The organism is Corynebacterium pseudopelargi (genome assembly GCF_003814005.1).
Lineage (GTDB): Bacteria > Actinomycetota > Actinomycetes > Mycobacteriales > Mycobacteriaceae > Corynebacterium > Corynebacterium pseudopelargi.
In genome coordinates this window covers 910,562-1,025,904 of sequence record NZ_CP033898.1, presented here as the reverse complement: position 1 = coordinate 1,025,904, position 115,343 = coordinate 910,562, and the positions used below count along the sequence as shown (strand labels likewise).

The window sequence follows — 115,343 nt, the reverse complement described above, 5'->3', positions numbered from 1 at the left end:
CTATGCAACGGTTGATAAGGCCGCTGCCCGCGACATGTTTATCCGCGAAGCGCTGATTGCCGGCAATTGGCAGACTCACCACAGCTTTTATCACCAGAATGTGCAGAAGCTTCAGGCGGCAGGTGATTTAGAAGAAAAGGCACGCCGCCGCGACATCGTTGTTGATGAAGAAACGCTCTTTGATTTCTACGATGCAAGGCTGCCTGAGCGCATCACCTCTGGCCGGCATTTTGATCATTGGTGGAAAAAGACCAAGCAGCAGCAGCCAGATTTGCTCGATTTTGATCCCGAGGCATTGGTGGCTGAACATGCAGCCGCTGTCACCGAAGAGGCGTTTCCTGATATTTGGCGTCAGGGATCGTTGGATTATAAGTTGAGCTATCAATTTGATCCGACCGCGGCGAGAGACGGCGTGACCATTGAGATTCCGGTGCCGCTGCTTGGCGGCTTGCAGCCCGAGGGCTTTGATTGGCTGGTTCCCGGGCTGCGCGAGGAGCTGCTTACCGAGCTGATTCGCTCGCTGCCCAAAGCTTCTCGACGTTCCGTGGTACCAGCACCAGCGTTCGCACAAAAAGCCGCTGAACTCATCACTCCTTATCAAGGCACTGTGGAAGAACAGCTCGCTCAGGCCCTGCGCAGTTTAGGTGGCAGCGGCATCCAGGCCAGCGATTTTCGGGTTGAAAAACTCCCAGCGCACCTTCGGTTTAGCTTTGCTGCAATGGATAAGCGCGGCAAGATCATCGATTGGGATAAAGATTTAGCCCAGCTCCAGCAACGCCAGCGCCAAAAGATTCGCTCTTCTGTGTCTAAGGCTGCACGCGAGTCTGAATCAAAGGCCTATAAGCAGTGGACTGAGGATACGATTGGCGCGCTCGAGCCGGAGGTGCACACCTCAGTTGAGGGCCAAATGGTCACGGCCTATCCCACATTGGTGCGCACCAAACAAGGCATTGCCCGCAAGGTCATGCCAACGAAGGCGCAAGCAGATGCGCAGCTTTTTAGCACCACGTTGACCATGCTCGCCCAGGATCTACCTCAGCAGGGTGCTCAGATGCTCAAAGGGCTGCCGCTTCGTCAGCGCGTGGCGGTGGACAAGTATCCCCATGGTGGCGCTGAGGGGTTATTGCGCGATATCCGTATTGCAGCCATCCGAGATTTGATGCAAGAAGCCGGTGGCCCCCAGCGAACCCCGCAGGGCTATAAGGATCTCCAGGAGTTTATCCGTCCGCGTCTTGCCTCGGCGGTGCGACAAGACACCGTGGCTTTGGCACCAGCGATCGCGGCTTGGCTCGATGCCCAGCAGCAATTAGCAGACTGGGAAGGCCCAGCGATTGAGGATATGCAGCGGCAATTGCAGCTCATGCTTCCAGAACACGCCGTGACCAAGCTTGGAAGCCAAAGGCTTAAGCATATCCCCCGCTATGCCAAAGCGATTGCGCTGCGGTTAGAAGATATGGAGTTGCACCCAACCCGAGATGCCGAGCGCCAAGCGGTGGTCAATGGTTTGGAGGCACGTCTTGCCCGTGCGATCCAAAATCGAGGCAAAAAGCCTCAGATACCTGCACAGACCTTGTATTCCTTGCAGTGGCAATTGCAGGAGTTAAGAGTGAGTTTGTTTGCCCAACGTCTTGGTACCGCCCAGACGGTTTCAGAGCGCAAGATCCAAAAGGCGATCGACGCACTCTAGCAGCTAGTGGGGTTGTTGAGCCTTGCGCCCAAGCGCTTAGTAGCTTTGGCGCTCTTGGCGGCGCATGGCTCGAATCTCGCTTTCGAAGTCTTCGGCATTTTTAAAAGACTTATACACAGAGGCAAAGCGGAGGTAGGCAACCTCGTCGAGTTTGCGCAGAGGCTCGAGGATGGCCTCGCCAATTTTGTGCGCTTCGATCTGGGAGCTAGCTACCTTGCGCACCGCTTCTTCAACATCCATGGCGAGTTCTTTAAGGTCATCATCGCTGACGTCTCGGCCTTGGCAGGCGCGTCTTACGCCAGTTACGACCTTCTCGCGGCTAAATGGTTCAGTGACTCCGGAGCGCTTGACCACGAGCAGTTGGGCTTTTTCAACGGTGGTGAATCGTCCGGCACATTCGGAGCACTCGCGCCGGCGGCGAATAGCTGAGCCGGCGTCTACCACGCGCGAATCTACAACGCGCGAGTTGGGATTGCGACAAAAAGGACAGTGCAATGCTCAAGGTCTCCTTGTTTAGCCTTGTGGCTTTTTGTTGCGTTGGCTAGGTGTTCGACCTGCCTGCGCTACTGCTAGCGCGCCACAGTACTGCTGTACCTAATTTAGCGCGAATCCCCTTCAAGCGAAGCCACCACCTGCTGGGCATCTTTTGGTGCTGTATCTTCTTCACCCTGAGCTGCACCTAAGACGCTAAAGACCATGACCAAGCCGAGTAATGAGCCCATGAGGAACTTCTTGGCACTTTCTTTGCCTTGAGAAGTTTCAGTTGCAGCTACGCCATTTCCGCTATAACTCGAAGATCTGGAAGTAGGGAAAGCGCGAGCTGTTCTCATCTCTTGGGATCGCCGCGGTGCATGAACAACAGGAGCAAGGGTTCTAATCTGCCCAGCGCTATGGCTAGTGGGCCGTGAGTCAATCGAAGGAATATCCCACACCTGCGCCGGCTGGGTAATGCGCGATCCAAGACGACCTTGGTGGCCAGGAACGTTGCCGTTGCTACGAGAAACTGTCAAAGTCATGTCTTTTTCTTTCCGTTGAGGTCTTAAACGCATCGAGGTGCCTTGGGATTGTCCTGCAGCACTTCGAACACTTGTCTATCGAACGACCCCCGACTTTCGAGCGTGAAGCATGAATGCTCGTTCGCCTACCTGTTCGAGAGATCATCTGTTCGAAAGTATGCACTCGAACATGTTCGAAGTCAAGTGTTCGCAGTTAATAGACCCAAAAGGGTGAATGTTCGAACATGTGTAGCGACATCTCCCCGGCTACGCTAGGGTTAGAACACAAGGCTTGCCAAAGCTCCAATAACTTTCGAACAATCACCAGCGCTCGGCACGAGGAAGGCCAACGATGACCCCCACCCCAAAGCAAAACAAGGCAGAGCTCAGCAAACGCCAGCAAAAAATTCTTCACGTGATCGAGGCGGCCATTATTGACCGCGGCTTTCCGCCCACCATCCGCGAGATCGGCGAGCGCTGCGGCCTGAAATCCACGTCATCGGTGGCCTATCAATTAAGTTGCCTAGAAGAAAAGGGCTTTCTAAGGCGCGATGCCAACAAGCCGCGCGCTGTAGAGGTTCGCAACCCAACCAGCGGTAAACGAACCACGAGCCCCATGATGCAGCAACAGCAGGAGCTTTCTTCCGACCATCCGGTGGATGTCTCTGCTACTTCAATGGTGCCCTTGCTCGGCCAGATTGCCGCGGGCTCCCCCATTACCGCCGAGGAAAATCTTGCCGGCTATTACTCGCTGCCTGAGGAACTCGTTGGCCAAGGCGAGCTGTTTATGTTGAGCGTCAATGGTGATTCGATGAAAGACGCCGGTATTTTCCACGGCGATTTGGTGGTGGTGCGCTCTCAGAAGGAAGCGAACCTTGGCGATTATGTGGCGGCAATGATCGATGGCTCTGCCACAGTAAAGGAATGGCACCGCGATGCAAGCGGGACCTACTCCCTTATGCCCTGCAATGAAGACTATGATCCGATCCCAGCTGATGATGCAGAACTGATGGGCAAAGTGGTAACAGTATTGCGCCGCGTGTAGCAGGCGCCCGCCTCCAACTTGTCTTACAACACCCCCGGTTAGCTGCTGGCAAGCGCTAGATAGCGTACTTTTAAGCCACCCTCTACCGGGGGTGTTTGGCGTACTTATCGTCACACATGGTTCATCACACAATCAGACACGAAACCACCCCTGAGCTGAAATTACCTGCCCACGTTGCACGTTTTCATGTCCGTTCTTGAAGTTTTCGCTTCCGATCTCTGTGCTTTTTTGGGGTTTTTAATGGAACAATGTGAGTAATAGGTGCACAACACAACAGTGGAAGCACGCAGCAATCCACAGCGTGCTCTTTTGGTTTTGTTTGAAAGGACAACAATGTACTCGGAGGAACGTCGCCGCCAAATCGCATCCCTTACTGCGGTCGAAGGGCGAGTGAACGTCACCGAATTGGCATCCCGTTTCGAGGTGACAGCGGAGACGATCCGCCGTGATCTCGCGGTACTCGACCGCGAGGGCGTGGTGCACCGCGTGCACGGCGGTGCTGTGGCAAACCAAACCTTCCAAACCACCGAATTTAGCCTCGATACCCGTGCACGCTCGGCCTCTGGAGCCAAAAACAGCATCGCCCATGCGGCACTTCGCTATCTGCCCGATATGCAAGGTGGCATGTTCCTTGATGCCGGCACCACTACCGCCGCACTCGCCGAGCTGATTTGTGTGCAGCCTGCCGCGAAGCATTGGTCGATTGTGACCAATAGCTTGTCCATTGCGCTTACCCTTGCCAACTCTGGCTTGGATGAGATCCAATTGCTCGGCGGCAGCGTCCGCGCTATTACCCAGGCCGTGGTTGGCGATACCGCCTTGCGGGCCTTGGCGTTGATGCGCGCAGATGTGGCCTTTATCGGCACCAACGCACTGACCTTGGATCATGGCCTTTCTACTGCGGATTCCCAGGAAGCTGCGATTAAGTCTGCCATGATCACCAACGCCCACAAGGTGGTGGTGTTGTGCGACTCCACGAAGATGGGCACCGACTATTTGGTGAGCTTCGGATCGATCGATGATATTGATGTGATCATCACCGATGCGAATGCTCCTGAATCCTTTATCAAGGCACTGCGTGAGCGCGACGTCGAGGTCGTCATTGCAAACGGCTAAAGCAAAAAAATTGAACCGCCCGCCAGATCAGATCTGGCGGGCGGTTGTGTTGTAGAGCTCAGATACTCTTAGGCGGGCTGAATGATGTCACGCACGGCTGCGCGAGCCTCCGTTGCACCTTCTGCATCGAGCGCTGCAGCAGCGGCGCGCTGGCAGGTTTCGAGGTCTACGGCTGCAAGCTGAGCACCAACACCGGCAATGGCGGTGGAAGCGCAAGACAGCGAGTTCACGCCAAGACCGGTGAGCACGCATGCAAGCAGCGGATCTGCGGCGGCCTCGCCACAAACACCTACTGCGGTGTCGTATTTGCGGCCTTCTTTGCAGGTGTGATCGATCAGGCGCAGCACTGCTGGCTGCCAGGGGTCGGTCAGGTATGCAAGCTGCGGCGACATACGGTCGGCGGCCATGGTGTACTGCGTGAGGTCATTGGTGCCGATGGAGACGAAGTCCAGGTGCGGCATGAGCTTATCGGCCATCAACGATGCTGCCGGAACCTCGATCATAGCGCCGGCGGTAAGGCCACGCTCGGCGCACAGGCCAGCAAACCACTTGGCTTCGCGTGCGGTAGCCACCATGGGAGCCATCACCCACGTCGGGGCGTTGTCTGCGCGGTCGAGTTCTTCAACTGCCTTGGCCACGGCATCGAGCTGACGGGTAAGCAAGGCCTCATTGGCACGAGCCACACGCAAGCCGCGAACGCCAAGGGCTGGGTTCATCTCATCTGCCATCGAGGCAAAGGGCACTGGCTTATCAGAGCCGGCGTCGAGTGAGCGAACAACCACCTTGGATTCTGGGAATTGCTCGAGCACCTTCTTATATACCTCGGCCTGCTCAGCAACGCTGGGCTCTTCGGTGGCGGTGAGGAAGCATAGCTCGGTGCGGAACAGGCCGATGCCCTCAGCCTGGCTTTGGGTTGCAGCGATGCGAGCTGCTTTGCCGTCTTGCACATTGGCCAGCAACTGCACTTTGTGGCCATCTTTGGTTTGTGCAGGTCCGCGCCACTGGGCAATGCGCTCTGCAAGCATCTTGGATTCTTGTTCTGCAGCGCGTGCGGTTTCTGGGTCTGCGCCAAGGGTGACGGTGCCAAGTGCACCATCGACCATGACCGGCTCGCCGGCTTCGATCTTGTGCACCTTCTCGCCTACAGCAACGATGCAGGGCACGTTGAGCTGGCGGGCGATGATGGCGGTGTGGCTGGTAGGTCCGCCGAGTTCTGTTACCAAGCCTACGAAGTAGTCAGTATTTAGCGCAGCGGTATCTGCCGGGGAGAGATCGTCGGCAAAAAGCACGACTTGCTCATCAACCTCGGGCAGGCCGGGTTCTTGTTCGCCTCGCAGCTCTGCAATCACGCGGTCGCGGATATCGCGAAGGTCCGTGGTGCGTTCTGCCATCACGCCGCCGGCGGCTTCAAACATGGTGACGAACTTCGTGGTTGCTGCCACAACAGCGTAGTCGGCGGGGTGTCCGCCCTTGATGCCCTTGTGTACGGCCTTGCGCCAGCCACGGTCGTTGACCATGCCTGCGGTGGCCTTGAGCACCTCAGATGCGGCACCTTCTGCTTTGGTGGAGCGTTCGCGCAGGCGCTCGGATACTGCATCTGCAGCTTCATTGAAGCGCTCGAGTTCTGCTTCGCGCTGCGATTCTTCGATTACCGCACCGGCCTGGGGAAGTTCGGGGCGGGGGCTGATCCATACGGCTTTGGCGTAACGAACGCCGGATACGACGGCCGTACCCTTGATTACCGTGTCATTGCTCACATTTTCCAATGTGGGTCACCTATCCTCACAAAACGTAGGGTGTTTGCATATACATCACCACAAAAACAACAATCCCGCAACTAATCAGACAGGCAAATGTTGCCTTTCGGACACAACCGGGCATACAATGTGGGGAGAAACCAACATTTTTTGCAATTTGCGAGAGAAAGCCACAAGAAAGCAAATCCAAAACCCCTCTTAATCGGGCGTTTTCGGTCAAGTCGAGACGGTGGCTGCAAGGTGAGGTGAAGATGGCCACAGTCGAAGAAGTTGCCCAGCGCCAGCGGGCAATCGCCGAGCAAACGGCGCAACTTGGCCACACCAGCGTGGCTCAACTCGCCGCTGCATTCTCAGTGACCACAGAAACGATCCGGCGCGATCTCAAAACCTTGGAGCACCAAGGAGCACTCCGCAGGGTGCATGGTGGCGCGGTTGCCTTAGAGCAGCAAGCCGCCAGCAATGCCCAACGCCTCCATGCAGGCATGCAAAGCGAAGCCACCCACCTGCGACACCGCCAAGCCATTGGCCTGCAGGCAATGCAATTTGTGCCCAAGCCCCAGGCGGAGATTTTTATCGACGCCGGTGCCACCACCGAGGCCTTTGCCACGGTGCTCGCCCGGCATTACCTTGGCCAACGCTGGCACGTGGTAACCAACTCCCCGGTGGTGGCCAAGATCATGTGCGCTGCCAATATTCCTGATGTCTCGGTCCTTGGCGGCACGCTTCGTGGCCATGGCAAGGCATTAACTGGCAAGGCCGCGATCAGCGCTTTGCAAAGGCTGCGAGCCGATGTTGCGTTTCTTGGCACGAATGCGGTTGAAAGCGAGCGCGGTTTTGCCACAAGCTCCGAGCCCATTGCCGAGGTCAAGCGCGAGATGCTACTACGCGCACGCCATTCGGTGATTCTGAGCGAGTCTTTTAAAGCCCATTGCAAAAGCGAAGTTCCTTTCGCTTCCTTTGAAGAAGTAGGCACCGTGATTAGCGAACGTCCCTTGCCTGCATCCCCACTGCGTTGCCTTCGCGACGCCAATACCCAGGTTGTGATCCCATGATTTTGACGCTTACCCCCAACCCCAGCATCGACACCACCTTGTCGCTTGGAGGAGCTTTTCGACGCGGCGTAGTCCACCGGGTAGATGGCACCCACAATGCCGCAGGTGGCAAGGGCATCAACGTCGCCCTCGCAGTACACCGCGCCGACGCACCAGCGCTTGCGCTTTTTCCGGCTGCCGCCGATGATCCCTTCACGCACCTATTAAAGGAGACAGGGATTCCCTTCGCCTTCGTGCCCTTGCATGGCGCTGTACGGGTGAATACCGCCGTGACAGAACCAGACGGCACCACCACCAAACTCAATGGCAAAGGCCCACGCCTTGAAGCAGAAGACTTAGACAACATCGAGCAAGCACTACTTAGGGCCGCAACAGACGCGGAGTGGGTTGTGCTGGCCGGTTCTTTGCCTCCGGGAGCGCCTGAAGATTGGTACACGGTGCTCGTCGAAAAGCTCCAAGCCACATACCCTGGTATCAAAATCGCCGTCGACACCTCCGATGGGCCTTTAGCAAGCGTGGGCAAAAACCTGGAAAGGGCGGCCCCGACGATGCTCAAGCCCAATGCCTTCGAGCTAGGCCAGCTCACCCAACGCGATGGTGAAGCACTTGAAGCCGCAGCCGAAGAAGGCGACGTCAGCGGTGTAATCGAAGCAGCCCAGCAGCTCATTGAGCGCGGTCTGGAGCAAGTGCTGGTCACCCTCGGCGCGGCAGGGGCTGTATTGGTAACCAAAGAACACACCTGGGTTGCCACCCCTCCCCCAGTCACCGTCGTATCTACCGTTGGCGCAGGCGATTGCACGCTCGCCGGATACTTACTCGCGCTCAATGCCGGTGAAGACACCGCCAAAGCACTGCGCATTGCCGTGGCCTATGGCTCGGCTGCTACCGCACTACCTGGAACTTCCATCCCAACGCCCGATCAGCTCGACGTGGCACACACCAGCGCCACCATGCTGCAGGGCGAATCCCCCACCCAAAAAGGACGTAGCTGATCATGCAACAGCACGTAATCACCCCTGAGCTGGTTCGCCTCGACCAGACCATGGGCAACTCCCCCGAAGAGGTCATTGAACACCTAGCCTCCCTCCTCCAAGAAGCAGGGCGGGCAGACAACGCCACGCAACTGGCACAGGATGCTAAGAAACGAGAAGCCAAATCTCCCACCGGCGTGCCCGGTGGCGTGGCAATCCCCCACTGCCGATCAGAAGCCATTAGCACCCCGACGCTCGGTTTTGCCCGCCTGGCAACACCGGTAGATTTTGGCGGACCGGATGGCCCTGCAGATCTCGTCTTCCTCATCGCAGCACCGGCAGGAGGTGGAAAAGAACACCTCAAGCTCCTATCCAAGCTGGCACGGGCGCTGGTGCGCAAAGAATTCCTGGCGCAACTTCGCGCAGCCGATAATCCGGCAGCCATCGTCGAATTGATCCAGGAAGTCCTTGGCACGTCTGAAAGCAAACCAAAGGCACAAGGCAACGCGCCTGCCCAGGCGGCTAGTGCGACCAACGATGCGCCCCAAGGCCAGACGCTAACACTGCTGGCCATTACCGCTTGCCCCACCGGCATTGCGCACACCTATATGGCAGCAGATGCTTTAAGCCAGGCAGCAGAACAGATGGACAACGTAGAACTCCATGTGGAAACCCAAGGTTCTTCATCTGTCACCCCCTTTGCCCCCAATGTGATCGAAGCGGCCGATGCCGTTATTTTCGCCACCGATGTTGGGGTGAAAGATCGTGAGCGCTTTGCCAACCTGCCGGTGATTGAATCGGGCGTCAAACGCGCCATCAATGAACCTGAAGTAATGCTCAACGAGGCAGTCGCTGCAGCCTCCAACCCGAAAGCACGCCGCGTGCAGGCAACAGCCAACAGCGGCGGCAGCAAAGAAGGCGCAGATCAAGGCTTAAGCACCGCCAAGAAGGTACAACAAGCCGTGATGACTGGCGTGTCCTACATGGTGCCCTTTGTTGCAGCAGGCGGGCTCTTGCTGGCCCTGGGCTTTCTCATTGGCGGCTACGACATCGCCAACGGCTGGAAAGTGTTGGCCACCGATTACTCCCTAGGCAACCTGCCAAGCCACGAGGTGATGGTCGATGGCGAGCTCATGCGCTTTGATCGCGCCGGGCTTGCGTTATACCTGGGCGCGGTGCTGTTTGCCACCGGGCAGATGGCCATGGGCTTTATCGTGGCAGCTCTTTCTGGCTATATCGCCTATGCCCTAGCCGGTAGGCCAGGTATTGCGCCTGGTTTTGTTGGCGGTGCGGTGTCGGTGATGATCGGTGCTGGCTTTATCGGCGGCCTGGTCACAGGCCTGCTCGCCGGTGTGGTGGCCATGTGGCTAGCGCAGCGCAAGGTCCCGCGCGTGGTGGCCTCGCTGATGCCGGTGGTGATTATCCCGCTGCTGACCTCGCTGATCGTGGGTCTTGCCATGTTCTTGCTTCTAGGGCGCCCCTTGGCCGGGGTGATGACTGGACTGCAAGACTGGTTAGCCTCGATGTCCGGATCCTCCGCAGTGTTGCTTGGCATCATCCTTGGGTTGATGATGTGCTTCGACCTTGGCGGGCCGGTAAACAAGGCTGCATATCTTTTTGCCACCGCCGGGCTTTCTACCGGTGACGATGCCAGCATGAAGATCATGGCCGCTGTCATGGCCGCAGGCATGGTGCCTCCGATCGCGTTGTCGCTTGCCACCTTGATGCGCAAGCATCTATTTACCCCGGCAGAACAAGAAAACGGTAAATCTGCCTGGCTGCTGGGATTGTCCTTTGTATCCGAAGGCGCTATCCCCTTTGCCGCGGCTGATCCTTTCCGCGTGATCCCCTCGATGATGGTCGGTGGCGCAGTCACCGGTGCCATCACCATGGCCACGGGCACGACCTCCCGAGCACCCCACGGTGGCATCTTCGTGCTCTTTGCCATCCATCCGCTCTGGGGCTTCTTGCTGGCCTTGGTGGCCGGAACGATCACCTCGGCGGTGCTGGTGGTAGCAGCCAAGCAGTTTTGGCCCAATAAGGCGCTCGAGGCTTCCGCTCGCGCCGCGGCTACATCGGCCTAAGCATCAGGCCTTCCTTTCCAACCGAGGAAGGCCGGACGTGATTCAGGCAATACTGAAAATGTGACTGATCAGGCGTCGCAATCGTGGCGAAAGTTCGGATCACACCCTAGAATCGGACATAGATTTTTGATCGGAAGGCTTGGACGGGTGAGGTTTCGCCCGAATACCCGCCCGGGCCGAACGTTCAGGAAGCACATCTCAACATGAAATCGCTAGTGGTGGCTTGCGTATAACCCCTAGAGCAACACCACGCAATGAAAGGAAACCGCAATGGCCTCTAAGACTGTTGTTGTCGGCTCTGCTGTCGGCCTCCACGCTCGTCCCGCTTCCATCATCGCTGAAGCAGCCGGCGAATATGATGACGAGATCTTCCTGTCCATCGAAGGAGGCGACGACGATGAAACTGATGCTGCCTCCTCGCTGATGATCATGGCGCTTGGCGCAGAAAAGGGCGATAAGGTCACCGTGACCTCCGATAACGCCGAGGCAGTTGAGAAGATCGCCGCCTTGATTGAAAAGGACCTCGACGCCGAGTAATTCCGGCTTCCGCCTTGATCGGCGCCACTTTCCTCGCGCCGATCGAAAACGAGCAAACGCCCCCGGCTTGCACAGGCTCCAAAAACTTGGAGTGACTGCTTGCAAGCGGGGGCGCTTTGGTTATTCAGGCACTTACCATCTGGCCTGTTTGCCTTCGCCTACGTGGATGTAGAGCCACTTGAGCAAGGGATAGCCCACGATAATGCCCACCGAACCCCAGGCAATGCCTTCGAGCTCAATGCTGCCGATGTGCAAGGTGAGGTTGCCAATACCGGCGATCAACGCCACGGCCGCGGCAGTGAGATTGACCGGGTTATTAAAGTTCACGCGGTTATCCTGCCAAATACGAATACCAAGCATGCCGATCAAGCCGTAGAGCACCATCGCAGCGCCACCCAATACGCCTTGAGGGATACTAAAGATCAAGGCCCCGAATTTGGGGATGAAGGCCAAGATAACGGCAGTGGAAGCAGCCACCCAGTAGGCGGCGGTGGAATAGACCCTGGTTGCAGCCATCACACCGATGTTTTCTGCATAGGTGGTCGTACCAGAGCCACCAAAGCCACCAGCCAAGGTGGTGCCCAGGCCGTCGGCGATGAGTGCATCTCCGGCGAGATCATCAAGATCCCTACCCGTCATCTCACTTACGGCTTTCACGTGGCCGACATTTTCAGCGATTAGCACGATCACCACAGGCAAGGTGATCAAAATCGCCGAGGCCGTGAATTCAGGAGTGTGGAATTGCGGCAGACCCACCCAATCAGCCGCGGCGATCGATTCTTTAGAACCTTCAGCAAGGTTGCCGGTGGCAGCGGCGAATACCCAGCCAATCACCACACCCACCAAAATGCCCAAACGCGCCAACATCCCGCGGGCTGCGACGGTAATGACCAAGATGGAAATCATGGTGACAGCCGCAACGAGGGGTTGGGCCTGGAAGTTGCCCACAGCAGAGGGTGCGAGATTTAAACCGATCAGAGCGACAATAGCGCCAGTAACCGCCGGTGGCATGACCAAGTCCAAGACTCGTTTACCGGCCTTTTTCACCACAAAGCCCACTGCCATCAACGTGATACCTGCAGCAACCACACCACCGAGCTGTACTGCGATGCCCTCGCCTTGGGTGGCCATCAAGGGTGCGATAAACCCAAAGGAAGAACCCAAATACGATGGCAGCCGGTTGCGGGTGATGAGCAAAAACACCATGGTGCCAATGCCCGAAAACAGCAGTGTTGTGTTCACCGGGAATCCGGTGAGGGTGGGCACCAACAGCGTGGCACCAAACATTGCAATCACGTGTTGCATACCGATGCCGATCGTTCGAGACCAGCTCAATCGCTCTTCAGGCGCCACTACTGCGCCTGGAGCAATTGTTTTTCCGTCACCGTGCAGGGTCCATCCCCATGAAGAGCTACTCACGGGGCAATATTGTTCTAGGTGTGAAGGAATTCCTGCAACTCTGCGGCAAGCGACTGGGGTAGGCGAACATCGATGACGGTGCCGTGCTCGGAGTATTCCTCGCTTAACACCGTGCCATAGGTATGCACCCTGGACACCACATCGCCTCTGGTAAAGGGCACCAAAAGCTCAACGTGGGCATCGAGGCTATTTAAAAACAGCTCTACGCGGGCTTCTAATTCGGCAATGCCTTCACCAGTTTTGGCAGAGACGAACACGACATCATCTAAGACGTGGCGCAATTCCGCCAGCACCAAAGGATCAGCCTGATCGATCTTGTTTACCACCACAATTTCCGGCGGTGCGGGCACATCGAGCTCGCGGATGATCTCCGCCACCACACCGTTGACCGCTTCGATCTGCTTGAGTGGGAAAGGATCGGAACCATCAACCACATGCAGCACGAGGTCTGCTTCCACCACTTCTTCCAGCGTGGAGCGGAATGCTTCCACCAATTGGGTGGGAAGGTGCCGAACAAAGCCGACGGTATCGGTAAAGACCACGGCGCGGCCGTCGGCAAGCTTTGCCCTGCGTGTGGTGGGGTCCAGGGTGGCAAAGAGGGCGTCTTCAACCAGCACACCCGCGCCCGTCATCGCATTAATCAAGGAAGATTTTCCGGCATTGGTGTAGCCGGCGATGGCGATTTGCGGGATGGTGGAGCCGCGACGCTGCGAGCGCTTGACCTCGCGGGCCGTTTTCATTGACTGGATCTCTTTGCGCAGCTTGGCCATATCTGAGCGCAGGCGACGGCGATCGGCCTCAATTTTGGTTTCACCGGGGCCACGCAAACCCACACCGCCATTAGAACCTGCTCGGCCGCCAGCCTGGCGCGAAAGGGCACCGCCCCAACCACGCACGCGGGTAATGAGGTATTCCATCTGCGCCAGCGCCACCTGGGCTTTACCCTCTTTCGACTTCGCGTGCTGGGCAAAGATATCCAGAATGAGCATGGTGCGGTCGATCACCTTAACGTCTAAGGCCTTTTCCAATGCAATCATCTGGCCGGGGCTGAGCTCACCATCGCAGATCACCGTATCCACGCCGGTATCTGCCACAATGTCACGCAATTCCGCTACCTTGCCGGAGCCGATATAGGTTCCCGGGTTTGGTTTATCGCGCTTTTGGTAGAGCATCTCTGCAACCTCGGAACCGGCAGTTTCTGCCAGCGCGGCGAGCTCTTCCATGGTGGCTTCGATCTCTGCGGTGGTGCCGTGCGTCCACACACCAACCAAGATGACGCGCTCAAGGCGGAGCTTTCGATACTCCACGTCATAGCCATCGTCTTGATCGGTGGCATGAATGCTCGATCCCCTGCTGAGCCTTCGAAGGCTAGATCGCGCTTCAAGGTCGAGTTCGCCCACCGTGGGCGTATGGGATTCGGTGCTTAAAAGCCCGGATTCATCGCGGCCGGGATCCTCCGGCTTTGAGGTCGGGCGGTGATCTGCAAATGCTTGGTCGAGTAAACGCTCGACTGATTCAGGGGTGTGATTCGTCATTATTAAGGCTCATTGTTGCATGCACCTGGCGGTTTGGCTAGGTGGATGCATCCATGTTCGCTGCTGACGAACGCACCGCGCCAAACACTGCCTTCTTGCGCCCCGCCCAAGTTTTTTAACGGCAACACTCGGGGCTAAACTCGATTGCTATGAGCACAGACCTGCGAAGCATCGGTATGAATTACCCCAAGTGGCAAGACGCGGTAGAAGCCGCCATTGCCACAGAAAACCTCAGCGTTACCGGCGAGGTTCGTGGCGGCCAGCTCATTCAATACTCCGATCCTTCCGGCGCACAGATCAATATTTTGGCTGTTGAGCCCTTTGCCACCTTCGCGGGCTTTGAATCGATTACCAAGTGCTTCGCGCACATCTCCATGATCGATGACGTTTTGGCCCTGTGCCAGATCGTTGATTACAACGATCAAGAAATCGCACTGCTGACCCTCAACCTGGCCCAAGGCCCCTTGCTTATCGACGAACCCGAGCAGCGTTGGCAGGAGCTCGGAGTCACCGCCTTGGCCGACGAGGTCCACACCTATAGTTCCCCCGAGGCCTTCGAGGCCGCCGAGGGCGAAATGCTTGGCACCTTCCACAGCGAGGGCGCCGAGGTGATCATGGCTGGCGATGGGTCCCGCACCCCCGATGCAGCCGCACGCTTTAGCGCTCGTGTGTTAAGCGCCGGGCTCAGGCGCAATGAGCTCAGCGGCGAAGAATTCATCCACGTCACCGTCGACGGCGGATTCCCCTTTGACGTGTGCATGCCGGCTGATCAAGCAGTACCGGAACGAGGCAGCGTGATCGCAGGCCGCGCGGTGATGACCGGTGCCGTGGCAGCACCTGCCGCCGGTGGCTGCGGTGGCGGCGGCTGTGGCTCTGGTGGTTGCGGCTGCGGTGGACACTAATTTCCGCCAAGTGTTCAGCACCTGTGCAGCCATGTTGCGTTAGCAATTCTGCTGCACTGGTTTTATTGTTTATGCTCTAAGCAAACACACACCTACTGCCGGAACAATTCCGGCAGTCGTGCCGTTTAACCCGATATGCAACAATCCACCATCTCTCGCATTGCACACCATGCCTGATCGTTATCTTCCCGAAGAACCCAAGCAGCCCCGCTGGCTGCTCTGGGCACTTCTGCCTATCTGTGTGGGCCTGATCGTGGTGCTTAAAACCCAAGGCGTGTTGCTTGCTGCGATTTTGGTGGGCGTGAGTATTGCTGGATTGAAGTTCCGACCGGACTCCCAGGAAATCAAGTCGGTGCGAGCCTCCCTCGCATTGTCTTTAGAAGATATCCAGCGCGTGATCTCCGAATACGAACGCTTCGGGCAAAGCGAAGACGCAGAGGAGGTGGCCGATCGCACCCTCTTGCGCCCTGCCCTTGCAGATGAATCCAGAACGGTGCCTGAAATCAAGCAATTCCACGAGACGCGTAAAACTGCCGAACGCTTCTGCGCCCGCGTCCAGGCCCGGCTCGAGGGCAATGTCTCTGTGGCACACCTGGAGCGTTTGCTGGTAGCCACCGACCGCCGGGCGGCAGAGCTCCAGCACTCCTGGAACCAGGCGCGCCACACGGCGAGAAAACTCTCGCCCTAGCGCTTTTAGCTCCCGCTAAAGGGTGGCGGTGTGGATCGTGCCAGTTGCCACCAAGGCAGAAGGACCTCGAAGCACCGAGCGCTCTCCATCTAGGGTCACCTGCACTTCTCCCCCAGGTACCACCACAGTCACCTCGCCGTCTACTGCGCCTGCATCGGCAAGCGCACTGCGAGCAGCAGCAACGGTGCCGGTACCACAGCTTCTGGTCTCGCCTACGCCGCGTTCAAATACGCGCATGTGGGTACGGCCTTGTGCAAGGGGCGTCAAAATTTCCAGATTCACCCCATGGGGGAAGAATTCCGGATCGATCTGCGGTTGGCTCAACTCAATTTCGGCCAGCTTTTGTGCATCGAGGCCAGGGATCACGCAGGCCAGGTGAGGATTACCCACATCAACACCCAAGCCCGCAAAGTGCTGGGCACCTACGGTGCAGGTAGATAAACCAGTGACTTCTGCCTGCCCCATCTCCACAGAGACATCGGCGCTGGTGTCGTTATATTCGTGCACCACCACCGGCTTTGCCCCAGCCCGGGTGCCAACCACAAATTCCCGGTCTTGCTCATAGCCCTGCAGCGCCACCCAGTGCGCAAACACTCGCGTGCCATTGCCGCACATCTCGGCGGTGGAGCCATCGGCGTTGTAGTAATCCATGAACATCGTGGATGCTTCAATGCCTTCTTCTAAGTGCTCGAGCACACCGGCGCGAAGCAGTGCACCGGCGCGGGCTACTCGAAGCAGCCCGTCGGCGCCGATACCTGCGCGGCGATCGCACAGGGCGGCCACCGTGGCTGGGTCTAAAGGCAATTGCGCGTCGATGTCATCGAGGATGATGAAGTCATTTTCCGTGCCGTGGCCTTTGGCAAAAGGCAGGGTGTGAGGTAGCGATTCGTTCGTCATTGCAGTAATTCTAGTGCTTGTTCGAGTGTGTCGCCGCTGGCATCAATCCACTGCACGCGTGGATCTTTTCTAAACCAGGAACGCTGGCGTCGCACATACTTCCTCGTGCCGGTTACCGTGCGCTCTTGTACCTCAGACCAGGCAAGCTCGCCTGCTTTTGCGGCCAAGATCTGGGCATAGCCAATCGCGCGCCCCGCGGTGGAATCAGCCTTGAGCCCGGCTGCTAAAAGCTCATCTACTTCTTGGACAAAACCGCGTTCAAACATCATCGCGGTGCGCTGCTCAATGCGGGGGTTGAGCCACTGCGGCTCAGTGCTCAGCCCAACAAGCCTGGTGCCCCAGCGTGCCGGGGCATCCTTTGGTGGCTGGCTGGCCTGAAATGGCTTACCCGTTAGCTCGATTACTTCCAGCGCGCGAACCGTGCGGCGGGGATCTTGATCTTCAATGATGCTGGCGGCTTGGGGGTCAAGCTCTGCTAATTCTCGATGCAATTGGCTAATCCCCACCTGCTGCAAACGAGCCTCGTATTTGGCTCTAACAGCGGGATCGGTGGGTGGGAAACGCCAATCGTCGATAAGCGATTGCACATACAGCATTGAGCCACCGACGAGAATAGGCACCTTGCCGCGGCTTTGGATGGCCTCTACATCTGCAATGGCATCGTGTTGATAACGCGCCACCGAGGCCTGCTCACTGATCTTCCACACATCGAGCTGGTGGTGGGCAATACCTTCGCGTTCCTCGGGCATGAGTTTGGCGGTACCGATATCCATGCCCTGATATAGCTGCATGGAATCCACGTTGACGATCTCTCCGCCAAGATGCTGAGCCAAGGCGATGCCGAGTGCTGATTTACCCGAGGCAGTAGGCCCAATGACTGCGATCGGGGTGAGGTGATCTTGAGCTTCACCTTGCTCTTGATGGCGCTGTTGCTGCACGGTTGCTATTTGGCCTTTCTTTCTCGACTCCACCAGGCTACACAGCGACCTACGCCAAGACTGTGCTCGCGATACACCAGGGTGCGCTTGAAATCAGCAGCACCGGGGCTTGACGCACAGCGATACAGCTCCAACCACATATCTGGCTCGAACACGCCACCTTTGGCCAGCGCATCCGCGCTTTTTGCATCAGGCAACTCAGCACCGAGGAGGTCCTCACACCAACGTTGGGTTGCTGCTGCACCGTCGAGCTGTGCCAGTGGCGCCTTGGGGTGAAGCCCAGCAGAGCCATCGGCTACCACCACGGTTAATACACCGGGGCCTAAGGCTATGGCATCGGCAAATTCAATGGGACCTAGGGGGAAGTCGTTGCGAAGCGATGCCTGCTCCAGCAACCAGATGGCAAGAAGATCGCCAAGGTAGTGGCCTTTGGCTACCACAACATCCGGTGCGCCCCAGGCGCGGAAACTTCCCTCATGAGCGGTGTACCACTGTGGATTGCGAGGCGATACCACCACAATGCGTGAAGGATGCCGCGCCAAAGCGCCACGAAGTGCCTCTAGTGTTGCCTGCACCAGCGCATGTGAGGGCGCGTGGTTGGGGGCAAGGGCAGGAATTTGGGCGGGGCTACCCGAAACCACCACTACCTCACCGCCGGATGCAGCACTTTCAGAATTGATCACGCAAACCATCCTAAGCAGTGAACATGAATGTGCGCGAGCAGGTAAATTGAGTATGGGATCCAGTGCACGTCCAGTGCTACTGGAGCGCTGGTGTACATACCTGCGTGTAGGTAGGTGCACCATTGGCAGCCGCGCCGCGTGGCACGTTCATACGCAACAGGAAGCAGGATCATGACAACGTCCAACACACCCAAACCAGGTCCGCGCCCGGGTGCGCACCCAGGCCCGAAGCCAGGACCTGTGCCCGGTCAGCACGCAAAGAGCCACCACACGCCCACCCCTGGTGTGTTTGCTCATTCACACGGAGATGATCCACTTCGTTTTGGGCGTGTGGATGATCAAGGCAATGTGTTCTTGCGCCGTGGTGATAACGAGCGCCAAATCGCCTCCTGGCAGGCAGGCACCCCAGAAGAGGGGCTGCGCCACTATGCGCAGCGCTATGAGGATCTCGCCACCGAGATCGTGCTGCTTGAAACGCGCCTCCAAACCCACCCCGGGGATGCGGCGCACACCAAGCAGCTTGCCCAGGAGCTTCGAGATGGCTTAGATGACGCAGCCGTGATCGGCGATATCGACGCCCTCGATGCAAGGCTTGCCTCCATCATTGACCACGCCGATGATGCCGGCGAACAGGCAAAGGTGGAAAAGGCGAAACGTCGAGAAGCTGCCATTGCCAAAAAGGAAGCACTCGCTAAAGAAGCCGAGGACATTGCCGAGCATTCCACTGAATGGAAGGCCGCCGGCGATCGCATCCGCGCGATTCTGGAGGAATGGAAGGGCATCCGCGGCATCGATCGCAAGACCGATGATCAGTTGTGGAAGCGCTATTCGCGTGCACGCGATGCCTTTAATCGTCGCCGTGGCACCCACTTTGCAGAGCTCGACCGTGGCCGCGCCGCCGCGAAGCGCACCAAGGAGGCTCTAGTTGAGCAGGCCGAGGCAATCAAGGATTCCACCGATTGGAATGAAACTGCCCGCGCCTTCCGTGATCTCATGGATCAGTGGCGCAAGGCTGGCCGCGCACCGCGCGAGGTAGACGATAAGCTGTGGGCTTCCTTCAAGGCCGCGCAGGATACCTTCTTCAGCGCCCGCAATGCCGTGCAGGCTGAGCGCGACCGCGAGTTTGAAGATAACGCCAAGGCCAAAGACGAGCTGCTGGAGATCTACGGCCCGCAGATCAACCCAGCCCTTGATTTGGAAGGCGCAAAGGAGAAGCTTCGCGAGCTGCAAGAAAAGTGGGAATCCATCGGTTTTGTGCCGCGTGCTCGCATCCGAGAGTTCGAAGATAAGATCGCGAAGATCGAACGCGATGTCGCCGGTGCTGAAGATCAGCAGTGGCGTCGCACCGACCCTGAAGCCCAGGCTCGTGCAGCGCAGTTCCGCGCGAAGGTAGCCGAATTTGAGCAGCAAGCACAGCAGGCTGAGGCCAAGGGTAAAAATAAGAAGGCTGAGCAACTGCGCGAGCAAGCAAAGCAGTGGCAGGAGTGGGCCGATGCCGCCGAACAGGCAGTAGCCGACCGCTAATCCACTAGCATTGGGGGCTATGCCCACGCTCTTTCGCCTGATTGCACCGGAGCCACACACCGACGTAGGTGATGCGCTCCGGTCTTTCGTGTTTTCCGCCAATCTCTTAAGCCAAGATCTCAGCGGAGATACCGCGCTATCTACCACCGCCGAGGCCGTGGCTCAGACCTTGCGATGTTCACCGGAAACCGCCACCACCATCTATATGCTCAGCGAGGAAGATACTCAGCCTCAGCCAGCGGTTGATCCACCCGGTTTCGCCTTGGGTTTCGTGCAAATCTCCGAGCCCTTGCGCGCCGATACCAACACCTTGGACTTCCAGATCGTGCTCAATGCTGAATTGCAGCCGCTGCCTGAAGAACAACCAGATGCCGAAGCCCAGGCGATTATGCTCCAGCTTTTCGACGCCACCGTCGCCCATGCCAAACGCTCTGGCAGGAAGATCCTGCACACCTGGATTGCCGATGAACAACAGCACCGCACCATGGCGTGGCTGGCCGCAATGCTGCGCGACAAAGGCTTCGAGCCGAAGTTGCAGGAAACTCACGGCTGGATCGATGTTGCCGCAGTAGCACAACCGGCGCCCCTAGAAGCACCGCTGGAAGCTGTGTTCATTCACGATTTCCAATTCCCTGATGCACTCATACCGGGTGTGGCCCGCCTGTTAGAGGTTGCAGATCAGGATGTGCCCCATGGCGGTTTGAGCACCGAACCCGCCCCGTGGAACCCGGAGCGGATTCACAGCGTTGCTCAAGTGCTTCGCGATCGCGGCAATCAATCCCTTGGGGTGGTGTTGCTCGATGCACAGAAGGTAATTGGCTATAGCGAGGTGGTTCGCTACAGCACTGGTGAGGCCAGCGTTGCGTGGCAGGGTGTCACCGTGCTGGATGAGCAAGCCCGCGGCAAGGGTTTGGGCTTAAAGCTTAAGACTTTGCTCTTTGCAGGTGTGCGTGAGCACCTATCGGAGGTGCGCAGGGTGTGCAGCGAAATCGCTATTGATAATCACCGCATGTTCAAGATTAACCAGCACCTCGGGTTTGAGCCCCAAACCACCTGGACCGCGCTTGAGGGGCGCGTGGATTATCAGGCTTAGTCCTCAGCGCTTCGTTGATGCTTCTCGGCGGCACGCTTGCGGCGGTCGTCGATAAGCAAGGGATTCGACTCAGCCGGATCAACGCCCCTAGAACGCATGGATTCTTGCTGCGCAAGCCCCACAGAATCAAGCTCATTGTGCTCTGCACGCATGGCGGCGGCAGTGCGCTGCTCTTCGCTCCTGGCAAAGATCACACAGCTCATTGCGTAAATCAGCACGATAATGGCCACTACCTCAAGCATGAGCCCAATACCGATGCCGGTGGAACCGTCGATCTCCTTGCTTTGTAAACGCATCCACAGCGCAAACAACGAGAACAATAAGGCGATGCCACCAATGAGGTACTGGATATTCGCCACCGCGGTTCGGCGGGTGATCAGCACGATGGCGTTGAGCACCACCGCAGCAGTGGTGCCAAAGAGCACGAAGATCGTCTCTGCAATGCGAACATCGCCTTGTTCAGCGCGCTGATTTTGCAGCAACACATCTAGGCCTCGAACATCACCTGAGTGCGAAAGCAACAGGCCAAGGACAAAGGCAATCAGCGATGCAAGCATGAACCAGCGGTAGTGCCGCAAATCAATCTTTTTTGCCGCTTGTTTTTCCGCTGCTGCGTAATCCATGCTTTCCTACCTTTTCTTCGTGCACATTGCGATGTGATGAGCCCGGCTGATCGGCTAGAAAACCTAGCAGCCACACCCCTGAGACTTTAGCGCTTTCGACGCACCGATTTTTGGCATGCCAAGACCAACGCCCACCGGGGCCGTGGTCGGCACCTTGCCGGCAGCACTCATATCGCCTGCCTTGGTGCGACGGTGGTGCAACACTCCCCCATCGGCGATAAGGAAGTGCGGCTTCGCCTCGGTGATCTCAACCTTGACAACATCGCCGGGGCGCACCTCAGTATCGATGGCGCCAACAGGGCTAAAGTGCACAAGGCGGCCATCGCGCGCACGACCACTGACACGGTGGGTGCGGTTATTCTTCCTGCCACCATCGGCTTGAACGAGCAGCTCGACTTCGCTACCAACGAGCTTCTGGTTTTCTTCCAAACTGATGCGCTCTTGCAAAGCAATGAGGCGCTCATAGCGTTCTTGCACCACTTCTTTGGGAATCTGCTGCTCATACTCGGCGGCAGGCGTACCTGGGCGCGGCGAGTACTGGAAGGTAAACGCGGAGCTGAATCGTGCGCGTTCTACAACATCGAGGGTGGCCTGGAAATCTTCTTCGGTTTCACCAGGGAAGCCGACAATGATGTCGGTAGTGATGGCTGCATGAGGCAGCTTGGCGCGAACCTCATCGAGAATGCCCAAGAACTTCTTGGAGCGGTACGAACGGCGCATCTCTTTGAGCACCTTGTCTGATCCCGACTGCAAAGGCATGTGCAAATTGGGGCAAACATTCGGCGTTTCTGCCATCGCATCGATGACATCCGAGGTGAACTCAGCCGGGTGCGGGCTTGTAAAGCGCACCCGCTCTAGGCCTTCGATCTCACCACAGGCACGCAGGAGTTTCGAAAATGCCGAGCGATCGCGCTCCATATCCGGATCCACGAAGTTCACACCATAGGCATTGACGTTTTGGCCAAGCAGCGTCACCTCGGACACGCCCTGATCCACCAAGGCCTGCACCTCGGCGAGGATATCGCCTGGGCGGCGATCTACCTCTTTGCCCCTGAGCGAAGGCACGATGCAGAAGGTACAGGTGTTGTTACAGCCCACCGATACCGAAACCCAGCCGGCATAGGCCGATTCTCGTTTAGCCGGCAGGGTGGATGGGAATTGTTCGAGGGCATCGACAATTTCTACCTGGGCTTTACGGTTGTGGCGTGCACGCTCTAAAAGCACCGGCAGCGACCCAATGTTGTGGGTGCCAAAAACGACGTCTACCCAGGGAGCCTTTTCGACGACGGTGTTTTTGTCTTTTTGCGCAAGGCAACCGCCAACGGCAATCTGCATTCCCGGGTGCTCTTCTTTGGCAGCGCGCAGATGCCCGAGGGTGCCGTATAGGCGCATATCAGCGTTCTCGCGCACCGCGCAGGTGTTGAGCACCACCAGGTCGGCGGCCTGCTCGCCCTGGGATTGCACATAGCCAGCATCTTCTAGAAGACCCGAAAGGCGTTCGGAATCGTGAACATTCATTTGGCAGCCGAAGGTGCGCACTTCATAGGTGCGTGGCTGTGCTTGTTCGGAGGATGGGGCTAGAGAAATGCTATTGGGCTGTGACACGAGTGGCCATTGTAGTCAGCTTGGCTAAGAAGCCCTAAACGACACTAGGCCTGCTCTCGTAGCTGCTCAATTCGTTGTTCCAGGCTTTGTTTGGCAATGCCAAAAGCCGCGGATTCTTGGAAGCCTCGACGCGCCAACACTCCTAGGATTCTGCGTAGGTTCTTGTCGTATTCCGCCCTGGATGTTGGGATGGATTTGATGCTTCGCGCCTTCTTTTGGGCAAGGCGCCACGCGAGTGCATCTTCGCTTTCCTGATCAATTTGATCCAGTGCTTCGTGGCGCAGATGCTCGGGCACGCCTTTGGTGATGAGTTCGCGGTTGAGCACCGTGCGGGATTTTCCGCGGCGTTCATGCCGCTGGCGCACCCATTCCTTGGCAAAGGTGGCGTCATCGAGGAGCTTGCTTTTGGTGAGATCATCTAAGACCTCATCTACTAGCGCTGCATCGAATTCGAGCGCAAGCAGGCGTTGCTGAAGCTCGTGGCGCGAGCGTGCCCGCTGGTCAAGCAGAAGCAGCGCCCGGTGGCGAACTTTTGCTTTGTGCTCCTCACGGGGGACGTCGAAAAGCTCGCTGCCGTTTCGCTCATAGTCTTCGAATGCGGCCTGTACGGTGGCCATCCGCTCCTCGAACGTAGCCATCGACCTTAGGCTTCGTCCTCATCGTCGAAGTCGACGTTGGGAACCATATCGATCGGCTCATCGCTTAAATCATCCTGTTGGTTGGCGAACTCACCAATGCCAAGCTTTTTTAAGATCTTCGTCTCGATCTCGTTGGCCAAGGCCTGGTTTTCCTTCAGGTTCAGGCGCACCTTCTCTTTGCCTTGACCAAGCTGATCGCCCTCGTAGGTAAACCAGGAGCCGGACTTCTTCACAATGCCGTTATCGACAGCCATGTCGATGATCGACGATTCCCTGGAAATGCCTTCGCCGTACATGATGTCGAATTCGGCGATCTTAAAGGGAGGCGAAACCTTGTTCTTTACTACCTTCAGGCGGGTGCGGTTACCGATGGCGTCTTGGCCGTCTTTGAGCGTTTGGATACGGCGCACATCGCAGCGAACCGAGGCGTAGAACTTCAGGGCTTTACCGCCGGTGGTGGTCTCTGGGGAACCGAACATCACGCCGATCTTTTCGCGCAACTGGTTAATGAAGATCGCGGTGGTGCCGGAGTTGTAGAGCGCGCCCGTCATTTTGCGTAGCGCCTGGCTCATCAAACGAGCCTGCAGGCCAACGTGGCTATCGCCCATCTCGCCTTCGATTTCGGCCTTTGGTGTAAGGGCCGCTACCGAGTCGATCACGATAATGTCGATGGCACCTGAACGGACCAACATATCGGCAATTTCAAGGGCCTGTTCACCGGTATCGGGCTGCGATACTAACAGCGCATCGGTATCGACGCCGAGCTTCCTGGCGTATTCGGGATCCAGCGCGTGCTCAGCATCGATAAAGGCAGCGATGCCACCATCGCGCTGCGCAGACGCAATGGCGTGTAGCGCAACGGTGGTTTTACCCGAGGATTCCGGCCCGTAGACCTCGACGATCCTGCCGCGGGGAAAACCTCCAATGCCCAGTGCCACGTCGATCGCGGTATTGCCGGAGGAGATCGCCTTGATGGGCGGACGGTTATCGTCGCCAAGGCGCATCACAGCACCTTTACCAAAGTCCTTCTCAATCATGGCGAGTGCCGAATCGAGTGCCTTTTGGCGGCTATTTGCGTCGTTTGCCTTGGCCTTGGTGGTCTTTTTCGCTGCCATCGTTATGCTCCTTGAAGCTGTGTGTTTTGTAACGTTAAAAGATTGATCGTGACGTTGCTGTGGATCCGAAGGCGCAGTGTGCACTACGGCCTACATAAGAGTTAGACGTAGTTTCTACGCTTGGCGTTCCCCCTTGAGAAGAATTCCTTGCGTTTAGCATCATGGCTAGCACTCGGCGCTCCTTCTAAGGTGTCAATGAGGACTGTATCCAACAACCCATGATTGCTTAGCTTCTCTCAGCCACACTTTAGCAACTGTGTTCGAAGTTGGGAAATTCAACACACCGAATGTTCGAGATTTCCCCCAAAAAGACGAAAGCGCCCCGAAGCGATCCAAGCATTCTTCTAACAGAATCCCTGAACCCTCAACGGGGCGCCGTTGCCACAGGCTTTAGGCCTCGCCGCGCAATTCACGCATCTTACGAGCCACGGCATCATCAGCGGCCTGCACGTTGGGCTGCTCAGCCTTATTGTCTTGTGCAGACTGTGCCTGGTGCTCAATGGCCTGCTGCTGTGGTGCGCTTTCTAGCGATCCGCTCATTTCTGCTCGAATCTGCTCCAGGCGGGAATGCCCCGCCATCTGCACGCTGGCCTGCTCAACTTCGGCCATGCGCCCCTGCACAGAGTTCTGCGCAAGCTCTGCGCTACCGAGAGCGTTGGCATAACGACGCTCGATCTTCTCGCGCACCTGATCCAGGTTCGGGGTATCGCGATTGCCGATGGAATTCATCGACTGCATGGACTCGGCGACTTTCTCTTGCATCTTGGCCTGCTCAAGCTGGCTGAGAAGCTTCGAACGCTCGGCGATCTTTTGCTGCAGCACCATGGAGTTTCGCTCCACGGCCTTCTTGGCGGATTCTGCCTGCTGCAGCGCCTGGTCGTGCAACTGCTTGGTATCTTCTACCGACTGCTCGGCAGTAACAAGCTGCGCAGCAAATGCCTCAGCGGCGTTTTCATACTCCACGGCCTTTTGCTGATCGCCCTTCGCACGGGCTTGATCAGCCAGCTGCAGCGCTTGGCGGGTATTAGCCTGAAGCTTTTCAATCTCACCAAGACGACGGTTGAGCTGCATTTCTAGCTGACGCTGATTGCCAATGACTGCAGCCGCCTGCTGGGAGAGCTCCTGGTGCTGGCGCTGAGCATCTTCAATAGCCTGCTGTATTTGCACCTTTGGATCTGCGTTTTCCTCGATCTTGTTATCGAATAACGCCATCAGGTACTTCCAGCCTTTGCTAAAAGGATTCGCCATTGAGCTCATCAAGCCTTTCTACGCCGAAGCCATAGGCTTCGAACATCGTTGTGCGGAGATTTTTCTTGCACCATTCTACCGGCAGGCCTTGCTTTTACATGGCCTGCAAAATTAATAGTGCGGTTGGTTTAAACGTGGGCCAAGTCTGCATCGCGCAGCGCCATCGTGCCCGCTGCCTCGATCAGTACATCGGGAACGGTGGTGCCAAGAGCGCTACATACCGAAGCCAGCAATTCGCTTGAGACTTCCTTGCGGCCACGTTCTAGCTCGGAGAGGTATCCGGGAGACACTCTGGAAGCTTCTGCCAGCTCTCGTAGCGTGATGCCCTTATCGGCACGGAAAGAGCGCAGCGCTGCTCCAAGAGCCTCACGCAACAGCGGTTGTGGCACTGCCTTGCGCGCGGGAGTTGCCACCGGCTTATCAAGTACTGCGGTGTATTTCATCATCACTTCCTCTAACGCGCGTGCTCTAAGATTTGTTCCCCAACAACATCAATCGCCCAATCAATGGCCAAATCCACGCTCTGCGCCCGGATCTCATTGCGATCACCTTCCAAGCCGGATACACCACCAAGTTTGAGTGAGCTGGCTGCCTGAGGCCCGGCAATCCCACACCATACCGTGCCAACCGCGTGGCCGTCCTGGGTGGCAGGGCCAGCGACTCCGGTTAGCGCGATGCCATAGTCCGACTCGCAGCGCACACGCGCACCGTGCGCCATGGCCTCTGCTACTTCAGCAGACACCACGGTGTGATCCCTAATAAGACTTGGATCCACCTTAGCCAGGGAGATTTTGAGGTCCGTGGCATAGGTAATAAGCCCGCCGCGCAGCACCGAGCTTGCCCCAGGTACTTGAGCCAAACTCGCAGCGAGTAAACCAGCACTGAGTGATTCACACGTTGCGATGGTGCGGCCGCGAGCCTGAGCCAAGCGGATCAGCACCGCCGCTTGGCGGGCAATGGATTCTTGAAAAGGATCGCTCATTGAAGGTTTCGCTTCGGCTTTTTGGCCTGCTGAGAATCCACCAAATACTGCACACCGGTAAACACCGTGACTGCCACTGCAGCGAGCATGACCAAAAAGACCGGGATATCAAGCCAGCTTGGCAGCGGGATCAAGTACAGCGACACCGCGAGGGCCTGCAACGTGGTTTTAATTTTGCCGCCCTTCGAGGCGGGAACCACGTGGCCTGCGCGAAGTTGGAACATTCTCCAAACAGTGATGCCGAGCTCGCGGGCTAAGATCACCACGGTTACCCACCACGGCAGGGCGCCTGTGATGTTGAGGCACAGCAGGGCTGCCGCCATTAGGGCTTTATCTGCGATGGGATCCGCGATCTTGCCAAAATCGGTGACGATGCCGCGCGCTCGGGCGATATCGCCATCGAGCTTGTCGGTGATCATCAGCAAGGCGAACACGATGAATGACCACCACATCCACCCGGTGTGGAGGTTATCGCCTTTTAGCACCAGCCAGGCAAACAACGGAATGGCAATAATCCTCACACTGGTGAGGACGTTCGGCAGATTCCAATTGGATTGTTGCTTCACGCTTTGCGCGGCCATCGGACCCCTTTCTTCCTAAGAAGTACCCTACCCGGATTGCTCTGGTTCGCATTACGATGGCACCCATGAACGTCTTTGCTATCGAATACACCTACAGCCCCGACAGTGAGGCGATTACGCAGATTCGCCCGCGTCACCGCGAGTTTTTGCGTGAATTGCTCGAAAGCGGCAACCTGATCGGCTCTGGCCCTTATACCGATGGCGATGGTGGTGCACTGATCGTGATCCGCCTGCCTGAGGGCTCGTCTATCAGCGACGCCGAGCAGTTGATGGACAAAGACCCCTTCTTCCTCGAAGGCGCACTCGAAGCACGCACATTCCACACCTGGAACCCGGTGCTCAATGTGTTCAAAGAACCTCACGCCGAGGCCTAACACCGCCGTATTCCAACCCTTGCTACTTCCGGCATTGGGGTGACTTGCCAGAAAAAACCAAAGCCCACCAGTGCTTCAATATCAGCACTGGTGGGCCTGGTCTAAACAGCGCGGGCTTTTAGCTCCTTGGGCGCACACCGCCCATATTTTCATCACGCTTGGACTTAATCAGTGAGGCAATCGCCGTGACGGCGAGCACGCCCACAATCACAAACAGTGACGTGACGGTTGAGACCTCTGGGACGTGGAGCGGCTCACCGTTGTTGATAAATGGCAGGGTGTTTTCGTGCAGGGCGTGCAGCAGCAGCTTCACGCCGATGAAGGCGAGGATCACGCCAAGACCATAGGAGAGGTACACCAGGCGATCCAGCAGACCGTCGAGCAAGAAGTACATCTGGCGCAGGCCCATCAGGGCGAAAGCATTCGCGGTGAACACGATGTATGGATCTTTGGTTAAGCCGAAGATCGCGGGGATCGAGTCGAAGGCGAACATCAGATCAATAAAGCCCACAGACACAAGGGCAAGCATCAAAGGAGTTACCACTCGCTTGCCATTTTCTTTGCTAAAGAGCTTGTCGCCGTGGAATTCATCAGACACGGGGATGATCTTGCGGGTGAGCTTGACCATCAACATGTCGTTGACTTCGGTTTCTTCCTCGTCGCGCACCTCATCCACGATGAGTTTGATTGCGGTGTAGAGCAAGAAGATACCGAAGAGGTAGAACACCCAAGACCATGCGGCGATCGCAGCGGCGCCGATGCCGATGAAGATGCCGCGGAAGATCAATGCCAGTGCGATACCGATGAGCAGCACTTTTTGCTGGTATTCGCGAGGAATTTTGAAGCTGGAAATGATCAGCGCGAAGATGAAGAGGTTGTCAATGCTCAACGAGAGTTCGGTGATATAACCTGCGAAGAACTCCACGCCCTTGGAATGATCTCCAGAGCTACCTCCGCCGAAGTACCACAAGAATCCGCCGAATAGGCAGGCGAGGATGACATAGAACGCCATCCAGCCGCCGGCTTCTTTCATGGTGGGCTCGTGCGGCTTGCGCACATGTGAAACAAAGTCGAAGGTGATAAAACCGAGCAGCACGACTGCGGTAATCACCCAAGTAATGGCGTGTACTTCCATTGAATCCTCCGGTTAAAAACTGTGCAATAAACCGGAGGTCTCCCCCACTTCGCTTGGGTTAAGCGAAGCCGACACGACCGGGGCCATACGCCCCGAGGGGGGTTTGGCAACCGTGTTGACGATCAATGCCGCGGGCGGGGTACTCCCCTCCAATTGTCGAGGGGCAAGTGTAACCCAACCCCGGCTTGGATGCACACCCGGCAACGCTTGGAAAAGCTAGAAGGCGTTGCCGGTAGGGTTGACCGTCGCTTGCACGGTGGTGGTGTCGTTATTGGATTGATCGCTTTCTTTGGGCGCCTCGGCTGGATCTGCGCCCTTGATCATCCAGATGATGGTGTCGAGCTCTTCGGGCTTGACCAACACCTCGCGGGCCTTGGAGCCTTCAGAAGGACCAACTACGCCGCGAGTTTCCATCAGATCCATCAAGCGGCCTGCCTTGGCAAAACCGATACGCAGTTTGCGCTGCAGCATGGATGTAGAACCAAGCTGGGAGGTGACCACGAGCTCAACCGCCTGGAGCAGATCTTCGAGGTCATTGCCGATATCTGCGTCGATATCCTTTTTGGCCTCTGCTGCCTTATCTTCGGTCACGCCCTCGGTGTAATCGGGTTCGCCTTGTTCCTTGGCTGCGGCGACAACTTCATAGACCTCTTCATCGCTTACAAAAGCACCCTGGAGGCGTTGCGGCCTTCCACCCTGGGGAATGAACAGGCCATCGCCCATGCCGATGAGCTTTTCCGCACCGGCCTGGTCGAGGATCACGCGAGAGTCGGTCAGCGAGGAAGTAGCAAAGGCGAGACGTGAAGGAACGTTCGTCTTGATCAAACCGGTAACCACATCCACCGATGGGCGCTGCGTTGCCAGCACGAGGTGAATACCTGCCGCGCGAGCTTTTTGGGTGATGCGCACGATGGAGTCTTCGATCTCCTTCGGTGCGGTCATCATCAAATCTGCCAGCTCGTCTACCACGCACACGATATAGGGGTAGGGCTTGTACTCGCGTTCCGACCCCATGGGGGTTTCGATCTGACCGGCTTTGACCTTCTTGTTGAAGTCCTTGATGTGGCGCACCCGAGCAGACTTCATATCCATGTAGCGCTGCTCCATCTCCTCTACCAACCACTGCAAAGCAGCCGAGGCCTTCTTTGGCTGGGTGATAATCGGAGTGATCAGGTGCGGAATACCCTCGTAGGGGGTCAGCTCCACCATCTTCGGATCCACCAGGATCAGGCGAACATCCTCAGGGGTGGCTCGGGTCAGAAGCGACACGAGCAGTGAGTTAACAAAGGCTGACTTACCGGAGCCAGTAGAGCCGGCCACCAGAAGGTGAGGCATCTTCTGAATCGAGTGGGTGACAAAGGATCCTTCAATGTCTTTACCCAAGCCAATGAGCATTGGGTCATCATCACCTACGGTCGCAGGTGCGTTGAGCACATCGCCCAGGCGCACGATTTCGCGATCTGCGTTTGGCACCTCAATGCCCACGGCCGATTTGCCAGGAATTGGCGTAAGCAAGCGCACGTTGTCTGTGGCAACTGCATAGGCGAGGTTGGATTGCAGGTTGGTGATTTTAGAAACCTTCACACCTGGGCCAAGTTCGATCTCGTAGCGCGTGACTGTTGGCCCGCGGGAAAAGCCCGTGACGTGTGCATCGACCTTGAATTCTTCAAAGACGGCGCTGATCGCCTCGATGATGCGGTCATTGGCAGCAGAATGCGTCTTGGCTGCAGCACCTGGAACCAAAAGGCCGGTGCTTGGAAGCTGATACTGCTTGCTATCTGCGCCCGCTGCTGGCTGTGCTGTCTGCTTCGGCTCATGAGCGCTGCTGCGAGATGCAGCGGCGTCTTCTACTCGCTTCCTTCCGGCAGCTACCACATCGCGGGCGGCTTCTGCCGCGGCGACTTTGCTACGGGATGCTGCTTGGGCAGCAGCACCGGCAGCACCGGCTCCAACGGCCGCAGCACTTGCTCCTGCGGCCGCAGCCGAACCCATGGCAGAGGCGGCATCGCGCGCAGGCGTGGCCGCATTGCGTGGACGCGGGGTTACTCGGGTTGGCTCCACCGCGGGCATGGATTCCGTATCGGCATCGCGAGGAGGTCGTGACGTGGAAGAAGCACCGAAGAGGGTCTGCTGCTTTGGTTCCTCGTCGAGCGGGTATGCCTCCATCGGGCTCATCCGCTGCTGTTGCTCGGGGCGCGAGGCATTGCGCGGCTGCACACGCTCGCTGGCGCCGCGGTAATCGGGGCGATCTAGCACCTCGGTGGGCTCTACTACCTCGGTGCGAGGCTCATAGGATGTTTGAGTCCTGCGATAGGACGGAAGTGAAAAGTCGTCTTCATCCTGGTCGAGCCCGTCGAGCTCCTCGACAGTTTCATAGGAATCTTCGTAGAAGTCATCGTCTTCGGCAAAGCGGGCCTCTCGGGCATCTTTGCGCTCGGCGATGAAGTCGCGGATGGCGTCGACAAGCTCTCGAACAGTGATATCCGAGGCCTTCAGGGCACCGAAGAACAGAATAATGACAAGCAATGGCACCGCGATTACGCTGCTAAAACCTGCTGCCAGAGGCCCGCCAACGATGGCGCCGAGCGCGCCGCCGGCCTCCATGCGCTGCGACCATTGGCTGGGGTTGCCGGCAAATACGTGCACAAGGCCCAGCATGGATATAACGATCAAGGCGGTGCCGATGGCGATGCGGGTGCGGCCCTGAGCATCGGGGCGGTGCCCAAGCATCAAGGCGATGGCCAAGGCAAGCAGACCGAGTGGCAACACTAAGGCGCCTGCGCCGATTGCAAGGTGGACGAGTCGCGCGATCGCTTCGCCGATAGGACCTGCGATATTGAGCCACACGGAGGTGCCGAGCACCACGGCGAACGCGATGAGGGCAAGGCCGATAGCATCGGCGCGCTGCTGGTCCATCTGTTGCGGGGCTGCATCTTCACCCTCGTTGGCTACAGCGCTTGTCTGCTGGGTTCCTCGGGTTGTTTGTGCGGGGTTGAATTGATCCTCTTCTGAAGACGCTTCTTCGTCCTGGCTTCGAGCAAAGGGCTTTGCTACCCCTCTGGTGAGCTTGCCCATGCCACGGGCGGTGGCACCGAACACGGATGCAATGCCGTGGCCTACGGGCTTGAAGGCTGAACCGGTGCGTTCGCCGGAAGAATCTGCGGCGCGCTGGGATGCGGCCACCATGGAGGTCGTGGGGGTATTGCCGCGTTGGCGGTTGCTCGTCGATTTCCTGCCTGGACCTTTTGAGGCAGCCGTAGACGAGCCGCTGCGTTTCTTGCGACTCGATCCTGGCGATGGCGACGTGGAGCTCCTGACAGTCATGCCCTCCACTCTAGACGGTCAAATCACAACAATCACATTTGCAACACCGAGCGCAGCAATAACTTTTTGACAAGCCTAGATGCTTGACCTCTTGATTGCCTCTTCGGGTCCGTGGATCTCTACCTCTGCAATATCGCGCCCAAAGACCCACAAGAGCAGCTCGCCAAGGGCACCGCGCACGTGCACCACCTGATCGCCCTGCTCACTCACACCGCGTTCATCCTTAGCTACAACCCTGGCCATCCCTTCTGGCTCAAGCACCACCGGGGCGGTTGAGGCTTTTAAGAAGCGCGGCGCGGTCATCTTCAACGCGCGGTGAAGCTGCTCGGCATCGTCACCAACGAAGCTACGCGGCTGCTCGCCATTGGCACGGCGCACATCCTCGTGGTGGATGAAGTGCTCTGCAGCATTCATCAACGCATCCACATAGCGAATCGGATTGAGCTTTCCAGGGCCACGTTCCCAGTCGGCCACAAGCTCTTCGTAGTCGCGAGCCTTTTGCTTGTTCGTGGCCTCTTGGAGCTTCTCATCAAAACGATCAAAGAACATGCCCGCAGCCGCAAGTGGTTGGTGCTCACGGATATACAGATGGGCTGCCATATCGCGGCAATCCCAGCCTTCGCACAGCGTAGGCGCATCAGGGCCAAATTGACGCAGGGATTGAGCAAGGGCGTGGCGTTCTTGGGAAGCAAAACTCATAGTGCCGAAGTGTACTCCCATATAAGCAATACCCCATGAATCACAGCAGCAGGCTTTCCCACCAAGGCTGATTTGCCCAGCCCACTGCGCTAAAAATCGACGCTCATACACACCAAAAGCGCCTCCCAGAACCAGGAGACGCTTGAGGTATGAGACCTTCTAGCTAAAGGTAGGCAGCAAGCCTTGAAATGCTAGAGGCTTTCGCGCGATGCGTAGATTTCTTGATCATTGGCCTTTACATCGGTAGCCGTCATGGGGATCACCGTAGGCATGATCATCGGCTTACGACGCCACGTTTGCTCCACATAGCGCGATACGCGACGGCGAAGCTGACCCACCATGCGATAAGGATCATTTTCACCCTCGGCTGCCAGGTCATTCATGGTGTTAAAGGCAAGCTCGGAGATCTCGGGCATCATGGCCACGGCATCTTCGGAGAAGCCCTTGGCCTCTACCCTGGGCTGCTCTAAAAGCTGGCCAGTGCGGTTATCAATCACGGCAGTAATCGAGATCAGGCCGCCTTCGCCCAAGGAGGCACGCTCTTCGAGCACCTCGGCATCGATATCGCCCATGGTGACGCCATCGACGTAGAGGTGACCAACCGGGATCTGCCCAACAACGCGGGCACGGCCATCAACCAAGTCGACCACCACACCATTTTGTGCCAGCACCACGCGGTCACGCTCCACACCGGTGGAGATGGCCAGCTCCTTATTGGCGCGCAGGTGGCGCCACTCGCCGTGAACCGGCATGGCGTTGGTGGGACGAGCAGCGTTGTACAAGAAGAGCAGCTCGCCGGAGTAACCGTGGCCAGAGGTGTGCACCTTGGCATCCTTGCCAGTAATCACGGTGGCACCGATTTGGGCCAGCATGTTAATCACACCGAACACGGCTTCTTCATTGCCGGGCACCAGCGAGGAGCTCAAGATGATCAAGTCGCCGTCGCGAACCGTAATCTGACGGTGCTCACGTCGAGCCATACGCGAAAGCGCGGCCATCGGCTCACCCTGCGTACCAGTGGTGATCAGCATGACCTTATGCGGAGCCATCTTGGCTGCATCATCCATGGTCACGATGGTGCCGCGAGGGGCTTTGAGGTAGCCCATCTTTTCTGCAATTTCCATGTTGCGAATCATGGAACGGCCATTGAAGGCAACCTTGCGGCCCGCGGCCACGGCAGCGTCCACGGCTGCCTGAACGCGGTACACATTCGAGGCAAACGACGCGAGAATCACGCGCTGCTTGGCCTCAGCTACCAGGCGCTTGAGGGTAGGGGCGATCTCTGCCTCGGAACCAGAAACACCTGGTGTGGTGGCGTTGGTGGAATCGCACAGCAGGAGATCCACGCCTTCATCACCGAAGCGGGAAAGTGCAGGAAGATCCGTTGGGCGACCATCGGTGGGAGTCTGATCCAGCTTGATATCGCCGGTGTGTACCACCAGGCCAGCGCCGGTCTTAATAGCCACACCCAGGCAATCCGGGATGGAGTGGTTGACCGCCCAGAAACGGATATTGAATGGTCCATAATTCACATTGGACTGCTCATTGACCTCCACCAGCTTCGGACGCTGACGGTGCTCGCGGGTCTTCGCGGCGATCAAGGCCAAGGTGAATTTCGATGCGATGATCGGAATATCGTGGCGCAGTTTCAGCAGCCAAGGAATGGCACCAATGTGGTCTTCGTGGCCGTGGGTGACCACGAGGGCTTCAACGCGATCCAGGTGTTCTTCGATCGGTCCGAAGTCAGGCAGGATCAGATCCACGCCCGGCTCACCCGATGAGGGGAACAGTACGCCGCAGTCCACGATGAGCAGACGGTTGTTGTATTCGAACACCGTCATGTTGCGGCCGATTTCCGAGATACCGCCGAGTGCGTAGATACGCAGACCGTTCTTCGGTGCCTTCGGCGGCTGTGGCAGGCGTTCGCTGAGGTCGGCGCCCTGCATGGACTTCACCACATTGCGACGTCCACGGTTGTTATTGGAACCGTTATTGCCGCCGCCGTTGTTTTGGTTGCGGTTGTTGCGGTTGCCGCCATTTCCGCCGCTATTGCCGCCGTTGTTTCGCCCACGGCCTTTAGCGTTCTTGCCGTTACCGCGGCCTCGGCCGTTGTTCTTCTTTTCGGCCGATTGCTTCTTCTCGTTTTGGGCTTTGTTCTTGTCTTTTTGTTGCTCAGGTGCCGAATCTTGGGCGGGTGCTTTGAATACAGGCACCTCTGCCTCTGGCGATCCGGCCTTGCGGGTAACCCTACGAGAGCGGTTACGGGGTTCAGTCATATTTATAAAACTCCAGCTTGTTCCATATCACGGCGGAGAGCCTCGAGTTCTTCCTCGTTAGGAGCAACGATGGGCAAACGAGGATCTCCAACCTCAATACCCTGTAGCCGCAGCCCGGCCTTTGCCAGACTTACGCCACCCAATCGTCCCTGGGCTGCTACAAGATGTGCCAACTTGGCATTAATTTCACGAGCGCGGACCAAATCGCCTGCGCTAAACGATGTGTGAAGTGCTCGCAGCTCGGCGGGAGCAAGGTGCCCCACAACGGAAATGAAGCCCGTTGCACCAACGCTTAACCATGGGAGGTTCAAAGGATCGTCACCCGAATACCAGGCAAGCCCGGTCTGGTCGATCAGCGTGGTAGCCGCTGCGATGTCCCCTTTAGCATCCTTGACTGCGCGGACGTTTTCAAGTTCAGCGAGTCGGAGCAAGGTTTCGGTACTAATTGGAATGACCGAACGCGGGGGAATGTCATATAAGCAAATGGGAAGCTCAGTGGCCTCAGCCACGGCCTTGAAGTGTTGGTACACGCCCTCCTGGCTCGGCTTGGAGTAGTAGGGGGTAACAATAAGTAAGGAATCTGCACCCGCAGCTTCAAAATCGCGGGCGAGCTTCACTGAGGTGGCGGTGTTATTGGTGCCAGCTCCGCCAATGAGTTTGACCCCGGAGCCTACAACCTCACGCACAGCCTTGAGCAAGGCCAACTTCTCTTCGGTGGTGGTCGTGGGCGACTCACCTGTGGTGCCAGCAAGCACCAACGAATCCACACCGGCTTCTACCAGGTGGGAGGCAAGCCGCTGACCAGCATCAAGGTCAAGTGCGCCTTCAGAATCAAAGGGGGTGACCATTGCTACGGAAACGGTACCGAAGTGCTCGCTTCCGTTCTTTGCCGTCAATCCATTGCTCATGACCATTCAGAGTACCTTGTACTCCCCCGCCACCGCCGAAGACCTACCCAATAAGGTGCGAGTAATCCTCGCACCCTTTCGCACACACCCCGGCAATGGGTGGATTAGTCGGTGACGTAGGGGCTGGTGGCCATCCACGTGCCGTCGGCAAGCTTCGATACTTCGAAATCATCAAAGACCACCGGGGCCTGTTGCTTGAGCAAGCTCAAACACTCCAGGGCCAATTGGCGGATCTCTAAATCTGCGTGCTCGCTGGCTCGCATGCCAATGAAGTGGCGCCACGCGCGGAAATTGCCGCTGACCACCACGCGCGATTCGGTGGCATTGGGCAAAATGGCGCGCGCTGCTTGACGCGCCTGTTTTTTGCGCAATAGCGCATTGGGCTCATCACTCATGCGTTCTTCAAGGCCTTGGAGCAAATCCTCATACACAAAACGCACATCATCTACTGCATGAAGGAAGATCTGACGTAGCTCAGGGTCTTGGGCAATCAGGTCCGGGACCACCACTTCTGCTTCTTCGGTATGCACAAAGCGTTGAGAAAGCTGCGAGAAGGAGAAGTGACGGTGGCGCATGAGCTCGTGGGTTGCCGAGCGCGAAAGCCCGCGAATATACACCGTGGCCGTGGCGTGCTCGAACAAGGCCGTGTGGCCTACTTCGAGAATGTGCCGAAGGTAGGCGGCATTGGTGGCAGTTCGTGGGTTGGGCTTATGAAAGGTCTCATAGCAAGCACGCCCGGCAAATTCGATCAATGCCTCGGCGTCGGTGGCCTCAGCCGGCCGTTGCCATGCAATATCTGCTGGAGGATGAAAGCTCGAGCAGGCAATCAGCTCCACCGATAGTTCGGATTGTTTCGCCATTAGATATCGAGGTAGTGATCCAGGCCCACCGTGAGGCCATCGTGCTGCGCTACCTTACGCACGCCGATGAGCACACCTGGCACAAACGAGGTGCGGTCATAAGAATCCTGGCGGATCGTCAGCGATTGACCTTGGGTACCAAAGATCACTTCTTCGTGGGCCACCATGCCGCTCATGCGCACGGCGTGCACTGCTACCCCATCGACGTTGGCGCCACGAGCACCTTCAAGGCTTTGTTCGGTGGCATCAGGCTGAGCGCCCATTCCAGCTTGTCGACGAGCCTGCGCGATTCCTTCGGCGGTGTGGATGGCGGTGCCAGAGGGCGCATCGAGCTTATTGGGGTGGTGATACTCCACCACCTCTGCAGACTCGAAAAAGCGTGCAGCCTGGCGGGCAAAACTCATGGTCAGCACCGCAGAGATGGCAAAGTTGGGCGCAATAAGAACATTGGCCTTACCACCTTCGCACCATTGGCGAACCTGATCGAGCCTTTCACTATCAAAGCCGGTGGTGCCCACCACGCAGTGAATGCCGTTGCGGATACAAAACTCAAGGTTATCCATCACAGAACCGGGCGTGGTGAAATCGACGATCACCTCGGTGCCGCTATCTACCAGAGCCTGCAGATCATCTTCGCGGTCTAGGGCTGCCGAAAGCTCAAGGTCTTCTGCGGCCTCAACACCTTGGACTACTGCTTGTCCTACACGCCCTTGAGCGCCCAATACGCCCACCTTGATAGCCATAAGTTTTGCTCCTTATACGGTGTTTTTTAGTTCTCCTTGCAAGCTTCCACCGTAGCAGCAGCACGCACAAGGCTCAGAGAATACCAAAAGGCGCCACGAGGATACGTGGCGCCTTGTGTTTTTAGGCAAATTATTCGTTGACAGGTGCCAAGGAAATCTTGCCGCGGTTGTCGATGTCGAGGATCTCAACCTCGAGCTTATCGCCAACCTTGACTACGTCTTCGACGTTTTCAATGCGCTTGGAGCCACCCAGCTTGGAGATGTGCACCAGGCCGTCGCGGCCGGGAACCAGCGAGACGAAGGCACCAAAGGCAGTGGTCTTGACCACGGTGCCAAGGAAACGCTCGCCCACCTTCGGAAGCTGCGGGTTAGCGATCGAGTTGATCTTTTCAATCGCAGCCTCTGCAGCTTCGCCGGAAGCAGCAGACACATACACGGTGCCATCGTCTTCGATGGATACCTCTGCACCGGTGTCCTCGGTGATCTGGTTGATGTTCTTACCCTTCGGCCCGATCACCTCGCCGATCTTGGATACCGGCACCTTGATGGAGGTGATACGCGGTGCGTAATCGCTCATCTCATCGGGGGTGTCGATGACCTCAGCCATGGTGTCCAGAATGGTCAAGCGGGCCTCGCGGGCCTGCTCGAGGGCGTCGGCAAGCACCTTGGAGGGAATACCGTCGAGCTTGGTATCCAATTGCAGGGCGGTAATAAATTCCGAGGTACCTGCAACCTTGAAGTCCATATCGCCGAAGGCATCCTCAGCACCGAGGATATCGGTGAGCGCCACATAGCGATCCTTGCCATCAACTTCATCAGAGACCAGACCCATGGCGATACCCGCCACAGGAGCCTTCAACGGCACACCGGCGTTGAGCAGCGAAAGCGTGGAAGCACACACCGAGCCCATGGAGGTGGAGCCATTGGAACCGAGCGCCTCGGATACCTGGCGGATGGTGTAGGGGAAATCCTCACGGGAAGGAATCACTGGCAGCAGGGCGCGTTCAGCCAAAGCACCGTGGCCGATCTCGCGACGCTTCGGGGAGCCAACGCGGCCGGTCTCGCCGGTGGAGTACGGCGGGAAGTTGTAGTGGTGAATATAGCGCTTGGAGCTCACAGGAGTCAGCGAATCGATGTGCTGTTCCATCTTGAGCATATCCAGGGTGGTTACACCAAGAATCTGGGTTTCGCCACGCTCGAAGAGTGCCGAACCGTGGGCGCGAGGAATCAGCTCTACTTCCACAGAAAGGTCGCGAATAGCGGTCACGCTACGGCCGTCGATGCGGTAGTGATCAGTCAAGATCATGTGGCGCACGATCTTTTTCATCACAGCATTAAAGGCGGCGCGAATTTCCTTCGCCAGCGCTGCATCTTCTTCACCATCGAGCAGATCCTCTTCGATCTGCGCCATGTACTCGTTGGTAGCGTCGTCGCGCTCCTGCTTCGAGGCAATGGTCAAAAGCTTGCGAAGACGCTTCGAGGCTTTCTTCTCAACCTTCTCGTACACCTCTTCGGAGTACGCGGGGAACAGCGGGAATTCTTGAGTTTCCTTAGCGGCACGCTTTGCCAGGCCAGCCTGGGCCTTGCACAGCAGCTCAATAAAGGGCTTTGCGGCCTCAATACCTTCGGCCACAACCTTCTCGGTTGGGGCGGGCTTGCCTTCTTGGATCTTCTCGGCAACGCCCTCGGTAGCACCGGCTTCAACCATCATGATGGCTACATCGCTGCGCTTGCCGCGACCGCGGCTCTTTTCTACCAAGCGGCCAGCAACAACCAGCTCAAACAAGGCATCTTCATGCTGCTGGTGATCCGGGAATGCCACCCACTGGCCCTTGGGGTGATCCTCATCGGCGATCAGCGCAACGCGCACGCCGCCAACAGGACCAGACACAGGCAGGCCAGAGAGCTGCGTTGCAGCCGAAGCGCCGTTGATGGCCACGACGTCGTACATGTCCTTGGGATCAATGGACAAGACGGTGACAACAACCTGAACCTCGTTGCGCAGACCCTTGACAAAGGTGGGGCGCAAGGGGCGGTCGATCAGACGGCAAGCCAAAATGGCCTCAGTAGAGGGGCGGCCTTCACGGCGGAAGAAGGAGCCGGGGATCTTGCCGGCGGCATACATACGCTCTTCTACGTCAACAGTCAGCGGGAAGAAGTCGAAGCCTTCACGCGGCTGGTTCGATGCAGTGGTGGTGGCCAGCAGCATCGTGTCTTCATCAAGATAGGTGGTAACAGAGCCACCTGCTTGGCGGGCCAATTGGCCAGTTTCGAAGCGGATGGTACGAGTACCAAAATCACCATTATCAATGGTGACGGCTGCTTCAGTGATACCGAAATCGGGATCTTCAATGTATTCGATCAGGTCAGCCTGATTGCTCAAAATGCACGTCTCCTCAAAAAATATCGTGCGCAGCGGTCGTCGGTGCCGCTGGTCGTGCTCGTTGTTGCAAATGCTTCTTTCACATCTCGCAATTGTCACAGCCTAGCACGTCTAGCTCGAACAATGTGGTTTCTTCTCGCTCCTGGCAGCAATGCTTTGAAGCCGACCGGATCAACAAAGGCCCAAATCCAAGCAGCCCCCAAGGCTTCCTAGGCCCAAAGTTCCCCGGCTTAAGGCTAGAGGCGCAAAGACAAAAACAAGGGCCCTACCCCGCAGTTGAGGTAGGACCCTTGTTGGGAAAAGCGAAGCTTAGCGACGCAGACCCAGGCGAGCAATGAGATCACGGTAGCGATCAACGTTGTTGGCAGCCAGGTACTTGAGCAAGCCCTTGCGACGACCAACCAGCAACAGCAGACCACGACGGGAGTGGTGATCGTGCTTGTGCTCCTTGAGGTGCTCGGTGAGCTGCTTGATGCGTGCAGAAAGCAGTGCAACCTGCGCCTCGGGGGAACCGGTGTCCGTCTCGTGCAGACCGAACTCCTTGAGGATCTCTTTCTTCTGCTCAGTGCTCAAAGCCATGCGTATATCTCCTATTTCAGTACCACATCAACGTTGCCAAAAAACTTGGCAGTTCAGGACTGCTGTGGACTGCAGTGAGCTGAACCTGTCAAAGGATAGCACCAATGCCTAGGCTGCGCCCAATCAGCACCTAAGCACACCAGCCCTAGGCGCCCACCGCCTCGCCACGAGCCACGCGGCTTAGACGAGCCATGAATTCCTCCAAGAAGCGCTCCACATCCACGGCTACCGCAACCCTTGAGGTCTTTTCTTCTTCATTGAGGCGAGTCTCATCACCAATGGTGCGCCCGCGGGTGGCGCCTTCTGTATCCACCTTCAAGTTAATGGGCAAAAGCTGCACCAGGCTTGGGTCTACCGCTACTGCGACGGCCAGTGGGTCATGCAGACCGCAGCCACCCAGGTGCGGAGCCACGGTGTCGTAGGCGCGGATGTAGTAGTCGGTGGCGTCGGCAAGCAAGGTTGCTTGAGGCGTTCCAAGTTCACGCCAAGCACCGGTTTCTTTGTAGGTAAGCAGGGTTTGCAAGGTCACATCCAGGCCGATCATGGTCACGTCGCGGCCATGTCGCACCATATAATCGGCGGCCTCGGGATCCTGGTTGATATTGGCCTCAGCCCAGGGCGAAACATTGCCCGGCACGCTCAGCGCACCACCCATAAACACAATGTGTGCATTGCGGGCAAAGGCTTCACTGCGCTGCATCGCGGTGGCAATATTCGTCATCGCACCGGTTGGCACAATCACCAAATCATCGCCATAGCGCTCCACGGATTCGATCAGGAAATCAACCGCGGATTGCTCTTGAACCCCAGCGGCGGCATCGGGCACCTCGGCCTCTCCGATGCCATTTTTGCCGTGGATAAAAGCCGAGATCTCCAGCACTTCGAAATCATCTTTGGCCAAAGCATGTGGCTCGCCTAGATACACCGGCACATCGGGGCGTCCGAAAAGTTCCAGCAGGGCAAGATCATTGCGGGCGCCATCGCCTACAAGCACATTGCCGTAGGTTGCTGTGACACCGATGAGGTTGAGTTCTTCACTGCCGAGCGCATAGGCCAGGGCGAGTGCATCGTCGATACCGGTATCGAGATCAAGAATGATGTTTTTTGGCATTAGTGTTCTTCCCTGTTGTTGAGTACGTTTCGGCAGTGCTCTTTGCTTATTTCGGTTGCCTCGGCGATGATCTCGCGGGCTTGAGCAACATCGCGGCCCATGGCTTCTAAGAGCTGGTCTACGCCATCGAATTTCTCCATCCCGCGAATGTGACCAATAAAGGCCACCTCGACAGTATGCCCATACAGATCCGCCTCGCGGTCGATGACGAAGCTTTCTACGCTTCGGCGTTCATCACCAAAGGTGGGGTTATGGCCTACCGAAATCGCCGCGGGATAGGCCACCCCATATTCCATATCCCCTTCGATTGGCGCCTGGGAGGTGACGGTAAGTAGTCCTGCATACACGCCGTCGGCAGGCAAAGCCACGCTATCGGGGAAGTAGAGATTCGCGGTGGGATACCCCAGCTCGCGCCCGCCTCGCCCGGCGCCACGGACCACCTGGCCGCTTACGCTAAACCAGCGCCCCAAGCACCAATTGGCACGGTGCACATCACCGGATTGCAGCGCCTCGCGGATCACCGTGGAAGATAGTACGGTGCCATCTTCTGCGAGCAGTTCTCGCACAATCACCTCGACGCCGTAGCGATTTCCGAGTTCGATGAGGGTATCTGTGGTGCCTGCAGCTTTGTGGCCAAAGGTGAAGTTCTCCCCCACCACAATCACTTTGGCGTGTAGGCGTTCGACGAGGATATCGCGGAAGAATGCTTCGGGTTCCAGGCGTGCAAGATCAGCGGAAAAGCTCATGGCGAGCATGTGGTCAATACCGAAGTCTTGGGCGAGTTCAGCTCTAGCGGCTACGGATCCAAGCATGGGTGGCATTTTGTCTGGGCGCAGCACTGCCATGGGGTGTGGGTTGAAGGTCAGCAAAATGCTGGGGATGCCCAATGCGTGTGCGCGTTCTGTTGCCTCGCTAATCAGCGTGCGGTGGCCGCGGTGTATGCCATCGAATACGCCAATGGTCACGACCGATGCCTGCAGGGTCTGAGGGATCTCGTCGAATCTCTGCCAAATATCCACGCCCACAACCCTACGACATACACTTAGCTTCCATGACTGATCCCCTTGCTAACTCAGGCCTCGTGGTTGTAGATAAGCCACAAGGTATGTCCTCCCATGACGTGGTTGCTCGCCTTCGCCGTTTCTTTGGCACCCGGCGAGTAGGTCACGCCGGCACCCTCGATCCGATGGCTACCGGTGTGCTTGTGGCTGGCATTGAGCGCGGCACGAAGTTTTTAGCCCACATGGTGGCCGATACCAAGGCTTATGAAGCCACCGTGTTTTTGGGTGCGGCTACCTCCACCGATGATGCCGAGGGTGAGCGTGGGGAACTTGCCGACGCCACCGCGATCCAGGCCATCACTGAAGCAGAGATCGAAGCTGAAATTGCCCGCCTCCGTGGCCCGATTATGCAGCGCCCTGCTGCCGTGAGCGCCATCAAGATCAATGGCAAGCGGGCGTATCAGCGTGTGAGGGAAGGTGAGGCCGTAGAGATTCCCCCACGCCCGGTCACCATCGAGCGCTTTGATGTTCTAGCGCAGCGCAGGTGCAGCGACCACATTGAACTCGATGTGGTGGTGGAGTGTTCTTCTGGCACCTATATCCGCTCTTTAGCTCGTGACCTGGGCGAGGCTTTAGGCGTGGGTGGGCATTTGACTGCGCTTCGCCGCACCGCAGTGGGCGCTTTTGAGCTTCAAGATGCCCTGACGCTAGAAGAGCTAGAACAGCACCCTGCATTGAGTGTCTCTTTGGATCAAGCCTTAATCCGCTGCTACCCGGTATTAGAGGTAAGCGAGCAAGAAGCCGCTGATTTAGCGATGGGCAAATGGCTTGCTCCCCGCGGCCTTCGCGGAGTGCATGCGGCTGTGGCCCCCGATGGGCGTGCGGTGGCGCTGATCAAAGAACAGGGCAAGCGGCTTGCCACGGTGTTTGTGGCACGGCCTTCCACGCTCTAGCACCGTGGCAGTGGCATCACTGAAGATTTAAGCACTGGTCACTGCGGTTGCTGCCACCACGTAGTGATCGCTCATCTTCCACTTGCCTTCAATAAACGGCACCGGTGTTGGCCGCACCAAGAGATATGACACGAAGGTGCCATCTGGACGTATATCAATTTCTGCTTGATCAAAACCAAGCCACCGGTGGGTCAGCGGGAACCAGGCCTTATAGGTGGCCTCTTTTGCACAAAACAGCAGGCGATCAGCGCAGTGAATGCCTGCGTCTTCTAAGTTGCTTAATTGGCGGCGCTCCCCCGGCCTAGAAATTGAGTCGATCAAACCATCCGGGAGCGGTTCTGCTGGCTCTGCATCAAGGCCCATGGAGCGCACAATCAACCTTGGCGCTACCACAGCAGCCCGGAAGCCTTCGGTATGCGTTAATGATCCGCTGACTGCCGCAGGCCAAATGGGCATGCCGCGCTCACCGCGCAAAATGGGCTCGCCGCTATCTCTTCCGAGTTGCGCGAGTGCATCATGGGCGCACCAGCGCGCATCACCGAATTCTGCCTTGCGCGCATCCACGGAGTGCGCCACCAAAATCCTTTCCAAGGGGTGCAGGCGCTCAAAGTGCTCAAGATTGTGGCCGTCTTTTTCAACCACTAAGGAACTAAAGCGCGCCGATGCTGGAAAAAGCGATGGGTCAAGCACCATCGGGCACCTCCAACACTGCTACCGGCCATGAGCGCGAATCTAAGGTGTTTCGCCACTGCTTTGGGTAGCCCAGTGAGGCCTCGATATGTGGCACACCGGCGATAGTGCTGCGACCTGGAAGGTGGAGGTGCCCGTACACCACTGCGCGGGCCTGGTAGCGCTCTGCCCAACCTTTGGTGTGTTTGGTGCCGCACCACATGGCCATCTCTGGCACACCAAGAGCCTGGGTCAGTTGGGGCTCTAAAGGCCAGTGGTTCATCAGCACCGTGGGACCTTCAACGCGGCCTACTCTATTGACCGAATAAGAAAGCCGCTCCCAGCACCAGCCGCGGATATCAACAAACGGCGCGATGAACAGCTCATCGGAAAGCATCACTTCCTTGCGTTTGGCTGATTGCAAGGCTTGTTCCACCGTGGTGCCTTGGGGGCGCAGGGAGTAGTCGTACAAGGTAAAAAGTGGAACCACTGTCACATCGCCAAAGCGCGCGAAGGGATCTTCTGGGGTAAGCACCCCGAGTTCTCTGCAGCCTCGGACAAGCTCTTCGTATTTTTCTCTTCCCTGAGCCTGCGCGCCGCCTTGGCTAAACAGCTCGTGGTTGCCGGGAGACCACACAACGGTGTGGAAACGCTGGCGCAGCGTAGCCAGGGTTGCTAAGACTGTCTCGGTCTTTTCGGCCACATCGCCGGCGACCAACAACCAGTCTCCAGGGTTGGTGGGCTGCACCCTATCGAGCATCTCGGCATTAGCGGCCACTGAGGTGTGCAGATCAGATACAGCCCAAAGTGTTTTCACCACGGCGGCACCTTCCTTGCATCCACGACTGCCCTTCGAGGTTTCATGCTAGCCCAAAGCCGTCCAGGGTTAGACCGCACCTGGTCCTTGGGGTGCAGGCGCGAGCCGTGATCGGCGCTAGGGCTTGCTGGTGGGAGGTTATTGGCCAAGCGTTGCCCAGCGCATCGAACGAAAACGCCAGATGCCTGCCACCATGCGGATGGCGATGAAGGCCACGATGCCCCACCAAACACCAACAAGGCCACCATCAAGCCACAAAGAAAGCCACACGGCTGGGAGGAAACCTAGCACCACCGAGGCGATGGAGGCGGTTCTTAAAAAGGCCGCGTCGGAGGCGCCGAGTAACACGCCATCGAGTGCAAAGACCACACCGCCGAGCAAGATCAGCAACACCAATTGCCACCACGGACCCTGCATGCTTTCAAGCACCGGGGCGGAGTGGGTAAAGATGCGCGGAATGCGAGCATGGCCAATGGCGAAGATGGCAGCAAGTACGAACGAAAACGCACTGGAATACGCCAAGAGTTTAGTACCTGTGGCCCTGGCGATTGCCACGCTGCCTGCCCCCAGTGCGGCCCCAGTTAAGGCCTGTGCAGCAATGGCGAGGGAATCGAGCACCAGGGAGAGGAAGTTCCACAATTGCAGCAGCACTTGGTGGGCTGCCAGCGAATCTGCGCCGAAGCGCGCGGCCACACTTGCTGCGGATAAAAAGGCCACCTGGAAGCTTAAAGAACGCAAAATCAGATCGCGGCCTAACACCAATTGGCGCAGCATCACCTTGGGTTGCGGTGCGTAGCTACCCCGGTGACGGTGCATGAGGTAGGCAACAAAACAGGCGGTGGTGATGATCGTGCCGATTAAGTTCGCCCAGGCGGAACCCACCACCCCGAAGCGGTGCACCAGCACGGGCACGAGTATCGCCCCCGGGATCACGCCTGCGAGGGTAAATAACAACGGCAGGCGGGTGTTTTGAATACCTCTTAACCACCCATTGCCGGCCATCACCATCAAGATCAATGGAATGCCAAAAGAGGTCACTTTTAACCAGGAGGTGGCGGTGGCAGCTACGTCTGGGTTATTTGCCAGCCAGAGGCTAAACCAGGGTGAACCGAAAAACATCGCTGCCCACAGCAGCGCACCAACGATGATGGCAAGCCAGGTGGCTTGCACGCCTTCTGCAATGGCGCCTTGTTCATCACCAGCGCCATATTTGCGTGCCGAACGCGCCGTGGTGCCATAAGAAAGGAAGGTGAGCTGGGTGGTGACCATCGAATACAAGGTGGTGCCGGCACCAAGGGCAGCAAGCGCCACCGTGCCAAGCCTTCCCACCACCGCGGTATCAAGCAGCAGATACAGCGGCGTGGCAGCCAATACACCGAGCGCGGGCAGGGCGAGCCCAAAAATGGTGCGGGCATTCACTTCGGGGATATGGGTTTGAGAGGTCACTAGCCTAAACCGGGATGCCTTCCTTGAGTCGGTGGGGCTATTGCAGCAATTGGGCAAAACTTCAGGGATCAAGCCTGCGGGAAATGCGCGATGGCGTTGAGCACCTCTGCTAGAACGTGCTCTGCGGTGCCGAAGGTGGAAAATCCTGCGGCGCGCACATGGCCGCCACCGCCGAGGGTGCGGGCGAGCATGGATACGTCTACCACATCACTGCGCAGGGATACTGCCCAATCTCCGGGCTGGAATTCTTTGGGCACCACGATGATTTGGGCTTCGCTCATCCCGCGGATCGTATCGGCAATTTTATCCACCGCCCCAAGCGAGTGGCCTGCGATGCGATCGTTGCTTGCCAAGGCGATTAACACCGTCCAAGGGCCTGCGTGTTCCACCCTTAAATCGGCCAACACGGTGCCGAGCATTTGCAGATCGGCCACAGAGCCGCCGTCGAAAAGCTGCTTGCTAATCGTTCGGATATCGAGGTTATGAGCCACGAGCTCCTGGGCAAATTCGTGCATCTGCGGCCGACCCCAGCGAAAACCTCCGGTATCGGTGGCTAAGCCGGCGTAGAGCGCATGCGCCATCGCATCGGTGATATCCACGCCGAGGTAGCGAAACCACTCCCTTAACACCGTGGTGGTAGATTCGGCCGCATAGTCCAGCAGATTGATCCCGGCGAAACCACGGTTCGAGGCATGGTGATCCACCAGAATCACCCGCGAGGGATCGGCAATCACCTCGGGCTGCAAGGTGCCGGTGCGGCCCAATCCACCGCAGTCGACCACCACGATCAAGTCGCACTCAGGCAAGGTATCCACGCAGCGGATCTCCTGGGCGCCGGGGATATGCAATAACGCTGGGTCAATCGCATCGCGCTGGCCGATCACCCCAACACCGGTGTTGCCCAATTGCTCGATCGCCCCCAGCATGGCGCACACACTGCCAATTGCATCGGCGTCGGGGTTTTTATGCCCCACAACGCAGACGGTTTTGGCCTTTTTTAGTTTGCGCGTGGCCGCAATGTAATCGGCTCCGCTGGGGTGAAGATCGCGCCAGGGCTGCCTAGTCTTCTGCATGCTTATAGGGATTCGCGTCGCCGGCAGGCTTGGCGTTTTCGCGCAACTTTCGCAGCTCCTCGTCGCGCTGGCGTGCGCGTGCCAACATCGCCTCCATGTGGGCCGATGCCTCGGGCACGGTATCTAGCTCAAAGTTCAACGTAGGGGTAAAGCGTACCGAGAGTTGCTCGCCGACGATCCTGCGCAAGGTACCGCGGACCTTTTCCAACGCGGCAGCGGCTTGCTCATGATCTGGGGCTTCTTCCAAGGTGCGACCGCGGACGGTATAAAACACCGTGGCGTCGTGCAGGTCACCGGTGACGCGGGCGTCGGTGATGGTAACCAATTCGAGGCGACGGTCTTTGATCTCGCGTTCGATGGCGGTTGCCACGATGGTTTGGATGCGCTTGGCCATGCGGGCTGCGCGGGCGTGGTCTGCCACGGTGTGCTCCTTCGCTTTGTTGTGCTTGATTCTTTATCCCCCAATCTATCGCGGACTGCTCTGCCACGATGTGGGGGTGAAAACCCGCCCCCGTAGCGTCGCTTTTCGACGTCCACGGGGGCGGGCAGTGGGCTCGGTGCTTGTTTTAAGCGCCCAAGCCCGAAGGCGCTTTAGCCTAAGCAGGCGGGATGCCCCGCACGAGGATTAGTCGCGCGGAACTTCTACCATTTCGAAGACCTCGATGATGTCGTCGACCTGGATATCCGGGTACGACAGCACCATACCGCATTCGTAGCCTGCAGCCACTTCGGTAACGTCGTCTTTTTCACGACGCAAGGACTCGATCTTGGCGTTGTCGGCCACCACGGCACCATCGCGCAGCAGGCGAACCTGTGCATTGCGACGCACCTTGCCGGACTCGACCATACAACCTGCGATAAGACCCACGGCAGAAGCCTTGAAGATGGCGCGGATTTCGGCGCGGCCGATTTCCTTTTCCTCGTACACCGGCTTGAGCATGCCCTTGAGAGCCTGCTCGATCTCCTCGATAGCGCGGTAGATCACCGTGTAGTAGCGGATATCCACGCCCTCGGCGTTGGCTTCCTCGGTGGCCTTGCCTTCAGCGCGAACGTTGAAGGCAACGATCACGGCGTCGGATGCGGCAGCCAAGGTGACGTTGGTTTGGGTTACGGCACCAACGCCACGGTCGATGATGTTGAGCTGTACCTCGTCGTCCACCTCGATCTTGAGCAGCGCCTCTTCCAGTGCTTCCACGGAACCGGCGTTGTCGCCCTTGAGAATGAGGTTGAGCGTGGAGGTTTCCTTGAGCACCGAATCCAGGTCTTCCAAGGACACGCGCTTGCGGGACTTCGCAGCCAGTGCATTGCGCTTGCGGGCATTGCGCTGGTTGGCAATCTGACGTGCCACGCGGTCGTCTTCAACCACGAGCAGGTTATCGCCGGCACCAGGCACACCGTTGAGGCCTTGCATCTGCACGGGGCGGGAAGGCCCAGCCTCGTCCACGTCATTGCCGTGCTCATCAACCATGCGGCGCACGCGACCATAGGCATCGCCTGCCACCACAGAGTCACCCACGCGCAAGGTACCGCGGTGAACGATCACCGTTGCCACAGGGCCACGGCCGCGGTCGAGGTGCGCTTCGATGGCTACACCTTGAGCGTCCATGTCCGGGTTTGCGCGCAGATCCAGGGAGGCATCTGCCGTCAGCAGCACAGCCTCGAGCAGCTCGTCGATGTGCAGGCCTTGCTTTGCAGAGATGTCCACGAACATGGTGTCGCCACCGTATTCTTCGGGCACCAGACCGTATTCGGTGAGCTGGCCGCGGATCTTGTCCGGGTTCGCGCCTTCCTTATCGATCTTGTTTACTGCAACCACAACTGGCACGTCGGCGGCCTTGGCGTGGTTGATTGCTTCCACCGTCTGCGGCATAACGCCGTCGTCGGCAGCCACAACCAGCACTGCAATGTCGGTGGCTTTAGCACCACGGGCACGCATGGCGGTAAAGGCCTCGTGACCTGGGGTATCCAGGAAGGTAACGCGACGATCTTCGCCGTTGAGTTCCACGTTGACCTGGTAGGCACCAATGCCCTGGGTAATACCGCCGGCTTCGCCCTCGCGGACGTTGGCCTTACGGATCGAGTCGAGCAGTCGGGTCTTACCGTGGTCGACGTGACCCATCACGGTCACCACTGGCGGACGCTGGGCGAGGTCTTCTTCATCGCCTTCATCCTCACCGAATTGCAGGTCGAAGGACTCAAGCAGCTCGCGGTCTTCGTCCTCTGGGGAAACGACCTGAACCTTGTAGTTCATTTCTTCGCCCAGCAACTGCAGGGTTTCTTCGCTCACCGAGGCGGTCGCGGTGACCATCTCGCCGAGGTTGAACAGTGCCTGCACCAATGCTGCCGCATCGGCATTGATCTTTTCTGCGAAGTCCGAAAGGGATGCACCGCGAGCCAAACGCACGGTTGCGCCGCCGCCATCGGGCAGGCGCACGCCGCCGATGACATTGGGTGCCTGCATGGATTCGTACTCGTTGCGCTTCTGACGCTTCGACTTACGACCCTTGCGTGGAGCGCCACCTGGGCGTCCGAACGCACCTGCGGTACCGCCGCGACGTCCACCACGGCCGCCTCCGCCACCGCGGAAACCACCGGGACCGCCCGGACCACCGGGGCCGCCACCGGGACGTCCGCCACGGTTGCCGCCACCGGATGCACGGGTGGGCATCTGAGCGGGATTCGGATGGGTAGGCATCATTGCCGGGGTTGGACGGCGTCCGCCACCCTGGCGTTCCTGGCCACCTTGGCCACCACTGCGCTGGCCACCCTGGCGCTGAGCGCCACCGCGACCGCCACCGGGACGAGGCGCGCGATCTTGCTGGCCGCCACGACCACCGGGACGTGGGCCGCCACCGGGTCGGGGTTGGCCGCCAGGACGTGGGCCGCCGCCGGGACGAGGAGCCGGGCGCTCTCCACCGCCGGTGGAGAAGGGGTTATTGGCTACGCGCGGCGCACGGCCACCAGGCTTGGGGCCTGGCTTGGCTTGGGGGCGCGGCATGGATGCAGGCGTCGTCGCTGGCGTGGCCGGCTTGGCTGCTTGCTCGCCAGGCTTTGCCTGAGAGGTCTTGGCAGCGGGCTTGGCCTGCGCGGGGGTTGCTGCACCTGGTTTGGGTGCATTCTTGGCAGCAGGCTTTGCTGCTGCGGGTTGTGCTGCAGGCGCAGCGGGCTTCTTTGCCGCCGGCTTTGCAGCGGCAGGCTTGGCTGCCTTCGCTGCTTGCGCGGGGCTTGCGGCACCTGGTTTGGGTGCGGCTTTTGCTGCGGGGCCGGGCTTTGCAGCCGGCTTCTTTGCAGCCTTGGCTTGGTCTGCTGGGCTTTGGGCAGCAGCCTTCTTTGCCGGTTTTGCGGCGGGCTTTTCTGCCTGCTCGCCAGCATCGGCCTTGGACTCGTAGTAGGCCTTCATCTTCTTAATCACCGGTGGTTCGATGGTTGAAGATGCGGTTTTGACGAACTCGCCTTGCTCTTTGAGCGTGGCAAGCAGTTCTTTGCTGGGCACACCAAGCTGTTTTGCTAGCTCATGTACACGTAGCTTTCCGGGCACTTCTCTCCTTGGGTTTTAAGGCAAGGAATCGAAGGCCAAAAAGCCTGATCGATCCCTTTACCTGTGTGCGTTGACGTTCATCGCTGATGCTTCATCGTGTGCTCATCAGTGTTGTGTCTTCCTTACAGTGTCAGGGTCGTGCGCTGTGTGCGCGGCGAGATATTCTCGCAAATGACCTGTGTCTACTGGTGTAGACACCCGAAACGCGCGGGCAAATGCTCGCCTGCGCGTCGCTTGTTCCAATGCCTCGATTGTTGGGGTAATCCACGCTCCCCTGCCGCCGAGTTTGTGGGCTGGGTCGGCAAGAATGTGGCATACCCCTTCGTGCTGCCGTGCACTCAGGCGAAGCAGCGAATGTGAAGCTGCGGTGGTGTTCGTTGCGATGCAGGTGCGCTGCGGCACATGTGCGTGTGTTGGCATCTGCTTTCGCACAAACCACCTTTCCACTTTTCGTTGCGCTTCCTTCTGCTGCTTCTAGGCAAGCACGTTGATACTTTCCACGCCGTTTTCGGCATGGCAGAAGTAATCAAGGGCCATCGGCCAGTGTACGCCAAAGTTGTGATTTGGCGAATCTGCCTGCTTCCTGGCGCCGAATTTGCCTGATTGGTTACTTAGGCAAGCGCCAAAGAAACTGGCAGATATTTATTCAGCGTCTTTATCGGAGCGGATATCGATTTTCCAACCCGTCAGGCGTGCAGCCAGGCGAGCATTTTGGCCTTCTTTACCAATAGCCAAGGACAGTTGATAATCCGGAACCGTCACCCGCGCCGTTTGGGCCTCAGGGTCTAACACCTCAACGTGCACCACCTTAGAAGGCGCAAGCGCATTGCCAACATAGGTGGCTGGATCATCGGAATATTCGATGATGTCGATCTTCTCGCCTGCGAGTTCCTTCATGATGTTGTTGACTCGCTGGCCACGCGGCCCGATGCAAGCACCCTTGGCGTTCAAGCCCTTGGCGTGTCCGCGCACCGCCACCTTGGAGCGATGGCCTGCCTCACGGGCAATAGAGATGATCTCGACGCTGCCATCGGCAACCTCTGGCACCTCGAGCTCGAAGAGGTGACGCACCAGCTCGGGGTGGGTGCGCGAGAGGTTGATCTGAAGGTTGGTGGGTGCGCGGTTCACGCCAACCACATAGGCCTTGATGCGCTGGCCGTGGGTGAGCTTTTCACCAGGGATTTGTTCCGCGGGGATCAAGATGCCGTCTTGGCCATCCAATTCGGTACCAAGGTGGACCACCACGATGCCCTTTTCTTTGGCAATGGCATCGGCCTGCACCACGCCGGAGACGACCGTTTCTTCGTACTCGGAGTAAGCGTCATAGGCCTTGGAGGTGGTGGCTTCGCGCAGTTTTCTCAAGATGGTATCGCGCACTGCCTTTGCGCCGATGCGCCCGAAGTGCGAGGGGGTGTCGTCGAACTCCGAGGTCACCACGCCTTCCTCGTCAAGCTCGGAGACGATCACGCTGACTTCGCCGGTGTCTTGATCGATCTCCACGCGCGCACGTTGGCCGCTGGTATCGCTTTCTTCCTTGTACTCCAGGTAGGCATGACGAAGCGCTCCCGCGATCGTGATGAGCAACTCTTGCACAGAGATGCCATGTTCCTTTTCGATCGCACGGAGCGCCTGGATGTCAATATTCACTTATTTAGTGTCCTCTCGCCACTGTATGGCTTCGTCGTAGCTGTAGCGCACCAAGGCCATCTGTTCTTCTGGTGCTTGGGCAAATTCAATTTCTACCACCGCTTCGGGGTGCTTGGCTAGTGCAATGGTGTCGATTTCGAGATTCTTTCCCACCTTTCGCACCACAACGACCTCATTTTCTTGCTCATTGAGTGCGCCGATGCGCCAGATTTCTTTCTTTCCGTCCACGGTGATTGCCACCAACCGCCCGCGATTGCGGCGCCAATGCCTTGGCAATTGCAGCGGGCGATCTACCCCAGGGGTGGTGACTTCCAGGGTGTAGCCTGCACCGAAGTTCAGCTGGCCTTCGGTTTCTGCGGCGTCGAAAAGCTCTGAAATTTCCTGGGAAGCTACCTCGAGGGTGTCTAAATCGGGGCGGGTGTCACCGTCGAGCATGACGGTGACGGAGGATTTCTTGCCTGCCTTATTCACCTTCACCGCTTCCACATCGAGGTGGAGTCGATCGGCAATGGGTTGCAGTATCGTGCTGAGTTCTTCGGGTGTGGGAAAAGCCATGCTGGCCATGCTAGTAGCTTGGGGTGACTATACTTGCTCGGCGATGCGTGTTTCTGCCCTAGCCCTCCCCCTTGCCCTCGCGCTTTCGCTTGGGTCTTGCAGCCTGGTTCAACAGCCTGAGCCCAATGCCACTTTGATCGACCTTGCAGCTCAGGCGCGGTATGAGGCCGATACTTATCAGACCCCGGCATTAAAGCAATTGCGAGCCGAGGATGCCGAGGAGCTTATTGCCGAGGCCATGCGCGCCTGCGGGCATCGCGAAAATGGCGAGCAACCTGAGCATTGTTCCTATGAGGCCATCGAAGACGATATTGAGCAAGCGCCTACCGATCAGCGCCAAGGTGTGGAGCTTTTCGACGTCTCCGCGCAGCTCATCCTCGACGCCACCGCCGAGGCACCTCAGGATGCCATGCCGGTGCTAGTCCCACAGATCATCGATTTGGTTCAAGCCGGCGCTGCCGCACCGGTGGCAGGCGCAGCCCAGTTGCAGCCAAATAAGGAGCTCAAAGCCCAAGGGATCAAATCCGGCGATATTGAAGCCGATGCAAGCGATGCTCGCGAGGCTTTGAAGGACGAATATGCGGCTCGCTATGGCCTTGGCGTGGCCTTGGGTTATGCCGATGCGACTGGGAAACAGCGGATTAGTGCCCTGCTTGCAGCTCACCAGCAGCGCATCGATGTGTTAGAGGCAAGCCTGCAACCTACCGCCGAGGTTCCTGTTGCAGAGCCCGCCTATCGATTCGCCGGTACTACCCCAACTGATCCCGCAACCGCGCTCGAGGCTGCAGACATGATTCAAGACACAATTTCGCAGCAATACAGCCACCTGGCAAGCAAGGCGCGCACTCCCTCCTGGCGAGAGCTCAGCACCGCCCTAGCTGCACAAACGGCTGCTGAATAGCGAATAACCACAGGCACTGTCGCACCACGCTTGTAGCTGTGACACCCTGCGCATGCGTGCAGAACTTAAGGTTCCCTTGCCTTAGTATGGTGTCCATGTCAACCAACTCCACCGCTGAGCAGCCAACAGCGGCTGCACAAAAAGCCAAACGATCGCGATGGCTCGCGCTCGTTTTATTGATCATCGGGATCGCACTGATGGCCATTGGCGCCAAAGATGTGCCGACCAATACCTATGGCAACCTGCCCGAGGGATCCGACTCCCTCGCAGTTGCGCGCACCGTAGAACAGCTCGAAGATGACGCCGGCGATACCACCGCCATTGCCGTGCTGGAACAATCCGGCGGCATCAACATCGCCGAGGCTCAATCACTGGCATCGTCTATCGGCGGCAAAGCCGTTCCAAGCGAAGACGGCGAAGCTGCCCTGATCTTTAGCAACATTGAAGGCGGCACAAGCGCCGAGGTTGCCGAGCAAATCAATACGCTGCGCGAAGACCTCAAGGCAGACGCACCCGAGGGCATGCAAGTGCAGGTAACAGGCCCTGCAGCAATCCAGGCTGACCTTGCCAATGTCTTTGACGGAGCAAACTTCCTCCTGTTAGGTGTCACCGCCATCATCGTGGCGCTGCTGCTGATTATCACCTACCGCTCCCCCGTGCTGTGGCTGATCCCGCTGGCCGTGATTGGCGTTGCCGATCGCGTAGCGGCAACGGTATTTACCTGGGTGCTCAGCGCCCTTGGGATGAGTTGGGACGAATCCACCGCTGGCATTTTGTCGGTGCTCGTCTTTGGTGCAGGCACCAACTACGCATTGCTGCTGATCTCTCGCTATCGCGATGAATTGCGCGAGCACTCCAGCCGCTTTGAGGCCATGGCCAAGGCATGGTTGCCCACCGCGAAGGCCTGCGCTGCCAGCGCCTCGACTGTGGCACTCGGCGTGCTCTGCCTGCTGCTTTCTGCAGCACCAAATACCCGCGGCTTAGGCGTTGCCTCGACCGTTGGTGTGATTATCGCCTTGACCTTTGCACTATTCGTACTCCCCGGCGCGCTGGTTACCTTCGGGCGCTGGGTGTTCTGGCCAAAGACCCCCGCCGTGGGCACCGAAGCGCAGCACGGCATCTGGGATCGAATTGGCAACTTTGTGGCCGGCCGGAAGGTCGCCGTGATCATCGCTTCTTTGGTGTTGCTCGGTATTGCTTGCGCAGGCTCACTGAACATGAAGATTGGCCTTTCGCAGGCGGATCAGTTTATTGATACCCCGGAGTCCATCGCCGCAAGCGAGACGTTGGAGGCGCACTTCCCCGACCAAGCAGCCACACCCGCGACTGTATTGGTAGAAGATCCTTCCCAACTGCAAGAGGTAGAAAAGGCACTTAAAACTGCCGGCGCCTCGGTGCAACCGGGCCAAGAAATTGGTTCTGAGGTGACGCTGAATGCTTCGGGCTTAGACACTCAAGCACTGCGCGATGCGCTCTCGCCTTATGCCACCAAGGTTGGCGGCCCTGATGCTGAGTTGTATGACCAAGCCGAATACGCGGCAGCAGACCGTCGGGTGATCTTCCCTGCAGTGCTGGCCGTGGTGTTGCTGGCATTGATCGTGCTGCTGCGAAGCCTGGTGGCCCCGCTGGTGATGGTGTCGACGGTGCTGCTGACCAATATCGCCGCCATGGGTCTTGGTTGGTGGGTATTCCAGCACATTTTGGGCTTTAATTCCCTGGCAGACCTCACCCCGCTATACGCCTTCGTATTCTTGGTCGCCCTGGGCGTGGACTACAACATCTTCCTAGTCACCCGCGCCAAAGAGGAAGCGGCAAAGAATCCTGATGCGGATATGAGTGCCCATGTGCGCAAGGCTTTGTCCACCACCGGTGGTGTGATTACCTCCGCCGGCATCTTGCTTGCTGCCGTTTTTGCCGCGCTTGGCGTGCTGCCACTGGTGGCGCTGGCACAAATTGGTGTGGTGATTTTCCTCGGCGTGCTGCTCGATACCCTGGTGGTGCGCACGATTTTGTTGCCGGCCGTGATGATGGTGTTTGGCCAGAAGTTCTGGTGGCCTTCAAAGCCAACCCACCAATCAAAGGCTTGAAGCCCTTGGATTAAGTTGAGCTAGAAAGCACCAAGCCCCGTAGGTTATATCGCTTTGACCTACGGGGCTTTTTGCTGCGTGCTGTTGTTATGCGCGGCTAAACATCACGCAGGAAAATGGCCCGAGCGACAGATAGGCATCGGGGCCTTCCATATCGGAGGTTTCGTGGTTGCCAAATAGCGTGGAATAGGTGTTGGCATCGGAATTAAAGCGCACCTTCCAGTGCCCCTCTGGGATGGTGACATTGGCGGCACATTCCGTGCGTGAGAAGTTCACGGCCACCAGCACAGCATCTTGGTCGAGGGTTTCGCGGCTAAAGACGAGCAGCTTGGATTCATTGTCTTGGTGGTGGATTCGGGTGACAGGTCCTTGTAGCCCGGCGCTGCTGCCGTCGAGGTTGCGCCTTAGCGCAATGAGGTCGGAAAACATCCTCGCAATATCCCTAAACGCCCATGCTTGCCCCCAATCGAGCGGCACGGTGTCGCGGAACCATTCATCTTCAAGGAATTCCTGGCCTTGGAATAGCATTGGCATGCCTGGGGCGCTTAAGACCAGGCAGGCACCAAGGGTGGCACGTTTTTGGGCATCCCAGCCGTCTGGGTTATCGCCTGCAACCTCGGTGGTCACGCGTGCTGAACCATTGGCTACCTCGTCATGGGATTCGGTATAGATCACGCGATCAAAGGGATTGAGGTATTCGTGGGTCACCGCTGCAGCTACCGAGTCGATGTTGCGGGAGGCATCATCGTTGGTGATGAGCGCTTCGCGGACCGGGTGCACGAATTGGGAATCCCACTGGGCATGCATATTGCCGCCATCTGGTTCTGTGGAGGACACGGCTGCGAGATTGTGCAGATCTTCTGCGATCGCGATCCTGCCCGGGAACTCCTCGCGCACGACCCGACCGACCTCATGCATCATGGTCCAGCCTTCTGGGATGTCATCGGAGAAGCCGTCCTTGGAGCGCATATAGGGCGTCATATCAAGGCGCAATCCGTCTGCGTGGTAGTCGCGCAGCCACATGCGGGCGTTATCGGAGATGAAGTCCCGTACTTCTTGGCGGCCATAATCGGGGCGAGTATCGCCCCAGGGAGTAGAGCTGCGCCAATCTTGGTAGAAGTAGATTCCGCCCTTGTCGTTTTCTTGCCAGCCGTCGAATTGCCACAGGGACAAATCGGAAGGTCCGAAGTGGTTGTACACCACGTCGATGATCACGGCGATTCCGCGGGCGTGTGCTTCTTTAATGAAGTGCTTGAGCGCATCGGGGCCACCATAGGAGGATTCCACGGCGAAGATATTGGCGGGGTTATAGCCCCATGAGTAGTCGCCCGCGAATTCCATGAGCGGCATGAGCTCCACGCAGTTGATATTGAGCCCCACCAGGTAGTCGAGCTTTTTGGTGAGATCTTCAAGATTCGCCGGTTGGTGCTCATCGCCGTTATCGACGAAGGAACCGATATGGGTTTCATAAATCACAAGCTCGTGCTGGTTTGGTGTGGCGAATTCATCGCCGGACCAGTCAAAATCCTCGTGGTTATACAGCACACCATTGCCCACGGAGTTGGTCACCTTGAAGGCTCGGGGATCGATGCGCATGAAGGTGTTTTCGCCATTGCGAATGGCAAATTGGTACTCCTGGCCGGTGCGCGCCTGAGTGACAACCCCGTAGAAGTTGCCTGATTCTTCGCGCTCGAGCACATTGGCTTGCTCGTCCCATTCATTGAAGTCGCCGACCACGGCAACCGAGTCTGCATTCGGAGCCCATACTCGAAAGGCGTAGCCCTGCTCGAGGGGGATGGCACCCATGCCGGGTACGTGTTCTTGCGCGCTCATCGTTGCTTGCTTCTTTCCTTGTTGGATCTCACGGCCTTCGGCCGAAGTGTTGTCCATATCCTAACGCCAAGCCGGCTGCGCGCCGATTCTTTATCTGGGCAAAGGTGGGACTTTTTCGGCATTGGCCTGCAGAAATAGGAGTTCTCTGAACACTTACTGTGCTTCAGAATTGATTACTTACAACGCATTACTTATACTTTATGCTTGTACCGTTACTGATACTAAGAAAGGACGCGTAACCTCATGCGCCGTTTCACCAAAGCCTCTATCGCCATCGCCGCTGCCGCTTCCCTGGCACTGTCAGCCTGCAGCGACGACAAGGATGAAGACGAAGTTGTCGTCACCACCACCGAACAAGACGGCACCACCGACACCACCGTGGTAGAGACTGAAGATCGCGACGATCAAAACGACCGCGATGATCGCGATGACCGCCAGGATGATCAAAACGATCGCGAGGATCTGGAAGATCGCCTCGACCCCCAAAACGATGGCGACGATCACGACGATCACGATGATCACGACCACGATGATCACGACGATCACGATCACTAAGCCTGTAGCTATAGGCAATTGCACACGCCCCGCACTTTCATGCGGGGCGTTTCGCATTGGGCACTTAGGTAGATGAGCCAGCTTCAGAAGGTGCTGGCTGATAGCTGCACGAATCCTTATACTTGACGTGTCCGTCTTATATTTGAAGACCCCCGAAGAAAGGACGCGTATTTATGCGCCGTTTCACCAAAGCCTCTATCGCCATCGCCGCCACCGCTGCCCTAGCCCTTAGCGCCTGCAGCGATGACAAGGATGAAGAGGAAGTCGTTGTCACCACCACCGCCGAAAACGGTGCTACCGACACCACCGTGGTAGAGATCGAAGAGCACGATGATCACGACGATCACCACGGCCACGGCGCCCACAAGACCGACGGTGGCGAAGCACCAGCCGGCATGAAAGAAGCAGAGAATCCTCGCTTCAAGGTTGGAGAGAAAGTTCGCATCGATGCTGAGCACATGCCCGGCATGGAAGACGCCATCGGTACGGTCACCGGCGCTTACACCACCACCGTGTATGAGGTGAACTACGATCCCACCGATGGATCTCCAAGGGTTGAAGACCACAAGTGGGTCGTACAAGAAGAGCTGCAGGATCCAGGCGCCGAGCCCTTGCAAGATGGCGATCCCATCGTGATCGAGGCTGATCACATGGACGGCATGAAAGGTGCGAAGGGCACCGTCGAAGACGTGGAGCAAACCACCGTGTACATGGTTGATTTCGACGCCAATGGCAAGCACTTCAAAAACCACAAGTGGGTTACCGAGGATGAATTAGAAAAGCTCTAAGCATTCTCAAAGCCACCTCAATTCCACCAGGCGCCACTTGGGCAAGTACTGCCCGAAGTCGGCGCCTGAGGTGTATCCACCCCCTTACTACCCCCATTTAGGCAGCTTTGTGTGGCATAAGGTGCGCACATCGTTGATGCTTAGGGCAGAATTCTAAGACAACTCCTCAACCCTTAGAGCACTTCACACAAAAGGAATCGCAATGAAGAACCGTCTGAGCGCCGCTGCCGTTGCCACTGGCTTGGGATTAGCCTTTCTTAGCGGGGTGGCCAACGCCCAAGACAACGAGCCCACTGACTCGGTAACTGTCACCGACACCACCACGGTGACGGCAGAACCTGAAGCCTCTGAAGATCAGCCGGCCACCCCTGGCGATTCTGAGGAGTCCGACAACGACGCCGACAACACCGATGGCGCCGATGCCGACGATCAAAATGACGCTTCTGATCCAGAGGATGCTGCTGATCAAGACGACGCCGATGCGGCTGATGACGCAGACACAGATACGGACGCAGATGCATCTGATCAGGACGCAACCGATACGGATGCCGCAGAAGACAAGGATGAAGCCGAGGCTGTAACAAGCGAAAGCCCTTCGGCGGAAAAGTCCTCCGAGGCTTCCCACGCACCGGCTGATAAGGATCACTCCACCCCGCAGCGCTCGCTCGCTAATACCGGTGCATCGGTGCTTGGCATTGTGCTTGCCGGTGCGGCGCTGGTTGGCCTGGGCGTGGCGCTTGTTTCACGCAATCGCAAGCGCGGCTAAAAAAGCAGTAGCGATTGCACTTTCAGGCTCCTGGGACTTTCCCAGGAGCCTTTTGTTTTTAGCTGAGCTTGGCGGCTGCGCGAATCAGGGGTAGCTGCAGTGGCAGTCGTGCCAGGGAGATCACCTTGCGCGAGGTATCTTCACCAGCGAGTGCTTGACGCGCCATTTCAAAATTGGCCGGCCACACCGCGAGTAGCAAGGCCACCGCCGCTTTACCTCCGAGGGCTCGGGTGCCTTTATTTGCAATGAGCCCAGCCACGGTCAGCTCGGCTACGCCGCTGAGGTAGGTCCAGGTACGAGCCTTGGAGGGCATGTAGGGCGGGATGATGGCGTCGAAAGGCTTCGGGGCCACAAAGTGCAAGATGCCCATGGAAGCAAAGGCGCCGGACTGTAGTGCGTGAGATTTGATCTTCATGCCTGCCATCTTACAGGTGCGAAAAACCGCATGTGACCAGTAGTTTTGTTGTAGATAGCGAGTTTTTACTTGCACTGTTTGCGGTTTAGGATAGTGGTGTAACCGTATTCCCTCATTCCCCCTTAGGACGCATCTGATGCTTTCTACTACCGCACGCCGCGCCATTGCCGTGCTGGGCGCGGCCGCTTGCGCCGCAGGCCTTGCTACTCCCGCCTCCGCGGCTCCCGTACCTGCAGGTTCGAAGTACGTGGCCCTGGGCGATTCTTTCGCAGCCGTGGGCAGCCTGAGCAATATCCAGATTCCGCCGAGCCTGCTGTGTGGCCAGGCAAGCGATAACTACGCACATGTGGTTGCCGAAAAACTTGGCCTTTCGCTTGACGACGTCACCTGTGGCTGGGCTACCACCGAGGATTATTGGATCCCCCAGCTTCACCCCTTGCCAGGCACCGCATTTGCTCCTCAACGCGATGCCGTGACTGCCGATACTGACCTGGTCACGCTCACCTTCGGCGGTAATGACAACTTTGCAGATAAGTACATCGGCGCATGTATGACTGGCTTCGTCACCGGTCTTGGCCCCACCTGTCGCGAACTGATCGAGCTGCCAACCGCTGCCGCCATTGCCCCCATCGGCGCAAAAGTCCAGGCTGTGATTGAAGACGTACAAGCGCGCGCACCGCACGCCAAGGTGATGGTGGCCGGCTACTACGAGCTCACCAATGCCAATGAGGAATGCTTCCCTAACATTCCAAAGCGCCCAGAAGATCGCCAATTCGTGGCAGATTTCATCGGCGCTCTTAATACTCAACTGCAGCGTGCAGCAGGGGCCACCGGCGCCACCTTCGTGGCAGCACCGGAAAACGGCAGCATGTGCACCGATTCCACCACCTTGCTCGGCGTACCTGACAATGCTGTGGGCTTCCACCCCACCGCTGTAGGCCAAGCCCGCATGGCAGATGCGATTATCGCCGCTATGTAGTGTTTTTAGGTGAAGAAAAAGCGGGCGCAACTACGCGCCCGCTTGCTCTTTTTCTACGCCAATAACCAATCATTCGGGTGGAAGAGCTCAAAGTGCAGTTGTTCTGCGGGAAGATGGCCTAATTGCTCGCGCATCGCCTGCAAGAAATCAGTGCCGCCGCAAAGATACACATGGGCATCCGGGGCAACCTCAAGGCTGAGACGTTCGGGGCGATACGCCACCGTGTGTGAGCTATTGGCAATGCCTTTGAGATAGCGTTCGCGTTGGGGACGTAGGACGTCGGCAAGCTCGCTTTTATCCTGGTGATACACCGCCACCTGCTGTTGGGAACCCTGCAGGGCGGCGAGCATGCCCACCATTGGCGTGGCACCAATGCCGCTGGATACCAAGACGATGCGTTCGTGTTCACCGAGGGTGAGATCGCCGGCAGGTAAGGAGATCTCCAGCTCATCGCCTACCTGAAGGTGCTGGCAAAGCTGGGTGGATACCTCACCCTGGGGATCGTCATTGACCTTTCGCACCACAAATTCCAAAGGCGTACCAGGTGCATTGACCAGCGAGTACTGACGCAACTGCTGTGCACCATCGCTTAAGGTTTGGCGCACTGAGATGTATTGGCCCGGCTTGAAGTCCAAGGTGGTATCGAGCTGGAAGCGCACCGTATTTGGGTCGAGCTCTTCGCGCTTTGCCACCACGGTGTTGAGAAAAACCTCCCCTGGAGCAACCTCGCGCTCCTGGTAGAGATCACTTTCGAAGTCGATCAGGACTCGCTCCATCTCCTTATATACGGCATCCCAGGCGGCTCGAACCTCACCCTGGAACACCTCGGGAGTAAGCACCTCCTCGATCGCATCAAATAAATGCTTGTGCACAATCGGGTACTGATCTGGACGAATCCCCACCGAGACATGCTTGTGCCCAATGCGACTCAAGAGGGAATCCGGGCTCTTGGTGTTTTCGCTAACGAGGTAGGTGGCAAAAGTTGCCACCGATGCAGCCAGTGCCTTTTGCTGCGCGCCTTGAGCCTGATTGCCGCGGTTGAAAGTATTGGCCAAAAGCTCCGGGTGCGCTGTGAACATGCGCTGGTAGAAGTTCTTGGTGATGTCTTCAATAGCCGCGCCTACCGCTGGGAGCGTGGCCTTGATGGTCTCGGCTTGTTCGGCATTGAGTGCTTGAGGAGAGATCTGGAAACCCTGCATGTGAAAGCCTTTCTGATTCACGTTGGCTTCACCATACATTTAATCCGAGTATCAAATGCGCATTAATGTGACGGGGGTAGCAAAATCAAACATTTCGCTACACCACTTCTGCGATCTTCACCCCATCAAGGGAGGCGAAAAAAGCCTCCTGAGCTCGAGCAAGATGGCCACGCAGCCCGCAAGCCCCACTTAAAGCACAGGCCTGGCAATCCACCACTTCCCCCTGCTCGAGCTGGCGAATCAGCGCACCTAACGATCGATCGAGCGCATCGGGCATCAGTGCGATGCCGCCACCACGCCCCTTAGCCGAATCCAAATACTGCAAGGAAGCAAGCGTGCTTACCACCTTGGCCACATGAGCTTTCGACGCCCCTAAAGCCTCCGCAACCGCCGCCGCGGTTGTTCGCTGCCCCGGCCCCAGGTGCGCAATAAACATCAGCACCTGCAAGGATAGATCGGAAGACTTTTTAAGCTGCATAAGCATTATCTTAGGAAAGCCAAAATAGCCTTAAACCCAGAGGGCTCGCACAGCGGCTGAACTCGGCAACACCCAGCGCGAGGTGTGGAGGTTTTATGGCAGCTTTATGGCTTATGGTGGCGAAATTCGACACAAGGCCATCTTTTAAGTGCCCTACATCACTTCAGGAAACACACAGCAAGTTCAACACAAATTGAAATATAAATATGCATTTACGCTTAATAACCGATAACCTCTGTTGGCATGACAACTTTGAAAGATCTCTCCCTCCTGATCGGCCGTGTCCTGCTCGGCGTCATCCTCTTTGCCCACGGTTGGCAAAAGTTCAATGACTGGACCATCTCCGGTACCACCGACGCATTCCGCGACATGGGTGTTCCCTCCCCCGAACTCGCGGCTACCTTCGCCACTTACTTCGAGATGATCGCCGGCGCCCTGCTGATCCTGGGTCTGCTCGTTCGCTTCGTTGGCCCCATCCTTGCCATCCAGATGGCTGGCGCTTACTGGTACGCACACCGTGACGCCGGCATCTTCGCCTCCGATGGCGGCTGGGAAGTAGTGGCACTGATCGCCGCAGGCGGCCTGCTTATCGCCGGTGCAGGCGCTGGCCGCTTCAGCATCGACCACCTCTTTGTTGCGCCTTTCCAGGCTCGTCGCCGTCAGAAGAAGATTGAAGAAGCACGCGAGAAGGGCCTTGCCGTACAGCATGCCGACGGCACCGTCTCCTACCCCGCTGATGCCGCGCCTGTAAACAACACCCAAAACGCCGCTGCTGCTCCTGCAGCCGCTGCCCCGGCCGCTGCTCCTGCTGCCGCCCAGCAGCCAGCTCCTGCTCAGCAGCCCTCTGCTGCTCAGACCGAGCAGCCAGCAGCTCAGCCGCTGAACCAGAACAAGGTTGCGGATAACGATGGCCACACGGTGATTGCAGATCAAGCACCCACCAACAACTTCAAGCCTGAACAGCGCTAACCATCCTTGTAACCCAAGCACTGCCCCATGCTCAAACGTTTTGAGCATGGGGCAGCTTTGCATCTTGTTCCCTTAATCGAGCCAGGCAGCAGGGGTGTTATCCGAAGTACTGCTACACCGCTTGCGTGTTCAACTCGCCGCGCATCGTTACTAAGGCTAGGATTGTTACACGTTGTCGCCCCTCAAACGTTTTGGAGAGCTTGTTCATGCACAAAAAGCTGCTAGTAGGCATTATCACCGCAGCAATGTTGGTGCCGACCGGAGTTGCTTATGCAGCACCAGAGCCGACGACCAAGGTGGAATTGAATGTAGAACCCGAGCAATTCATTGCCCAGGAAGTACGCTTTGATCCTTCCACCGGTCGCACCGAAGGGCTCGAGGCGCTGCGCGAATTGCGTGGCAAGATGTGGGATATTAACCCGAAATTCCAAGGCTTTGGCTATGAGGGTTATACCGGCAAACTGCGTGACGCCGCCAAGGCCGAGGGGTTGAATTCTAAGGCCGAGTACATGGACGTGACCATGGATGCCGATCTTGCGTGGATCGCTATTCAACGCGCCTACGAGGCTTCCGCTGTGTTTTCACACAAGCGCCCCGATGGCAGCGACATGGCCACTGCCACCATCGCAAGCCACGCGGTATCGACTGAGTCTTTGGCCGCTGCAACTGACTCTTTAAGCACCGCTATCTTGCAGTCCTGGGGCCAAGATGAACTCAAAGCACTCCAGCAGGCAAAAGGTGTGCGCAATGCCCAAAACGGCCACCTGGTAAATCTCTTACACCCCAAGCAACGCCACTATGGATTCAGCGCCCTTAGCGTCGAAGGCAGTGAGTACGGCACGTACTACGTTGGCGTGAGCAGCGAGGTACCCGCAGGTGAAACCGATAGCGCCGACCACACCCCGGCAGGTGAGCAAACGGTGATCTTGCACCGTGCCGCGAAAGCCGATGAGACCCCCACCGGCCTTGCAACCGCCAAGAAGGCAGAGGCTGCTGACGGCACCAAGGATGAGGCTGCCGAGGATGAGCAGGCAAACAACGAGCGCCCGCTGGTGGAAGTAAAAAAGATCGACGAGATCTTTAAACCACGCAAGTAGCTTTTAAAATCCCCCACTCTCCCGCGTAATCCGCGGGAGAGTTTTTTATATCCGGTTGAGGCTAGTCCACGTTTGGCTGGCCTTGTTCGTCATAATCATAAAAGCCCGCGCCTGCCTCAACACCGAGGCGGCCTTGCTCGATATAGTCACGCATCACCACCTGGGCGAGTTCACCAGTGCCGGGAATGCCCTTGGCTTCGCGGCTTTTCAGCACTGCATACACCGTGCGCATACCGATTACGTCGAGCACTTTAAACGGCCCGAGCGAATCCATGACGATCTCCCAGGTCTTATCAATCGTCTTTGGATCCGATACGCCAGCTCCCCAAAGTTCCAGCGCGGATTCCACAAAAGGAATCAGCAGACTATTCAGGATGTAGCCAGAACGCTCCTTGAAAATTGGCAACGGCACCATACCCACCTGAGCGGCGAATTCCTTGGCCTGCTCAAACACGCCAGCATCAGTACCTGGATGGCCCATGATCTCTGCCGCTGGGCGTTTCCAGATCTCATTAGCAAAGTGGATGGCAACAAATTGCGCTTCATAGGGCAGTAAGGGCGCGAGATGGCTAGGTAGCACCGTGGAAGAATTTGTGGCCACAATGGTTTCGGGCTGAAGGTGGGGCCTCATCGCCTTATAGATGGCCGTTTTGGCCTCGGTGGTTTCTGCCACGCACTCAAATACGATATCGACTGCTCCAGCACGCTCGATCTGCGTGGTGTAGTCGATGCTTTCAATAGCTTCGGCCACTGCCGAGGCATCAAATTCCGTGTCTTGGGTATAGGGCGTGCGGAAACGCTCGACCCTTTGTTTCGCACGAGCGATGGAATCTTCACTCCTGCCGTAGATGGTGACCTTTTTGCCGTGCAGGGCGAATTGCAGAGCAGATTGTGCACCGAGCGTGCCGCCTCCGGTGATGAGCACAGAATCAAGTGATTGCACGAACATTGCCTCCTAAAAATTTGGCTAAAAAACTATCTGAGCTGCAGATATTTACTTTTTCAGTGTAGATGGCAATCTGGTTTTGCCTCCGCGAAGCATCCCAGCCATATACGACGCTGGCGCCTTATTGTTCGCAGCTACTGCATGTGCGCTGCCATGCCTATGCAGGCGAGATCATGCCCTGGGCGCTTCGTGCACCGCTTTAGAAAGCAAGCGAGAAGTTCGAGGTTGCGTGAGTAGACACACACGTTTTCTCAAGTGATCGGCTACGGCTTGCTTGGAGGCGAATCCGACGCAATCGCCGGGACAAACTACAATCAATCCAGGCAACTTCGCAGGAGCTTCGAGCCTGTGGCCGTCCGGTAATCCTAATTAGAAAAGCGAGCTTTGCAGCAGTGATGGCGTTATTCGCGATCGCCACGATCGCCTTGATCTTTTATCTCATTGATCACTTGGTGTATCGCGGCCAAAAAGATCTCAGCCCCACGACCTTTTTAAAGGTTCTGGCAAACTTCATCCTCATGGCATTAACCAGCGGAGTGTTCCTCTTGCTGGTGATGTTCGTGATTCTTACTACCGTCGCGCTTGCCGATACGACCATTGATAATTTCTCACAAGAGCAGATGCTCGACCACATCAATGGCACCGAGATGCTGTTTTTCATCTTCGTGATCATCTTCGTGGCGGCAATCCTGCACTTCTTGTTCCGCGAACGCTTGATCAAACACGGCCTGGTGTTTCGCTATCGCGATGATGACTACGTGATTAACGAGTACCTCATCCAGTGGTCCACGATCTACCTCGCGGTGTATCAATTCATGTTCGATGGCGTAAAAGATGTGGCAAAAGAGCTCGTTTCTTCCGATAGCACGCAGCAGATCTATAACATCGTGCTCTCGCCGGAAAACATCAACCTCGCGGTACAACCTTTGCTCATCTGTTCCTGGATCACCTTGGTGATGGAGCGGCTGCGTTTCCGAAAAGGCCTAGGCGTCCATGCCGACCTCGACCAAGTCACCATCGCCCACGATGAGCGATAACGCCTAGGGCTGCTCGGTGGTTGGTGAGTGATCCCCGAACCTCGCTTGGAGTAAGAGCGAGGCAACCTCATGTGGGGCAACGTGTGCCGGCCAAGAAGGGGTTTGGCCATCTGGTGACCAACAACTAAGCCATGAGGCTCGCTCTTGGGGGCTATCACCACCGTGGCCGCCTTCGTCGAGGTGCCCGTGATCGCTGACGCCTACGATAAGCCAGCGCTCCGCATACTGCTCATAGCGTTGAGTCACAGCTTGCATGATTCTTCCCAGGTGGGCATCGACTCGAGCAATGGCGTCGCGGTATTCACGACCCTTTAAGCCATAGACGTGGCCGGCATCGTCTACGTCGCAGCAGTAGCAAAAGCCCATATCGAAGCCGCCTTCCCTAACGGCGGCGAGCGTAAAGTCCACCACTTCGGCGTCGACAAGCTGATAGCCATACACCTCACCATTGCGGATCACCAGCCTGTGCAAGCCTGCGTATTGCTGCTCGATCCTGGGATGAATAATTGGACCAAGACCTGCAGGGTCTACCAGCACAGGCCAGCCTGCAGCCGCGAAGGTTCGAGTGCTCTGGTCGCGGTAAAAGGCCTGGGCAAGCACATCAGGATGCTGCCAGTTGCGCCCGCCCACGCAGGAATTATCACGAAAACCATGCTCGGCGTGAGTAGTGCCGCTAAGAATACTTGCCCACCCAGGTGCAGAGATCGTGGGAACCTCCATCTCCATTTCGCGCCACTGCCCCTGATCTGCCATGCGCTGCAAATGCGGAGCAACGCCAGGTTCGGCGGCGATATCCCAGCGCAAACCATCGATGCCAAAAAGCAGCACCCGAGGTTGAGACGAAGCGGTGTCGGAAGTATCCGCAGGATGAGATGCGACTGCGGGCTCAGAATTGGTGTGTGGGTTTCGCATCTAGACCCCAGCCTTGTTATAGCCGCTCAAACCGGTGTTCTTGGTGCTTGCAAGAGCGTCGAGTTCACGGAGTTCTTCAGGGCGGATGGCATCGACCACAACTTCCGAGCGAGAAAGGTGCACATCCACGAACTCCCCAACAGCAATGTTTTGAGCACGCCGGGTAGGCATATCAATGCGAATCGTGCCGGGCGTGCGGGTACTTGCAACGTGCAAAGCGCTAAAGGTGCCGCGAAGCTGCTTGCCCATCACCTTCATGTCACCATCGGTAGCGGGGCACACATCGAGATCCTCCGGGCGAACCAACGCCATGCCTATCCCCTTGTTGCTATCAACCTCATCACTATTGACCACACTGCACACCCGCCCCAGAATCTCGATGCCGCCGCGGCGCATCTGGCCAGGAATGCGATTGGTTACACCAACGAACTGCGAGACAAAGGCGGATTGGGGCTGCTGGTAAAGCTCCTCCGGTGAAGAGATCTGGACAATTTTGCCCTCATTCATCACACCCACCCGATCAGCCATGACCAGGGCCTCTTCTTGATCGTGGGTAACTAAGAGCGTGGAGATGCCTTGAGAAAGCTGCAGTCTGCGGATTTCATCGCGAAGCTGCCCACGCACCTGCGCATCAAGCGCCGAGAGCGGCTCATCTAATAACAACACCTCGGGCTCAAGTGAAAGCGCACGAGCCAGCGCCACGCGCTGTTGTTGGCCACCAGAAAGCTGGGCGGGGAATTTATCTCCATGACTGCCCAAACCAACCAATTCCAGCAAATCCTCGGCGCGCTTGCGGCGAGTTGCACCTTTCACCTTACGGATTTTGAGCCCATAGGCAATGTTGTCCAGCGCCGTCATGTGCGGAAACAGCGAGTAAGCCTGAAACACAATGCCCATATTGCGTTTCCTAGTAGCAAGGTTGGTGATGTCTTTGCCACCCACCTCTACCCGACCAGCATCAGGGCTTTCTAAACCAGCGAGGATTTTCAAGGTGGTGGACTTACCACAACCCGAAGGCCCTAGCAGCGCCACCAACTCAGCGTGACCGATAGTGAAGTCGAGGTTATTAAGCACTTGGCGGTCCCCAAAGTGCTTATGAATCTGCTTGAGCGCGATATTGGGTTCAGACATTTTGAGATTCTTCCTGTGGTCTGGGTGGTTGCGGTTGGTTGTTGTGGTTCGTTGTTTTTTGGGGCGGGGACGACTACCCGGCGCTTGCGTGGTAGCGGCTGGGCTTGGCTCCTGCGTGGCTGCCCGGCGCCCGCCTGACTGCCCGGTCCCCTCACCCGGCGCCCGCCTGGCAGTCTTGCGCCAATTCGGCGGGGCTGTGGGTTAGGGCTGCTTCTGGCTTCTCGAAAGCCTCGAGATGCTAGCGAGCAGCAGCCAGGTGATGACGGTGGTGATAAACGACAAGGCTGCGATGCCTCTGGGGTTGGTGGAAGAAATTTCGACCATGTACACCGGGAAGGTGTAGTGCAGCAGTAGCGAGGCCATGGCAAATTCGGATAGGCACATCGCAATGCACAGCAGTGAGGCCGAAAGAATTGAGACTCGCAGGTTCGGCAGTACCACGCGGATCAGGGTGCTCCACTGTGTGTCTCCCAGGGAGGCTGCAGCGGCGAATAGCGTGTCCAGGTGGAGTGTTTTTACTCCGGCATCAATGGCGCGGTAGCACAGGGGCATGACCAAGATTACGTACAGCGGCACGAGTGACCAGCGCGAGTTGATAAATCCTGGCAGAAGGATCCGGTAGAACTCCGAGGCGCCGGAGACTAGGGCTACTGCTGGCACCACCAGTGGCATGACCGAGACCATTTCTACAATGGTGGCAAGTTTTGGTGCTTTGAGGTTGACAAACACCACCGTCGGCACGAGTAACGCAAGCATCATCACGGTGGTTGCTGCGGTGATGAGCAGTGTTTCTTTGATGGCCTCAATGCCGCGGGGGTTGGTCAACGCCTCTGTTGCCGGTGTGAAGGTTAGGCCTTCTCCTGGGCGGCTAAAACCGAATGCTGCGGCTGCGATCCATGGGGCGAAGAAAAACACCAGTGCCACTAGTAGTACGGCGATTTGTATCCACGATGTTTTGGCTTTGCTGGAACGAGCTGTTCCGAGCATCGCGTTGATCCTGCCTTTGGCTGCAGGGATCGTGGCTATTTGTTGAGCCATCGAGAACTCCGTTTCACAAGTAGCAGGCGCAGGCCCATGGCGACGACGATGATCAGCATCATCCACGTCACCAGTGCTGCAGCTAGGCCGGGGTCGAGGAGGACGTTGCCGCTGATCATGAATCCAATGAGGATTGGCACGAGGTTCAGTGAGCCGCCGGCGAGCGCATAGGCCGTGGCGTAGGCGGCGAAGGCGTTGGCAAAAAGCAGCAGTGAGGCACCTGCGATGGGCGGCCATAGGATCGGTAGCGCGATATCGCGCAGGTATTGCCATGTGGTTGCACCCAGAGATGCGGCTGCGGTTGGCCATTCTGCTTTCATGCCACCAATGGCCGGCAGGATCAATATCACCATCAATGGGATTTGGAAGTAGAGGTACACCACTGCCACGCCCCAAAATGATGTGAGGGTGTAGGCATCAGCAATATTGGGCGCGATCTTTCGGATGGCGCTGGTGAGTAGTCCTTGGGTACCAGCGAGTGCTACGAAGGCGTATGCCAGTTGCACACCACCGGCCTGGGAGGCGAGGGCTGAAAAGCTGCGAACCATTGAGCGCAACCACTTTGGCCCTTTTGCACTGCTTAGTGCCCAGGCCACGATCAGTCCGATAAGCCCGCCAATGACTGCGGTTACTACCGAGAGCTGGATGGTTAGTACAAAGGCTTGTTTATTCTCGGCGCTCATCGCCAGCTCGAGCGTATCGAGGGTGTAATTGCCCGAAGCGTCTTGGAATGAGCGGTTGATATTGGCAATGATCGGCAGCACGAGAAATGCGGTGACGAAGATGAAGAAGGGCATCGCGGCCAGAAGTCCTGCCAGGTTGATCCCTTGGACACCGCGCCATGTGCGCTTTTTGCCAGGTATTGCTGGCGATACGCGTGGTGTTTGCGTATCGCGTTCGGCGGTGGCGCCTTTCACTAGTACTTCACCTTATTAGTCCACTCAGAGGCGATGACTTTGTTGGCGGCATCGCCCTGTTCTGGGGTGGGAAGCTGAACCTTTTTCAAGGTCTCGGCATCGGGTAATGCTGCCTGTGCCTCTTCAGAAAGCTTGCCTTCTTCGACCAACTGATTAAATCGCGCTGGCACTGCGCCGCCGAGGGCGTATTGTTCGGAACCTTCATCCGAGGTGAGCCAGTCCAACCACAGGCGTGCTGCGTTTGGGTGTGGAGCATCGGTGGTAATGGATTGTGCGTAGTAGGTACCAAATACACCGTCTTCCAGCACCTTGGATTCGAAGTCCACGCCGTCGGCACGCAATGTATCTTCTGCGCCCTTCCAGTTGTAGTTCCAGTCGAATACCACGGCGGCTTCACCGGTGCTCAGCGCGCTGACTGGGTCGGAGGTGGGCACAAGGTTGCCACTTTCAGCCAGCTTGGCAAAGAAGTCAATGCCTGGGGCGATGTCATCGAGGGATCCACCGTTGGCCAGTGATGCGGCAAAGACCGTGGCAATCGAAGATGCTCCGGTGCGTGGATCTCCTGGAAGCGCAATTTTGCCCTTGTATTTAGGGTCGAGCAGGTCTTTAAAGCTATTTGGCACCTCGGCGTTTTTCTTATTCACACCCACGGTGATCACGCCATAGTAGGAACCCACCCATTTACCGTCCGGGTCTTTGAGGTTATCGGGGATACCGTCCCAGTTAGACGGCTTATATTCGTCGATGAGGTTTTGTTGTTTTGCGGCGTTGGTAAAGGAATAACCAATGTCGATGGAGTCGGGTTGCTTGGGTTGGCCTTTGAGGTTTTTCACCGCCTGCAGCTCTTCAGCAGAGGACGCGTCTGGCGAGTCGACGGTGTAGTTCACTCCATAGGTTTCCTTGAAGTTTTTTAGCTGCCCGCCGTAATTTGCCCACGTTTCAGGAAGCGCAATGAGGTTGACCTCGCCTTCCTTCTTGGCCAGCTCGCTAATCTGCTCGAGGTTGGTGCCGATTTCGGCATTAGTGCTTTCACTCGAAGACCCGCATGCTGCCATCGGTATTGCAAGTAGCAGGCTGGCACCAAGGGCCGCGATCTTATTCAACTTCATTGCAAAGGATCCTTCCTAGCTTGTCGACGCCCCCGCTTTCACCCCAAACGTTCTTCTAGGGAGCCGGGCGCTTTTCTTTTTGCCACCGAGGATTCAAACAGGCGTACATGGCGCCAAGGTGCCAGCAAGTTGAACAGCACAAGAATGATTTTGCATACCTTTAGCTATCTCTTCCAAGCCTTTATGCCAACACGCTAAGGTGGCGTGCACTCAATCTGATAGAAGAAAGTAAAGGTCTAAAACCCAATGAACCCACCATCTAACCTTGTTGAACAGGCATTATCTTTTGAAGGGTGGTTGCTCGATTTCAATGGCACCCTCAGCGACGATGAGGCCATGCTGCAGGAATGCTATAACAAAGCCCTGAGCGCTTTGGGTAAACCTTTAGCCCCTGGCGAATACCTAGAAGTGTGCGGTTTAAGCGAGTACGACCTCGCCCGCACCGTCCTGCAGCGTCGTGGAATCAGTGAAGATCACATGCAGGCGTTTATCCAGCAGGTAGCCGGGTACTACCGCGAGGCTGCCCTGGCTCAGCCACCGATTACGCACGCAAGCGTCAAGCTCATCCATACGTTGCTGGATCAGGGATTTCCCATTGCCATTGTTACCGGCACGATTCGGCCGATGATTTTGCCGGTACTCGAAGCTGTTGGCTTGCAGGCACTGATCCCCACCCTCACCACGGCAGAGGACACAAGCGCGGGCAAACCCAACCCTGAGGGCTTTCTTCGCGGTGCACAGATTTTAGGCATCCAACCAGCGCGAATCTTGGCTTTTGAGGATTCCTCCGACGGCATGGCAGCAGCGAGCGCTGCAGGCATGCAATGCGTACATATTGGTGGCGATACCACAGCGCTTCACGCCCCAAGTTTTGATTCCTTCGCCCAGGAAGCACTGCAACACCAATCAATGACCAGCAAGGATTACCCCTCTGGTGGCTGATTCGTTGCTACTCTCACGCGACCGACGTCTCTGCGCAGCACATCTACTGAATACTCAATAGGAATGCCCTCGGCATCGTAGGCTGTTCGCATAATCCGCAGCACCAATTCCTTTTTCAACAATTGCAGGCGCTCGCGCTGCCATGCATTCGCCGTGGCAGGCACAATTACTTCGCGTTTACTGTGCGGGGCGCGATGAAAACGGCGATCGAGCAGCTCATAGAGCGATTGCGTGAGGTCTTCTTTAAGGAGTTCCGGAAACGCTGTTGCTGGAAAAACCGAATCTTCAATTAATAAAGGCACCCCTTCTACCCTGCGTAAACGCACGATTCTAAACACAGGGCTGCGTAAAGGAACCGCTAGCTGTTCGGCGTGTGTTGCAGTGGCGTAGTCAAGGCTGGCACTGAGTAATTCCGAGGCCACACTTAAACCCTTCAAGCGCAGCTGTGGCATAAAACCAGACATTTCGTTGAGGTCTACCTGTGGCGGCTTTGCCTGCACGAACGTTCCCCCACCCCTGCCTTGCCTGCGAACGATCAAGCCATCTGATTCGAGCAGTTCGAGTGCTTTGCGGATAGTTGAGCGAGAAACGTGAAACTGTTCTAGCAGCGCTCTTTCAGATTCGAGCTTGCCGCCGCGTTGGTAGTGGTCTGCCTCAATACGGTGGCGCAGCTCTTCTGCAACTGCTAGATATCGCTTTGCCAACTCGTATTCACTACTCCTTGATCATTGCATTGCACTTGATTTGCCTTTAGATAGCTCAGGTATTTCTTGGCAATGGAAGGCCTTGGTTGCGGCTTTGAACATCATTATTTCTTTTCTCAACCGCGCTAGCCACCGTTATTGCTTCAAAGGCGAGCGTTATACGCGAACACGCCCCAGACAAGCTGGGGCGTGTTGCTTCATAGTCGTGGTGCGAGGCAGCGCTAGGAAGCGATGTGATCAAGCACCTCGAGGGTTTTCTTTGCCGTGGCTTTGGCAGAACCTGGGTTTTGGCCGGTGACCAATCGGCCATCAACCTGGGTGTAGGAGGTAAACGGAATCAACGCCTTGGAGTAGTTCGCTCCGAGGTCTTTGACTCGTTGTTCAACGTTATAAGGCACGAGCTTTGCCACGCCTGCAAGTACTTCCTCGCGCCAGGAAAAGCCAGTGATGTCGCGGCCTTGTACCAGCGGCTTGCCGTCGCTGAGTTCTACTTCAAGCAAGCCACAGTAGCCGTGGCACACCGCGGCAACCACGCCGCCTTGTTCGAAGATGTCGCGGGTGAGTTCCTGCAAGCCTTCGCTGCCTGGAAAGTCGTACATAACGGCATGTCCGCCGGTGAAAAAGATCGCATCATAATCTTCGGCACGAACCTCTGAGGGGGCCTTGGTGTGCTTGAGCAGTTCCATGCGCTCAGGGTTGTTGTGCCAAGCTTTTGCCGAGGCATCGTAGGTGGGGAATTTAAGCGAGCGTGGTTCTAGTGGCGAGAAGCCACCAAGTGGGCTCACGATATCTTGCTCATAACCTGCGGCTTCAAATTCGTCGTAGGAGTGCGTGAGCTCGGAAAGCCAAAGGCCGGTGGGATGGGTTGGATCTGATTCGTATGCCGGCACGTTGGTAACAACTTGCAGGATGCGTCGGGTGGGTTGCTTTGCCATGATGGTCTCCTTAGCGTTTCTCGGATGGTTTATTTGTTGCGGGTTTCAAGCCACTTGGCGTAGTTGCGATTGTGATGTTTCGTTGCGATGCCGTTGAGCAGGAACGGTATGCGCGGATCGAGCCAAAGTTGCGGGTTTTTATTCTTTGAGAGCCGGCTCATCTGCCAACGAACCCATGCCATCGAGGCTGCCGAGGCCAGTGCTTTATTACTGATCTTGGTGTGTGGGATGGCTGGCGCAGTCTCATGTCCTTGTTTCCACTGCCTTGGCAGATCAGGGTCGGCTGCTAACGCAGTACCGATACCTACCAAGGCTACACCGGAATCCAATACCTGCTGGGCCACGCTGGGGCGCACGATGCCGCCGGTGACCATGAGCGGAAGAGCAGATGTGGCAACAAGCTGTTCGGCCATAGACAGGAAATAGGCTTCCCTGGCGCGGGTGCGATCATCGGCAGCGTTGCCGGTCATGGCTGGGCTTTCGTATGAGCCGCCAGAGAGTTCGACGAAATCTACGCCGCGCTGGTTGAGCATCTCAATCACCTTGGCTGCATCTTCGAGGCTAAAGCCACCGCGTTGAAAATCCGAGGAATTCAGCTTCACTGCCACGAGGAAATCTTCAGGCACTCCCGCACGAATCCTGGAGACGATCTCGAGCAGGAGGCGTGCTCTGTTATCAAGGCTGCCACCCCACTGGTCGGTGCGCACATTGGCTAGTGGCGAAAGGAATTGCGATAGCAGGTAGCCGTGTGCTGCGTGCACCTCTACCCCATCAAATCCAGCTTCTGCTGCACGGAAGGCCGTGGTACTGAACATCTCGATCACTTCTTCGATTTGTTCTTGGCTCATCTGCGTTGGCTCAGCGAATTGTGCGCGCTTGCTGCCAACTTCCACCTTGATGGGGCTTGGTGCCCAGGCCACGCCCGGTTGATCGGCAAGCACCTGGCGGCCTGGGTGGTTGATTTGCATGATGATCTTTCCTTCGTGGCGGTGCACTCGCTGTGCCCACTGCACGAAGGGATCAAGCGGCTGATGCTTGTCTAACACGATGGCCTGTGGGCCAGTAAGTGCCGCATCGTGCACCATCACGTTGCCGGTAATAACGGTGCCCACACCACCTTGAGCCCAACGTTCATACAGGTTGAATACGCGCTTGCCGGGTACGTGTTGATCAGTTCCCAGTGATTCTTCCATCGCTGCTTTAACCAAACGGTTGGGCAGGGTGGCTCCAGAAGCGAAAGTGAATTCGCTGAATAGTTGCTTCGACATTGTTCCTCCAAAGGCGTAATGTTTACGGTGTAAACATGAAGGTATACTAGGATGTGAACGGTGTCAACATCGAATCGAGAAAACTACCACCACGGCGATTTAAGAACAGCGCTACTACAGCGCGCGCTGGCGATGCTCCAAACCTCACCCAGCCTTTCTTTACGAGGCCTAGCCAAGGAAGAAGGAGTGAGCCCAACGGCGGTCTACCGGCACTTTTCCGATAAACAAGCGCTCGAATCTGCGCTCGCAGCACATGGCTACAACCAGCTCCACCTCAAGCTGCAACACACCAATGCAACAATTGAGCGCGCTGAAGATCTGTGGCGCATGGCCTACACCTACGTTGTGTGGGCACAAGAAAATCAGCCACTGTTTTCACTGATGTTTACCACCGAATGCGACCCCACCGCGCCAGAGCGAGTAAAAGCAGTACGAGAAATCACGAGCTTTTTAGCCAGCCAAATTGCCCATTGGTACCCGAAGCAATATGACGAGGCGTTTCTAAGTGCAATTTGGTCACTGGTTCACGGCATGGCCACATTGGCCATGCAAGGCAAAATCTTTAGCCCCACCCCAGCCATCCCCGCTGAGCAAAGTGCAGAAGAACTCCAAGAACATGTCCGCACTTGCTGGCAAGCGTTGATGGCAACCGCAAAATGATGATCTCTAGAGGTCAGCACCAGACTTCGATGGTTCGGAAGATCTAAGAAAAACAAAACACCCGAAAATGCCCGTTGGGGTCAGCCCCCTTTGAGCATTTTCGGGTGAGTACAGATACCGCTTCTGGCTACTTCAGCAACCCAACCAGGGTTTGAGCAACATTCGAAGCATCGACTTCCTCAGCCTCCTGGCCCGCGCGGCGCAACTCGACCTTGCCGTCCTTGAAGGCGCGACCAAGCACCACAACGTAGGGCATGCCAAGCAGTTCGGCGTCTTTGAATTTCACACCGGGGCTGACTTTGGGGCGATCGTCGAAAAGCACATCGATGCCTGCTGCATCAAGATCAGCCACAAGCTGCTCGGCGGCCTCGGCTGCCTCCTTGTCCTTGTTGGCAACCACCACGTGCACCTTATAAGGCGCTACCTCTACTGGCCAGTTCAAGCCCTTATCATCGGCACGTTGCTCTGCAAGCACACCCAGCAGGCGGGTGATACCGATGCCGTAGGAGCCCATGGTGGGGATGGAACGCTTGCCGTTTTCATCCAGGATCTGCACGTCGAAGGCCTCGGTGTACTTGCGACCAAGCTGGAAGATGTGCCCGATCTCAATACCGCGTTCGAGGGTGAGCACGCCCTGGCCTTCTGGTGCCGGGTCGCCCTCTTTAATTTCAGCAGCCTCAATGTATTCGTCGATCTCGAAGTCACGGCCGACGGTCAGCCCAACGACGTGGCGCTGCGGCGCATCAGCACCAGTAATCCAGGAAGTACCACGCACCACGCGAGGATCTGCGTAGACCTTCACGTCATTGGCAATCAGCGCACGCGGTCCAACATAGCCCTTGACCAGGAAGTCGTTTTTGGCAAAATCTTCCTCGGAGGCAAGCTCAACCTCTGCAGGTTCAAGCGATGCCTCGAGGCGCTTCATGTCTACTTCCCTATCGCCGGGCAGCAACACGCCAGCAAGTTCCCATTCCTTGGCACCGGGCTGCTTGGTCTTGACCACGATGCACTTCAGTGTGTCGGAAGCTTCTACCGCACGGCCTTCTACCTGCACGCCGGCATCATTGGCCCACTGCACCAAGGCGGCGATGGTTTCAGACTGCGGCGTGTCATGCTCTACTGCTTCGGGGGCCTCAGCGGGATCACGCTCAACACCGGGTTGAGTGACCACGGCCTCCACATTGGCGGCGTAATCACCCTCGGTGGCACGCACGAACGTGTCCTCACCTGCAGGCGAAATGGCGAGGAATTCCTCGGAGGCGGAACCACCCATGGCGCCGGACGTCGCAAAGCAAATGGCGTAATCCACGCCAAGACGATCGAAAATCGCCTGATAAGCCTTGCGGTGGTTCTGATAGGACTGCTCAAGGCCTTCATCGGTCATGTCGAAGGAATAGGAATCCTTCATCACAAACTCGCGGCCACGAAGAATACCTGCGCGGGGGCGCTCCTCATCGCGGTACTTGGTCTGAATTTGGTACAGGGTGACAGGGAAATCCTTGTAAGAGGAATACATGTCTTTTACCGCGGTGGTGAACATCTCTTCGTGGGTAGGCCCAAGGAGATAATCAGCCTGCTTGCGGTCTTTCAGACGAAACAGCGAATCGCCATACTCAGTCCAACGATTGGTCTGCTCATAGGGCTCCTTTGGCAGCAGTGCAGGAAAGAGGAGTTCCTGGGCGCCAAAGCGATCCATTTCCTCGCGCACAACTTGTTCAATATTGCGCACAGTGCGCAGGCCAAGGGGCAGCAAGGTGTACACGCCCGGGGCCACACGGCGGATATAGCCGGCACGAACCAGCAGCTTGTGGCTTAGAACTTCAGCATCTGCGGGATCCTCGCGCAGCGTGCGCAAAAACAGGTTGGAAAGGCGTGTAATCATGGTTGGGGATTCTACCCGACGCCAAGGTGCTGGTCTGCTTGGCTCGACCACTGAGAAGAAGCCTTGCTCACAGCACCCCTAAAGCAGGCAACTATTGTGGTGGCATGCTCATCGTCCTTCCTCCCTCAGAAACTAAGGCCTCCGGTGGCGAAGGCGCACCGCTGGATTTCGAGTCGCTTTCCTTTTCAAGCCTGAACGAAACCCGCCGCGCAATCGCCCGCGACCTCGCCGCACTTCCCGTTGATCAGGCCTTGGAAGTCTTGGGCATTTCAGAAAAACTTCGCCCCGAGGCCGAGGCCAATCGCGCACTCATGAGCGCCCCAACCATGCCCGCAATTCTGCGCTACACCGGGGTGCTTTTCGACGCCCTCGATGCCCCTTCCCTACCCAAGCAATCGTGGGAACGCCTCGCCATTGGTTCGGCGCTGTTTGGTGTGGTGGGTGCTCAGGACATGATCCCCAAGTATCGACTTTCCGGAGGCACCAAGTTGCCCACCTCAGACGGGCAACTACCCACCATGAAGAAGCGCTGGGGCAAAGCAATCACTGAGGCGCTACAGGAATCTGAGGAGCTGATCTTGGATTTACGTTCAGGCACCTATCAGCAACTTGGTCGCGTACCGGGCGCTGTGACCGTACGTGTGGAATCCGTACAAGCAGATGGCTCACGCAAAGTGGTCAGCCACTTTAATAAGCATTACAAGGGGCTTGTAGCTAGGGAGCTGGCATTGTCTGATGCCCAGCCTCAAAATTCCTCCGAGGTTGCCGCCGCTGCGCGGGATGCCGGCTTTGTTATCGAAGAAAACGAAAAGAAACCACTGGAGCTCACCATGGTGGTGAAAGGTTAGCAGTCCGATAACCCAATCATCTGGTAGCTCGTCTCTGCCGATCATCCGCCTGAACAGGCACACCGCGGGTCTTATGGCATCAGGATTTCAACCTGCAACCTAGGTGCCCGGCGCGTTGCTGGGGCTTCACCACATTCAGAAATTGATTAAGACAGAAATTGATTAAGACTGAGGTTCCTCACAGCTAGTCGCTGCTCTTGCCGCAGAAAGGACTCTCTCCAAAGCCGCTTTGTTTCTATCATTTTGCGTAATTGAGTCGATAACTGGGCGCTCGCTTTTTAGGATGGCGCCATGATTGAGATCTTCGATGGTTCGTTCGTGCAAGTGTAATTTCGACTCGAATGTAAATATTTTGGTCGGGTGAGAGACAGCGAACTCCTTTACAACCCAGGCATAACGAGAGTCTTCGACCAGCTGATATTCAATTGCTCGTTTCACCAGCGCACAGACCCAATCGGCGAATTGGATGTTCGTAGAAAGTTTACTATCAACGTGCATCGGCGGTTCCAGAATGCGCCACATCTCCGGAAAGCTAGATCCACGACCGTAGATGTGGGCATACATGCCCGGTAGGCGCTGTTTTCTGCTCTTTTCATTGATTTGATCCATGAGGACCAAGATATTTTCTTCTTCATGTGCAGCATGCCGAGCGAGTCGGTTTAATGATTCGCGCATTGCGGATTCTTCACGCTGCTTGAATTCAGCCGGCCCACAGTTCGTTTCTTTTGGCGTTCCCATAGGTTTTTCTTCAGCGTAATAAAACAGGTGTCCCCCCAATTGCTGAAGCCTACGAAGGAGCCTTTTCAAAATTCGCAAATTCTGACGGCGTTCCAAATGAGCCTTGGCGAATAGCAGATCAGACCCCTTGAGCTCCCATTGCCCAGGTACTTCAGCTTGACTGAGCTCTTTGCTGAAATACTTTTTCTTCAAATTCACCACGAAGGCGCTGAACTCCCGGGCCCGGTTTTCGGGGATTACAAATCCTCCATAGCCGAAGGCGGGGCTGTCGGAATAACGCTTATGCGATGGATGAACAAAAGCCCCCGTATGGCCGATTTCGTCTAAGTACGCCAGCAACACACTGGGAATTATATAGACGCGGCCCCCTATCGGGGGCCGGAGTTGCTGCCCGGAGCGTTCTTGCTTTCGCTCAACTCTGGCGTACGGCGTTTAGAATATCAGCTGCAATGTCAGATTGCCACGGCAACCACCGAGTTTTCGCTCTTTCGAGGTTTTCAACGACGATGATCTCGAGTGCCGAAACTCAACCCAGCCCCACCTACAGCCCCGCGACCTCGCCAATCACATACACAGCCGGCGGCTTGATCTCGTGCTCTTGCATCGTTGCCCCAAGCGTGCCCAGCGTGCAGCGCACCACGCGTTCGGCTTCGGTGGAACCTTCCTGGATCACCACCACGGGTGTGTCGGCATCGCGGCCAGCCTCCAGCAGTGCGGTAGCAATTTTCGGTGCGTTCTTCACGCCCATGATCACGCTCAGGGTGCCGCCGGTGCGGGCCAGCGCCTCCCAATCATTCAGGCTCTTTTCGTGCCCTGGGGGCAGGTGCCCGGAAATGACGGTGAAGTTATGCACCACGCCTCGCTGCGTCACTGGCACTCCGGCAAGCGCTGGCACCGACACTGCGCTGGTCACACCTGGCACTACTTCGCAGGGCACCCCAGCCTCGGCGCAGGCCTGCAGCTCCTCGAAGCCACGGCCGAAAATATATGGGTCGCCGCCTTTGAGTCTGGCTACTTTTTTGCCTGCCAGGGCGTGTTCGATTAGCAGTTCATTGATGCGTTCTTGGGCTACTTGTTTGCCGTAGGGCAGCTTGGATACGTCGATGATGTGCTTCGTGGAGACGTCGACAAGCTTGGAGAGCTCGGCGGTCGGTCCTAGGTGATCGGCGAGGATGACCTCGGCTTCTTGCAGCCTATGCATGCCGCGCACAGTGATTAAGTCCCAGGCGCCGGGGCCGCCCCCGATCAGTGTGACAGGGTGGATTGGCTGCAAACGTTCATTCATGGGTTGTAATTCTAACGCGCTGGCTTAGGCTTGCATCCATGCTCTCGCATTCCTTCGCCACAGCCCTGCCCAATTTTGTTAGCCCTTGGCGCGTTGAGGCATGGCCAGATGCCCACATCAAGCTGCTCAACCCGGATTTTCAGCTTGACGACGCCACCCTGTGGCAACTCCTCAAACAAGAAGGACATGCGCAGGCGTATGCAGGCCACCAGTTCGGCCAATTTGTTCCGATGCTCGGCGATGGCCGCGCGGTGCTGTTGGGTGAGATCGACACTGCCTTTGGCAATAAAGAAGTACACGTCAAAGGCTCCGGACCTACCCCCTATTCCAGGCGTGGTGACGGCAAAGCGCAGCTTGGCCCTGTGCTTCGCGAATACCTCATCAGCGAATTCATGCACGCAGTGGGCATCCCCACCACCCGCGGTTTGGCCGTGATCACCACCGGGGAAACCATCGCGCGGCAAACACTCCAGCCCGGCGCGGCCTTGGTGCGCGTGGCGGATTCCCACCTGCGCGTGGGCACGTTCCAATTAGCCGCGATTCGTGGCCGCGAGCAGGTCCTTGAGGTACTGCGCTATAGCGCGCAGGTATTAGATGTGGAGGCAGACACCGAGGAAGCAACGGCCGAGGCGTTGTTGCTTCGTGTGATGCAATCGCAGGCAACCCTGGTGGCCAAGTGGATGCGCATCGGCTTTGTGCATGGGGTGATGAATACCGATAACTGCTCTCTTAGCGGCGAAACGCTGGACTACGGCCCGTGTGCGTTTATTGATGCGTTTGATGGCAACGCCGTATTTTCTTCCATTGACCAGCAAGGTCGCTATAGCTTTGGCAACCAGCCGCATATCGCCGCGTGGAATATGGTGCGGCTTGCCGAATGCTTTGTGGGCATCCTCGATGTCGATACCCTCAATGCCTTGGTTCAGGAATTTCCCGCTCTCTACCGCCAGGCCTGGGTCGATGAGATGGCTCCGACAATCGGCCTATCATCATCGCCTGAAGCACTTGAGCTTCTCGACGATCTCCTGGTGTTGCTTCAAAACCACAATCCCGACTATCACAGCCTCATATTGAAGCTGCGTAATAATCCCGAGGGAGCACACCAGTGGCTGCAGCCTTGGATCCAGCGCTGGCAAGCACTTGAGCCGGATCGGGAGTTGATGCAAGCGCACATGCCTAATTGGATTCCGCGCAACCACATTGTGGAGCAGGTGATTCAGGCCGCATTGAACCAGGACTGGGATGTTGTGCGTGAACACCTCATGTATGCCCGTGACCCCTTCAATGCGCCGGTGGCAAAGGCACCAGAGAATCCCACCCCTTATGTCACCTACTGTGGCACCTAGGCTTGAAACTGTGCTGCTGCCTGCACAAAGTTTCGCACGGCCTGCGGTGTAGCCGCGGGGTGCACGTGAAGGTAGGAGGCGTGGATATTATCCCGCACGAATCCTTCGCGGGCTGCTTTGCCATCCCAGAGCTTCCAGCCCCACGCTGGTGCGAAACCGGCCACGTGTCCTGAGTCCAATTGGGTGTGGTGGAACTCGTGGCCCATCACCCGTTCGCCTGCGCGATACAACAGTGAATCTGTTAGCGCCACAGCCTCGCGGTAGCCAAGGGTAAGCCTTCGTCCCATCGCAGCCTTGGTGCCGATCACACCTAACATTGGGTGATCTCCGAGTGTGTCGAGCAGCCATAGCAGCCCAGCACACTCAGCATGCACTGGCATGCCTTGTTCGATGGCGTGGCGTACCTGTTGGCGAAGCTGCACCCTCGAAGCTAACGCCGCGCAGTGCTCTTCAGGAAAACCCCCGGGGATAATCAAGCCATCGCAGGCAGGCAGATCCTCATGCAGTGGATCAAAATCCACCACCTGTGCTCCTGCGGCACGCAGCACCTCGATGTGTTCGGCGTAGGTAAAAGAAAACGCAGGGCCGCCAGTCATGGCGATGCGCGGTTGGCCGGCCACCGGCTTGATCCCTGGGGTCCAAGCAGGCGCAGGTTTCGGTTTGCGCGCAAGGGCGACCACGGCATCGATGTCCACGTATTCTTCCACCATGTGCGCCATGGCGTCGATCGCCTCGCGTGCTTGCATCAGCTCCCCGGAGGTAACCAGCCCTAGATGCCGCGAAGGCACCTCTGCATGATCTACTCGCGGGATTGCCCCAAGTACTTCTACCCCTTGGGCTTCGACTGCCTTTCGGCAGACTTCAGCGTGGCGCGGGGTGCCCACCTTGTTCAGGATCACCCCGGCGATGCGTACCGAATCCTCTGCGGTGGCAAAACCACGGACGATAGCGCCCACCGACTGGCTGGTGCCACGCACGTCCACCACAAGCACTACCGGCAGCCCGAGCAGGGCTGCCACCTCTGCCGTGGAGCCTTCGGCAAGGGCCTCGGTGTGGGTGGGCTCGGCGGTGATGCGGCCGTCGAAAAGCCCCATCACACCTTCTACAACCGCAATATCCCTGCCTGCAGCGCCGTGGGCATACAGCCCTTGGACCAGCGAGCGCCCGCACATCACCGTGTCCAAATTGCGCCCACGACACCCAGCAGCCATGCCGTGATACCCAGGATCAATGTAGTCTGGGCCGACCTTGAAAGGGGCCACCTTCATGCGCTTTGCAAGGGCTGCGATCAGCCCGGTGGCGATGGTGGTTTTCCCCGAGCCGGAACTGGTTGCAGCGATAACGGCACCGGGGGCAGCCGCTACCATTCGATGCCCTTCTGCCCCTTACGGCCAGCGTCGAAGGGATGCTTGATCTTGGTCATTTCAGTAACCAGGTCTGCCACCTCGATCAGCTTCGGGTCCGCATCGCGGCCGGTGATCACCACATGCTGCTTGCCGGGGCGCTGCTGCAGCGTTGCTACAACGTCATCGATATCGATCCACCCCCACTTGATCGGGTAGGTGAACTCGTCAAGCACGTAGATATCGTGAGCCTCGTTGTCCAGGCGGCGCTTGATCTCCTCCCAGCCCTCAGCGGCATCACGGGCGTGATCCTCATCAGAGCCCTGCTTTTTAGCCCAAGACCAGCCCTCGCCCATCTTGTGCCATTCCACTGCCCCGCCCTCGCCTGTTTGCTCATGCAACTGGCCAAGACGCTTAAAAACGCTCTCCTCACCCACGCGCCACTTGGCGGATTTTACAAACTGGAACACCCCAACATTCAAGCCCTGATTCCAGGCGCGCATCGCCATGCCAAAGGCTGCGGTGGATTTTCCCTTGCCCTTGCCGGTGTGTACGGCAGTAATGGGCAGATTGCGGCGCTGGCGTGTAGTGAGGCCATCGTCTGGGATATTTGCGGGATCAAGTTTGCCCTGTGCCATCAGTTACGTCCTCCTATGCGCCTTATTTGGCGCCACCATTGTTCTTGATTCCACCAGCCGGATTCTTCCGCGCCGACCAGATAACAAAGACCACGATAGCGATCACCACATAATTGGAAATCTTTGCGTACTGCTTGAGCAGATCCACCGCAGGTTCACCAACGGCGTAGCCGAACCAAAAATACGCACCGCGCCACACCAAGGCGGAAATGTAGTTAAGAACTAAAAACCACCACAGCTTCATCCCCCGGATACCAGCGACGGTAAAGACCACCAGGCCAATCGGCAGCGGGATCGGCACATAGGCTAGGAAAAAGCCGAAGGCACCAACCTTGTCCACCACCCGCTCGGCGCGGGCGTAGTTGCGTGCAGCACGCTTAGAAGAGCTCGCCCACATGTTGATGATCTTGCGTCCCCAAAGCTTGCCCGCCCACCAGTAGACGAAGTTGAACTTAATCAACATCAAAGCGCCCAGCACGATAGGCCACAGCACGGGCAGATCTTCGCCAACTTTAATCGCCGAGCCCAAAGCGGCAGTGCCGGTACCCGAGCCTGTGAGCGCCACTAGCCAGGGCAAACGCGAAATCTCTGCCAGCATCCAGGCACGCAGCGGCATGATGGCCAAGCCATAAAGGCCAGCCACCAGCATCAACCCTAAGCACCAATAATCAGCCTTCGTGGGATTGGCTGTGAGCATGGCAAGCGGGTTTTCCTCGCTTGGCTGCGTTGTTTGCGCCGGGTCTTCTGTGGGCTGTTCTCCCGAATGCTTTTCTTTCACGCTGGGAAGTATAGGGGACAAACTCCATCAAGCCGCGTTGGCAACGAGCACCCAAAGCCGCTGCCCTTACACAGCGGCCACAACCTCACTGAGCGCGTCGGCATTTAAGGCTTCGAGCTGCACACAGATGCCACCAAGTTGTATCGCAAGCTCCTTGGCAAGGCCGAGTTTGATCCTCTTGCCTTGCTCGGCATCAATGACCACACTGCCCGCCAGGCCGCGCTGGGCGATGATGCCAGCAGCTTTTCTGGCACCTTCGATGCCTGCGGCCCCGGTTGCCCTGCCATCGGAGAGCACCACCAGCAGCGCCCGGCGCCCGGGTTCTTTGCGGTATTCACGCAAGATCAACTCATGGGCAGCCATGAGCCCTTCGCCTAAGGGCGTGCGCCCGCCGGTTTTTAAACCCTCGAGCCTTCGCACGGCAACATCAATGGAACCGGTTGGTGGCAACACCAACTCTGGTTGAGCCCCGCGCACCGAAATCACCGCCACTTTATCGCGGCGCTGATAGGCATCCTGGAGCATCGACAACACCGCACCGGTAACCGATTCGAGGCGATCTCTCGCAGCCATTGATCCAGAGGCATCGACGAGGAATACGATCAAATTCGATTCCATCCCTCGGCGCAGTTGCCCGCGGAGGTCACGGCCTTGCAAGCGCAGCATCTCGCCATCGATCACAGCGCCGCGCTCGGCGGCTGCACGGACAGTGCCTACCAGGTGCAAGCCGTGCCCGCCTTTGATGGCGCGCACGCTCGCGCCCTGAGCAGAATAGGCTTTAGAACGCCTTCCCGGTACGCCTTCTTCGCCAATACCGCTACGACGAAACACCTGGGGTGCGAAAGGGAGCGCCCGATGTGGCGCTGTCCTCCTTGCCGTCTTGGGTGGGGGTATCGGTGGGTTGTTCAGGCTCTGGCGATTCCGGCTGCTGTTGCTGCTCTGGTTCTTGTTCTTGCTCTTCTTGCTGCTTCGCCTCCGATTCATCCGGATGCTGCTGTTGTGCCTCATCCATAGCATCGTCGAGCTGTTGTTGATCTAAGCCTGGTTCATCAAAAGGATTACGGCGCTTGCGGTGCGGCAGCGCGAGTTCGGCAGCGATGCGAATATCTTCGTCTTCTACCTTCGAGGCCCCACGCCAGGCGGCATGAGCCAAGGCAGTACGGGCAATCACCAGATCAGCGCGCATGCCATCAACATCAAAAGAGGCGCACAAGTGCGCGATGCGGGCAAGGTTGACATCGGAAAGCTGCAGGGATCCAAGACGCGATTGTGCAGCAATGATCTGATCAGCCAGCGCCGCATCTTGAGCTGCCCACTGGGCTACAAATTCTTCCGGCTGCGCCTCAAAAGCCAGCCTGCGGCGCATCACTTCTGCGCGCACTTCCACATCCCGAGAGGCCGTCACGTCCACCGCTAGACCGAAGCGATCGAGCAACTGGGGGCGCAATTCGCCTTCTTCTGGGTTCATGGTGCCAACCAGCACAAAATTGGCAGAGGAGCTAAAAGAGACGGAATCGCGCTCCACCGTCACCACACCGGTGGCGGCTGCATCCAATAGCGCGTCCACGAGGTGATCGGGCAGCAGATTGACTTCATCTACATACAGCACTCCCCCGTCGGCTTCTGCAAGCAACCCCGGTTGGTACTCGGCTTTGCCTGTGGTGAGCACCGTTTCCATGTTGATGGAACCAACCACGCGGTCATCGGTGGCGCCGATGGGGAGGTTGATCAGGGGGGCGTCGAAAAGCAGACGTGCAAAAGCCCGCACCGTGGTGGTTTTCGCTGTGCCTTTTTCCCCTCGAATCACCACCCCACCGATGCGGGGTTGGATGGCGCTAAGAATCAGCGCCAATTGCAGGCGTTCTTGGCCAACTACGGCCGAGAAGGGAAAGAGGGTGCGCGAGTCTGCCACGAGTGCGGGCTCCTTGATCGACAACGGTTGAGCTATTGCGCCGCGCCGACCAAGGGCAGGCGGACCTTAGTCTTGGTCGAGCTGCAGCGTCTTTTGAGTGTACTCCCACATCTCTTCGAAGAGCTGCTGATCAGTTGCAAGCTTCACGCCATAAGAGGGGACCATTTCCTTGATCTTGTCGCCCCACTCCACCATGTGATCGCCGAAGCAACGCTCCAGCAGCTCAAGCATGGCAGCCGGTGCGATCGAGGCGCCAGGAGATGCACCCAAAAGACCAGCGATGGTGCCGTCGGCAGAGTTGATCAGCGAGGTACCGAAGGCCAGCTTGGAGAAGGTCGGGCCAACCACCGGCTGAATGGCCTGCACGCGCTGACCTGCGGTAACAAGCTCCCAATCCTCATCGCGAGCCTCGGGCATGAATTCGCGCAGGGATTCCATGCGAGCTTCACGGCCCTTGAGCACCTCGGTGATCAGGTACTTGGTCAAGGCCATCTCCTGCACACCAACGCCTGCATACGACAGCAGGTTGGTGGGCTTGATGGACTTCAGCAGATCGAACCAGGAGCCCTGCTTGAGGAACTTCGGGGTCCAACCAGCATAAGGGCCAAAGAGCAGGCCCTTCTCACCGTCGATCACGCGGGTATCGAGGTGCGGAACCGACATCGGCGGTGCGCCCACCGAGGCCTTGCCATAGACCTTTGCGGCGTGGCGTTCAATGATCTCCGGGTTGGTGCAGCGCAGCCACTCACCGGAGACAGGGAAGCCACCCCAGCCGCGAATTTCGCGGATGCCGGACTTTTGCAGCAAGGGCAGCGCCATGCCGCCGGCACCAACGAAGACGAACTTGGCGCGCACGACCTGCACATCGCCGTTGTGGACGTTTTTAACTTCTACCTTCCAGCCGGAGCCATCGCGGTTGATATCGCGAACCTCATGGCCGTAGCGAATTTCGGTGCCCTTTGCCTCTGCGTCCTTCAAGAACTGCTTGGTCAGCGCACCGTAGTTAATGTCGGTTCCGACATCGGTCCAGCTCACCGCCACCTCTTCGCTGGCGGGGCGGCCCTCAGCCATCAAGGGCAGCATCTCGGCGAACTTCTCGCGATCCTGGGTAAATTCCATGCCCGGGAACAGGGGGTGCCCAGCCAAAGCGTCGTAGCGCTTCTTCAGATACTCCACCTGGTCTGCACCGCGGCCGAAGGATACGTGCGGCACGGGGTTAATCCACTCGCGGGGGCTCGGCAAAACGCCCTGGTTTACCTGGTAAGACCAGAACTGACGCGATGCTTGGAACTTTTCGTTCACGCCCAGCGCCTTGGAAATATCGATCTTGCCGTTGACCTCTGGGGTGTAGTTCAGCTCGCACAGTGCGGAGTGGCCGGTACCGGCATTGTTCCAAGGCGAGGAGGACTCCTCGGCTGGGCGATCCAGGCGCTCGAACACAATCTGGGACCAATCGGGCTGCAGGGTACGCAGCATGGCGCCCAGCGTCGCGCTCATCACGCCGGCGCCGATGAGGACAACGTCGACTTCGTCGCTCACCTTGGGGGTGGTCTTCTTGGAAACTGACATCTTCAAACTTCCTTGAACTCTTGCGTCTTCGAAACCGCGTGCGGCCTGGGAAAACCCTTCATCTTTTCCAAACCCATCGCCACGCCCCGGGGGTGATTTTGAGAAAAATTCCCCATCACCGTTCAGGCGCAGGCTTCGGTTTGCTGTCTGCCCATTTTACCCCTCAGCACCCGAACAGAGTGCACCCATGGCCGCAATCTTGCGGATAGATGCACTTTTTAATGCCTGATATGGAAGAACAACATCCACACCCAACACCCCCGTTTGGGGCAGCTTTTCGACGCCCAACGCCCACATCACCCGATTCTGGCACCCAACGATGCCGCCGTGATGAGCACTAGCATGGGCAAGCATGAATCACGCACACAGCGCACCCGAGCCAACACCGTGGTATCCCGATGCCTTAGGCCCGGATTTTCAAGCGCGCACCTTTGATCTAGGACACGACCCCGATGGCGAAGGCCATGTGGCAGCAGTCCTCGTGCGCTACCTGCCTGAGTCTTGCGATGATTTTGCTCAACGCCCCGCCCTCTTGCTGATCCACGGCATGACCGACTACTTCTTCCATCAACACATCGCTAAGCGCTTCCACCAGGAAGGTTTCGCCGTGTATGGGATCGACCTGCGCAAGTCAGGCCGGGCGCACCTCACCGGCCAGCGTTGGCACTACGCCAGCGATATGCGACTGTATTTTGAAGAACTCAACACGGTAAGCGCACAGCTTTTAGCCACTCACCCAACGATGGTGCCCATCGCGCACTCCACCGGAGGGCTGATTGCTGCATTATGGATGGATGAGTTGCGTGGCAGTGATCAGCCAACACATTCGGCAATTCCGGCACTGATTTTGAATTCGCCCTGGTTAGATATGCAGTTCCCGCCGCTGATGGTCAAGGCCTTACGTGGGGTACTGCACTCCCGGCTGGGCAACCGGATGCTGCGTGGCGGCTTTGGTGGAAAACTGCCCAGTAACTATGGGCGTTCTTTGCACGCCAGTGCCGAGGGCGAATGGCATTACGATCTGCACCTCAAACCTATCCGCGGCCACAAGAAGTACCCTGCGTGGATCAAAGCCGTGGATGCCTCCCAGCAGCGCATCCATGCCGGGGCGGTGGATGTGGGTGTGCCGGTACTGACATTGCATGCCAAGCGTTCCTTTTTTCATACCCGCTTCGCCGAGCAAGCTAAACGCGCCGATACGGTGCTCGATGTAGAGCAAATTCGCAGGCGAGCCCCGCTTTTAGGCCAGGACGTGACGGTGGTTGCCATTGATAATGCCGTCCACGATGTCTTTTTATCCAGTGATAAACCCCGCAACGATGCAATACAAGCCTGCCTAAAGTGGTTGAAGGAATTAGGCCTGCCAGACACACTGGCACAGTAGAGCCCTATTGCCTTAGGCCTCCACCTCAGAGGCCTCTTGGCAGGTGTACAGCAGAATATCTAAGGAGCAATCTTGAGCAAGCACTATGACCTCATCATTATCGGCACCGGTTCCGGTAACTCCATCCCTGGAGTAGAAAACCACCACAAGTCCATCGCCATTGTGGAAAAAGGCCGCTTCGGAGGCACCTGCCTGAACGTCGGCTGCATCCCCACCAAGATGTTCGTTTATGCCGCTGAGGTTGCTCGCACCATCAAGGAGGCAGAGAAGTTCGGTATTAGCGCCAAGATCGAAGATATTGACTGGCCTTCGATTGTCTCTCGCGTGTTTGATAAGCGCGTCGATCCGATCGCCGATGGTGGCGAGGAGTATCGGCGCGGACCGAAGACCCCCAATATCGACGTCTACGACCAGCACGCTCGCTTTGTAGGCCCGAAGACGATCCTCACCGGCCAGGGTGACAAGGAAGTAGAGATCACCGGCGATGAGATCGTCATTGCCACCGGTGCGCGCCCCTTTATCCCGGATACCATCACAGATTCCGGGGTGGAGTACTACACCAACGAAAACATCATGCGCATCCCCGAGCTGCCTGAGTCGATGATCGTGTACGGCGGCGGCTATATCGCCATGGAGTTTGCGCACATGTTTGATGCTCTGGGTGTAGAGGTCAAGATTGTCAACCGCTCCGAGAAGCTGCTTCGCCACCTCGACGCCGAGGTCTCCGATGCCTTCACTGAGCTGACCAAGAAGGCTATGGAAACCCACCTGGGCTCCAATATCGCTTCTGCCGCCCAAAAAGATGGTGGTGTGGAAGTGACCCTGGAAAATGGCACCAAGGTCGAAGGCGATTTGCTGCTTGTTGCTACCGGACGCACCCGCAATGGTGACCAGATGGATCTGGATAAGGCCGGTATTGAGATGGACGGCAGCCGCATCAAGGTCGATGAATATGGCCGCACCTCGGTTGAGGGGATTTGGGCTCTTGGCGATGTCTCCTCGCCCTACCAGCTCAAGCATGTGGCAAACGCTGAGATGCGCGCTATTAAGCACAACCTTGAGCACCCAGACGATTTGCAGCAGCTTCCTCACGAGCATGTGCCTGCTGCGGTGTTTACCAACCCGCAGATCGCCACGGTGGGCCTCACCGAGGAACAAGCACGTGAAGAAGGTCTGGATATCACGGTCAAGGTGCAGCGTTACGGCGATGTCGCGTATGGCTGGGCTATGGAGGATGACACCAGCTTTGCCAAGATCATTGCCGATAAGCACAGCAAGCAGATCCTGGGCGCTCACTTTATGGGCCCGCAGGCATCCACGCTTTTCCAGCAGATCATCACCGCCATGAACTTTGGCATCGATGCTGAACGTCTGGCGAAAGACGAGTACTGGATCCACCCAGCACTGCCGGAACTCACCGAGAACGCCCTGCTGGGACTGGACTTTAGCTAGATTTCACTCAGCAGCTTTTCCACATCTAAGCGCCGCTCGATCACATCTGCCAAAAGATCGAGTTGGCGCTCTCTTTCTTTGGCAAAGCTGGTGTCTTGGCTCAGCACGAACTCAGTTTTGCCGTTGGCTGCGGCGATCTCTGCTAAAAAGTTTCGCCTGAAGGCATCGTCTTCCATCTGCCCATGGCGGTGGGTGCCAAAGCTCGTGGCCTTGCGCGCACCTTCATCACCAATCCACGGCAGCTCATTGTTGCGCACCACTTGGCCAAAGTGCACTTCATAGGCGCCGTTGCTGTGTGTTTGTAGTATTTTGGGCTCGCAGAACTCAATGTCTGCATCGAATATGCCCAGCCCCGCTACTGGGTGCGTGGCATCAGCTTCCACCTCATCGGTGATCGTGGTGCACAGCATTTGAAAGCCACCGCAAATACCAAGGATTGGTTGATGCTTGGCTGCTCGTTGTTGCAGGGCTGTGGCAATGCCATGTTGAGCAAGCCAAGCGAGATCACTCAGCGTGGCTTTGGATCCCGGTAGAACGGCAAGGTCGGCATCTAATACCGAGGTGGGATCGTCTACCCAGCGCACGCTCACACCCGGTTCGCAGGCAAGGGCTTCTACGTCGGTGGCATTCGATATCCGCGGCAGGCGGATCGCTGCCACCTGCAGCCGGTCGCTTCCTAGCGGTGGGTGCTTCGGGCCGATACTCGTGCCGATGGCTGATTGCAGGGAATCTTCGGCATCAATCCACAAGCCCTCGACAAAGGGCAGCACGCCGATGGTGGGCACGCCCGTCATCGCCTCGAGTGAATCGAGGCCTGGTTGCAAGATCGACTCGTCCCCGCGGAATTTATTAACGATAAAGCCTTTGATTCGCGCGCGATCTTCTGCCTTGGATATCTGGTGGGTGCCATAAAAATGCGCGAGCACTCCCCCGCGGTCGATATCACCAACGAGGTACACGGGCAGGTCTGCGGCTTCGGCCAGCCCAAAGTTGGCTACGTCTGTGTCGCGCAGGTTAATTTCTGCCGGTGATCCCGCACCTTCGCACACCACTACCTCGTATTGCTCGCGCAATCCGGCCAATACTTCGGCGGCAACTTGGCGAAGGTGGCTTCGGTGCTCAATGTAGCTTTTGGCGTTCACGTTGCCTGTGGCTTTGCCTAACACCACCAATTGGGAGCTGTGATCAGAGCCTGGCTTGAGCAAGATGGGGTTAAAGGCCACCGAAGGTTCCAGGCCACAGGCTGCGGCTTGGAGCGCTTGGGCACGCCCGATCTCTCCGCCTTCTGGGGTGACGGCAGAGTTATTGGACATGTTTTGTGCTTTAAAGGGCGCCACCTGGATCCCGCGTCGAGCAAGCGCCCGGCACAGCCCTGCCACCACCACAGACTTGCCGGCATCGGAGGTACAGCCGGCAATCAGCACCGCCTTGCCCATGGTTTAGATGTTCTCGTCGGGCAGGGTGAGGATCTCGTTGCCGTCTTCGGTAATCAAGATGGTGTGCTCGAATTGTGCGGAGAATTGATAGTCGGTGTTTTGCACCGTCCAGTCGTCTTCCCAGATCTCATAGTCCAACCCACCAAGGTTGAGCATTGGCTCGATGGTTAAGGTCATGCCGGGGACAAGTTCGTTGGTATAGCGTTCGGAGTCGAAGTGCAGAACCACTAGGCCATTGTGGAAGGTGGTGCCAATGCCGTGGCCGGTGAAGTCTTCTACCACCGAGTAGCCAAAACGCCTGGCGTAGCTTTCGATTACTCGCCCAATGACGTTGATTTGCCTGCCGGGCTTGGCTGCCTTGATTCCTCGCATCGTGGCTTCTTTGGTGCGTTCTACTAACAGGCGATGCTCTTCGCTGACGTTGCCGGCAAGGAAGGTGGCGTTGGTATCGCCGTGCACACCGTTTTTATAGGCGGTGACGTCGATATTGACAATGTCGCCGTCTTGGATCACGGTGCTATCTGGGATGCCGTGGCAGACAATCTCGTTGAGGCTCACGCACACGGATTTGGGAAAGTTCCTATATCCCAAGCATGAAGGGTATGCGCCGTGATCGAGCATGTATTCATGGGCGATCCGGTCGAGTTCGTCGGTAGTAATACCCGGCTGCACGGCGGCACCGGCCACGTGCAGCGCATTGGCAGCAATCTTGGATGCCTCGCGCATGGCCTCGATGGTTTCCGGTGTTTGCACAAAAGGCTCGCCCATGGCTTCTTGGACAGAGTCTTTCCACACATATTCCGGTCGCGGAATCTGCTTCGGTACGGTGCGAATCGGCGTTGGGGTTCCAGGTGTCAGTGGTGCGCGAGTAGCCATGCCCACCATGCTAGCGCCGAAGCCTAGCTTTTCGACGTTAGGGTTGTGGTTGAGGCTCAGGCGGCAGCGATCCCCCACTGCGCAATTCATCGAGGGTGTTAAAGAACTTATCTGTAACAGCCACTGCTGTTTCTGATCCGCCACCGAGCACGACCAGGGTGGCAAAGGCAATGTCGTCTTCGCGGTAGCCGGTAAACCAGGCATGGGAGCCGTTATTAATTTCCGCCTCACCGGTCTTGGCAAAAATTTTGCCGCCTTGTTGGCTCATGCCTGCAGCCGTACCGCCGCCGGCGGTAACCGCCGCCATCAAGTCGCGTAATTGCTCAACGGTCTTCGGCTCGGGGCTTCGCGAGTCTCCTTCTACTTTGGTTTCGCGGCTTGAGATCAGCGTTGGCACCGGGGTGTGCCCGGCAGCCGCGGTGGCTGAAACCATGGCCAAACCGAAAGGACTCACCAGCACTTCACCTTGGCCATAGCCTGCTTCGGTGCGTGAAAGCTCAGTATCGCCGTGGGGAATATCCCCGGTGACAGTAGCGATGCCAGGGATGTCGTAATCAACGCCGATGCCGAACTCTTTTCCTACATCTTCAAGCTGGCCTGGATGCAATTTGGTGGAGATATCGGCAAAGGTGGTGTTACACGACCTGGCAAAGGCTTGTTGGAGTGGGACGTTGCCCAAAGAAAAACCGTTGTAGTTATTCACCACGCGCCCATAGATATTCATGCTGCCTGGGCATGGCACGATGCTGCCGGGATTGAGGTCTTGATCTTCAATTCCCGCCGATGCGGTGATGATCTTAAACGTAGATCCGGGCGGATACATGCCGGTAAGAGCAATATCGCCGTCTTCATCGGCCTTATCAGTCTGGGCAATAGCCAAGATCTGGCCGGTTGAAGGCCGCACGGCTACAAGCACGGCCTTTTTATCCGCGCGAAGATTCACTGCCTCTTCGGCTGCACGCTGCACGTAGTGATCCAGGCTGATTTCCACGGAAGGAGCAGGATCTGGGGCGTGGTATTCAAGCTGCTCAAGCTCTGCCCCATCGGAGGTCACCGCAGCTACTTTCCAACCGTTTTGGCCTTCTAAATCATCGGAGATCAAAGAGGTAACCCTGGCCACCACATCGGGAGCAAAATTCGGGTCGGTATTCACCATGGCCGCCTCGGGGTTCATCCGAACCCCAGGTAAAGCCTCCAGCGAGTCTTTCAGCCGCTCGCCGGTTTCTTTGCTCAAGGTGGTCACCGAATAGGTGCTGGTGGCGTCCTTGATGGTCTTTTCTAATTCCTTCAAGTCGGGCACCTGCACCGTCTCGTCAAAACCGTGGGCAGCTTGTAGTTGAGCTACCAGGCTTCGGGCAATAGTGCCAGCATCGCTTAATTGATCCGGCTCAATCAGCACCCGGTAGACGGTGCCTGGCACCAATACATCCGCGCCATCGGAGGAAACAACGCTGGCCTTTTCGGCATTCACGGCCCGAAGTTCCAAGTGCTGATTAGCCCCCAGCTTCGGGTGCAGAGCGGCAGGCTGCCAACGAATCGACCAATGATCATTGATGCGATTGAGCGTCATGTCGGATTCGTAGACAAAATCGCGATCCCTTGGCAGATCCCAGTGGTAACGCACTTTCGCGGTGGCGATGGAGTCGTTTAAGTCGACGTCGACAAGCTCGGCCTCTATCCCTTCGGCCTGTAAGCCTTTCCAGGATTGCTCTAAGGTCTCTGCGGCGCCGGGATCGTCGGAAAGCGCCGCTGCCTGCTGGAATTGTTGGTTACTGAGTTCTTCGAGGAATTCCTCAACCACTGGTTTTGCCGAGGCGGGTTTGGGAGTGCACGCGGCAAGCGAGACGGTCATGCTGGCGATGACTGTGGTTGCAAGTGCTCGCTGCCAGGGTTTTTTCATGCGAAAAAGGCTAACACCGCCGATACAAAGATCGACGGTGCAACACCAATGCCCACAGAAAAATCTAGCGAGTGACCTTGACCTGAGGCCCGGAGCCCTCTTTAATCTCGATGCCTTCTTCTTCGCAGATGCGCATGGCTTCCTCGATGAGGGTTTCCACGATCTGGGATTCAGGCACAGTCTTAATCACTTCGCCCTTGACAAAGATCTGCCCCTTGCCGTTGCCAGAAGCCACACCAAGGTCAGCGTCGCGAGCCTCACCGGGGCCGTTGACCACACAGCCCATCACGGCAACGCGCAGTGGCACATCCATGCCCTCAAGTGCGGCGGTGACTTCTTCTGCCAGCGAATACACATCAACCTGTGCACGGCCGCAGGACGGGCAGGAGACAATTTCGAGGCCGCGTTCGCGTAGGTTGAGCGACTGCAGAATTTGATCGCCCACCTTGATTTCTTCTACAGGATCGGCAGACAAGGACACGCGAATGGTGTCGCCGATGCCGTCGGCAAGCAAAGAGCCAAAGGCCACAGCGGACTTGATGGTGCCCTGGAACTTCGGACCTGCCTCCGTAACGCCCAGGTGCAGCGGGTAATCGCATTGAGCCGCGAGCTGGCGGTAGGCCTCCACCATGATCACTGGGTCATTGTGCTTGACCGAGATGGCGATATCGCCAAAGCCGTGCTCCTCAAAAAGCCCGGCCTCCCAAAGCGCAGATTCCACCAATGCCTCTGGGGTTGCCTTGCCATATTTTTCCATCAGGCGCTTATCCAAAGAACCTGCGTTCACGCCGATGCGGATCGGGATATTGGCCTCGCCTGCGGCCTTGGCCACCTCTTTCACGCGGCCATCGAATTCCTTGATATTGCCGGGATTCACGCGCACCGCGGCACAGCCGGCGTCGATGGCGGCAAAGATGTACTTCGGTTGGAAGTGAATATCGGCGATCACCGGGATGGGTGATTTCTTGGCGATGATCGGCAAAGCCTCGGCGTCCACCGTCTTCGGGCAGGCCACGCGCACGATATCGCAGCCGGTAGCAGTAAGCTGCGCGATCTGCTGCAAGGTGGAGTTAACGTCGTGGGTCTTGGTGGTGGTCATCGACTGCACCGAGACGGGGTAATCGGAACCAACGCCGACGTTGCCCACCATCAATTGGCGAGTTTTACGCCTTGGGGCAAGTACCGGTGGTGGTGCATCTGGCAAGCCGAGTCCGATGGGTTGTCCACTCGTGGAAGTCAAAAGTTTGCTCCTTGCTGATCCAGCAGGTGATAAGGCACGAGGTTTGCTGGCCTTAAGCCTGCTGGCGGGTTTTAATGTGGTGCAGGAATCGTTGTAGCAGTCTAGCACCGCTGATGGCCTTGGCTGAGGTAGCGGCTGTATCGCCTCGCGCACAATGGGCGCGCAGGCGAATTATCCAAACAGTCGCGCAGGGGTTTTATCCAAAGATCTGTTACCCGAAGATTCTTACTGGGTTGACCACATCGGCGATAATCACCACCACACCGATGGTGAGCAGCAGCCCTGCCACGGTGATCGTCAGTGGCATGAGTTTGGTGTAATCGGCAGGACCGGCTGGCGCCAGGCCGCGCAGCTTGCGGATCTTGTCGCGGATGACCTCGTAGAGCACCACCGCAATATGCCCGCCATCAAGCGGAGGCAGAGGCACCAGGTTAAACAGCGCCAAGAAGAGGTTGAGGTTAGCCAGCAGCATGAAAAATGTTGCCCAGGAATCCCTTTGTGCGAGTTCGCCGCCAACTCGGGAGGCGCCCACCACGCTCATGGGGCTTTCTTTATCGCGCTCGGCACCGAAAATCGAGGCAGCTACTCCGGGGATTTTTGCAGGAAATGCCGCCAGGCCCTGGCCTGTGGCTTTGAGCCATTCCCCACTAAAACGCAAGGTTGCCGGCACGGCTTCTGCCGGCCCGTATTGCACAATCACATCCTTGATCGGCGCAGAACTCACGCCGATAGCGCCCACAGTTTTCGTTTCCCCGGTGGTAGTCAAGCGCTCTACTGCGGCTACCTCCACCGGGATCTGCAGCTGCTGGCCATCGCGTTCGATGTCCAGGGTGATGGTTTGGCCGGGATATGCACGCACGGCTTCGGCCACCGAAGGGAAATCGGGGGTGTCTTGGCCTTCAACGGCCAGAATCGTATCGCCTACGGCAAGCCCTGCTTCTTGGGCAGGGCCTGTGCCCTGGCATTCGCTTAAGGTATTGGCATCAATTTGTGTTGCTGGCACGCAACTGAGTTCGCCCACGTGGGCGCGAAGATCCACGTTTGGGTTGGGCAGGCCGTTGCCCACTGCCACGCCATAGAGCAGCACGAGGGTGATCAGCACATTCATGATGATGCCGCCAAGGAGCACAATCACGCGCTGCCACCAGGGCTTATTCCTCATTGCATGGGGTGCTTCTTCGGCGGTGACTTCGTCTTGATTCGTCATTCCCGCGATATCGCAGAACCCGCCCAAGGGCACGGCTTTGAGGCCATATTCGGTATGCCCTTTACGCCAGGAGAACACCGTGGGGCCAAAGCCTACAAAATAACGCCGCACACGCATGCCAAAGGCGCGTGCTGCCATGAGGTGGCCAAGCTCATGCAGCGCGATGGTCACGGCGATACCGAGCGCGAATAGCGCTACGCCAAGCAAATAGGACCCCACTGATTCTCCTTATGTATTCATCCAGGCTCAGAAGGCCTCTAGCTTAGGCCAGCTAGCTTTTCGACGACCACGTTCGCACGCCTGCGCGCTTCGCGCTCGTGTTCAAGCACTTCCGCGATGCTGCTCACCGAGCCTGCAAAGTCACTCGCACCGTCGAGCACCTCGGCAATGGTATCGACGATTTGCGGGAATCGGATGCGCCCTTGCAAAAACGCCTCGGCAGCCTGTTCATTTGCCGCGTTATATACCGCCGAATAGCTACCGCCTGCCGCTGCTGACGCCCGAGCCAGCGGGATAGCCTCAAATTGTGGTTCGACTGGGAAGAATTCCCAGGTGGAGGCCTGGCCGAAGTCTAAGGAGGCTTGGGCGTGTGGCACGCGCTTTGGCCACGCCAGTGCGTGGGCGATGGGCATCTTCATCGAAGGTGGCGAGGCCTGGGCGATGGTTGCGCCATCGCAGAAGGTAATCATGGAGTGCACGATGGACTGCGGGTGTACTACCACGTCGATCTGATCGGCGGGAACGTCGAATAGCAAAGTTGCCTCAACCAATTCGAGGCCTTTATTGACCAATGTGGCGGAGTTCAGCGTGTTCATTTGCCCCATAGACCAGGTGGGGTGCTGGGCTGCCTGCTTCGGGGTCACGTTCCACATTTGCTCGCGCGTCCAACCACGAAATGGCCCGCCGGAGGCGGTGAGCACAAAGCGGTCCACTTCCTGGCGCTCACCGGCACGAAGCGATTGCGCCATGGCAGTGTGTTCTGAGTCCACGGGGACGATTTGGCCCGGTTTGGCAGCCGCCATAACCAATTGGCCACCGGCAACAAGCGATTCTTTATTGGCCAGCGCAAGTATCTCCCCGGCCTCGATGGTGGCCATGGTGGCATCAAGGCCCATGGAGCCAACCAGGGCATTTAACACGGTATCGGCTGCCACCTCGCGCACGAGTTGGGCTGCGGAGTCTTTGCCTGAACGCACCGGCGCGCCAAGCTGATCGCTTAAGCGTTTGGCTGCCTCGGCATCTGCTACGGCGATCACGTCTGCCGAGAGGTCAAATTGTTTGGCCTGTTGGGCCAGTAATTCCACATTTGATCCGGCGGCTAGACCTACAACTTCGAAGCGATCGCGATTATCGGCGATGACGTCGAGTGCTTGGGTGCCTATAGAGCCGGTGCTGCCAAGAATAAGAATCCGCTGAGTCACAGTGCGCATTATTCCATGCCCGCTGCTTTGTGCTGATTCTTGAAAATAGCCTTCGCGTTCACCCCAATGGCTACCCCCTTAAGGGATACTACTTTGGTTGGAGCCTTCAGCACTCTGATCTGTCACTTTATGCAGGCCAGCGCCTAAGCGGGGCGTTTGTACCCAGCCCAAGGTGAACTGGGTTACAAAAGTGTCGTGTTATGGCCTGAGCTTCTCGCATGTGCACGGGCAAATGTGCCAAAATATAGCCATACGACAAACATTCGCGCTCCCCTGCGTTGTGTGCTCACAGGCCAAGGGAGCTCCAACATAAGGAGAAGAACGTGGCAGGTTCCCACGAGATCGCCCCTTCGGTGCACAACGGCGTGTCCACTTTGGATGAGCCCTCTGCAGCTTGGGGTTGGCATGATATCGGACAACACGCCATTCAGCTCTCCGGCTGGATCTCTGTGTTCTTCCTGCTGGCTTACAACTTTGGTAACCACGAGGGACACGTTGAAACGATTTATCTCTTCGCCTTCGCTATCCTCATCGCCGTTGGCCTGTTAATCCAACTGTTCAAGCCCAGCTTTGGCAAGCAGCAGCGCACCCTCACCGCGCACAACAAGCCCCTCGGCCACCACGAGCCGGACTGGGCATACCTGCAGTCCACCGTTTCTGGCCCTTACGCAAAGCTCAACGACGCTGAGCTGCGCGCCTTGAACATCGAGCCCAGCCGCGTTGCTCACCTCCGTGAGATCGAGCGCGAAAACGAAAAGGCTTAACTAGGCGCCCAAAACACCAACGCCGTCGCCCCGATCTGGGGCGACGGCGTTTTTGTGATTATTTAACGCTCGTCGGCGGCAAGCTGGCCACAGGCCGCGGCGATTTCTTGGCCCTTGGTATCGCGCACGGTACAAGGCACACCTTGGGCAATCACGCGGCGCACGAATTCATCCTGACGCTCCTTTGGCGAAGCATCCCATTTGGATCCCGGGGTGGGATTTAACGGAATCAGGTTCACATGCACCTTGGAGCCCAAAGCCTTATGCAGCTTCTTGCCCAACATATCTGCCCGCCAACCCTGATCGTTGATGTCTCGGATCAGTGCATACTCAATTGAGACGCGCCTGCCGGATTGCTCGGCATAATACGTTGCTGCATCGAGCACTTCTGCCACAGACCAGCGGTTATTGACTGGCACGAGGGTATCGCGCAATTCATCATCCGGGGTGTGGAGGGACACAGCGAGGGTAACGGAGAGTTGTTCGTCGGCAAGCTTGCGAATCGCCGGAGCAAGACCCACTGTTGACACAGTCACGTTGCGCTGAGAAATTCCAAAGCCATCAGGAGCAGGCTGGGTAATCTGACGCACCGCGCTTACTACTCGCTTGTAGTTAGCTAGCGGCTCCCCCATACCCATGAACACGATATTGCTCAGCCTCGAGCCTTCTTGCTCCATGGTGGCTGCGGCTTCGCGCACCTGATCGACGATCTCGGCGGTAGAAAGGTTGCGGTCTAGGCCACCTTGGCCGGTCGCGCAAAAAGGACAGGCCATGCCGCAACCGGCCTGAGAAGAAATACACAAGGTCGCGCGATTGGGATAGCGCATCAACACAGATTCCAGCAGCGTGCCATCGTGGAGGCGCCAGAGCGTTTTTTGGGTTTCTCCATCATCGGCGGCAACATTGCGCACCGAAGTCATAAGTGTAGGAAATAGCGCCTCCCGGACCTGATCGCGAGCCGCTGCCGGCAAGTCGGTCATGGTGGAAGGGTCTGCTTCTTTGCGCTCGTAGTAGTGCTTGGCAATCTGATTTGCGCGGAATTTGGGCAGCCCGAGTTCCTTGAGGGCATCGATGCGCTCTTGGGGGCTGAGATCGGCGAAATGCTTCGGCGGCATGCCGCGGCGCGGGGAGGAAAAATTGAGCTGAATGGGAGTAGCCATGATGATCGCTATTGTGTCATCTCGCGCCCGAGAGACCAACACTGCGCACCCAAAGCCGGCCCTAAACCGCACACAACGGGACTGCAATAGCTTTTAACTCTTACTGCTTCTGCAAAGCGCATTCGCGCCACAGGTGCCCGTGGCGTTTAATAAGAGGCATGGAAGAACGTTTCGATGCACATAGCTCCGCGCCTCAAGCTGCGAACACGCAACAAGCCCCTGCCACCCAGGAGCTGGAGACCCAACAACGCGAAGCCCAACAACGCCAGGAAGCTAAGAAAGTACAAGGCTCGCTCGCCGGTGGCACATGGGTGTCGCTGATTGTAGGCGCGCTCCTCCTGATTGTTCTCTTGATCTTTATTATGCAAAACCAAGAACAGGTCGAGTTGGAGTTCTTCGCCTGGAACTTCTCTGTTCCTGTGGGCGTTGGTTTCCTTCTGGCCGCGATCGTGGGTGCTTTGATCATGGCGATGGTCGGCATTATCCGCATGTTCCAATTGCGTCGGCAGATCAAGAAGGGCTAAACACCCTTTCATCACCAAAAAGGCGGCCTTTGCGCAAAGGCCGCCTTTTTGCTTGTTGTTGTACTAGATGGTGGTGATGGTGCTTAGCACCAGCCAGGTCACCATCGCCGAGGGCAGCATGCCGTCGAGGCGATCCATGATGCCCCCGTGGCCGGGAAGCAAATTCGACATATCTTTAATGCCCAACTCGCGTTTGAATTGTGATTCCACGAGATCACCCAAGGTGGCGCAAATAACTAGACCGACGCCCAGAATCAAACCCCACCACCAGACATAATCCAGTAGGAAGTACACGGTAAGAGCACCGGCGATGGAACCAAAGAAGATGGATCCACCAAAGCCTTCCCAAGACTTCTTCGGGCTCACCGCAGGGGCCATGGGGTGCTTGCCAAACATCACGCCGGCGACATAGCCACCGGTATCGGAGGCGATCACGCACAGCATGAAGGTGACAATGAACATCGCCCCTGATGCTTGGTCGGTGCCAAACAAGGAGAGCATGGCCGCGAAGCTGCCGAACAGCGGGATCCAGGTGAGCACGAAGATGCCCACTGCGGTATCGCGTAGATAGTTCTTTGGTGGCGTTTTAGGCCCGTAGTGAAAAAGCCTGCCAAACATCAGGCACAAGGCTGCGGCCACATAGGCAGAAACGAGACCTTTGGTGCCAAAAGGCCAGCTAGACCACAGCATGAGCTGGCCGCCTAGAATCAGCACCCAGCGTTGCACCAGGTAGCCGGCCTCACTGAGGCGAGCGTGTACTTCCCAGGTGGCAAGCGCGATGGCCAGCGCCACGAGTGGGTACCACCCAAAAGGAATGACAAAGATGCACAGCAGCACTAGGGCGCCAAGGCCAACGCCTACTCCGATGGCGGCTTTTAAGTCACGGCCTGCGGAATTTCGGGGCTTGGGTAAGTGTTCCAGTCCTTTTGGTGGACGGTTCATGGCTCAAGGCTCCTGCTTGCTGGCAGGCCCTCACAAGGCTGCGAGGGCGCGCTGTAAATAAGGTCTCGGTTGGGTCTATCTCTACCGATCCAGAATGCTTGCAGCGTGCCCGCGAGCGACCTGCCCGGTGAGAAGGTGATGCACAGGAGGCGATTTAAACCTCCATCAACTCCTGTTCCTTCTTGCTCACCAGCTCGTCGATCTGGCCAACGTAATTGGCAGTTACCTTATCCAGTTCTTTTTCTGCTGCCTGAACCTCATCTTCACCAGCATCGCCATCTTTTTGGATCTTCTTCAACTGATCCATGCCCTTGCGTCGCACATTGCGAATAGCAATCTTGCCGTCTTCGCCCTTGGACTTGGCAAGTTTAACCATGTCGCGGCGGCGCTCCTCGGTGAGCTGAGGAATGGTCACACGCAGCACCTGGCCGTCATTGGTGGGGTTGACACCAAGATCGGAGTTGCGGATCGCGTTTTCGATCTCACCCATCGAAGACATCTCATAGGGCTTAATCAGCAGCATGCGTGCTTCAGGCACAGAGATGGTAGCCATCTGGGTAATAGGGGTGGGAACACCGTAATAGTCTGCGATCACGCCATTGAACATGGCGGGGTTGGCGCGGCCGGTGCGGATATTGGTCATTTCATCGCGGGTGCGGTCCACCGAGGTGGTCATGTGCTCTTCGCACTCAAAGAGGACTTCGTCAATCATGGCTCTTCCTTAAAAGGACAGTCGTTGGTTATTATTCGCTCGTTATTTTTCGGTGCCTAAGTATGGAATATGCATCCAACCGCACCGTGCGCCCGGGTGAAAATCACTTCGCCGATACTCCCCCTTACCACCGCTTTGAGCCGCTGGGCTTGGGTAGGTTGGGGCGTCGACAAGCGAGAAGGGGCCAGATTTCGCCCCTTTTCACCACAAGCAAAGTGCTTTTAGCGTATCAGGATTGCACCAAGGTGCCGATGCGCTCGCCCGAAACTGCGCGCGCAATATTGCCCTGGGTAAGCAAATTGAATACCAAAATGGGCATATTGTTATCCATACACAAGCTAAAAGCGGTGGCGTCGGCAACCTTGAGGTTCTTTTCAATCACCTCGCGCGGGGTGATCTCGGTATAAAGCTGCGCATCGGGGTTGGTGCGCGGGTCATCGGAATACACGCCATCGACGGCCTTGGCCATCAGCAGCACCTCGCAACCAATTTCCAACGCGCGCTGCGCTGCGGTGGTATCGGTGGAGAAATAGGGCATGCCCATGCCTGCACCGAAGATCACGACGCGACCTTTTTCCAGGTGACGATCGGCGCGAAGCGGCAGGTAGGGCTCTGCAACCTGGGCCATATTAATAGCGGTTTGCACGCGGCAATCAATGCCTTCTTGCTGCAAGAAGTCCTGCAAGGCCAAGCAATTCATCACCGTGCCGAGCATGCCCATATAATCCGAGCGCGAGCGATCCATGCCGCGTTGCTGCAATTGAGCGCCGCGGAAGAAGTTGCCGCCACCGATGACCACTGCAACTTCCACACCTGATTTTGCAACCTCAGCAATTTGGCGAGCGACATTTTGCACCACGTCGGGGTCGATGCCGACTTCCCCGCCGCCGAACATCTCCCCACCGAGTTTGAGCATGACGCGCTTATAGGCGGTGCGGTTTTCTGCACTGTTCACGGTAAATGGACTCCTTTTGTTCTTGAGGCTGCTGCGCAGGGCAGCGAATTCGGGCACCAGTTTACAGTGCTTTGCTTTTGAGCTTTTCGACGTCCCACGCAGCCGTGTTCAACGTCACCTCGATCCGGGAACGCATCAAGACTTAGAACTACTGTTCGATTGTTGCTGAGGGTTTCTCGGAGGTGTCCAGGTAACCTATGTACTAGTTCAAAGCCCCTCGAAAGCCCCTGAGGCTGAAGCTCGAAGCCAAGGTACACACGATGAAGCAAACGCTGAACGCAGCTTTACAGTCCGTCCGTCAAACACACCCCGAGGCTGAAATCGTGGTGCTTTGCGGCCAGCATGCTCGCGATGACGTCATCGCGCAGATGACTCAGGGCGGGGCCATCGCCGGAGTGCAAGTCGGTGGCATCCGCCAATACCTCCTAGAATCCGGGCGCCTTCTAGCGCCGCGCCGGCCACTGCAGCTTCGCGATGTAGCAGTCAAAGTTACCGCCGCGCTCCAAGACGAGGCTCCCGAGACGGAATTTCACCGCCAAGGCATTAACGATGAGGCCGTGACCCGCGAAGCGCTTGCCGAGGCCGTACTCGCCCTGCTGAACTTGCCCGCCCAGCGCCGCGATGCCCATGGCGGTGCGCGCCTGCCTGCTGCTGTGGCTGCGCTTGCCAAGAGCATCGGTGAGGATTGTGCCGAGCACTGGTTTACCTTGCCCGATGTGGCGGAATTCCTTATCCAGCGCGCAGCCCGGCGCGGAACCCAATACGTGCTCGCCGGCGATATTGCTTTTGACACGCTCAGCGAATGGTTTGTGCAGCAACTGCCCGATGATGCCCGCCACGAGGTGGACTTCCCTGCCGTCACTGGGCAGGCTGAGATTGAACACCACAGCTTCGTCTCCAATACCGACGAAGCAGACTTTGCTGCAGCGCAGGTACTCGAAGCCGTAGCCGGTGGCGTGCCGCTGCACAGCATTGCAGTTGCCTACTGCAATGCCAGCCAGATGGGTGCACTGCACCAAGCACTTGAGCGCGCAGGCATTCCTTTTAGTGCTATGAATCCCCGCACCTGGGCCCAGGAACCGTTCGCCCGCGGGATTCGCCAATTGCTCATGCTGGATCCCTCACTCATGCCAAGGCCAGAGGTGGCGGCGCTGCTTGCCTCGGGGATTCTCAAAGACGCACCCAGTTTGAGCTCCTTTGATTTCGCCACCCGTGGGCTGGCCAACTTGAACCAGGGTGATGATTGGATCGAAAAAGCAGAAGAGCTCAAGGCCGTGACAGAGGTCAAGCGCTTTGTCAACGCCCTGGCCAAACAATTAAAAGGCTTACACCAGGCTGAGAGCTTGGCAGCGCTCGCCGAGGCGCTCAGCCAGCTGCGCGGCAGCCTTCTGCGCAAGATGAACGCCGAGGAGCAAGCATTTTTCAATCGGCTGCTCGACACCATGCGCCAACATCAACTCAGCGCCAGCGCGGTAATGCTGGCCGAGCTCAGCGATCAAGCACTGGCCACTCCGCTACCTTCCACACAGCAGGGCATGGTGCAATTGACCAGCCTCGAAGGCCTGGTGGGTAGGTCCATGCAACTCTGCATCATCTGTGGCGCCAGCGATGATGCGCTACCAGGATCCCTTGGCTCTAATGCTGCTATTACACCCGAGCAGTCCGGTAATACCTCCAAGGCATTCCTCGACCGACGTGAGCGCGCCTTCCAGCACGCACTGCGAGCCTCCAGCAAGGTGCTGATCTCCCATCCGCGCAGCTTGCTGGTGGGGACTTCTAAAGTAGAACGCTCCCCCTGGGCCGATGGCGATGTGCACCACCACGGCCCGCTTATCCAAGAATGGCATCAGGCTTCAAGCCTGCCGGCAACTGCCTTTGACCTCAACCTGCTCGCAGGAGGCCAGGATGCTCAGACGAAACAGCAGGTGCAACGCTTCTTGCACACAATGCAGGCCCGCCAAGAAGGCGAATGGGCTGGCGATAGCGCTGCCTTTAATGGCTGGATTGGCCCAGGCTTGAGCAACGCGGTGCTAGAACAGCAGCTATCAACCTCAGCACTTGAGCTATTTACCCAAAATCCCCTGGTGTTCTTTATCGAGCGCATCCTCGGCCAAAGGGTATTGGAGGATTCCTTTGGCGCCGCCGAGATCGATGCCCGAGATCGTGGCACCATCTACCACCGCATCTTTGAACGCTGGATCCGCGAAATGTGGTTAGACATTGCATCCCTGGATCACCGCTATAGCGACGTGGACTTTAATGCAGGGGTGCTGCGCATGCGCGAGATCGCGATGGAAGAACTCAATGCCCGCCGCGATTCCTCCATCCCGGGCGTGATGTGGCAGGCCTTCCAAACCGAGGTGCTCCGAGTTAGCGATGCCTTTGTCAAAGTCGAGATCGCACGCTCGAAAACGTGGCGACCTATTGGCGTTGAGGTGCCGTTTGGCCGTGTGTACGACGCCGAAGATTCACCACCGCTAAAGATCCCTTTGAGCAACAGGCACACCCTTACCCTTGGCGGTGTGATCGACCGTGTTGATCTGCAGATCGACCACGAAAGCCAGCAAGCCGTGCTCGCCGTCTTGGACTACAAATCAGGCAAGCCTAAAACCTACAAAGCTGCATTCAACGGCGACGAGTACACCGGCAATGCCAAACACGGCTACCGCTTCCAGCTCGCGGCCTACGGTGAAGCCATCCGACAGGCCTTAGCGGGAACAATTACCGAAGGCCCGCTGGCTGAGCTAGCCAGCGAGGTGGCAAAGATTAACACCGACAATTATCCCGTGACCATTGTTTCGGGCTACCTCTTCTTCCTTGACGAGAACTTCGAGCTCATCCGAATCATCTATGACGACAACGCCCAGGCGGAATTGGAACAACGGCTAGCAAAGATCACCTCATTTATTGCCGATGGTGCCTTCCCGCCCTATGAGATCTCAGGCAATCCCATCATGACTGAGCGCGCCGTGCGCCTTGGAGCCAGCACCGCTGTCGCGGCTTCCAGGCTGCAATTGTTGGGGCTCACGCCGCTGAACATCGCCGAAGACGAGGAGCAATAACGTGGTGCAACAACCAGATCCCAGCAACATGGACAACTTCAACCGTCACTTGATCACCAACCACGTTGATCAATCCATCTTTGTCGAGGCCGGTGCCGGCTCCGGCAAGACCTTCCAACTGGTCAGCCGAATCGTCACCCTGGTGATCGAACGTGGCGTGCCCATCTCACGCATTGTGGCCATCACCTTCACCGAATCCGCTGCAGCCGAGCTGGTTACACGCCTGCGACGCAACTTCGCAGAAATCGCACACACTGGCCAACTCAGCATTCAACACGCCAGCGCCCGCACCTTCTCCGATGTTGAGCAAGCCAAACAACGCGCCAGCGAAGCCCTCGAAGCATTGCCCGGCGCAGCCATTGAGACGCTGCACTCCTTTTGCATGCGCATCCTCAAAATCTTCCCCCTCGAGGCAGGCTTGCCACCACGGGTGGAAAAGTCCAATGATTTGCTTGCCGACGTAGCCATTGCCGAGCGCATCAACGACACACTTGCGCTGCTCACCGCATCCATGCAAGGGCATGCAGAGACCACTAAGCTCGTCGACGCCCTACCCGTCCCAGTCAGCGGCGCCGACCTGCGCGGCGCACTCGAGTGCCTCACCGCCAATGAGGTCCGCGTGAACCAACTTGGCAATCTCGTGGGGTGGATGGATGCGCACTGGGGCGAACTCGACCAAACTCTAAATGCGCCAATCCACCCAGGTGATCGCCTCACTGTGGATTACCTGCGCAAAATGCTCCAACGCGTAGAACAACTCGCAGCGTTGTGCACTAACCACGCAGACAAGCTGTACCAAAACGTGGTTGCTCCCCTACAAAGCGAGCTACACCGCTATGTGGATGATGGGGCACATCCAGAGGACTTTGTAGCGCCGCACATGGATTTCCGAGGTGGTTCTACCAAGCACTGGAATGGCCTCACACCTAAGCAAGTAAGAGATACGATCCGCGAGGAGCTGGAAAACGTAGAGATCCAGCGCTTAGGCCCAGTCCACCGGGCGCTGACCCAGGTGCGCGCCGTCTTGGCGGCCCGTACCGTGGAGCTTGCACAGCAGCGCTGCCGCACCGGCATGATCGAATTCCACGACATGATCTACCTGGCCCAGCGCCTGGTGCGCAAGCCAGACATCGCTCAAGCCTTGCACGAGCGCTTCCACACCATTTGCGTAGACGAATTCCAAGACACCGACCCAGCCCAGCTTGAGATCTTCGAACATATCGCTCGTGGTGCTGGCGAGCACCCGGTCCCCGGCAAGCTGTTCTTAGTGGGTGACCCCAAACAGTCCATCTACCGCTTCCGCAACGCAGACCTCGATACCTACATGCTTGCCCGCACACACTTCCCCTCCTACGGCGAAGAAGGGCACAGCGTGGTGCATTTGGCCAACAATTTCCGCTCAGCACCGGCGGTTGTCGATGGCGTCAACCTGATATTCGGGGAACTGTTCGCCCAAGCTGCCCACATCGCCGAAACATCGGATCACGCCCCATGTGCCGTGGATTATGTGCCGATGGAGTACCCGGATGCATCCGGTGATCGGCCAGGTCAGGTGTTGATCCTGCGCAATGATGAGGCCATCGAAGCTATCGGCACCATGGGTTCTGATAGCACCCCACACCGCGAAATCGAGATGGCCGACATTGCCTCGCTAATCAAGGCGAGCATGGCTGATGAAGGTGGCGAGTTCCTCAAAGACGCCCCGGAAGGCACTGCCGCGCTGGAATTGGAAGACATCGCCATCCTGGCGCCCACCCACACCATCGCGCGCCGCGTGATCGACCTGCTGATCACCGAGGGGATCCCCTATGTTTCTGAAGGCTCCACACAACTCTTCAACGCCCCAGAAATCAATGAGCTGCTCACCGTGCTGCGCGCCATCGCAGACCCAGCCGATAAGTTCACCCAGGTTGCTGCACTGCGCTCGGCAATCCTCGGCTGCAGCGACCGCGAACTAGCCCAATATCATCAGCTAGATGATCCCCCAGCCGATCACCCTGTGTCTCAAGCAAAGGCGTGGTTACAGCAACAACATCTGCGGACTCGGAAAGTGCCACTGCATGTGTTCATGGCTGAGCTGGTGCAATCCGCCGCGGTGCGTGAGGCATTAGCCTCCGAACACAGCCAACGCGCCAACCTGCCACGGGTGTCGCTGCTTTTAGAGATCACAGAAGAATTCGTGGCCAGCACCGGTTATGGGCTGCGGGAATTCGTGCACTGGGCTGATCAACAAGCAGCAAGTTCACAAGGTGTGGCAGAGCCGGTGTTAGACAACGGCACCAAGGGTGTTCGGGTGATGACGATTCACCGCTCCAAGGGCCGCGAATTCCCCATGGTGATCATGGCCGGCATGGCGCACCACAAGTCACATCAAGCACCTGCTCAAGGCTTGGCCAAAGACAATAAAGTGCTCGAATTTAAGTTGGGTGACTTCAGCACCGACGGCTATAAGGCCATGTGCGAGTACGAAAAACTCGCAGCCCAGTTCGAAGCAATCCGCCTGCTATACGTAGCTGCCACCCGAGCACGCAACACGCTGGCTATTCCGCTCGAACCTGCGTTGAAAGCCAAGGGCAAAGCCTCCACGAAGTTCTACGGCGCCATGTTGTACGACGCCATCCAAACCATCGGCCACCACTTGCCAATGGTCAGTGCTGATACATTGCCCGGTGGCAGCCGCCCTCTCCCCAAACAAGAGCAGACTGACCGGGAGTTGGACTTCGACCAAGCACAACGCCACGTGGCCAGCCTCCAAGAACACCTTGCCCGCGCAGCACAGCAGGCGCCGAGAATCTCGGTGACCGCAATCGCCCACGCTGAAAACTCAGCGGAGCCTGAAGCAGAGCAGCCCACCTCGGCAACGCTTGCCACCGGCGCGAGGTTACGCGCATTGCTGGCAAGCAAGCACGATAGTCACACCAAGATTCTTGGCAATACCAAGCTGAAAACAGCCGGCGGCACAGCCTTCGGTTCCGCAGTACACGAGGTGATGGAGCTACTACCAGAAGGCGAAGACGCCCAGGCGCTCGCAGAGGCTATCGCTCCGCTTCACAACCTTGAAGCCCAAGCCGTTGCTGATGTGGTTAGCGCAGCCGAATGCTTCGCTTTATCGGAGCCCTACCAGCAAAGTTTGCAGGCTGAACGGGTCTACCGTGAACTGCCGGTGTTTGACCGGATCGATGATGTTGCTGTGGAAGGCATCATCGACGTGCTATACCGCGATGCACACGGCGAATGGATTATCGCGGATTATAAGACGGATCGCGCTGCTACCCCTGAGACCATTAGCAGTTACTTCCTGCAGCTCGAGGTGTACGCGCGGATCGTGGAAAAGGCCATGGATATTCAGGTCGCACGCTGTGAGCTTATTTTCCTTGGCCATGACGGCCCGCAGGTGCGCGTGGAGCGTCGATAAGCAAAATGCCCGCCCCCAACTTCAAAGGGGACGGGCATTGCAAGGCACAAATTAATGCTGGCCAACCTCGTAACGAACGAAGCCGGTGAGGGTTACACCTGCATCGTCCATAACCTGCTTGACGGTCTTCTTGCTATCAGCAACAGAAGCCTGCTCGAGCAGTACGACGTCCTTGTAGAAGCCACCGAGGCGACCCTCAACGATCTTCGGGATAGCCTGCTCAGGCTTGCCCTCGTCACGGGTGATCTGCTCGGCGATGGAACGCTCGTTTTCTACAACCTCAGCAGGAACGTCCTCGCGGGTCAGGTACTGAGCCTTCAGTGCAGCAACCTGCATTGCAGCAGCGTGTGCAGCAGCCTTGGCCTCTTCGCCCTCGCCGGTGTATGCAACGAGCACGCCAACTGCCGGGGGCAGGTCGGCTGCACGGTGGTGCAGGTACACGGAGATGTTCTCGCCCTCAAGGGTCACGGCGCGACGCAGCTCGAGCTTCTCGCCGATCTTGGCGGAAAGCTCTTGCACAGCCTCGCCAGCAGGCTTGCCGTCAACCTCAGCAGCAGCAAGCTCCTCAGGGGAGTTAGCCTTCACTGCAGCAGCAGCGTCGGCAACCTTCTGAGCGAATTCCTTGAACTCAGCGTTCTTAGCAACGAAGTCGGTCTCGGAGTTGATCTCGACCATGGTGTTGCCAGACACAGCGATCAGGCCTTCAAGGGCGTTGCGCTCTGCGCGCTTGCCCACGTCCTTAGCGCCCTTGATGCGCAGGATCTCAACAGCCTTGTCGAAGTCGCCGTCGGTTTCCTCGAGTGCCTTCTTGCAGTCGAGCATGCCGGAGCCGGTTAGCTCGCGAAGCTTCTTCACATCAGCAGCGGTGTAGTTCGCCATATTTGGGGCGACCCTCCTTGTATAGGGATGTTGTACGTTGTGGTCACTGTTTACACTAACCAAACGCGACAAGATGCGCTGGCTTGGTGATGTTTCAGTGTTGCGTGGTTACGGCGCAACCACATACTTTTTGCCATAGCTTGCGCTATTGCAGTGCCGTGCCTTGTCATGCGCATAACAACATGCAAGACCCCAGCCAAGCAGCAAACGCCGCGTGAGGTTGGGGCCTTTAGATGTGTGGCATGAGCTAGCTATTACTCAGACTTAGCCTCTGCAGCTTCTGCCTTGGGGGCTTCCACCTTGGCAGCAACCTCTTCGGTAGCCTCAACCTTTGCGGCAACTTCGGTCTTCTCGGTGTCGCCGGCAGCTTCCTTCTGTGCAGCCAACTGGCGCTCCTCGCGAGCCTGCTTACCAGCGGAGACTGCGGAGGAGATGACGCGGGTGAGCACGTCGATGGAGCCGATGGAGTCGTCGTTGCCGGGCACGGGGTAGTTCACAACGTCCGGGTCGCAGTTGGTGTCCAGGATGGCAACTACGGGGATGTTGAGCTTGTGTGCCTCGTTGACGGCGATGTGCTCCTTGTTGGTGTCTACGATCCACATGGCGGAAGGCACCTTGGTCATGTCGGCGATACCGCCGAGCACGCGCTCGAGCTTCTGACGCTCACGGGTGAGCATCAGTACTTCCTTCTTGGTGCGACCCTCGTAGCCACCCTCAGCAGCGTCCATTGCCTGCAGTTCCTTCATGCGGTGCAGACGCTTGGACACGGTCTGGAAGTTGGTGAGCATGCCGCCGAGCCAGCGGTGGTTCACATAAGGCATACCAACGCGCTCAGCCTGGTTCTTCACAGCTTCCTGAGCCTGCTTCTTGGTGCCAACGTAAAGGATGGTGCCACCGTGGGCAACGGTCTCCTTGACAAATTCGTAGGCCTCATCGATGTAGGTCAGGGTCTGCTGCAGGTCGATGATGTAGATGCCGTTGCGGTCGGTGAAGATGAAACGACGCATCTTCGGGTTCCAACGACGGGTCTGGTGACCAAAGTGCACACCAGCATCGAGCAGTTCACGCATGGTTACAACAGCCATGGTGCTCCTTTTCAAGTATGTGGTTCGGTTATCTGTACGTGCGCGGGTTCTCCCCGCGCCCTGGCTACCGACGCTCCTTAAGCCACACCCTGATGCCTAAAACAAGCAACATGGGACCTCGTGGCCGCCGGCGGCACTGGCGTTTTTAAGGCCAATTACCTTCGCGGTCGCGCGTAGTCAGTGGCCATAATTGCACAGCACAACACTGTGCAGACACACTGCTGAGGAGCAATCCTATCTGCTGCCTGCGGAAATTCCAAAATTTATTTCCAGTTGTGAAAACTTCCCTATCACCTACACCACTGGTCACATTTTCCACAGCCAAATCCTCGCCGGATGGCAAAGATCCCGCGATGATCTCATCCTGAGCGCATGCGCATCTTTTCAGCTTTAAACGCCATCGCACTTTGCTCCTTGATCGCCTTTGGCTCCATACCTGAGGCTTTTGCCTACGTCTCCCCTGCCACCGGCACACAGTATCCGGGAAGAGTAACCAAAGCGTTTGATGTTGGTGAACACGATTGGCTTCCGGGGCATCGCGGTGTTGATCTTGGACTAGCACCGGGCAGTCCCGTGGTAGCTGCAGAGCAAGGCACGGTGGCGTTTGCAGGCGTGGTTGCTGGCACCCCCGTGCTCTCGATCGATCACCCCGATGGCCTTCGTAGCACCTATCAGCCAATTCGTGCAGTGGTGGCAAAAGGAGACACCGTACAAGCAGGGCAAGTGATCGGCATCCTTCTGAGCGCACAGGGTGAACAGGGGCTGCATTGGGGAATGAAAACTGGGCCGAAAAGCTATATCAATCCCCTATCCCTGCTCGATATTCCCATAATCAGACTCAAACCCATTGATTCTTAAAGCAGCACTTTGCCAGGAAACAATGCGCCGATAGATCAGTTGCTTGAATCTGGGATTAGGCGCGTGGATGCGCCTGCTTGAATGCCTCTTGGAGCCGCTGGGTACTGACGTGGGTATAGATCTGCGTGGTTTGCAAAGAGGAATGGCCCAGCAATTCCTGCACCACGCGTAAATCAGCTCCGTGGTCAAGCAGGTGCGTGGCCGCGCTGTGGCGCAAGGCGTGTGGCCCGAGGCCTTCCACCCCGGCGCGATCACCTTGG

At 57.4% G+C, this 115,343-nt stretch carries 104 protein-coding genes (2 of these 104 running past the window's edge); 33 read left to right on the top strand and 71 right to left on the bottom strand.

The features are described from left to right. On the top strand, positions 1 to 1,687 hold the end of the coding sequence (gene hrpA, locus CPPEL_RS04835; RefSeq protein WP_123960076.1) for an ATP-dependent RNA helicase HrpA. Its footprint begins 2,216 nt before the window's first position; the window shows 1,687 of its 3,903 coding nt (coding positions 2,217-3,903); the start codon falls outside the window, past its left edge; its stop codon occupies positions 1,685 to 1,687. A 36-nt stretch (positions 1,688 to 1,723) separates the two neighbouring features. On the opposite strand, the gene nrdR is transcribed toward hrpA, so the two are convergent. Together nrdR and CPPEL_RS04825 are read right to left on the bottom strand one after the other, a co-directional pair. Next, complete coding sequence (gene nrdR / locus CPPEL_RS04830; RefSeq protein WP_123960075.1) at positions 1,724 to 2,182, bottom strand: transcriptional regulator NrdR; 459 nt, start codon at positions 2,180 to 2,182, stop codon at positions 1,724 to 1,726. Positions 2,183 to 2,286: 104 nt separating this feature from the next. Further along, positions 2,287 to 2,703 (bottom strand): hypothetical protein, encoded by a 417-nt coding sequence (locus CPPEL_RS04825; RefSeq protein ID WP_123960074.1) that lies wholly within the window; start codon positions 2,701 to 2,703, stop codon positions 2,287 to 2,289. Positions 2,704 to 3,034: 331 nt separating this feature from the next. On the opposite strand from CPPEL_RS04825, the gene lexA reads away from it, so the two are divergent. Both lexA and CPPEL_RS04815 read left to right on the top strand, forming a co-directional pair. Further along, positions 3,035 to 3,727 carry a transcriptional repressor LexA gene (lexA, locus tag CPPEL_RS04820; RefSeq protein WP_123960073.1) on the top strand — a complete coding sequence of 231 codons (693 nt, stop codon included), beginning with the start codon at positions 3,035 to 3,037 and terminating at the stop codon, positions 3,725 to 3,727. 333 nt (positions 3,728 to 4,060) lie between these two features. Then, positions 4,061 to 4,843 (top strand): DeoR/GlpR family DNA-binding transcription regulator, encoded by a 783-nt coding sequence (locus CPPEL_RS04815; RefSeq protein ID WP_123960072.1) that lies wholly within the window; start codon positions 4,061 to 4,063, stop codon positions 4,841 to 4,843. A gap of 68 nt (positions 4,844 to 4,911) precedes the next feature. Here the strand turns inward: CPPEL_RS04815 and ptsP are convergent, their stop codons facing one another. After that, positions 4,912 to 6,609 carry a phosphoenolpyruvate--protein phosphotransferase gene (gene ptsP / locus CPPEL_RS04810; protein ID WP_123960071.1) on the bottom strand — a complete coding sequence of 566 codons (1,698 nt, stop codon included), beginning with the start codon at positions 6,607 to 6,609 and terminating at the stop codon, positions 4,912 to 4,914. Positions 6,610 to 6,851: 242 nt separating this feature from the next. On the opposite strand from ptsP, the gene CPPEL_RS04805 reads away from it, so the two are divergent. The 4 genes from CPPEL_RS04805 (at position 6,852) to CPPEL_RS04790 (ending at position 11,244) form a co-directional block, all read left to right on the top strand. Then, complete coding sequence (locus CPPEL_RS04805) at positions 6,852 to 7,652, top strand: DeoR/GlpR family DNA-binding transcription regulator (RefSeq protein ID WP_123960070.1); 801 nt, start codon at positions 6,852 to 6,854, stop codon at positions 7,650 to 7,652. After that, positions 7,649 to 8,644 carry a 1-phosphofructokinase gene (pfkB, locus tag CPPEL_RS04800; protein ID WP_123960069.1) on the top strand — a complete coding sequence of 332 codons (996 nt, stop codon included), beginning with the start codon at positions 7,649 to 7,651 and terminating at the stop codon, positions 8,642 to 8,644. Before CPPEL_RS04805 ends, pfkB begins: the two co-directional genes overlap by 4 nt. A gap of 2 nt (positions 8,645 to 8,646) precedes the next feature. Next, positions 8,647 to 10,707, top strand: a complete 2,061-nt coding sequence (locus CPPEL_RS04795) for a PTS fructose transporter subunit IIABC (protein WP_123960068.1) — start codon at positions 8,647 to 8,649, stop codon at positions 10,705 to 10,707. Between the two features lie 270 nt (positions 10,708 to 10,977). Continuing rightward, positions 10,978 to 11,244, top strand: a complete 267-nt coding sequence (locus CPPEL_RS04790) for an HPr family phosphocarrier protein (RefSeq protein ID WP_123934316.1) — start codon at positions 10,978 to 10,980, stop codon at positions 11,242 to 11,244. Between the two features lie 132 nt (positions 11,245 to 11,376). Here CPPEL_RS04790 and CPPEL_RS04785 read toward each other — a convergent pair whose 3' ends face one another. Next, positions 11,377 to 12,663, bottom strand: coding sequence for a uracil-xanthine permease family protein (locus CPPEL_RS04785; RefSeq protein WP_123960067.1), 1,287 nt, complete (start codon positions 12,661 to 12,663; stop codon positions 11,377 to 11,379). Between the two features lie 14 nt (positions 12,664 to 12,677). Continuing rightward, a complete protein-coding gene (gene hflX, locus CPPEL_RS04780) occupies positions 12,678 to 14,198 on the bottom strand; it encodes a GTPase HflX (RefSeq protein ID WP_123960066.1) in 1,521 nt (506 codons plus the stop codon). 149 nt (positions 14,199 to 14,347) lie between these two features. Between hflX and CPPEL_RS04775 the strand changes: the two genes are divergently transcribed. Together CPPEL_RS04775 and CPPEL_RS04770 are read left to right on the top strand one after the other, a co-directional pair. Next, entirely contained in the window at positions 14,348 to 15,100 is a 753-nt protein-coding gene (locus tag CPPEL_RS04775; protein ID WP_123960065.1) for a hypothetical protein, read from the top strand. Between the two features lie 169 nt (positions 15,101 to 15,269). After that, positions 15,270 to 15,788, top strand: coding sequence for a hypothetical protein (locus CPPEL_RS04770; protein WP_123960064.1), 519 nt, complete (start codon positions 15,270 to 15,272; stop codon positions 15,786 to 15,788). Between the two features lie 15 nt (positions 15,789 to 15,803). Here the strand turns inward: CPPEL_RS04770 and dapF are convergent, their stop codons facing one another. The 3 genes from dapF to CPPEL_RS04755 are packed head-to-tail and all read right to left on the bottom strand — an operon-like array spanning position 15,804 to position 18,306. After that, positions 15,804 to 16,685 (bottom strand): diaminopimelate epimerase, encoded by an 882-nt coding sequence (gene dapF, locus CPPEL_RS04765; protein WP_123960063.1) that lies wholly within the window; start codon positions 16,683 to 16,685, stop codon positions 15,804 to 15,806. Continuing rightward, positions 16,682 to 17,623: a tRNA (adenosine(37)-N6)-dimethylallyltransferase MiaA gene (gene miaA / locus CPPEL_RS04760; protein ID WP_123960062.1), complete on the bottom strand. Its 942-nt coding sequence runs from the start codon at positions 17,621 to 17,623 to the stop codon at positions 16,682 to 16,684. The genes dapF and miaA overlap by 4 nt, the downstream gene beginning before the upstream one ends. 5 nt (positions 17,624 to 17,628) lie before the next feature. Next, positions 17,629 to 18,306 carry a hypothetical protein gene (locus CPPEL_RS04755; protein ID WP_123960061.1) on the bottom strand — a complete coding sequence of 226 codons (678 nt, stop codon included), beginning with the start codon at positions 18,304 to 18,306 and terminating at the stop codon, positions 17,629 to 17,631. A gap of 171 nt (positions 18,307 to 18,477) precedes the next feature. On the opposite strand from CPPEL_RS04755, the gene CPPEL_RS04750 reads away from it, so the two are divergent. Continuing rightward, positions 18,478 to 19,830: a DUF349 domain-containing protein gene (locus CPPEL_RS04750; protein ID WP_123960060.1), complete on the top strand. Its 1,353-nt coding sequence runs from the start codon at positions 18,478 to 18,480 to the stop codon at positions 19,828 to 19,830. Between the two features lie 19 nt (positions 19,831 to 19,849). Continuing rightward, positions 19,850 to 20,923, top strand: coding sequence for a hypothetical protein (locus CPPEL_RS04745; RefSeq protein ID WP_123960059.1), 1,074 nt, complete (start codon positions 19,850 to 19,852; stop codon positions 20,921 to 20,923). Here the strand turns inward: CPPEL_RS04745 and CPPEL_RS04740 are convergent. The 8 genes from CPPEL_RS04740 to pgsA all read right to left on the bottom strand — a co-directional run bounded on the left by CPPEL_RS04740 (position 20,920) and on the right by pgsA (position 27,715). Then, entirely contained in the window at positions 20,920 to 21,546 is a 627-nt protein-coding gene (locus tag CPPEL_RS04740; RefSeq protein WP_123960058.1) for an Rv2732c family membrane protein, read from the bottom strand. The genes CPPEL_RS04745 and CPPEL_RS04740 overlap by 4 nt on opposite strands. A 63-nt stretch (positions 21,547 to 21,609) precedes the next feature. After that, the gene (miaB, locus tag CPPEL_RS04735; RefSeq protein ID WP_281270516.1) at positions 21,610 to 23,151 is read right to left on the bottom strand and encodes a tRNA (N6-isopentenyl adenosine(37)-C2)-methylthiotransferase MiaB; all 1,542 of its coding nucleotides are present in this window, start codon (positions 23,149 to 23,151) and stop codon (positions 21,610 to 21,612) included. A 44-nt stretch (positions 23,152 to 23,195) separates the two neighbouring features. Next, entirely contained in the window at positions 23,196 to 23,789 is a 594-nt protein-coding gene (locus CPPEL_RS04730; protein ID WP_123960057.1) for a regulatory protein RecX, read from the bottom strand. A 5-nt stretch (positions 23,790 to 23,794) separates the two neighbouring features. After that, positions 23,795 to 24,904 (bottom strand): recombinase RecA, encoded by a 1,110-nt coding sequence (recA, locus tag CPPEL_RS04725; RefSeq protein WP_123960056.1) that lies wholly within the window; start codon positions 24,902 to 24,904, stop codon positions 23,795 to 23,797. A gap of 390 nt (positions 24,905 to 25,294) precedes the next feature. Further along, a complete protein-coding gene (locus CPPEL_RS04720) occupies positions 25,295 to 26,152 on the bottom strand; it encodes a PspA/IM30 family protein (RefSeq protein ID WP_123960055.1) in 858 nt (285 codons plus the stop codon). Between the two features lie 128 nt (positions 26,153 to 26,280). Then, complete coding sequence (locus CPPEL_RS04715; RefSeq protein ID WP_123960054.1) at positions 26,281 to 26,598, bottom strand: helix-turn-helix domain-containing protein; 318 nt, start codon at positions 26,596 to 26,598, stop codon at positions 26,281 to 26,283. Between the two features lie 8 nt (positions 26,599 to 26,606). Further along, positions 26,607 to 27,134 (bottom strand): CinA family protein, encoded by a 528-nt coding sequence (locus tag CPPEL_RS04710; RefSeq protein WP_123960053.1) that lies wholly within the window; start codon positions 27,132 to 27,134, stop codon positions 26,607 to 26,609. Then, on the bottom strand, positions 27,131 to 27,715 hold the full coding sequence (gene pgsA / locus CPPEL_RS04705; protein WP_123960052.1) for a CDP-diacylglycerol--glycerol-3-phosphate 3-phosphatidyltransferase: 585 nt from the start codon (positions 27,713 to 27,715) through the stop codon (positions 27,131 to 27,133). Before pgsA ends, CPPEL_RS04710 begins: the two co-directional genes overlap by 4 nt. A 65-nt stretch (positions 27,716 to 27,780) precedes the next feature. On the opposite strand from pgsA, the gene CPPEL_RS04700 reads away from it, so the two are divergent. Further along, a complete protein-coding gene (locus CPPEL_RS04700) occupies positions 27,781 to 28,089 on the top strand; it encodes a YciI family protein (protein WP_123960051.1) in 309 nt (102 codons plus the stop codon). Between the two features lie 118 nt (positions 28,090 to 28,207). On the opposite strand, the gene CPPEL_RS04695 is transcribed toward CPPEL_RS04700, so the two are convergent. The 11 genes from CPPEL_RS04695 to CPPEL_RS04645 all read right to left on the bottom strand — a co-directional run bounded on the left by CPPEL_RS04695 (position 28,208) and on the right by CPPEL_RS04645 (position 43,126). Then, positions 28,208 to 29,224: a TerC family protein gene (locus tag CPPEL_RS04695; RefSeq protein ID WP_123960050.1), complete on the bottom strand. Its 1,017-nt coding sequence runs from the start codon at positions 29,222 to 29,224 to the stop codon at positions 28,208 to 28,210. A 216-nt stretch (positions 29,225 to 29,440) separates the two neighbouring features. Further along, positions 29,441 to 32,548, bottom strand: coding sequence for an FtsK/SpoIIIE family DNA translocase (locus CPPEL_RS04690; protein ID WP_123960049.1), 3,108 nt, complete (start codon positions 32,546 to 32,548; stop codon positions 29,441 to 29,443). Between the two features lie 75 nt (positions 32,549 to 32,623). Next, positions 32,624 to 33,247 carry a TIGR03085 family metal-binding protein gene (locus CPPEL_RS04685; protein ID WP_123960048.1) on the bottom strand — a complete coding sequence of 208 codons (624 nt, stop codon included), beginning with the start codon at positions 33,245 to 33,247 and terminating at the stop codon, positions 32,624 to 32,626. Between the two features lie 191 nt (positions 33,248 to 33,438). Next, positions 33,439 to 35,523, bottom strand: a complete 2,085-nt coding sequence (locus CPPEL_RS04680) for a ribonuclease J (protein WP_123960047.1) — start codon at positions 35,521 to 35,523, stop codon at positions 33,439 to 33,441. 2 nt (positions 35,524 to 35,525) lie between these two features. After that, positions 35,526 to 36,431: a 4-hydroxy-tetrahydrodipicolinate synthase gene (dapA, locus tag CPPEL_RS04675; RefSeq protein ID WP_123960046.1), complete on the bottom strand. Its 906-nt coding sequence runs from the start codon at positions 36,429 to 36,431 to the stop codon at positions 35,526 to 35,528. 104 nt (positions 36,432 to 36,535) lie between these two features. Then, on the bottom strand, positions 36,536 to 37,291 hold the full coding sequence (gene thyX, locus CPPEL_RS04670; protein ID WP_123960045.1) for an FAD-dependent thymidylate synthase: 756 nt from the start codon (positions 37,289 to 37,291) through the stop codon (positions 36,536 to 36,538). Continuing rightward, complete coding sequence (gene dapB / locus CPPEL_RS04665) at positions 37,291 to 38,034, bottom strand: 4-hydroxy-tetrahydrodipicolinate reductase (protein ID WP_123960044.1); 744 nt, start codon at positions 38,032 to 38,034, stop codon at positions 37,291 to 37,293. Before dapB ends, thyX begins: the two co-directional genes overlap by 1 nt. Positions 38,035 to 38,164: 130 nt before the next feature. After that, positions 38,165 to 40,417, bottom strand: a complete 2,253-nt coding sequence (locus CPPEL_RS04660) for a polyribonucleotide nucleotidyltransferase (protein ID WP_123960043.1) — start codon at positions 40,415 to 40,417, stop codon at positions 38,165 to 38,167. Between the two features lie 309 nt (positions 40,418 to 40,726). Beyond that, entirely contained in the window at positions 40,727 to 40,996 is a 270-nt protein-coding gene (gene rpsO / locus CPPEL_RS04655) for a 30S ribosomal protein S15 (RefSeq protein WP_123960042.1), read from the bottom strand. A 145-nt stretch (positions 40,997 to 41,141) separates the two neighbouring features. Next, positions 41,142 to 42,107: a nucleoside hydrolase gene (locus tag CPPEL_RS04650; RefSeq protein WP_123960041.1), complete on the bottom strand. Its 966-nt coding sequence runs from the start codon at positions 42,105 to 42,107 to the stop codon at positions 41,142 to 41,144. Next, a complete protein-coding gene (locus CPPEL_RS04645) occupies positions 42,107 to 43,126 on the bottom strand; it encodes a bifunctional riboflavin kinase/FAD synthetase (protein WP_123960040.1) in 1,020 nt (339 codons plus the stop codon). The genes CPPEL_RS04650 and CPPEL_RS04645 overlap by 1 nt, the downstream gene beginning before the upstream one ends. 32 nt (positions 43,127 to 43,158) lie before the next feature. Between CPPEL_RS04645 and truB the strand changes: the two genes are divergently transcribed. Continuing rightward, positions 43,159 to 44,061, top strand: coding sequence for a tRNA pseudouridine(55) synthase TruB (truB, locus tag CPPEL_RS04640; protein ID WP_123960039.1), 903 nt, complete (start codon positions 43,159 to 43,161; stop codon positions 44,059 to 44,061). 27 nt (positions 44,062 to 44,088) lie between these two features. On the opposite strand, the gene CPPEL_RS04635 is transcribed toward truB, so the two are convergent. From CPPEL_RS04635 to rimP, 9 genes are all read right to left on the bottom strand, one after another. Further along, positions 44,089 to 44,751, bottom strand: coding sequence for a 4'-phosphopantetheinyl transferase family protein (locus CPPEL_RS04635; protein WP_123961228.1), 663 nt, complete (start codon positions 44,749 to 44,751; stop codon positions 44,089 to 44,091). Next, on the bottom strand, positions 44,744 to 45,550 hold the full coding sequence (locus tag CPPEL_RS04630; protein WP_123960038.1) for a metallophosphoesterase family protein: 807 nt from the start codon (positions 45,548 to 45,550) through the stop codon (positions 44,744 to 44,746). The genes CPPEL_RS04635 and CPPEL_RS04630 overlap by 8 nt, the downstream gene beginning before the upstream one ends. A gap of 135 nt (positions 45,551 to 45,685) precedes the next feature. Continuing rightward, positions 45,686 to 46,993, bottom strand: a complete 1,308-nt coding sequence (locus tag CPPEL_RS04625) for an MATE family efflux transporter (RefSeq protein WP_123960037.1) — start codon at positions 46,991 to 46,993, stop codon at positions 45,686 to 45,688. A 68-nt stretch (positions 46,994 to 47,061) separates the two neighbouring features. Next, positions 47,062 to 48,066, bottom strand: coding sequence for a DHH family phosphoesterase (locus CPPEL_RS04620; RefSeq protein WP_123960036.1), 1,005 nt, complete (start codon positions 48,064 to 48,066; stop codon positions 47,062 to 47,064). After that, a complete protein-coding gene (rbfA, locus tag CPPEL_RS04615; protein WP_123960035.1) occupies positions 48,053 to 48,487 on the bottom strand; it encodes a 30S ribosome-binding factor RbfA in 435 nt (144 codons plus the stop codon). The genes CPPEL_RS04620 and rbfA overlap by 14 nt, the downstream gene beginning before the upstream one ends. A gap of 204 nt (positions 48,488 to 48,691) precedes the next feature. Beyond that, a complete protein-coding gene (gene infB, locus CPPEL_RS04610) occupies positions 48,692 to 51,604 on the bottom strand; it encodes a translation initiation factor IF-2 (RefSeq protein ID WP_123960034.1) in 2,913 nt (970 codons plus the stop codon). A 105-nt stretch (positions 51,605 to 51,709) separates the two neighbouring features. Next, a complete protein-coding gene (locus CPPEL_RS04605; protein WP_123960033.1) occupies positions 51,710 to 52,024 on the bottom strand; it encodes a YlxR family protein in 315 nt (104 codons plus the stop codon). A 222-nt stretch (positions 52,025 to 52,246) separates the two neighbouring features. Next, a complete protein-coding gene (gene nusA / locus CPPEL_RS04600) occupies positions 52,247 to 53,251 on the bottom strand; it encodes a transcription termination factor NusA (protein WP_123960032.1) in 1,005 nt (334 codons plus the stop codon). Next, on the bottom strand, positions 53,252 to 53,806 hold the full coding sequence (gene rimP, locus CPPEL_RS04595; RefSeq protein ID WP_123960031.1) for a ribosome maturation factor RimP: 555 nt from the start codon (positions 53,804 to 53,806) through the stop codon (positions 53,252 to 53,254). Positions 53,807 to 53,849: 43 nt separating this feature from the next. Between rimP and CPPEL_RS04590 the strand changes: the two genes are divergently transcribed. Both CPPEL_RS04590 and CPPEL_RS04585 read left to right on the top strand, forming a co-directional pair. Then, on the top strand, positions 53,850 to 54,707 hold the full coding sequence (locus tag CPPEL_RS04590) for a DUF4439 domain-containing protein (protein WP_164470376.1): 858 nt from the start codon (positions 53,850 to 53,852) through the stop codon (positions 54,705 to 54,707). 95 nt (positions 54,708 to 54,802) lie between these two features. Beyond that, positions 54,803 to 56,794, top strand: a complete 1,992-nt coding sequence (locus CPPEL_RS04585; protein WP_123960029.1) for an MMPL family transporter — start codon at positions 54,803 to 54,805, stop codon at positions 56,792 to 56,794. An 87-nt stretch (positions 56,795 to 56,881) separates the two neighbouring features. On the opposite strand, the gene CPPEL_RS04580 is transcribed toward CPPEL_RS04585, so the two are convergent. Beyond that, positions 56,882 to 58,684 carry an alpha-amylase family glycosyl hydrolase gene (locus CPPEL_RS04580; protein WP_206608945.1) on the bottom strand — a complete coding sequence of 601 codons (1,803 nt, stop codon included), beginning with the start codon at positions 58,682 to 58,684 and terminating at the stop codon, positions 56,882 to 56,884. Between the two features lie 186 nt (positions 58,685 to 58,870). Here CPPEL_RS04580 and CPPEL_RS04575 point away from each other — a divergent pair, with 186 nt between their 5' ends. The 3 genes from CPPEL_RS04575 (at position 58,871) to CPPEL_RS04565 (ending at position 60,736) form a co-directional block, all read left to right on the top strand. After that, positions 58,871 to 59,182 carry a hypothetical protein gene (locus CPPEL_RS04575; protein WP_123960028.1) on the top strand — a complete coding sequence of 104 codons (312 nt, stop codon included), beginning with the start codon at positions 58,871 to 58,873 and terminating at the stop codon, positions 59,180 to 59,182. A 173-nt stretch (positions 59,183 to 59,355) separates the two neighbouring features. After that, complete coding sequence (locus CPPEL_RS04570; RefSeq protein WP_123960027.1) at positions 59,356 to 59,970, top strand: YdhK family protein; 615 nt, start codon at positions 59,356 to 59,358, stop codon at positions 59,968 to 59,970. Positions 59,971 to 60,172: 202 nt separating this feature from the next. Further along, entirely contained in the window at positions 60,173 to 60,736 is a 564-nt protein-coding gene (locus tag CPPEL_RS04565) for an LPXTG cell wall anchor domain-containing protein (protein WP_123960026.1), read from the top strand. Between the two features lie 58 nt (positions 60,737 to 60,794). Here the strand turns inward: CPPEL_RS04565 and CPPEL_RS04560 are convergent, their stop codons facing one another. Next, the gene (locus CPPEL_RS04560; RefSeq protein ID WP_123960025.1) at positions 60,795 to 61,151 is read right to left on the bottom strand and encodes a DoxX family protein; all 357 of its coding nucleotides are present in this window, start codon (positions 61,149 to 61,151) and stop codon (positions 60,795 to 60,797) included. A gap of 136 nt (positions 61,152 to 61,287) precedes the next feature. Here CPPEL_RS04560 and CPPEL_RS04555 point away from each other — a divergent pair, with 136 nt between their 5' ends. After that, on the top strand, positions 61,288 to 62,130 hold the full coding sequence (locus CPPEL_RS04555) for an SGNH/GDSL hydrolase family protein (protein ID WP_123960024.1): 843 nt from the start codon (positions 61,288 to 61,290) through the stop codon (positions 62,128 to 62,130). A 53-nt stretch (positions 62,131 to 62,183) separates the two neighbouring features. On the opposite strand, the gene CPPEL_RS04550 is transcribed toward CPPEL_RS04555, so the two are convergent. After that, a complete protein-coding gene (locus CPPEL_RS04550) occupies positions 62,184 to 63,329 on the bottom strand; it encodes a globin domain-containing protein (RefSeq protein WP_123960023.1) in 1,146 nt (381 codons plus the stop codon). 97 nt (positions 63,330 to 63,426) lie between these two features. Continuing rightward, complete coding sequence (locus tag CPPEL_RS04545; RefSeq protein WP_206608944.1) at positions 63,427 to 63,807, bottom strand: RrF2 family transcriptional regulator; 381 nt, start codon at positions 63,805 to 63,807, stop codon at positions 63,427 to 63,429. 243 nt (positions 63,808 to 64,050) lie between these two features. Here CPPEL_RS04545 and CPPEL_RS04540 point away from each other — a divergent pair, with 243 nt between their 5' ends. Then, positions 64,051 to 64,776, top strand: a complete 726-nt coding sequence (locus CPPEL_RS04540; protein WP_123960021.1) for a DoxX family protein — start codon at positions 64,051 to 64,053, stop codon at positions 64,774 to 64,776. Between the two features lie 206 nt (positions 64,777 to 64,982). Continuing rightward, the gene (locus CPPEL_RS04535; protein ID WP_123960020.1) at positions 64,983 to 65,873 is read left to right on the top strand and encodes a CAP domain-containing protein; all 891 of its coding nucleotides are present in this window, start codon (positions 64,983 to 64,985) and stop codon (positions 65,871 to 65,873) included. A gap of 61 nt (positions 65,874 to 65,934) precedes the next feature. On the opposite strand, the gene CPPEL_RS04530 is transcribed toward CPPEL_RS04535, so the two are convergent. Continuing rightward, the gene (locus tag CPPEL_RS04530; protein ID WP_164470375.1) at positions 65,935 to 66,816 is read right to left on the bottom strand and encodes a 3-hydroxyacyl-CoA dehydrogenase; all 882 of its coding nucleotides are present in this window, start codon (positions 66,814 to 66,816) and stop codon (positions 65,935 to 65,937) included. 398 nt (positions 66,817 to 67,214) lie between these two features. On the opposite strand from CPPEL_RS04530, the gene CPPEL_RS04525 reads away from it, so the two are divergent. Beyond that, a complete protein-coding gene (locus CPPEL_RS04525) occupies positions 67,215 to 67,856 on the top strand; it encodes an SA1002 family membrane protein (RefSeq protein ID WP_123960018.1) in 642 nt (213 codons plus the stop codon). 3 nt (positions 67,857 to 67,859) lie between these two features. Here the strand turns inward: CPPEL_RS04525 and CPPEL_RS04520 are convergent, their stop codons facing one another. The 5 genes from CPPEL_RS04520 to CPPEL_RS04500 form a co-directional block, all read right to left on the bottom strand. After that, complete coding sequence (locus CPPEL_RS04520; RefSeq protein WP_123960017.1) at positions 67,860 to 68,768, bottom strand: alkaline phosphatase family protein; 909 nt, start codon at positions 68,766 to 68,768, stop codon at positions 67,860 to 67,862. Next, positions 68,769 to 69,899 (bottom strand): ABC transporter ATP-binding protein, encoded by a 1,131-nt coding sequence (locus tag CPPEL_RS04515; RefSeq protein ID WP_123960016.1) that lies wholly within the window; start codon positions 69,897 to 69,899, stop codon positions 68,769 to 68,771. Between the two features lie 201 nt (positions 69,900 to 70,100). Next, positions 70,101 to 70,937, bottom strand: a complete 837-nt coding sequence (locus tag CPPEL_RS04510) for an ABC transporter permease (protein WP_123960015.1) — start codon at positions 70,935 to 70,937, stop codon at positions 70,101 to 70,103. Further along, the gene (locus tag CPPEL_RS04505) at positions 70,922 to 71,854 is read right to left on the bottom strand and encodes an ABC transporter permease (RefSeq protein ID WP_206608943.1); all 933 of its coding nucleotides are present in this window, start codon (positions 71,852 to 71,854) and stop codon (positions 70,922 to 70,924) included. The genes CPPEL_RS04510 and CPPEL_RS04505 overlap by 16 nt, the downstream gene beginning before the upstream one ends. Then, the gene (locus CPPEL_RS04500; protein ID WP_123960014.1) at positions 71,854 to 72,963 is read right to left on the bottom strand and encodes an extracellular solute-binding protein; all 1,110 of its coding nucleotides are present in this window, start codon (positions 72,961 to 72,963) and stop codon (positions 71,854 to 71,856) included. The genes CPPEL_RS04505 and CPPEL_RS04500 overlap by 1 nt, the downstream gene beginning before the upstream one ends. Positions 72,964 to 73,209: 246 nt before the next feature. Here CPPEL_RS04500 and CPPEL_RS04495 point away from each other — a divergent pair, with 246 nt between their 5' ends. After that, positions 73,210 to 73,905, top strand: coding sequence for an HAD family hydrolase (locus CPPEL_RS04495; protein ID WP_123960013.1), 696 nt, complete (start codon positions 73,210 to 73,212; stop codon positions 73,903 to 73,905). Here CPPEL_RS04495 and CPPEL_RS04490 read toward each other — a convergent pair. The 3 genes from CPPEL_RS04490 to CPPEL_RS04480 all read right to left on the bottom strand — a co-directional run bounded on the left by CPPEL_RS04490 (position 73,887) and on the right by CPPEL_RS04480 (position 76,812). Then, the gene (locus CPPEL_RS04490) at positions 73,887 to 74,609 is read right to left on the bottom strand and encodes a GntR family transcriptional regulator (RefSeq protein ID WP_123960012.1); all 723 of its coding nucleotides are present in this window, start codon (positions 74,607 to 74,609) and stop codon (positions 73,887 to 73,889) included. The two genes, CPPEL_RS04495 and CPPEL_RS04490, sit on opposite strands and share 19 nt — an antisense overlap. Before the next feature lie 221 nt (positions 74,610 to 74,830). Then, positions 74,831 to 75,544 (bottom strand): type 1 glutamine amidotransferase domain-containing protein, encoded by a 714-nt coding sequence (locus CPPEL_RS04485; RefSeq protein WP_123960011.1) that lies wholly within the window; start codon positions 75,542 to 75,544, stop codon positions 74,831 to 74,833. A gap of 29 nt (positions 75,545 to 75,573) precedes the next feature. After that, the gene (locus tag CPPEL_RS04480) at positions 75,574 to 76,812 is read right to left on the bottom strand and encodes an NADH:flavin oxidoreductase/NADH oxidase family protein (RefSeq protein ID WP_123960010.1); all 1,239 of its coding nucleotides are present in this window, start codon (positions 76,810 to 76,812) and stop codon (positions 75,574 to 75,576) included. Between the two features lie 60 nt (positions 76,813 to 76,872). On the opposite strand from CPPEL_RS04480, the gene CPPEL_RS04475 reads away from it, so the two are divergent. Next, positions 76,873 to 77,472, top strand: a complete 600-nt coding sequence (locus CPPEL_RS04475; RefSeq protein ID WP_123960009.1) for a TetR/AcrR family transcriptional regulator — start codon at positions 76,873 to 76,875, stop codon at positions 77,470 to 77,472. Positions 77,473 to 77,599: 127 nt separating this feature from the next. On the opposite strand, the gene CPPEL_RS04470 is transcribed toward CPPEL_RS04475, so the two are convergent. Continuing rightward, the gene (locus CPPEL_RS04470) at positions 77,600 to 79,354 is read right to left on the bottom strand and encodes a proline--tRNA ligase (protein WP_123960008.1); all 1,755 of its coding nucleotides are present in this window, start codon (positions 79,352 to 79,354) and stop codon (positions 77,600 to 77,602) included. A 104-nt stretch (positions 79,355 to 79,458) separates the two neighbouring features. On the opposite strand from CPPEL_RS04470, the gene yaaA reads away from it, so the two are divergent. Further along, positions 79,459 to 80,202 (top strand): peroxide stress protein YaaA, encoded by a 744-nt coding sequence (gene yaaA, locus CPPEL_RS04465; RefSeq protein ID WP_123961225.1) that lies wholly within the window; start codon positions 79,459 to 79,461, stop codon positions 80,200 to 80,202. Positions 80,203 to 80,364: 162 nt separating this feature from the next. Here yaaA and CPPEL_RS04460 read toward each other — a convergent pair whose 3' ends face one another. Further along, on the bottom strand, positions 80,365 to 81,282 hold the full coding sequence (locus tag CPPEL_RS04460) for a DUF3800 domain-containing protein (protein WP_123960007.1): 918 nt from the start codon (positions 81,280 to 81,282) through the stop codon (positions 80,365 to 80,367). Between the two features lie 199 nt (positions 81,283 to 81,481). Beyond that, a complete protein-coding gene (cobA, locus tag CPPEL_RS04455) occupies positions 81,482 to 82,225 on the bottom strand; it encodes a uroporphyrinogen-III C-methyltransferase (RefSeq protein ID WP_123960006.1) in 744 nt (247 codons plus the stop codon). 38 nt (positions 82,226 to 82,263) lie between these two features. Here cobA and CPPEL_RS04450 point away from each other — a divergent pair, with 38 nt between their 5' ends. Then, entirely contained in the window at positions 82,264 to 83,571 is a 1,308-nt protein-coding gene (locus CPPEL_RS04450; RefSeq protein ID WP_123960005.1) for a protein adenylyltransferase SelO family protein, read from the top strand. On the opposite strand, the gene CPPEL_RS04445 is transcribed toward CPPEL_RS04450, so the two are convergent. The 6 genes from CPPEL_RS04445 to mqo form a co-directional block, all read right to left on the bottom strand. Further along, positions 83,568 to 84,938 carry a cobyrinic acid a,c-diamide synthase CobB gene (locus CPPEL_RS04445; protein ID WP_123960004.1) on the bottom strand — a complete coding sequence of 457 codons (1,371 nt, stop codon included), beginning with the start codon at positions 84,936 to 84,938 and terminating at the stop codon, positions 83,568 to 83,570. The two genes, CPPEL_RS04450 and CPPEL_RS04445, sit on opposite strands and share 4 nt — an antisense overlap. Further along, positions 84,932 to 85,552: a cob(I)yrinic acid a,c-diamide adenosyltransferase gene (cobO, locus tag CPPEL_RS04440; RefSeq protein WP_123960003.1), complete on the bottom strand. Its 621-nt coding sequence runs from the start codon at positions 85,550 to 85,552 to the stop codon at positions 84,932 to 84,934. The genes CPPEL_RS04445 and cobO overlap by 7 nt, the downstream gene beginning before the upstream one ends. A gap of 22 nt (positions 85,553 to 85,574) precedes the next feature. Next, positions 85,575 to 86,330, bottom strand: coding sequence for a DedA family protein (locus CPPEL_RS04435; RefSeq protein WP_123960002.1), 756 nt, complete (start codon positions 86,328 to 86,330; stop codon positions 85,575 to 85,577). A 66-nt stretch (positions 86,331 to 86,396) separates the two neighbouring features. Continuing rightward, positions 86,397 to 87,161: a vWA domain-containing protein gene (locus CPPEL_RS04430; RefSeq protein WP_245990509.1), complete on the bottom strand. Its 765-nt coding sequence runs from the start codon at positions 87,159 to 87,161 to the stop codon at positions 86,397 to 86,399. Continuing rightward, a complete protein-coding gene (locus CPPEL_RS04425) occupies positions 87,148 to 88,242 on the bottom strand; it encodes a magnesium chelatase ATPase subunit I (protein WP_123960001.1) in 1,095 nt (364 codons plus the stop codon). Before CPPEL_RS04425 ends, CPPEL_RS04430 begins: the two co-directional genes overlap by 14 nt. A 66-nt stretch (positions 88,243 to 88,308) precedes the next feature. Then, on the bottom strand, positions 88,309 to 89,811 hold the full coding sequence (gene mqo / locus CPPEL_RS04420) for a malate dehydrogenase (quinone) (protein WP_123960000.1): 1,503 nt from the start codon (positions 89,809 to 89,811) through the stop codon (positions 88,309 to 88,311). A 352-nt stretch (positions 89,812 to 90,163) separates the two neighbouring features. Here mqo and CPPEL_RS04415 point away from each other — a divergent pair, with 352 nt between their 5' ends. Beyond that, entirely contained in the window at positions 90,164 to 91,195 is a 1,032-nt protein-coding gene (locus tag CPPEL_RS04415; RefSeq protein ID WP_123959999.1) for an alpha/beta hydrolase, read from the top strand. Positions 91,196 to 91,267: 72 nt separating this feature from the next. Continuing rightward, positions 91,268 to 92,647: a mycothione reductase gene (gene mtr / locus CPPEL_RS04410; protein WP_245990508.1), complete on the top strand. Its 1,380-nt coding sequence runs from the start codon at positions 91,268 to 91,270 to the stop codon at positions 92,645 to 92,647. On the opposite strand, the gene CPPEL_RS04405 is transcribed toward mtr, so the two are convergent. The 6 genes from CPPEL_RS04405 to dxr all read right to left on the bottom strand — a co-directional run bounded on the left by CPPEL_RS04405 (position 92,644) and on the right by dxr (position 100,727). Then, positions 92,644 to 94,083 (bottom strand): cobyric acid synthase, encoded by a 1,440-nt coding sequence (locus tag CPPEL_RS04405; RefSeq protein WP_123959997.1) that lies wholly within the window; start codon positions 94,081 to 94,083, stop codon positions 92,644 to 92,646. The genes mtr and CPPEL_RS04405 overlap by 4 nt on opposite strands. Before the next feature lie 3 nt (positions 94,084 to 94,086). After that, the gene (gene map / locus CPPEL_RS04400) at positions 94,087 to 94,959 is read right to left on the bottom strand and encodes a type I methionyl aminopeptidase (RefSeq protein WP_425453814.1); all 873 of its coding nucleotides are present in this window, start codon (positions 94,957 to 94,959) and stop codon (positions 94,087 to 94,089) included. Between the two features lie 37 nt (positions 94,960 to 94,996). After that, positions 94,997 to 96,859, bottom strand: coding sequence for a penicillin-binding transpeptidase domain-containing protein (locus CPPEL_RS04395; protein ID WP_123959996.1), 1,863 nt, complete (start codon positions 96,857 to 96,859; stop codon positions 94,997 to 94,999). Positions 96,860 to 96,923: 64 nt separating this feature from the next. Continuing rightward, on the bottom strand, positions 96,924 to 98,099 hold the full coding sequence (gene ispG, locus CPPEL_RS04390) for a flavodoxin-dependent (E)-4-hydroxy-3-methylbut-2-enyl-diphosphate synthase (RefSeq protein ID WP_123959995.1): 1,176 nt from the start codon (positions 98,097 to 98,099) through the stop codon (positions 96,924 to 96,926). Positions 98,100 to 98,310: 211 nt separating this feature from the next. Continuing rightward, on the bottom strand, positions 98,311 to 99,525 hold the full coding sequence (locus tag CPPEL_RS04385) for a M50 family metallopeptidase (RefSeq protein ID WP_123959994.1): 1,215 nt from the start codon (positions 99,523 to 99,525) through the stop codon (positions 98,311 to 98,313). A gap of 38 nt (positions 99,526 to 99,563) precedes the next feature. Further along, positions 99,564 to 100,727 carry a 1-deoxy-D-xylulose-5-phosphate reductoisomerase gene (gene dxr / locus CPPEL_RS04380; protein WP_206608942.1) on the bottom strand — a complete coding sequence of 388 codons (1,164 nt, stop codon included), beginning with the start codon at positions 100,725 to 100,727 and terminating at the stop codon, positions 99,564 to 99,566. A 323-nt stretch (positions 100,728 to 101,050) separates the two neighbouring features. On the opposite strand from dxr, the gene CPPEL_RS04375 reads away from it, so the two are divergent. Beyond that, positions 101,051 to 101,491 carry a DUF2631 domain-containing protein gene (locus CPPEL_RS04375; RefSeq protein ID WP_123959992.1) on the top strand — a complete coding sequence of 147 codons (441 nt, stop codon included), beginning with the start codon at positions 101,051 to 101,053 and terminating at the stop codon, positions 101,489 to 101,491. 62 nt (positions 101,492 to 101,553) lie between these two features. On the opposite strand, the gene rlmN is transcribed toward CPPEL_RS04375, so the two are convergent. Then, entirely contained in the window at positions 101,554 to 102,651 is a 1,098-nt protein-coding gene (gene rlmN / locus CPPEL_RS04370; RefSeq protein WP_123959991.1) for a dual-specificity RNA methyltransferase RlmN, read from the bottom strand. A 158-nt stretch (positions 102,652 to 102,809) separates the two neighbouring features. Between rlmN and CPPEL_RS04365 the strand changes: the two genes are divergently transcribed. Then, positions 102,810 to 103,175, top strand: a complete 366-nt coding sequence (locus CPPEL_RS04365; RefSeq protein WP_123959990.1) for a LapA family protein — start codon at positions 102,810 to 102,812, stop codon at positions 103,173 to 103,175. A 63-nt stretch (positions 103,176 to 103,238) separates the two neighbouring features. Here CPPEL_RS04365 and CPPEL_RS04360 read toward each other — a convergent pair whose 3' ends face one another. The 3 genes from CPPEL_RS04360 to pyrH all read right to left on the bottom strand — a co-directional run bounded on the left by CPPEL_RS04360 (position 103,239) and on the right by pyrH (position 105,745). Continuing rightward, on the bottom strand, positions 103,239 to 104,117 hold the full coding sequence (locus CPPEL_RS04360) for a phosphatidate cytidylyltransferase (protein ID WP_123959989.1): 879 nt from the start codon (positions 104,115 to 104,117) through the stop codon (positions 103,239 to 103,241). 154 nt (positions 104,118 to 104,271) lie between these two features. After that, a complete protein-coding gene (frr, locus tag CPPEL_RS04355; protein WP_123959988.1) occupies positions 104,272 to 104,829 on the bottom strand; it encodes a ribosome recycling factor in 558 nt (185 codons plus the stop codon). Positions 104,830 to 105,058: 229 nt separating this feature from the next. Beyond that, positions 105,059 to 105,745, bottom strand: coding sequence for a UMP kinase (gene pyrH, locus CPPEL_RS04350; protein WP_221337799.1), 687 nt, complete (start codon positions 105,743 to 105,745; stop codon positions 105,059 to 105,061). A 299-nt stretch (positions 105,746 to 106,044) separates the two neighbouring features. On the opposite strand from pyrH, the gene CPPEL_RS04345 reads away from it, so the two are divergent. Beyond that, a complete protein-coding gene (locus CPPEL_RS04345) occupies positions 106,045 to 108,846 on the top strand; it encodes a PD-(D/E)XK nuclease family protein (protein ID WP_123959987.1) in 2,802 nt (933 codons plus the stop codon). A gap of 1 nt (position 108,847) precedes the next feature. Next, positions 108,848 to 112,261 (top strand): UvrD-helicase domain-containing protein, encoded by a 3,414-nt coding sequence (locus CPPEL_RS04340; protein WP_123959986.1) that lies wholly within the window; start codon positions 108,848 to 108,850, stop codon positions 112,259 to 112,261. A 51-nt stretch (positions 112,262 to 112,312) separates the two neighbouring features. Here CPPEL_RS04340 and tsf read toward each other — a convergent pair whose 3' ends face one another. Both tsf and rpsB read right to left on the bottom strand, forming a co-directional pair. Beyond that, positions 112,313 to 113,140 (bottom strand): translation elongation factor Ts, encoded by an 828-nt coding sequence (gene tsf, locus CPPEL_RS04335; RefSeq protein WP_123959985.1) that lies wholly within the window; start codon positions 113,138 to 113,140, stop codon positions 112,313 to 112,315. 254 nt (positions 113,141 to 113,394) lie between these two features. Beyond that, entirely contained in the window at positions 113,395 to 114,225 is an 831-nt protein-coding gene (gene rpsB, locus CPPEL_RS04330) for a 30S ribosomal protein S2 (protein ID WP_123959984.1), read from the bottom strand. Between the two features lie 372 nt (positions 114,226 to 114,597). Between rpsB and CPPEL_RS04325 the strand changes: the two genes are divergently transcribed. Continuing rightward, positions 114,598 to 115,083 carry a M23 family metallopeptidase gene (locus CPPEL_RS04325; RefSeq protein ID WP_123959983.1) on the top strand — a complete coding sequence of 162 codons (486 nt, stop codon included), beginning with the start codon at positions 114,598 to 114,600 and terminating at the stop codon, positions 115,081 to 115,083. Positions 115,084 to 115,138: 55 nt separating this feature from the next. Here the strand turns inward: CPPEL_RS04325 and CPPEL_RS04320 are convergent, their stop codons facing one another. Then, positions 115,139 to 115,343 carry the end of a tyrosine recombinase XerC gene (locus CPPEL_RS04320; protein WP_245990507.1) on the bottom strand. 698 nt of this gene lie beyond the right edge of the window, so the window shows 205 of its 903 coding nt (coding positions 699-903); the start codon falls outside the window, past its right edge; its stop codon occupies positions 115,139 to 115,141.

Coding starts and splice junctions, on each gene's coding strand:
- CPPEL_RS04690 (WP_123960049.1), bottom strand. CDS start 32,548: ATGACTGTCAGGAGCTCCACGTCGCCATCGCCAGGATCGAGTCGCAAG.
- CPPEL_RS04415 (WP_123959999.1), top strand. CDS start 90,164: ATGAATCACGCACACAGCGCACCCGAGCCAACACCGTGGTATCCCGAT.
- CPPEL_RS04715 (WP_123960054.1), bottom strand. CDS start 26,598: ATGATGAAATACACCGCAGTACTTGATAAGCCGGTGGCAACTCCCGCG.
- CPPEL_RS04770 (WP_123960064.1), top strand. CDS start 15,270: ATGCCTGATCGTTATCTTCCCGAAGAACCCAAGCAGCCCCGCTGGCTG.
- rimP (WP_123960031.1), bottom strand. CDS start 53,806: ATGGCTTTTCCCACACCCGAAGAACTCAGCACGATACTGCAACCCATT.
- CPPEL_RS04680 (WP_123960047.1), bottom strand. CDS start 35,523: ATGACTGAACCCCGTAACCGCTCTCGTAGGGTTACCCGCAAGGCCGGA.
- CPPEL_RS04795 (WP_123960068.1), top strand. CDS start 8,647: ATGCAACAGCACGTAATCACCCCTGAGCTGGTTCGCCTCGACCAGACC.
- pgsA (WP_123960052.1), bottom strand. CDS start 27,715: ATGGCCGCGCAAAGCGTGAAGCAACAATCCAATTGGAATCTGCCGAAC.
- mqo (WP_123960000.1), bottom strand. CDS start 89,811: ATGTCAGTTTCCAAGAAGACCACCCCCAAGGTGAGCGACGAAGTCGAC.
- dapA (WP_123960046.1), bottom strand. CDS start 36,431: ATGAGCAATGGATTGACGGCAAAGAACGGAAGCGAGCACTTCGGTACC.
- CPPEL_RS04750 (WP_123960060.1), top strand. CDS start 18,478: ATGACAACGTCCAACACACCCAAACCAGGTCCGCGCCCGGGTGCGCAC.
- CPPEL_RS04470 (WP_123960008.1), bottom strand. CDS start 79,354: ATGATTACACGCCTTTCCAACCTGTTTTTGCGCACGCTGCGCGAGGAT.
- CPPEL_RS04695 (WP_123960050.1), bottom strand. CDS start 29,224: ATGGAAGTACACGCCATTACTTGGGTGATTACCGCAGTCGTGCTGCTC.
- CPPEL_RS04815 (WP_123960072.1), top strand. CDS start 4,061: ATGTACTCGGAGGAACGTCGCCGCCAAATCGCATCCCTTACTGCGGTC.
- CPPEL_RS04740 (WP_123960058.1), bottom strand. CDS start 21,546: ATGGATTACGCAGCAGCGGAAAAACAAGCGGCAAAAAAGATTGATTTG.
- CPPEL_RS04445 (WP_123960004.1), bottom strand. CDS start 84,938: ATGGTAGCGGCTGCCCCCGGTGCCGTTATCGCTGCAACCAGTTCCGGC.
- CPPEL_RS04550 (WP_123960023.1), bottom strand. CDS start 63,329: ATGCAGGGTTTCCAGATCTCTCCTCAAGCACTCAATGCCGAACAAGCC.
- CPPEL_RS04520 (WP_123960017.1), bottom strand. CDS start 68,768: ATGCGAAACCCACACACCAATTCTGAGCCCGCAGTCGCATCTCATCCT.
- CPPEL_RS04650 (WP_123960041.1), bottom strand. CDS start 42,107: ATGCCAAAAAACATCATTCTTGATCTCGATACCGGTATCGACGATGCA.
- yaaA (WP_123961225.1), top strand. CDS start 79,459: ATGCTCATCGTCCTTCCTCCCTCAGAAACTAAGGCCTCCGGTGGCGAA.
- CPPEL_RS04395 (WP_123959996.1), bottom strand. CDS start 96,859: ATGAAAAAACCCTGGCAGCGAGCACTTGCAACCACAGTCATCGCCAGC.
- map (WP_425453814.1), bottom strand. CDS start 94,959: ATGGCTACTCGCGCACCACTGACACCTGGAACCCCAACGCCGATTCGC.
- CPPEL_RS04570 (WP_123960027.1), top strand. CDS start 59,356: ATGCGCCGTTTCACCAAAGCCTCTATCGCCATCGCCGCCACCGCTGCC.
- CPPEL_RS04565 (WP_123960026.1), top strand. CDS start 60,173: ATGAAGAACCGTCTGAGCGCCGCTGCCGTTGCCACTGGCTTGGGATTA.
- CPPEL_RS04555 (WP_123960024.1), top strand. CDS start 61,288: ATGCTTTCTACTACCGCACGCCGCGCCATTGCCGTGCTGGGCGCGGCC.
- rpsB (WP_123959984.1), bottom strand. CDS start 114,225: ATGGCTGTTGTAACCATGCGTGAACTGCTCGATGCTGGTGTGCACTTT.
- CPPEL_RS04790 (WP_123934316.1), top strand. CDS start 10,978: ATGGCCTCTAAGACTGTTGTTGTCGGCTCTGCTGTCGGCCTCCACGCT.
- CPPEL_RS04405 (WP_123959997.1), bottom strand. CDS start 94,083: ATGGGCAAGGCGGTGCTGATTGCCGGCTGTACCTCCGATGCCGGCAAG.
- CPPEL_RS04710 (WP_123960053.1), bottom strand. CDS start 27,134: ATGAGCGATCCTTTTCAAGAATCCATTGCCCGCCAAGCGGCGGTGCTG.
- CPPEL_RS04360 (WP_123959989.1), bottom strand. CDS start 104,117: ATGAACCGTCCACCAAAAGGACTGGAACACTTACCCAAGCCCCGAAAT.
- recA (WP_123960056.1), bottom strand. CDS start 24,904: ATGGCAGCGAAAAAGACCACCAAGGCCAAGGCAAACGACGCAAATAGC.
- CPPEL_RS04525 (WP_123960018.1), top strand. CDS start 67,215: ATGGCGTTATTCGCGATCGCCACGATCGCCTTGATCTTTTATCTCATT.
- CPPEL_RS04535 (WP_123960020.1), top strand. CDS start 64,983: ATGCACAAAAAGCTGCTAGTAGGCATTATCACCGCAGCAATGTTGGTG.
- pyrH (WP_221337799.1), bottom strand. CDS start 105,745: ATGCTCAAACTCGGTGGGGAGATGTTCGGCGGCGGGGAAGTCGGCATC.
- CPPEL_RS04495 (WP_123960013.1), top strand. CDS start 73,210: ATGAACCCACCATCTAACCTTGTTGAACAGGCATTATCTTTTGAAGGG.
- CPPEL_RS04730 (WP_123960057.1), bottom strand. CDS start 23,789: ATGGCTACGTTCGAGGAGCGGATGGCCACCGTACAGGCCGCATTCGAA.
- CPPEL_RS04325 (WP_123959983.1), top strand. CDS start 114,598: ATGCGCATCTTTTCAGCTTTAAACGCCATCGCACTTTGCTCCTTGATC.
- lexA (WP_123960073.1), top strand. CDS start 3,035: ATGACCCCCACCCCAAAGCAAAACAAGGCAGAGCTCAGCAAACGCCAG.
- rlmN (WP_123959991.1), bottom strand. CDS start 102,651: ATGGCTACTCCCATTCAGCTCAATTTTTCCTCCCCGCGCCGCGGCATG.
- CPPEL_RS04575 (WP_123960028.1), top strand. CDS start 58,871: ATGCGCCGTTTCACCAAAGCCTCTATCGCCATCGCCGCTGCCGCTTCC.
- CPPEL_RS04805 (WP_123960070.1), top strand. CDS start 6,852: ATGGCCACAGTCGAAGAAGTTGCCCAGCGCCAGCGGGCAATCGCCGAG.
- CPPEL_RS04745 (WP_123960059.1), top strand. CDS start 19,850: ATGCCCACGCTCTTTCGCCTGATTGCACCGGAGCCACACACCGACGTA.
- CPPEL_RS04480 (WP_123960010.1), bottom strand. CDS start 76,812: ATGTCGAAGCAACTATTCAGCGAATTCACTTTCGCTTCTGGAGCCACC.
- CPPEL_RS04720 (WP_123960055.1), bottom strand. CDS start 26,152: ATGGCGAATCCTTTTAGCAAAGGCTGGAAGTACCTGATGGCGTTATTC.
- truB (WP_123960039.1), top strand. CDS start 43,159: ATGACTGATCCCCTTGCTAACTCAGGCCTCGTGGTTGTAGATAAGCCA.
- CPPEL_RS04580 (WP_206608945.1), bottom strand. CDS start 58,684: ATGGACAACACTTCGGCCGAAGGCCGTGAGATCCAACAAGGAAAGAAG.
- CPPEL_RS04500 (WP_123960014.1), bottom strand. CDS start 72,963: ATGAAGTTGAATAAGATCGCGGCCCTTGGTGCCAGCCTGCTACTTGCA.
- CPPEL_RS04560 (WP_123960025.1), bottom strand. CDS start 61,151: ATGAAGATCAAATCTCACGCACTACAGTCCGGCGCCTTTGCTTCCATG.
- thyX (WP_123960045.1), bottom strand. CDS start 37,291: ATGGCGAAACAATCCGAACTATCGGTGGAGCTGATTGCCTGCTCGAGC.
- CPPEL_RS04515 (WP_123960016.1), bottom strand. CDS start 69,899: ATGTCTGAACCCAATATCGCGCTCAAGCAGATTCATAAGCACTTTGGG.
- CPPEL_RS04825 (WP_123960074.1), bottom strand. CDS start 2,703: ATGACTTTGACAGTTTCTCGTAGCAACGGCAACGTTCCTGGCCACCAA.
- CPPEL_RS04485 (WP_123960011.1), bottom strand. CDS start 75,544: ATGGCAAAGCAACCCACCCGACGCATCCTGCAAGTTGTTACCAACGTG.
- CPPEL_RS04700 (WP_123960051.1), top strand. CDS start 27,781: ATGAACGTCTTTGCTATCGAATACACCTACAGCCCCGACAGTGAGGCG.
- CPPEL_RS04540 (WP_123960021.1), top strand. CDS start 64,051: ATGACAACTTTGAAAGATCTCTCCCTCCTGATCGGCCGTGTCCTGCTC.
- frr (WP_123959988.1), bottom strand. CDS start 104,829: ATGATTGACGAAGTCCTCTTTGAGTGCGAAGAGCACATGACCACCTCG.
- CPPEL_RS04775 (WP_123960065.1), top strand. CDS start 14,348: ATGAGCACAGACCTGCGAAGCATCGGTATGAATTACCCCAAGTGGCAA.
- CPPEL_RS04605 (WP_123960033.1), bottom strand. CDS start 52,024: ATGCCAACACACGCACATGTGCCGCAGCGCACCTGCATCGCAACGAAC.
- CPPEL_RS04450 (WP_123960005.1), top strand. CDS start 82,264: ATGCTCTCGCATTCCTTCGCCACAGCCCTGCCCAATTTTGTTAGCCCT.
- dapB (WP_123960044.1), bottom strand. CDS start 38,034: ATGGCTATCAAGGTGGGCGTATTGGGCGCTCAAGGGCGTGTAGGACAA.
- CPPEL_RS04620 (WP_123960036.1), bottom strand. CDS start 48,066: ATGCAGAAGACTAGGCAGCCCTGGCGCGATCTTCACCCCAGCGGAGCC.
- pfkB (WP_123960069.1), top strand. CDS start 7,649: ATGATTTTGACGCTTACCCCCAACCCCAGCATCGACACCACCTTGTCG.
- dapF (WP_123960063.1), bottom strand. CDS start 16,685: ATGACGAACGAATCGCTACCTCACACCCTGCCTTTTGCCAAAGGCCAC.
- hflX (WP_123960066.1), bottom strand. CDS start 14,198: ATGACGAATCACACCCCTGAATCAGTCGAGCGTTTACTCGACCAAGCA.
- CPPEL_RS04545 (WP_206608944.1), bottom strand. CDS start 63,807: ATGCAGCTTAAAAAGTCTTCCGATCTATCCTTGCAGGTGCTGATGTTT.
- tsf (WP_123959985.1), bottom strand. CDS start 113,140: ATGGCGAACTACACCGCTGCTGATGTGAAGAAGCTTCGCGAGCTAACC.
- cobA (WP_123960006.1), bottom strand. CDS start 82,225: ATGAATGAACGTTTGCAGCCAATCCACCCTGTCACACTGATCGGGGGC.
- CPPEL_RS04685 (WP_123960048.1), bottom strand. CDS start 33,247: ATGAGTTTTGCTTCCCAAGAACGCCACGCCCTTGCTCAATCCCTGCGT.
- CPPEL_RS04585 (WP_123960029.1), top strand. CDS start 54,803: ATGTCAACCAACTCCACCGCTGAGCAGCCAACAGCGGCTGCACAAAAA.
- CPPEL_RS04345 (WP_123959987.1), top strand. CDS start 106,045: ATGAAGCAAACGCTGAACGCAGCTTTACAGTCCGTCCGTCAAACACAC.
- rpsO (WP_123960042.1), bottom strand. CDS start 40,996: ATGGCTTTGAGCACTGAGCAGAAGAAAGAGATCCTCAAGGAGTTCGGT.
- CPPEL_RS04365 (WP_123959990.1), top strand. CDS start 102,810: ATGGAAGAACGTTTCGATGCACATAGCTCCGCGCCTCAAGCTGCGAAC.
- CPPEL_RS04590 (WP_164470376.1), top strand. CDS start 53,850: ATGCGTGTTTCTGCCCTAGCCCTCCCCCTTGCCCTCGCGCTTTCGCTT.
- CPPEL_RS04510 (WP_123960015.1), bottom strand. CDS start 70,937: ATGGCTCAACAAATAGCCACGATCCCTGCAGCCAAAGGCAGGATCAAC.
- cobO (WP_123960003.1), bottom strand. CDS start 85,552: ATGGCACAGGGCAAACTTGATCCCGCAAATATCCCAGACGATGGCCTC.